The sequence below is a fragment of the Sphingopyxis sp. LC81 genome (genome assembly GCF_000756375.1).
Lineage (GTDB): Bacteria > Pseudomonadota > Alphaproteobacteria > Sphingomonadales > Sphingomonadaceae > Sphingopyxis.
Map to the genome: position 1 here is coordinate 56,370 of NZ_JNFD01000011.1, position 112,604 is coordinate 168,973.

The window sequence follows — 112,604 nt, forward strand, 5'->3', positions numbered from 1 at the left end:
TTGCCCGAGGGCGTACTGGGTTCGGGCGCGGTTGCGATCGATACCGAGACCATGGGGTTGAACCCGCAGCGCGACCGATTGTGCCTTGTCCAGATCAGCGACGGGTCGGGCGACGAGCATCTCGTCCGCTTCAAGCCCGGCAGCAGCTATGACGCGCCGGTGCTGAAGGCGATATTGACCGATCCCAACCGGTTGAAATTGTTTCATTTTGCGCGCTTCGACATCGCGGCGCTGCAGCAGGCGCTCGGCGTCGTCACCGCGCCTGTCTATTGCACCAAGATCGCCTCGAAGCTGATCCGCACCTACACCGACCGCCATGGCCTGAAGGAACTGGTGCGCGAACTCCTGGGGCAGGAAGTGTCGAAGCAGCAGCAGTCGAGCGACTGGGGCGCCGCCGAGCTCAGCGACGCGCAGCGCGATTATGCCGCGAGCGACGTGCGCTTCCTGCACGCGATGAAGGCGATTCTCGACGTGCGGCTGGCGCGCGAAGGGCGCACCGACCTGGCGCAGGCCTGTTTCGATTTCCTGCCGACGCGCGCGGCGCTCGACCTCGCCGGATGGCCCGAGGTCGATATTTTCGCGCATACTTGAGCGAATCGGAGAAGCCGTGTCCGAACGCGCCGATCTTGACCGCACGATGCGCCGGATGTGGGCGGCGAGCGGGTCGAGCCACGACCGCGTCGTGCGCATCCTGCGTTACGGCCTGCCGCTCGTCATCGGCGTCGTCGCGGCGGTGCTCGTCTTTTCGCCCTTTACTCAGCGCGCCGAGATCAGCTTCCTCTTGTCCAAGGACAAGGTCGAGATGGCCAAGGAGCGGATGAAGGTGACGCGCGCCGAATATCGCGGCCAGGATGCGAAGGGGCAGCCGTTCGCGCTGCTCGCGGGCAGCGCGGTCCAGAAAAGCTCGGCCGAGCCGATCGTGCGGATGACCGACCTGTCGGGGGCGATCAAGCTCACCGATGGCCCGGCGACGATCGTCGCGAAGGACAGCGCCTATAATATGGAGACCGAAAAGGTCGCGGTGCCGGGGCTGGTGCAGGTCAAGAGCGCGGGCGGCTATAGCATCGACGCGACCAATGTCGCGGTCGACCTCAAGACACGCAGCCTTTTCGGGCAGGGCGGCGTCGCCGGCACGTTGAACATCGGCACGTTTTCGGCCAACCAGCTGGCCGCCGACCTCGACAAGCGGATCGTGCGCCTGCAGGGCAATGCGCGGCTGCGGATCAATCAGGGAGTGATCAAATGAACCGCGTATCGCCGATGAAAAGCGTGCTGCTCGCCGGCGCGGGCTTTGCGCTGACCAGCCTCGCGCTGCTGTCGGCCGGCACCGGCGGCGACACCGCAGAGGCGCAGGCGCTCGCCAACCACAACAGCGCCGCCCCCGTCGATTTCGACGCCGGCAGCATCGAGGTGCAGGACCGCGCCGACCGCGTCGTCCTCGCGGGCAATGTCCGCGTGACGCAGGCGGGGATGACGCTGACCGCGGCGCGGATGACCGTCGCCTACAGCCGCCAGGGCGGCACCGAAGTCAACCGGCTCGACGCGACCGGCGGCGTCGTCGTGACCAAGGGCGACGAACGCGCATCGGGCAATGTCGCGATCTATGACCTCGACCGGCGGCTGATCACGATGGTCGGCAATGTCCAGTTGACCCAGCGCGGCAACCGGCTGAACGGCGGGCGCATGGTGATCGACCTCAGCACCGGCCGCGCGACGGTCGACGGGCGCGGCGCGGCGCGCGGCCCCGACGGAAAACCGATCCAAGGCGGCACCGGCGGGCGCGTCACCGGCACCTTCACCGTACCGGAAAGAAAGCAGTAACCAACGCCTTTAACCGGGCTGCAACCACGCGCCTTCACCAAGGGTGCGGGACCAGATCATCCGCGGAGCCGGGGGGCGACGCCGCATAGTCGAAAGCAGCCCCCATGCGCTTTTCCCCGATCGTCCCGCCCCGGCGTCCCTTGTTCGGCCGCCGCCAGGAACCCCCTGTGGTGATCGTGCCGACCCCGACATCCGAAGAACGGCGGCTGATCGACCGCATCATCCGTCACGCGGGCTATCGCGAGTCGCGCTAGCGGTCTGATCCGCTCGTTGCGGTGAACGGCTTGGCGTTCTGTGCATGCGCCCCTACATGGGGCGCGCATGCCGCCTGACACCTCCACTTCCGCCGACGCCTCGCGCGAGCCGCCCGTCCTTGCGACGCTGCGGCGTTTCCTGCCCTATCTGTGGCCGGCGGGGCAGGCCGAGGCGAAGGTCCGCATTGTCCTTGCCGCGCTGATCGTGCTCGCGTCGAAGGGCGTGCAGCTGTCGATGGGCTTCCTCTATGGCGCCGCGATCGACCGGATGGCGCCGGGGATGGAGCCGGGTGTCGCGCTCGCGATCGGATTCCTGCTCGCCTATGCCGGCGCGCGCTTTGCCGGGACCTTGTTCGATAATCTCCGCAACGTCGTGTTCGAGCGCGTCGGGCAGGACGCGACGCGCGAGCTCGCGATCGCGACCTTTCGCCACCTTCACGCGCTGAGCCTGCGCTTCCATCTCGCGCGGCGGACGGGCGAGGTGACCAAGGTGATCGAGCGCGGCACCAAAAGCATCGATACGATGCTCTATTTCCTGCTGTTCAACATCGCACCGACGATCATCGAGCTGACCGCGGTGCTGGTGATTTTCTGGACCAAGTTCAGCTTTGGCCTTGCGGGCGCCACCGCGCTGATGGTCATTGTCTATATCATCTTCACGCGCAAGGTGACCGACTGGCGCAACGCGCTTCGTGCCCGGATGAACGACCTCGACACGTTGACGATCGGGCGCAGCGTCGACAGCCTGCTCAATTACGAAACGGTCAAATATTTCGGCGCCGAAGCGCGCGAAGAGGCACGTTATCGCGACGTCGCCGACCAATATGCACGCGCCGCGGTCAAGAGCGAGAACAGCCTGGCCTGGCTCAACATCGGACAGAGCTTCATCACCAACGCCGCGCTGGCGGGGGCGATGGCCTACACGGCGTGGGGCTGGTCGAAGGGGCAGTTCCAGGTCGGCGACGTCGTGCTGGTGAACACGTTGCTGATGCAATTGTTCCGCCCGCTCGATCTGCTTGGCATGGTCTATCGTACCATTCGCCAGGGGGTGATCGACATGGAGGCGATGTTCCGCCTGATCGACACCCCGCCCGAGATCAGCGATGCGCCGGACGCGTGGCCGCTGATCGTGAACGGCGGCGCGGTGGCGTTCGAGAATGTCGTCTTCGGCTACGAACCCGACCGGACGATCCTCAATGGCGTGAGCTTCGCGGTCGGCGCGGGCGAGACGCTGGCGATCGTCGGGCCGTCGGGGGCGGGCAAGTCGACGATCGCGCGGCTGCTCTTCCGCTTCTACGATCCGCAGGGCGGGCGCGTGCTGATCGACGATCAGGATATCGCCAAGGTCACGCAGAAAAGCCTGCGCGCCGAGATCGGCATCGTCCCGCAGGACACGGTGCTGTTCAACGACAGCATCGGGTACAATATCGCCTATGGCCGCGAGGGCGCGAGCGCGAATGAAGTTGCCGCGGCGGCCGAGGGCGCGGCGATCGACGGCTTTATCGCGATCCTGCCGCACGGTTATGACACGGAAGTCGGCGAGCGCGGGCTGAAGCTATCGGGCGGCGAGAAGCAGCGCGTCGCGATCGCGCGGACATTGCTCAAAAACCCGCCGGTGCTGATCCTCGACGAGGCGACGAGCGCGCTCGACAGCCGCACCGAGGCGGCGATCCAGGACACGCTCGAACGGATTGCGGCGCGGCGCACGACCTTGGTGATCGCGCACCGGCTGTCGACGGTGACGGGCGCCGACCGGATCATCGTGCTCGATAAGGGGCGTGTCGCCGAAACCGGCACGCACGACCAACTGCTGCACATGCGCGGGCTTTACGCCGACATGTGGGCGCGGCAGCAGGCGGAGCGCGACGAGGGCACCGTCGACGCATGAGCGCGTCGGCCGCGGCATTTACAATTTTGTAAGTGATTTCCACCAATTGAGCCCCGGGGACCAGTCCGTCCCGTGGACGGATGTCGAGGCGAAAGGTGGGATTTTGATCAGGCTGGCGATGTGTATCGCGATCGACCACGATCCGTGGCTCGTTGCGCTGGCGGTCGCGATTTGCGGCATCGGCGCCTTTGCGATCGTGCAGATGTTCGAGCGCGCGCGCGAAGCGCAGCGAAAACAGGGAATCGCCTGGGCATTCCTTGTCGCGGTCGCCGCCAGCGCGACGATCTGGTGCACCCATTTCGTCGCCATGCTCGCCTTTGAGGCGAAGGCGCCGGTCACGCTCGATCCCGTGCTGACCATCGCTTCGCTGATGGTCGCGATGGTCGGCTCGTTCATCGGCTTCGCGGTCGCCGCGTGGGGCAAGGATGAAGTTTTTGGTGCGATCGGCGGAGCGCTGTTCGGCGGCGCCATTGCGGCGATGCATTTCACCGGCATGACCGCCTATCGCGTCGACGGAATCGTCGCCTGGGATGACGCTTATGTCGCCGCGGCGGTGATTTGCGGCATGGTCTTTGCCGCAGCCGCGCTGACGGTGCTCCGCACAAGCCGGGCGGTGCGCTTCCGTGTGCCGCTGGCGACGGGGCTGATTGTGCTCGCGATTGCCTCGCTCCATTTCCTGGCGATGACCGCGATGCTTATCACGCCGATGGCGCTCGACGAAACGCCGCTGCGTCCGGCCGAATTCAACGCGCTGGCGCTCGCGACGGTGCTCGTCGGCGGGATCGTGATCGCGGCGGGGGTGTTCGCGGCGATGCTCGATCGCCAGACGCGCTCGGACGCGATGCGCGAGCTGACGCATATGGCGATGAACGACGCGCTGACCGGCCTTCCCAACCGCACCGCCTTTCGCGCCGAACTGGCGCGGCAGATCGGCGCGGCGATCGTGAAGGGCGAGCGCGTCGGGCTGTGCGCGATCGATCTCGACCGCTTCAAGGAAATCAACGACGTCCACGGCCACAAGGCGGGCGACGAGGTGCTCGCGCGGCTGGCACAGCGGATGCGCGATACGCTCGGTCCCGATGAATTCGTCGCGCGGCTCGGCGGCGACGAGTTCGTCGCGCTGACGCGTTTTACCGATCGCGCGCAGCTGGCGGCATTCGCGGCGCGGCTCGATGCCGAACTGAAGGCGCCGCTCGTCTTCCCCGATTTCGAGGCGCGTCTCGGTGCGAGCATCGGCGTCGCGGTGTTCCCCGACGATGCGGCGACGGCCGAGATGCTGTCGAACAACGCCGACCTTGCCATGTACCGCGCCAAGGCCGATGCCGCGACCGCGCCCTGCTATTATGACTGGCAGCTCGACGAGGCGATCCGCGACCAGCGCGAACTCGCCGCCGACTTGCGGGGCGCAATCGACCGCGACGAACTCGACGTCCATTATCAGGTCCAGACCTCGGTCACGACGGGCGAGGTCACCGGATATGAGGCGCTGCTGCGCTGGATGCACCCGGTTCGCGGCGCGATTCCGCCAACGATATTCATTCCGCTTGCCGAGGCGAACGGCTTTATCCTGGCGCTGGGCGAATGGGTGATGCGGCGCGCTTGCACCGATGCGGCGGCGTGGCCGCACGCGTCGAGGGTCGCGGTCAATGTGTCGCCGCTCCAGCTTGCGCATGTCGACCTGCCGCGCCTGTTCCATCAGATCCTGCTCGACACCGGTTTGCCGCCGCGGCGGCTGGAGATCGAGCTGACCGAAACCGCGATCATCGCCGACCGCGAACGCGCGTTGCACGTGCTGCGCCAGATCAAGGCATTGGGTATCGGGGTGGCGCTCGACGATTTCGGCACCGGCTATTCGTCGCTTGAAACCCTGCGCGCCTTTCCGTTCGACAAGATCAAGCTCGACCGTTTCTTCGCCGCCGAGCTCGAGGGCAATATCCAGTCGACCGCGATCCTGCGCGCGGTGCTCGCGCTCGGCAAAAGCCTGTCGATCCCGATCCTCGCCGAGGGGATCGAGACCGCGCAGCAGCTCGACGTGCTCCGCCGCGAAGGCTGCGACGAGGCGCAGGGCTTCCTGATCGGGCGGCCCGGCCGCTCGGTTGCGCAGGGCGATGATGCCGACGACGCGGAACGGATTCGCGCTGCCTGACTGTTCAATTTGACTAAATTGCTTGCCTTGGGTTGACCCTCCGCGCCCGCGCCCTTTACGCAAGGGCCATGCCGCATGACACCAGCCTGATCGGAACCATCGTCGCCGGTCTGGGCGTGGCGTTCCTGATGGGGGCGCTGGCGCACCGTCTCCGCATTTCGCCGATCGCGGGTTATTTGCTCGCGGGGGTGCTCGTCGGGCCCTTTACCCCGGGGATCGTTGCCGACACCGGGCTCGCGCTCCAGCTTGCCGAGATCGGCGTGATCCTGCTGATGTTCGGGGTCGGCCTGCATTTTTCGCTGAAAGATCTGCTGTCGGTGCGCAAGATCGCCGTGCCGGGGGCGATCGCGCAAATCGCGGTCGCGACCGCGCTCGGCATGATGCTCGGGCTGTGGCTCGGCTGGCCGGTCGAGGGCAGCATCGTCTTCGGGCTGGCGCTGTCGGTCGCGTCGACCGTCGTGTTGCTGCGCGCGCTGCAGGCGCGCGACATGGTCGAGACCGAAAAGGGACGGATCGCGGTCGGCTGGCTGATCGTCGAGGATTTGGTGATGGTGCTCGCGCTCGTGCTGCTGCCCGCGATGTTCGGGTCGCGCGGCGATGAGGGCGGCAGCGCGGGGCTGCTCCAGTCGGCGGCGATCGTGCTGGTGAAGGTGGTCGGCTTCGTCGCCTTCATGTTCGTGATCGCGCGGCGGGTGCTGCCGTGGGTGCTCCACTGGGTCGCGCATTCGGGATCGCGCGAGCTGTTCCGCCTCGCGGTGCTCGCGATCGCATTGGGGGTCGCGTTCGGCGCGGCGGTGATTTTCGATGTGTCCTTTGCATTGGGCGCCTTCTTCGCGGGCATGATCCTCGGCGAAACGCAGCTTTCGCGGCGCGCCGCCGAGGAGACGCTGCCGCTGCGCGACGCGTTCGCGGTGCTGTTTTTCGTCTCGGTCGGCATGCTCTTCGACCCCAAGGTGCTCGTCGAACAGCCGGGGCCGGTGCTCACGACGGTCGCGATCATCGTGATCGGGAAGTCGGTCGCCGCCTATGCGCTCGTCCGCGCCTTCGGCCATCATTCGGGGACCGCGCTGACGGTGTCGGTCAGCCTCGCGCAGATCGGCGAATTTTCGTTCATCCTCGCGGGGCTGGGGGTGGGCCTGAAAGTGCTGCCCGAAACGGGGCGCGACCTGATCCTCGCGGGGTCATTGTTGTCGATCCTGTTCAACCCGATCCTCTTCTCGCTCGCGGTAAAATATATGCGCGACGCCGAGGCCGAAGAGGAAGAAGCGGAGGCGGAGGGCGAGGGTGCGCCCGCGCCCGCGCCGTGCAACGCCGGCGTCGTGCTGATCGGCTATGGCCGCGTCGGCAGCCATATCGGCAGCCTGATCTGCGGGCGCGGCGAGGGGCTGACGGTGATCGAGGACCAGAAGGACATGGCGGCCGCCGCGACCGAGGCGGGGGCGACGGTGATCGTCGGCGACGCGACGAAGGAAAGCATCTTGCGGCAGGCCGGGATCGACACCGCGTCGACCCTGCTGATCGCGATCCCCGAGGGGGTCGAGGCGGGGGCGATCGTGCGGCGCGCGCGCGCGATCAACCCGAAACTGGTGATCGTCGCGCGCGCGCATTCGGACGAGGAGGTCGACGATCTGGTGCGCCGCGGCGCCGACCATGTCGTAATGGCCGAGCGCGAAACCGCGTCGCGGATGGCCGAGCGCGCGATGCTGACTTTGGCTTAGCTTCCGCTACCCCAATTCTCGTCATTCCCGCGAAAGCGGAAACCCAGTTGCAACCTCAGCTCGCTGGGTTTCCGCTTTCGCGGGAATGACGAGGTTGGTGTTGTGGCCCGTTTGGATGAGTCCGGGGCTTCCCTCTCACCACCATCCGCCCTATCGCCATCGCAATGTCCGCCGACGCTCTCCTTCCGCTCCTGAAATCCACCTTCGGTTTCGACCATTTCCGTGGCCGTCAGGGCGAGGTCGTCGATCGCGTGATGGCGGGGGCGCGGACGCTCGCGGTGATGCCGACGGGGGCGGGCAAGTCGCTGACGTACCAGCTGCCCGCGGTTGCGCTGAACGGCTGCGTCGTCGTCGTGTCGCCGCTGATCGCGCTGATGCACGACCAGCTTCGCGGCGCGCGCGCGGCGGGGATTCGTGCCGCATCGCTGACCAGCGTCGACGCCGACTGGGCCGAGACGCGGCAGGCGTATCGCGATGGCCAGCTCGACCTCTTGTACGTGGCGCCCGAGCGCGCGACGGGCGAGGGGTTCCGCACCTTGCTCGAAGCGCAGACGCCGGCGCTGTTCGCGATCGACGAAGCGCATTGCGTGTCGGAGTGGGGGCATGATTTCCGCCCTGACTACCGCCTGCTTCGCCCGCTGCTCGATGCCTTTCCGGCGGTGCCGCGGCTTGCGCTGACGGCAACCGCCGACAAGCACACGCGCGAGGATATCCTCGTCCAGCTTGGGATTCCGGCGGACGGGCTGATCCTTGCGGGCTTCGACCGGCCGAACATTCGCTATGCGGTGCGGCCGCGTGTGAGCCCGGCGAAGCAGCTCGTCGATTTCATCGCCGCGAACCCGGGGCCGGGCATCGTCTATGCCCCGACGCGCAATGGCACCGAGCGGCTCGCCGAGCAGATCGCGGCGGCGACGGGGCGCAGCGTCGCGGCCTATCACGCCGGGCTCGACCCCGAGCGGCGCGCGCGCGTGCAGCATGATTTCGTCGCGTCGGAGGACGGCATCGTCACCGCGACGGTCGCCTTCGGCATGGGGATCGACAAGCCCGACGTGCGCTTCGTCGCGCACGCCGGGCTGCCGAAATCGATCGAAAGCTATTATCAGGAAACGGGGCGCGCGGGGCGCGACGGCGATCCGGCCGAGGCGATGATGCTGTGGGGCGCCGACGATTTTGCGCGCGCGCGGATGCGGCTCTCCGAACTGCCCGAGGTGCGGGTCGCGGGCGAGCGGGTGCGGCTCAATGCGCTCGCGGCATTGGTCGAGACGGTCGAATGCCGCCGCGCCTTGTTGCTGCGGCATTTCGGCGAGAGTCCGCCCGAACGCTGCGGCAATTGCGACAATTGCCTTGAGCCCGGGCGTCAGGTCGACGCTACGGTGCTCGCGCAGAAATTGCTTTCGGCGGTCTATCGCACCGGGCAGAGCTTTGGCGCGGGGCATATCGAGGCGGTGCTGACCGGGCGCAGCGACGAGCGGATCGCGAGCCGCGGGCACGATAAATTGTCGGTGTTCGGGATCGTCGCGGGCGAGGAGGCGCGGTTGATCAAGCCGCTGGTGCGCAGCCTGATGGCGCGCGAGGCGCTCGACACGACCGAACATGGCGGGCTGATGCTTGGGCCCGCGGCGCGCGCGATGATGAAGGGCGAGACCGCGGTGCTGATGGCCGAACCGCCGGTGAAGCGCACGCAGCGCGAGGGTGGGCGCACGAGCCGCGCCGACCGCGCGGCGGCGAACCCCGTCGGCGATCCGCTGTTCGATGCGCTGCGCGCGATGCGGCGCGAGCTCGCCGCCGAAGCCGGGGTGCCGCCCTATGTCATCTTCCACGACGCGGTGCTGCGCGCGATGGCGAGCGGACGGCCCGCGACGCGGAGCGCGCTGGCGGACATCCCCGGCGTCGGGGGCAAAAAGCTCGAGGCGTGGGGCGACGCGTTCCTGAATGTGATCCGGCAATTTTGAGCCGATATCGGGCCGCCCGGCTCGCCGATTTCACAAACGGCTAGCCATATTCCGAACGCGGCGCGACCGATGCGCCGATCGTTGCCACCTGCACTTTCATCGCGGCCGCTCTCCCTTCGCGGCGCCGATCGATGAAAGGATTTCGACCATGAAACACCGACTGATCCCCGCGCTGGTCGCGGGATGCCCTGCGTGGACGCCGATGGCGGCGCAGGCGGCCGGCACGACCGCGACCGTTCGCGTCAACCTCAGCGCGCTCGATCTCAGGGCGCCCGGCGACATGAAGACGGCGGAACGCCGGATCGCGCGTGCCGCAAAGGCGGCGTGCCGCAACGATGTCGAGCATCTGACCCTCGATGCGCGCCGCGCGGCGCGCCAGTGCCGCGAGACAATCCGCGCGCTGGCGATACGAAAATTGCAGGGCCGCCAGCTTCAGCAACTGGCGGCGCAATGACGTTTCGCGTGAAGATGGCGATGGTGGCGCCCCGCCATCGCTTGCAGTAGCAGAACGCGATGGCGTCGCTGATGATCCTCGACCCGATGATTCGTGGCGGCGCCATCGCGCTGTTCCTGCTGTGGATCGCGATATTGTGGCGCGACCACCGCGACGTGCTGTCCGCGCGCGTCGCGATCGCGATGAACCTGGCGATCGTCGCCTATCTGGTTTCGGACCTGCTCAAGCCCGAGGGGCCGGCACGCCTTCCCTTTGAGCTGTTCGATGCGCTGTCGGTGATGGTGCCGGCGTTCTTCTGGCTGTTCGTGCGGCTGTGGTTCGATGACCAGCAGCGCATCGGCTGGCGCAGCTGGCTGCTCGTGGCGGCATTCGGCGTGCTGCCGCTGGTCCAGATCGTCCTGCTCGCCATGATGGGGACGTTCAGCTTCGAGATCTGGGTATTGGTGCGCATCGGAATGTTCGCCTTTGCGGTGGCGGGAATGTGGATCGCGTGGCGCGGACGCGCCAACGACCTGATCGAGGCGCGGCGCGGATTTCGTGCTGCGCTCGTTTGCGCGATCGGCGGCTTCATCCTGCTCGTGACCTTTATCGAGATGTTCGACAGCCATGGTGCGGCGTCCGATCCGGGGCGGTCGGTGACGCTCGTCGCGATCCTGATTGCCACCTTCATCGTATCGGTTGGCCTGTATCGCTTTCGGTTGGCCGAACTGTTCGCTGCGCCGGGGCGCCTGCCGAAACAGGCGGAGCCGCCGGCCACACCATCGCCGCTCGCGCAGCGGCTGCACGCGGTGATGGCGGAGGCGCGCGCCTATCGCGCCGAGGGCTTTTCGATCACGATCCTCGCGGCGCAGCTCGGCGAACCCGAATATCGCGTCCGGCGTGCGATCAATGGCGAGATGGGCTTTCGCAACTTCACCGCGTTCCTCAACAGCTTCCGCCTCGACGAGATCCGCGCCGCGCTCGCCGATCCGGCGCAGCGCGAGGTGCCGATCCTGACGATCGCGATCGATGCGGGCTTCGGTTCGCTCGGGCCGTTCAATCGCGCGTTCCGCGATGCCGAAGGAATGACGCCGAGCGCGTATCGGGCGGGGCAGCTGGCCGATTCCGGAATCGGCTAGCCGATTTTCGACATCGCGGCGCGGCGGCGCAGGATAGCTGCTGAACAGCGGGCACCAATTCGAAGGATGCCCGCATGATTCAAGACCTGCCTCCGCTCGCCATTTTGCTCGAAAAGGGTCCGGCGATCTTCGCCTTCGACTTCGGCCGCTATCTGGTCGCGGCGGGCGTCACCGCTGCCATCGTCTGGGGACTGCGCCGCTCTAACCTTGCCACGCGCAAGATTCAGGCGCGCGAAGCGACGGCGGCCGACAAGCGCCGCGAATTCCTGCAATCGCTGCAGACGGCGGGCGTCTATCTGTTCGTGTCGCTGTTCATCGTCTGGGGCGTCGACACCGGCGTGCTGCATCGTTTTGAGGGCAGCTATGGCCTACTCGGCGACATGGCGCTGCTCGCCGCGATCATCGTCGCGCACGATGCCTATTTCTATTGGGTGCATCGCGCGATGCACCATCCCCGGCTGTTCAAGGCGTTCCACCGCGCGCACCATCGGTCGGTGACGCCGACGCCGTGGGCGGCGTACAGCTTTGCGATCCCCGAGGCGTTCGTGATGATCGCCTTTGTGCCGATCTGGCTATTCTTCGTTGCGACCCCGGTGTGGGTGACGTTCCTGTGGATCAATTTCCAGATCGTCCGCAACGCGATGGGGCATGCCGGGTTCGAGCTGCATCCGCGCTGGTGGCTGTCGACCCCGCTGACGCGCTGGATCAACACGACGACGCATCATGATCTGCACCACAGCGGCGGCTTCAACCGCAATTACGGGCTCTATTTCACCTGGTGGGACAAATGGATGGGGACCGAGCATCCGCACTATGCCGAGCGGTTTCACGAAGTCGTGTCGCGCCCGCCGGTGCGCGCGAGCGCGGGCGGGGCGAATATGGGTCAGGCCGACGGCGAAATCACCGAGACGATGTCGCTGCGCAGCGTCCAGCCGAGCCGTTCGTAGAGCGCCTTCCCATCGGCGGTGGCGACCAGCAGGCATTCGGTGGCGCCGCGGCGAAGGGCGCAGCGGCCGAGCTCGGCCATGATCGCCGAGCCGAGCCCGCGGCGGCCGAACTGCGTCTCGGTCACGATCTGGTCGTAGACGGCGGTGGTCCCGTGGATGCCGAGAACGCCGCGCGCGGCGAGCGAACCGTCGGCATGCCGCGCGATGGCCTCGAAACGGTCGGCGCTTTCAGCGACCTCGAACGTGAAATCGGGCGTGGGCCGCGCCGCGGGCATGTCGGTTTCGGTCGCCATCAGCCACATCGGATCGCGCGGCTGCCAATGCGGCGGGACATGCGGAAGGATCGCGTCGCGCGGCGCCGCAATGTCGACATAGATATGCGGCGCTTCGACCGCTGCGAATGCCGCGGCGGCGGCGGCGCCCGACGCGCTGCCGAGAATGAATCGCCCGATCTGGTCGGGCTTGCCGGCATCGAACCACAGCGCGGAGGGAGTGGTCGCGGCAACCGGATGGCCATATCCGCGCGCGGCGCAATAGCCGAAGGCCCATTTGAAATGATCGTTCATGGCATCGATCATAAGCGCCGCGCGCGGCAAGGAAAGTGGCAACGCGCCTTCGTGCCCCACCTTCATGCTTGTCAGCAAGCGGGCGCGAGGAGTAGATCGCTGGCATGAGCGATTTTCGAACCCTGTCCGCCGACTATAGCGTCGCCCCGCAGATCAGCATCGAGGATGTGGCCGAGGCCAAGGCCGCGGGCTTTGCGATGCTCGTCAACAATCGTCCCGACGGTGAGGAGCCTTCGGCGCCGCAGGGCGACGATATCGCGCACGCCGCGGCGGCCGAGGGACTCGCCTATGCCGCGATCCCGATTGGCCATGCGGGTTTCAGCCATGCGCAGATCGACGCGCTCGACAAGTTGCTCGGCGATGCGACGGGGCCGATCCTCGCCTATTGCCGGTCGGGGACGCGCTCGACGCATCTGTGGGCGTTGACGCGCGCGCGCGCCGGTGACGATGTCGATGGCATCGTCGAGGCGGCAGCGAATGCAGGCTATGACCTCAGCGGGTTGCGGCCGATGCTGGACGCGCTCGCGGGGGAAAAATGACGCAAGCTGCGTTGATCCAGCTGGGCGCATCGTTGATCGCGGTGCTTTTCGTCGCCTGGCTGGTCGGAAAGATGGGGCTCGGCGGCGATCCGCGGATTGCGGATGCCGAGCATGCTATCCGGTTGGCCGAAGAGGCCGAGGCCGGTTTCAAGGGCGTCGAGGTCGCGCGCGACCGCGCGGGCTTTGCCGCGATCGTGCAAAATGCCGAGGGGCGGATGATGCTGGTGCGCGCGCATGGCAATTTCTTTGCCGCGCGGCCGGTCGACGCCAGCGTGATCGGGCGGCTCGACAAGGATTTCCTGACATTGACGACGCCCGAGCGGACATTTGGCGCGGTGACGCTGCAATTGGGGAGGGATGCGGGGATGTGGGCGAGCCGGATGCGGGAGATCGTTCGTGCCTGAGCTGCCCGATCCCGTCGTCTACGCCGTCCCCGCCTTCATCCTGCTGCTGATCGCCGAGATGCTGATCTCGCTGCGCAAGGACAAGAGCCGCTACGAAGCGCGCGACACGCTGACCTCGCTGATGCTCGGCACGGTGAGCCAAGTCGCGGGCGCACTGGTCGGCGCAGCGGTGATCGGCATGTCGGTGTGGGTGTACCAATTCCACCTGTTCGACATCGGGATCGCGTTCAAGACATGGTGGTGGGCGTGGATCCTCTGCTTCTTCCTCGACGATCTGGCCTATTATGCCTTCCATCGCAGCGCGCATCGCGTGCGCTGGTTCTGGGCGAGCCACGTCATCCACCACAGCAGCCAGCACTATAATCTCTCGACCGCGCTGCGGCAGACATGGACGGGCTTTTTCAGCCTGACCTTCCTGTTTCGCCTGCCGCTCTTTCTCATCGGTTTTCCGCCCGCGATGGTCTTCTTCTGCGCCGGGCTCAACCTGATCTATCAATTCTGGATCCATACCGAGGCGATCAAGCGGCTGCCCAAATGGTTCGAGGCGGTGATGAACACCCCGTCGCACCACCGCGTCCATCACGGCGTGAATCCGCGCTATCTCGACGCGAACTATGCGGGCGTCTTCATCATCTGGGACAAGATGTTCGGCAGCTTCGTTCCCGAACGCGACGACGAGCCGGTGCGGTACGGCATCGTCAAGCAGCTCGGCAGCTTCAACATCCTCTGGGCCGCGGTGCACGAATGGGTCGGGATCGCGAAGGATGTCTGGGCTGCGCCGTGGAAGCACAAGCTCGATTACATGTGGCGCGAACCCGGCTGGAGCCACGACGGCAGCCGCGCGACGAGCGCGATGATCCGCGAGAAATGGCAGGCAGGTCTGCCGGTGGAAGAGCCGGCGGAGTGATGATCGTCGTCCCCGCGAAGGGGGGCGCAGTCGGCCTTATGCTAACTCTCCAGCGGCCCCCGCCTTCGCGGGGGCGACGTGTATGGTCTTGCCTCGCTTCCTAATGACATTCATGTAAGCACCCGGGCGACCGCCAGCAGGCGGCGCGAGGGAGAGTCGCAAGCATGGATCAGTTCGACATCATCGTCATCGGCGGCGGCAGCGCGGGGAGCGCGGCGGCGGGGCGGCTGGCCGAGGACGGCAAGCGGACGGTCTGCCTGGTCGAGGCGGGCGGGCGCAACGACAATATGCTGATCAAGACGCCGGGGTTCATGCCCTTCATCCGGAATGCGTCGAACTACAAATATGAGACGGTGCCGCAGGCGGGGCTGAACGGGCGCAGCGGCTATCAGCCGCGCGGACGCGGGCTCGGCGGGTCGAGCGCGATCAATGCGATGGTCTATATCCGCGGGCACCAGTTCGACTACGACCAGTGGGCCGCGCTCGGCGCGACGGGCTGGAGCTATGCCGACGTGCTGCCCTTCTTCAAGCGCAGCGAGGGCAATGAGCGTGGCGGCGATGAATTTCATGGGAGCGGCGGGCCGCTCAACGTCATGGACCAGCGCTGGCCCAATGTGACGAGCCGGCGCTTCGTCGAGAGCGCGGCGTCGCTGCAATTGCCGCGCACGGTCGATTTCAACGGCCCCAGCAACGAAGGCTTTGGCCTCTATCAGGTGACGCAGAAGGGCGGCGAACGCTGGTCGGCGGCGCGCGCCTATGTCGAGCCGCTGCGCGAGCACGGCAATTTCGCGGTGCGCACCGGGGCGCTGGTCGAGAAGATACTCGTCGAGGACGGGCGCGCGGCGGGGGTGGTGATCCGCCGCGGCGGCAGCCGCGAGACGCTGCGCGCGCGCGGCGGAGTGATCTTGTCGGCGGGGGCGTTTGGCAGCCCGCAGATCCTGATGCTGTCGGGGATCGGCCCCGGCGCGCATCTGAAGGATAAGGGGATCGAGGTGACGCTCGACCGGGCGGGGGTCGGCGACAATCTGCAGGACCATATCGACTATGTGTCGAGCTGGGAGACGCGCTCGACCGAACCGTTCGGCGACAGCCTGGGCGGCACCTGGCGGATGGTGAAGGCGATCTTCGAGCACCGTACGCAGCGCAGCGGGATCATGACGACCTGCTTCGCCGAGGCGGGCGGGTTCTGGAAATCGCGCCCCGACCTGCCCGCGCCCGACATCCAATATCATTTCGTGCCCGCGATGCTCGAGGATCATGGGCGGAGCAAGGTGAAGGGGCATGGCTTTTCGTGCCACGCCTGCGTGCTGCGTCCCGAGAGCCGCGGGTCGGTGCGGCTTGCGTCGTCCGATGCCGCCGCGGCGCCGGCAATCGATCCGGGCTTTCTGACCGACGCGCGCGATATGGCGACGCTGCGCGCGGGCGTGCGGATGATGCACCGCATCGCCGCGGCGCCGCCGCTGGCGGATTACGCCGGGATCGACCGGCACCCGGTGGACTTGGGCGACGATGCCGCGCTCGACGCGCTGATCCGCAGCCGTGCCGACACCGTCTATCACCCCGTGGGCACCTGCCGGATGGGGAATGACGCCGATGCGGTGGTCGATCCCGCGCTCAAGCTGAACGGCATCGATGGGCTGTGGGTTGCCGATGCGAGTGTCATGCCGCGCCTCGTTTCAGGGAACACCAATGCGCCGAGCATCATGATCGGGGAGCGGGCGGCCGATTTCGTGAAGGCCGCTCTCGGTTGAGTCTACCCCGGCGAAAGCCGGGGCCGATGTTGAGAGCGCCGCGTCCGCAGTCTGGACCCCGGCTTTCGCCGGGGTGCATTAAGCGCACGCGGCGGCGAGCAGCGCGCCGTTTTTGGTCAAATCATAGCGACTGGCGGGCGGGCGCATGTCGAGCACTTCACGCGTCACCAGCCCGTGCTTGCCGAGCGCGGTCAGTCCCTGCGACAGCGCGCGCGGAGTTGCCGGGATCAGCAGGCGCGACAGCGCGTTGAAGCGGTCGTGGCCCGCGCCGATTCCGGCGACCAGTGGAAGCCCCCAGCGCGTCGCGGCGCCGGGCGGGAGGTCGATCTTCTGCTGCGCTTCGGCGATCGTTGCGGCGCGCGTGGCGGCGGCGGCGCCCGCTTCGGTCAATATATATTCGGGACGTAGCGGGTGGCCGTGACCGGGGTTGCGCGCCACCCATCCGATCGTCGCCGCTGCCTCCAGCGTGCGCGTGAGGCTGTCGCGCGAGAGCCCGAGGCGGTGGATCAGTTCGACGAAGCGAGCGCCCCTGTGTGCCGCCAGATCGGCGAGCAGCGGCACCAGCCAGCGATGGCTGCCGAGCTGAATCAGCATGGGGTCGGACGCGGTTGACGGCATTTGCAACTAACTATACAAACCAGACCATTGAGGCAAGCGATATGGGCCATGCGATTCTCCGCGCGGCTCGGCGTTTTGCGAAAAGGGAGGAATGCATGGCACTTCAGATCGGATCCGAGCTCACCTGTTCGATGGGGGTCAAGGATATGACCGCGTCGATCGCCTGGTACGAGCGGGTGATGTTGTGCGAGCTGCTCTACCGCGCCGACGAGCTCGGCTGGTGCGAGCTGAAGACGCCGATGGCGGGGGTGAATATCGGGCTCAGCCAGGTCGAGGCGGTCGTGCAGGGCGGCGGCGCGACCAATGTGTTCGAGGTGGCCGATATCGAGGAGGCGAAGGCGCATCTCGATGCCGAGGGCGTGCGGCAGGACGGCGATATCCAGCATATTCCGGGGCTGGTGAAATTGCTCACTTTCTACGATCCCGACGGCAACGCCTTCATGTTCTCGCAGTCCGAGATCGCGGCATGATATCGCTTTGGTGGGCGGCGGCGCTGATGGCGCCGGCCGCGCCTGCCGCCGAAGCCCCGTCGCTCGCCGCCTGGCACGGACGCTGGGCCGGTGAGGGCGAGGCGTTCGGCAAGCCCGCGACCGCGACGCTCGACATCGCGCCGGGTGAGGGCGGGGCGACGACGCTCGCCTATCGCCTGAGCATCGCGGGGACGCCGCCGGTCGCCTATTCGGCCGAGGCGACATACGCCTTCGATGCGAAGGGTCGCGTGCGCGGAAAATGGACCGACAGCACTGGCCGTACACGTGCCGTCGTCGGCGGGGTGAATGCGGCGAAATGGTGGACACATTGGGGCAGCGCCGATGTCGAGATCGGCCGCTCGACCTATGTCCTTGAAGCGGACGGAAGACTCGTCGTCAGCGATTCGATTTTGCAGGATGACGGCAGCTGGCGCGTCTTCGCTATGCTGCGCTACGCGCGCACAAACCCCTGAAAACTGCCGATTTTGACCGGCATCTGTGCTGCGCACAAAAAAAGAGGGCCGGGACTTGCGTCCCGGCCCAGCCTTTCAGGCTCTCCCCTCCTGAAACTGTTGACCCAATGAATGCCATATTAATGTCATGTTGGAAAGGCTAAAATTGCGGCAATGCTGCGCTAATTTTGTGCAACATTTCAGAGCGTAAAAATGGGCCGGAACGCATCCGCGCCCGGCCCATTTCTCCCCCTCAAAAGCCCTTGCGAACCGTGACGCCGAAGGTGCGCGGCTGGTTCGTCGCAAAGCCGAGGCGCGCGCGCCCGCCGCGTTCGCGGTCGAAGGCGAGCAGCGCATTTTCGTCGAGCAGATTGTTCACATAGACCGAGATTTCGAGCTCGTTCGGAAACTCGATCCCCGCGCCGATGTTGACCAGCTGATAATCGGGCAGCTTCAGGTTAAGGGTGGTCTGCTCCAGGCCGGTTGCGCCAAAATAGGGCCGCGGCAGTCCATTGGGCGAAAAAGTGAAGGTCCGTGGATTGTTTTCCTGATCGCCGGGCTGCGTATAACGGCTGCCGACATGCTGGAAGGATGCCGTGACGAAGGCGCTGGTGTCCGACGATGCATCGATCGGGAAGCTGTAGGTCGCGTTCGCCGCCATCTGGAACTTCGGCACCGAGGGCAGGCGGTTGCCGTTGCGGATGCCCTCGATCACCGTCCCATCCGGGCGGGTCAGCGTCGAATCGAATTCGGCCTCGACATAACTGCCCGACAATCCGAGATCGAGCCCGGTGAAGGGGCTGGCCGACAGCTCGACCTCGAGTCCCATCGTGTGCGCGTCGGCGTTGAACACGATACGCGACGAGCAGCTGCCGGCATCGGCGGTGACCTGCAGATTGTTGATCTTGGTATAGAAGCCCGCGGCGTTGAAGGTGATGCCGCCGAACTGCGCCTTCACCCCGCCTTCATAGTTCCACAGCGTTTCGTCGTCGTAGCGCGGCCGGCCGCCGAATGTCTGCGCATCGGGGCCGTTCGGTACGCCGGCGTCGCACAGCGGCAGATTGAGCGGATCGTTGACGCCGCCGAGGCGGAAGCCCTTCGACGCCTGCGCGTTGAGCGTGATGCCGTCGGCGACATCGTAGCTGAGCAGCAGGCGCGGCGAGAAGCCGGTCGACGAGGTCTTGTCGCGAGCGTTGTCGCCGTTCGGAAACAGGCCGCCCGACACGAAACGCCGGCTTTCGTCGAAGGCATAATAACGCCCGCCAAGCGTCGCGGTGAGGGCTTCGGTGAAGTCGTAGCTAACCTCACCGAAAATTGCGATCTGCGACAGGTCATAGGGGATGTCGGCATTGTACGGCGAATCGGGGCCAAAGCCGTTAGCGAGCGCCGCCGAGGTGCCCGCGCCGAACCGCGCATCGGTGAACGCGTCATAACCCGGCGTCGGCAGTCGCTGGGTATAGTCACGTTTGACGTTGGCATAATAGCCACCGACGAGCCATTGGAACGGACCGGTGCCCGCCGAGTTCACCCGCAATTCCTGCGTGAATTGCTTGACGCCCGTGGTGTCGACAAGGTTCGAGGGCAATAATATGCCCGCAACCGGGAAGCCGAGGTCGACCGACACGCTGCCCGTTAGTGCACTCGCGTCGCGGCTCACCAGAATGTCGCGGTCGGTATAGGTCGTCACCGAGGTCACGCCGATCACGTCGCCGTCATAGTTCATCGTGAGGTCGAAGAGCTTGACTTCATCCTCGAACGCCTCGTCGAGCAGCAGATATTGCTGGCGCTCCTCGAAGGTCACCCGCGGCCGGGTCGTCGTGAACTGGTTGGCGTAGAGGTTATAGACCTCCTGCCGGTTGAAGCCGTCGGTCTTGACCTTTTGATAGACGAAACGCGGGGTGATCGACAGATTCTCGGCGGGTTTCCATAGCAGCGAGAAGCGTCCGCCATAGCGTTCGCCGCTGTTGACGTCCTCGCTCTCGCCGCCGCCTTCGCGGAGCGCATTAATGAAGCCGGCGTAGCGCGTGTAATAGCCGACCGCGCGCATCGCGAGATTGGGGCTGAGGGGCAGGTTGATCGCGCCCTTCAAATGGCCACCGAAATCGTCGCCGTCGACGAGGTTCACATTGCCTTCGACCTTGCCCTCGATCCGGTCGAGGTTGGGCTGGTTGGTGATGTAGCGGAGCGTGCCGCCGACCGAACCCGAGCCGAAGAGCGTGCCCTGCGGCCCGCGCAGCGTCTCGACGCGGTTGAGGTCGAACAGATCGAGGTCGGGGGTGAACAGCGACAGCGAGACGACCGATTCGTCGAGATAGACGCCGACCTGTTCCTTCACCCCGGGCTGGTCGCGCGCGATCTGCCCCGCCGAAACGCCGCGTACCGACACCTGGCTCTGGCCGGGCCCGAGATTCTGGACCGTCAGGCCCGCGACATTGCGCGACAGATCCTCGACCGTGCTCGCGTTCGCGCGCTCGATCGCCTGTTCGGTCTGCGCGTTGATCGAAAAGGGAACGTCCTGCAGGCTTGCGTCGCGCTTGGTCGCGGTGACGATAATCTCGTTGCCGTCATAGCTGTTCGCCGGTGCGTTCTGTGCCACTGCCGGGGTGCTTGCGAGCGCAAGGCACGACAAGCCCGCGAGCATAGATGCTCGTGCATTCATGATAATCCTCCTCCTGATGGCCAATCTACGCTGGTCCGCCGGGAGGGTGCGCCTCTTGTTTCCATTACGCAATGGCGCATGAATATTGCGCGAAATAATGGCCGGGACATGTTGCGCGCCAGCCACAGTAAGAAAATGACAAAATGGACGGGACTGCGCTCCGCGCCCGCGGCCGTTCCCACCATTAAAAAAGGCCGGGACCTGTGTCCCGGCCAGTGGCCGTTCCGGCCACAAATCTAAAAAATGGCCGGGGGCAAGCCCCGGCCAGTGGTTCGCAGGAGGAACCTCGGTAGGATCCCGCCGCCGCCGTTTGAAAGGAGAGAGACGTGCGGCGACGGGTATCCTGTCTCGTCAGTAGTTGTAGGCGCGCTCGCCATGTTCGCCGAGGTCGAGCCCTTCGCGTTCGACCTCTTCCGAAACGCGGAGGCCGGTCAGCAGCTTGGCGGCATAGATCGCGATGACGGTGCCGATGCTGGCCCAGACGATCGTCGCGGCGACCGCCGAAATCTGAGTCACGAGCTGCGGTCCGATCGCGAAATCGTCGCCGCCGGGGCCGCCAAGGCTGGGGGCATAGACGATCGCGGTGCCGATCGCGCCGACGATGCCGCCGACGCCATGGATGCCGAAGGCGTCGAGCGAGTCGTCATAGCCGAGCTTGGGCTTGAGCACCGTCACCGCATAGAAGGCGATCAACGAAGCCGCCGCGCCGAGGACAATGGCGCCGAAAGGCCCCGAATTGCCTGCCGCCGGGGTCACCGCGACGAGGCCGGCGATGATACCCGAGCAGAAGCCGAGCGCCGAGGGCTTATGCCCCGCGAGCTTTTCGGCGAGCATCCAGAACAGCGCGGCCGAGGCAGTCGCGACGAAGGTGTTGATCATCGCGAGCGCTGCCGAGCCATTGGCTTCGAGCGCCGAGCCGGCGTTGAAGCCGAACCAGCCCACCCACAGCATGCCGGTGCCGACCATCGTGAGGGTCAGCGAGTGCGGCGCCATGATTTCCTTCTGGTAACCGATACGCTTGCCGAGGATCAGCGCGGCGACGAGCGCCGAGACACCCGCGTTGATGTGCACGACGGTGCCGCCGGCGAAATCGAGCGCGCCCATTTCGAAGAAGAGGCCGCCCACCGCCCACACCATGTGCGCGATCGGGAAATAGACGATCGTCAGCCAGATCGCGCCGAACACCATCACCGCCGAGAATTTCATGCGTTCGACGACCGATCCGAGGACCAGCGCGAGGGTGATCGCGGCAAAGGTCATCTGGAAGCTGATGAACACATATTCGGGCAGCTTGAAGCCGTCGCTGAACGTGTCGGCGAGGCTGTCGGGCGTGACACCGGCAAGGAAGAATTTGCCCCAGGCGATGAAGGCATTGCCTTCGGGGCCAAAGGCGAGGCCGTAGCCGTAGATCACCCAGATGATCATCGCGAGGCAGGCGGCGGCGCCGATCTGCGTCATCGTCGACAGCATATTCTTGGTGCGTGTCAGACCGCCGTAAAAGAGCGCGAGGCCCGGCAGGATCATCAGCAGTACGAGGATGGTCGAGGTCATCATCCAGGCGGTATCGCCCTTGTCGACGACAGCTTCGACCACCGGTTCGGGTGCCGCCGCGGCGGCTTCCTGCGCCCAGGCGGGCAGCGCGGCGAACAGCGAGAGGCCGACGGCCCCGGCGCCCGCCGCAAATTTCTTTGCGAACGTCATATTTTCCCCCTTCGTCATTACAGTGCCGCCTCGCCGGTCTCGCCGGTGCGGATGCGCACCGCCTGACCCACGTCGAGGACGAAAATCTTGCCGTCGCCGATCGAGCCGGTTCCGGCGGTCTGTTGCAGCGTTTCAACGACCCGCGGTGCAAGCGCATCGTCGCAGACGAGCTCGATCTTTACCTTCGGCACCATGTTGGTGGCATATTCGGCGCCGCGGTAGATTTCGGTCTGTCCCTTTTGCCGGCCGAAGCCCTTGACCTCGGTCACGGTCATGCCGGCGATGCCCAGACCGGTGAGCGCCTCGCGCACCTCGTCGAGCTTGAATGGTTTGATGATGGCCAAGATCAGCTTCATGACGCCCCCTTTTGCAAATGGCACCATGTTGCACTGCAACGCCCGTGCCAGATTGCGCAGGGCGCGCGAAAGTTAACATTTTGTGACGGAGAGGGCGGGGTGAGCGACCAATTCGGTCGTTCGGTGGGCAGGCGAGGCGGGTAATTGCCTAAATTTTGGGCAAATAGCCGTCGCCCCCGCGAAGGCGGGGGCCGCCATCGTTTACGCATCGACGAAGGGCAAGGCCGACTGCGGCCCCTGCCTTCGCAGGGGCGACGTTTTCTACTCGGCCGCCTTGAACCGAGCCCAGATCGGCAGATGGTCCGACGCGCGCGCCGCGAGCGCGCTCTGGTGGACGCCCGCCTCGACGGCTTCAAGATCGGGGGTCGCGAAAATACGATCGAGCTTCGCGACCGGGCGGCGGCTGTGGAAGCTGTGGCCGGTGTCGACAAGCCGGTGGCGCTCGCCGAAATCGGCGAGGCAGCCGCCGCGTGGCCGCCATTCGTTGCAGTCGCCCATCAGGATCGTCGGCAGTTCCTCGCCCTCGGCGATATGGTGGAGGATCGCGCGCGCCTGCTGGCGGCGGCGCAGCCCCGAAATATCGAGGTGCATGCCGACGACGCGCAGCCGCGTATCGCCGATGCGGACCGTCGCGGCGACGGCGCCGCGCGGCTCGAGCATGGGCAGGTGCAGCGCATGGCTTTCCTCGACCACGGCGCCCTTGCGCACGAGCAGCGCGTTGCCGTGCCAGCCGATCGCATAGGGACGGCCGCTGAGGAGGTCGACCGGCACATAGTCGCTATGCTCTTGGAACATATGCGGCGGGATCGCGCTCGTGCGCGCGCCGAAGCGGCGGTCGGCTTCCTGGAGCGCGACGATATCGGCATCGAGCTCGCCGAGCACCGACAGCACGCGGCCCGGGTCGCGGCGCCGGTCGAGGCCGATGCCCTTGCGCATATTGTAACTGGCGACCTTGATCATGTGTTTTTCAAGCGCTCAGGCCGCGTTTCCGTTCCCGCTCGCCTCGAATTCGGCGATCAGCGCCTGGGCTTCGTCGAGGTCCTCGTCGAGCACCATGATGCGGACCGGGATCATCAGCCCGACGCTTTCGGCGATGTTCATGCCCGCGTCGAAGCAGACGGCGTGAACCCCGGCGCTCTCCAGCCGGCCGCGCAGCAGCTCGGCCTCGGCACCGTTGGGCAGACGCACCAATTCGACGAGTGGCATCAGGCGTCGCCCGCGATGAAACGGTCGGTCGGGCGTGTCGGCAGGCCGTCGATGCTGCGATCACGCTCCTTGAACTTTTCGACCCACAGCGTGCGGTCGGCCTGGCGGTGATATTTCTGCAGCGTGTCGCGCTCGTGCTGCAATTCCATCATTGGCACGCCCCAGCCGCAGCTCGTCTGCACGCTGTCGACGTCGATCACGAAAATCTGGCGCGTGCCGGGGAGCAGGGTGAAATGCGCCGCGAGCGCGTCCCATTCGGCATCCTGCGGCAGCACGGGGCGCCCGCGGCCATAGATGCGCAGGATCAGCGCGCTGCGGTCGAAGGCGCAGAACATGATCGTGATGCGGCCGTCGGCGGCCAGGTGCGCGTGCGTTTCGTTGCCCGATCCGCCGAGGTCGAGATAGGCGACCTGCCGGTCCGACAGGATGCGGAAGCTGTCGGCATAGCCTTTGGGCGACAGGTTGATGCGTGCATCGACGGCGGCGGTCGCGGTGAAATAGACCGGCTGCTTTTCGATGAAGGCGATATGCTTGTCGGTCAGCGTTTCGGTAAATTCGGCCATGCTCGGGCTCCGCTGGATTGGTCGGTTCGCCCTATCACCAATTCTTGCCCTCTTCTATCGCGGCGTCCTCGTCGGCGCGGGTTGCGCGGCCGAGGGCCTCGTTGCGATGCGGGAAGCGGCCGAAGCGGTCGACGACGTCGAAATGCTTTTGCGCATAGTCCTGGAATATCGGGGCGTCGAACGCCGCGAACAAGCGCAGCGATTCGCGCTGGTCGTCCATATTCTCGCTGTGCTGGAAGGGCAGGCAGGCGAATTGGCGCCGTTCGTCGGGCCAGTGTTCGTGCCAGCCGTGTGCGACGATGCCGCGCGCGATCGCGCGGGCGAGATCGTCGGTCGCAAAGGCATCGGCGTGGCCGCGATAGATGTTGCGCGGCACCTGGTCGAACAGGATCGCCGCGGCAAGCGCGGTGTCGGGATCGGTGAGGAAGGCTTCGGCGGGCTGCGATCGCAAGGCTTCGTGCCAGCCTTCGGCCAGATCGCGGACCGCTTGATCGAATTCGCCGCCGCCGCCGTACCAGTCGTCCATGCCATGCTCGTCAAACCAGAAGACGAGGAGTTGCCGGGCCCAGTCAGCGGGCGGCGGGGTGGGTGTTTCAGGATCATTCGTCATTGCGAGCGCAGCGAAGCAATCCAGAGCGGTTTATGCAAGCTCTGGATTGCCGCGGGCCTGCGGCCTCGCAATGACGAACGAAGCTATTCGCCCTTGACGCGCTTGTACGGCACAAACTGGCCGAGCGACACGAAGCCGGCGTACATATGGCTCGTGCGGTCGCGCAGTTCGACGGCGTCGATGCTGCACAGCTGGCTGCCGGTCGTCTTGGTCACGAGAATATCGTCATCGTCGAGCGATTCGGCGCCGCCCTTGGGCCGGTTGACCCAATAGGTGCTGCCGACCTTGTAGACGATCGCCGTCTTTTCGATGATCTGCGAGCTGCGCGCGGTCGAGAGCGAGATGCAATCCTGCGGTTCGCCCGCGACGCGGCCTTCGAGCAGCTTGGCAAGCTGATCTTCGGGCGCAAGCTTTTCGCGCGCGGTGGCGGCCGGGGCGGCCGCGATTGCGGCAGCGGCGAGAAGCGCCGGGATTAGGTGACGCATGGGTTCAACTCCTATATTCATCAGACCCTACCCGGCGCCTTCTTACGCCCGCCCGCGTGAACAGACGCTGACTCGCCGCCGTTTCAGCACGCCCCGTCGGGAAGCGGGATGCCCAGCGGGCCTTTGCATTTCTTCTTTTTCGCGGGTTCGGCCGGGGTGCCGCCGCCCATATTCGATCCGCTCATCCCGCCGAAATCGGCACCGACCATCAGCATGGTATGCGAGCGGAAGCGGACCTTCGCGGTCCAGTCGATGTTCCACGCGGCATTGCCCGCGGGCTTGGGCGGATAGGAGAAATTGGCCTCGGGCCCGAAAGCGTTGAGGTTGCCGATCAGCATTTCGCCCGACGCCTTCTTGACCTCGGCGGGGATCTGGCAGCTCGTCTGCGTTGGCGGCATCACGATCTTCTTGGTGACAAGATTCGCGACGACCGAGGGCGGCAGCCAGTCCCACAGGCCGCCGCCGAATTCCTTCGACGCGCTGCTCGTCCACCAGACGATATCGCCCATGTCATTCTTGCCGCCGCCATTGCCCATGCCGCCGATCGTCCACGCGACATAGCCGGTCGCGCTCGGCACCGAATTCCAGCGCACCATCACCGACTGGTCGCCCTGGATCGCGGTCGAGGCCGAAAGCCCCTGCATATAATCCTGCGCGAGCGTGAAATTGATGTCGGGGCCGATATTGCTCGCAACGCGGTGCGCGCCGAGCAGCGATGAGCCCGATCCGGGCTGCTTGCCGCCCTTGCTATTCGGCCAGTCGACATAGGAACGGCTGTTCGCCTTGCTCACTTCGCGAATGACGGGGACCGCGCTGGAGAAGAGATTGGGCGGCATCTGCCCCGCGGCGACCTTGGCGAAATCGATCACCACCGGCTGGCCGGGGCCCGCCTTCGCGCCGCAGCCCCAATAGAGGAGCAGACGGCCTTTCGGGCGCTCGAATGGCGTGGTTCCGGTCTCTTCCCTGCTCGCCTCCCAGGTCAGCGGCACCGACTTGCCCATCTTCGCCTGCGGCAGAAAGAAATGGTCGCCCTTCGGCGGCGGCGCGGTGGCGGCGTCGTTCGAGCCGAGGCGAAGGAGCAATTGGTGCGCGACCTTGCTCGACGGATCGCCGCCGAACATCATGCCCATGGCGCCGCCGAGGCCGCCCCTGCCGCCGCCCGCCATCGCGGCGAAGCCCGACATCGTCGCGACGTCCATCTCGTAACGCTCTTTGGGGCCGGTGGTTTTTTGCGCCGAGCCGGGAACGGCGGCGAGGACCGCGGCGACGGCCGCCACGGAAATAAAACGCAGATTCGAACGCATATTACCCTCCCTGTTGCGGAGGATGCCCCCGCGGATGATGCGACCGATTCTTCTTCTGTTTGCGTAAACTATATGCGCGGGAGGGGCGAACGCCAAGTGAGGGCGATCACAGGCCGTATGCGCTGCAAATCTTCGTCACCCCGGACTTGATCCGGGGCCTGCCTTTCTTCGCGAAAAGAAGGCGGGTGCCGGGTCAAGCCCGGCATGACGATATGGGATCAGGCTGTGCCGCCCACCGTCAGCCCGTTGACCAGCAAGGTCGGCTGGCCGACGCCCGCGGGGACGCTCTGACCGGCCTTGCCGCAGATGCCGATGCCCTCGTCGATCGCCATATCGTTGCCGATGCCGGTGACCTTGGTGAGCACGCTCGGGCCGTCGCCGATCAAGGTCGCACCCTTGATCGAATCGCCGAGCTTGCCATTCTCGATCTTGTACGCCTCGGTGCAGCTGAAGACGAACTTGCCCGACACGATGTCGACCTGTCCGCCGCCGAAGCTTTTGGCGAAAATGCCGTTCTTGACGCGCGACAGAAGCTCGGCGGGATCGTCGTTGCCGCCGCGCATGAAAGTGTTGGTCATCCGCGGCATCGGGGCGTGCGCGAAGCTTTCGCGGCGCCCGTTGCCGGTGGGCTCGACCCCCATCAGGCGCGCGTTGAGGCGGTCCTGCATATAGCCTTTGAGGATGCCGTCCTCGATCAGCACCGTTTCGCCGGTCGGCGTGCCTTCGTCGTCGATGCTGAGCGAGCCGCGGCGGCCGCCGCCGACGGGGCTGTCCATCGCGCCGTCGTCGACGACGGTGACGCCGGGCGCGGCGACGCGCTGACCGATGCGGCCCGAAAAGGCGCTGGTGCCCTTGCGGTTGAAATCGCCCTCGAGCCCGTGGCCGACCGCTTCATGCAGAAGCACGCCCGGCCAGCCGGGGCCGAGCAGCACGGTGAATTCACCCGCGGGGGCGTCGACCGCGCGCAAGTTCACGAGCGCCTGCGCGAGCGCCTCGTCAATCGCGCGGTTCCACTGTGCGGGCTCGAACAGATGGTCGTACATGTAACGGCCGCCGAGGCCGAAATAGCCGGTTTCGCGGCGGCCATTCTCCTCGACCACGATCGAGACGTTGAGGCGGACGAGCGGGCGGATGTCGGTCGCGAGGAAGCCGTCGGCGCGGACGATCTCGACCACCGACCAGCTGCCCGCGAGCGCGACCGACACCTGGACGATGCGCGGATCGCGTGCGCGCGCCGCGGCGTCGATTTCCTGGCAGAGCGCGACCTTCTTCGCGAAGGGGATGAGGTCGAGCGGGTTCGCTTCGTCGTAAAGATGGCGGTTGGTGCGCGGCGGCGGCGCGGCGTGCGCTTGGCTTGAGGGATCGAGCAGCGCGAGCGTCTCGGCGGCGCGGCGGATGGCGCCGGCGCTGATGTCGCTGGCGTGCGCAAAGCCCGTCATCTCGCCCGACACGGCGCGCAGGCCAAAACCGGCATCGGTCGAATAATCGGCGGTCTTGAGGCGCCCGTCGTCGAAACCGAAGCTCTCGGTCGCGCGATATTGCAGGTAAAGCTCGCCGTCGTCGGCCTTGGCGAGCGCTTCGCGCGCGAGCGCCTGCGCCAGATCGGGGTCGAGCGCATCGGCGCGATAAAGGAAGCGGCGGGGATCGGTCGGGCTTGTCATAGGAGCGATATAGGCACGGCGCCCGCCGACCGCAAAGATTCGTCAGAGATAATTGACGGTGAGCGTGAAGGTGCCGCTGTAGTTGCCCTCGGGCTGGTTCGCGGGGACGGTGAGCGTGCCGCCGATATAATAGGTCTGGACGCCGCTCGGCAGCAACGTCCCGCCGAGCAGCGCGATGCCGCCGCCGCTCGTGCTCGCGGCGCGGACAAGACTTGCGGTCATCGGGGCTGCGCCGCCGCCGGCGCGCGTGAGCGTGACCGAGGTGCTGCCCGATACGGTGATCAGGAAAATGCCGCCGGTGCCCTGGAACACCGCGCGCTGCGCCGCCGAGCCCACCGGGGTGACGCCGCCGCCGGTCGTGCGCGCATTGGTGACGGGGCTGATCGTGACAGTGCCGCCGGTCGCCCCGCTGATCAGCGTGCCGAAATCGAGATCGTCGGTCTTGATCAGCGTATTCGGGCGAACGACCGCCGCATTGGCGGTGCCGGGCATGTCGGCGGCATAGGCCGGTCCGCATAGCGCTGCGCCCGCCGCTGCCGCGGCGATGGTCAGGGCGCGAGCAGCTCCCCGACAGTCTCTGGTCCCTTGAATCTCCACAGATTCTGCTCCTGTCTGGCACATCTTATGCCAGCGGGACCTTCATCACTGATGCATGGGGGTGGTGAATCGGCCGTTTACTTGCGGCCCGGGAATCACGCGTTGTCGGCAACGCCGGCGTTCAGCCCTTGTCGGCGATCCCGCCGATGAGAATGAAGCGGCGGTCGCAATAGCCGCAGTCGGCGAAGCCCTCGTCGGTGTCGATTTCGAGCCATACGCGCGGGTGGCCGAGCGCCGCATCGGCGAGGCCGTCGCCGGTGCCGTCGCAGGCGATGCGGGTCTTGGGCGTGCGGATGGTTTCGGGTGCGGGCTGGGTCATCGAGGGCGCCCATAGCAAGCGGGACGGGCGCCCGCAATCGGGTCTGCGCAATTGCGGGGGCATTGACGGCACCGGTGCAGGCATCCTTTCGGGTGCAAGTGGTCCCCCGGTGCCGTCTTCCCCCCACGGAAGGTCTAAAGATAGTTCAATGTGATCGTGAACGTGCCGCTGTAATCGCCGGGTGCCTGATTGGCGCCGACCTCGAGCGTGGCGCCGACCGGGAAATTATAGTTTCCCAGCGCTGACGTGATGCGGAAGCGCGTCGGCGTCGTCGACAGGATCGCGGTCGGCGTGCTGCCGATCTCAAACGTGCGGGCGCGCATCCGCACCCCTGGTCCCGTGAGCCAGATCGTGTTCGATCCGAGCGAGATATTGACCTGGCGATTTTGAGTGCCGAGCCCTGCGAAGCGCGCGGGCTCGCCGCCATTTCCGGCGAGCGTGACGCCGCCGGTGCGGGAGCGCGATCCGTCGGGCTCGATCGTCACCGTCCCCGCGGTCGCCGACGGGATGATGTCGCCGAAATCGAGGTCGTTGACCTTGAAGAAGGAAAGCGGGCGAAGCACGATGGCTTTGGCTTCGCCTTGCGCGCCCGCCTGCGCCAGCGCCGGCGATGCGGCGGCGGGCGCGATCAGGAGCGCGAAGATGGCTAGGCCGCGCTGCATAGACAGCGGGCAAAAGATGTGACTGGTCCCCACAGCCGCCGTCCTAGCGGCGAGTTTCCAATTTAGCGTTAACGTGATGCTGATGAAAAATTAGCGGGCTTTCGCAGCCCGAAGTGCGCGGCTATGGAGGCGCCATGAGTGAAGCCGCCATCCGCATCGACGCCGTCTCCAAACTCTATGCCGGCGGCAAGCAGGCGCTCGACAATGTCAGTTTCGACGTGCCGCGCGGGGAGATTTTCGGTCTTTTGGGACCGAACGGCGCGGGCAAGTCGACGCTGATCAACATCCTTGCGGGGCTGGTCAACAAGACGAGCGGGCATGCGAGCATCTGGGGCTTCGACATCGACGCCGACCCGCGCAACGCTAAATATTCGATCGGCATCGTGCCGCAGGAGATCGTTTTCGATCCCTTTTTCACGCCGTACGAGACGCTTGAGAATCAGGCCGGCCTTTATGGTGTGCCGAAGGACAAACGGATTTCGGACGAACTGCTCGCCGCGGTGCATCTGTCGGACAAGCGCGATGCCTATGCGCGGACGCTGTCGGGGGGCATGAAGCGCCGGCTGCTCGTCGCCAAGGCGATGGTGCATTCGCCGCCGATCATCGTGCTCGACGAGCCGACCGCGGGGGTCGATATCGAGCTGCGCCAGCAGCTTTGGGACTATGTCCAGCGGCTCAACGACCGCGGCGTCACCGTCGTGCTGACGACGCATTATCTCGAAGAGGCCGAAGAGCTCTGCGACCGGATCGCGATCATCAACCACGGCAAGCTGATCGCGAACAAGCCGACGCGTGAATTGGTCGACATGGCGCGCGAGAAGATCGTCGTCGTGACGCTCGACGCCGATATCGGCGCCTTGCCGGCGCACCCGGCGTTCGAGAAGGTCGAGCGCGAGGGTGAGCGCGGGCTCGCGATCCATTATAACAAGGACCGCATGAACGCGGGCGAGGTGCTCGCCGCGGTCAATGCGATGGGGCATGGCATCGTCGACGTCTCGACGCGCGAGGCCGATCTGGAAGATGTGTTCCTGAATCTGACGCGCAGCGCCGCCTGAGCGTCAGCGCCGCGTCAGGCGCGCGGCGACCCCGAAGTGATCCGACGGATATTCGCCGTCCACCGGCGTGTTGCCGATGACGCGCGCGCCGGAGACCGCGAACGCGGCCGCGTCGGCGAAGATATGGTCGATCACGCGGGGCTTGTGACCGCGCGCGGGATTGAGCGTCGTTTCGGCCGCGCCTTGCGGCAACGCCGAGACGAAGCGCGGCGGCCCCATCGCAGCGAGGCCGGGATCGTCGAGGGGCGCGTTGAAATCGCCCATCACGACGAGCGGGGTGCCGTCGGTCGGTAGCCAGGCGAGCAGATCGGCAAGCTGTTCCGCGCGCACCGCCGCGGCTTCGGGCTGCCACGCGAGATGCGTCGCGACGATGTCGACCGGCCCGCTTGCGGTCCGGACGCGCACGCGGATCGCGGTGCGATAATCCGACAGCGGCGCAAGCTTGCGGCGCGCGACCTCGATCACTGGCAGGCGCGTCAGGATCGCGTTGCCATAGCGTTTGGGCGAGCCCTCGGGCTCAGGCGCGACGAAGTGGACTGCGGCGTAGCTGAGGTCGCGGGCGATCGTGTCCGCCTGATTCGGCAGGCCCTTTTTCGAATCCTCGAGCACTTCCTGCAACGCGATGACGTCGGCGTCCGCTTCGCGCAGCGCCGCCGCCAGCAACGCGCGCCGCGCCGGCCAATGGCCGCCCGCGTCGTGCCAGATATTAAAGGTTGCGACACCGAGGTCGCCGGGAGGATTTGCCCCGACGCGATGCGCGCAGGCCGCAAGCGGCAGTGTCGCCATTGCGGTCAGCAGCGCGCGCCGGTTAAGTTCCGCTTTGAGCATGTCGACAAATTCCCTTGGCCGGCGTCTTCGATCCCCCTGTCATGCGGCGCCTCGCTGTGCAACAGAGGCGCCATGAGTGAATACGACGTCATCATCGTGGGTTCGGGTGCCGCAGGGCTGACCGCCGCCATCGCGCTTGCAGACCATTGCCGCGTGCTCGTGCTCGCGAAGGGCGAACTCACCGGCGGCTCGACCGCATGGGCGCAGGGCGGGATCGCGGCGGTGCTCGACGCGGGGGACACGTTCGAAAATCATATCGAGGACACGATGATCGCGGGCGGCGGCCTCAACCGGCGCGAGACGGTCGAGTTCGTCGTCGAGAATGCGCCGCACGCGATAGAGCGGCTGGTCGAGATGGGGGTGCCGTTCAACAAGGATGCCGAGGCGCTGCACCTGACGCGCGAGGGCGGCCATTCGCACCGCCGCATCGTCCATGTCGACGACGCGACCGGCTGGGCGGTGCAGGCGGCGCTGCTCAAGACCGCCGAGGCGCATCCGAACATCACCTTGCTGCCGGGGCAAGCGTGCATCGACCTGATCACCGGGCGGCACGAGGAACGCTATTCGGGTTCGGGGCGCGTGTGGGGCGTCTATGCGCTCGACGAAAAGACGGGGAAGGTCCGCGCGCATGTCGGCCGCGCGACGATCCTCGCGAGCGGCGGGGCGGGGCGTGTGTACCAGTTCTCGACCGCTCCCAGAGGCGCGACCGGCGACGGCATCGCGATGGCGTGGCGCGCGGGCGCGCGCGTCTCGAACATGGAGATGATGCAGTTCCACCCGACCTGCCTCTATAACCTCGACGTCAAGAATTTCCTGATCACCGAGGCGGTGCGCGGCGAGGGCGGCATCTTGAAGCACCCCGTCACCGGCCACCGCTATATGCCCGACTATGACGCACGCGCCGAACTGGCGCCGCGCGATGTCGTCGCGCGCGCGAACGACGACCAGATCAAGCGCTCGGGGCTCGATTATGTCCACCTCGACATCAGCCATCAGGACCCCGATTTCGTCGCGGGGCATTTCCCGAACATCTACGAGAAGCTGCTGACGCTCGGCATCGACATGACGAAACAGCCGATCCCGGTGGTGCCCGCGCAGCATTATACGTGCGGCGGGGTGCTGATCGACCTCGACGGGCGCACCGACCTGCCCGGGCTTTATGCGGCGGGCGAGTGCACCGAGAGCGGGCTGCACGGCGCGAACCGCCTCGCTTCGAACAGCTTGCTCGAGTGTTTCGTGTTCGGCGAGGCGGCGGCGAAGCATATCATCGAGAGCTGGGACCAGCTCGACGCGCCGCCCGCGATCCGGCCGTGGGACGCCAGCCGCGTCACCGATTCGGACGAAGAGGTGGTGATCAAGCAGAACTGGACCGAGATCCGCCGCTTCATGTGGAATTATGTCGGCATCGTGCGAACGACGAAGCGGCTCGAACGCGCGCGGCACCGCATCGACATGATGACGCACGAGGTCGAGGATTATTACGGCCATTTCCGCGTCACGACCGACCTGATCGAGCTGCGCAACCTGCTGCAATGCGCCGAGCTGATCGTGCGCAGCGCGCTCCACCGCAAGGAAAGCCGCGGATTGCACTATACACTCGATTACCCCGACTTGTTGCCGCAAGCGGTCGATACGGTGCTGGTGCCGTGATCGGTGGCTAGAGGGTCGCGGACGAAGCTTCCGCCGCCCTATCTACGGCGGGTGTGGATGCGGGACCCTGCCGCGGACGCGGACAAGCCCGCGGTCGATCGCGATCAATATCCCTTCAATATCCCGCTGTTCGGTGACCCGGGATTCGAAATCCGGTTCGAGAGCCCCGTCACGATCTTGGTGGGCGAAAATGGATCGGGAAAATCGACCTTGCTCGAAGCGATCGCGGTGCTGGCCGGGTTCAGCGAGGGCGGGGGCGGCTATGGTCATATGGCCGTCGAGCGGTCGGATATTTCGGGCAGCGATGGCGGCCTATTGGCCGATACCCTGCGTGCCGCGTGGCTCCCCAAGATAGGCAAAGGCTTCTTTTTCCGCGCCGAGACCTTCTTCACCCTGGCGCGCTACGTCGATCAGGCCGCCTATGACGTCGGCGCGGGGCGGCCCGATTATCTGTCCTGGTCGCACGGCGAAGGGTTTCTAGGTTTTTTCGAAGAGCGGGCCGATCAGCAGGGCATCTATATTTTCGACGAACCCGAATCGGCGCTGTCGCCGTCGCGCCAGTTCGAATTCCTCAAGCTGCTTCGCCGCATCCAGCGCGCCAACAACAGCCAGGTCATCATGGCGACGCATTCGCCGATCCTGATGGCGCTGCCCGACGCGGATCTGTGGCAGATCAGCCCGCTCGGGATCGAGCCGGTCCAGCTCGAAGACACGGCGCATTACCGGCTCTATCGCGAGTTCATGCTCTATCCGCACGAGACGGTCGAGGCGATGATCGAATAGGCGTCAGCCGCCGACGCCGAGCAGCCGTCCGACAAAAATCAGCACGATCGCGCCGATGACCGAGGCGAGGCAGCCCGCGCGGCTGAAGTCGCCGCGGCCGCGCGATGTCGCGAGGCCGGCGAGGAGCGAGCCGCCGATGCCGAGCAGGATCGTGGCGAGCCACCCCATCTCGACCGCGCCGGGATAAAAGAAGCGCGCGAGCGCGCCGATGACGAGGCCCGAGATGATAGCGCCGATGATGTTGATCATGCATTGTATCCTTCGTTGAGAAATCGCTCGGCGAGCGCGGCGTGGAGCGCGGCGCCGCGCGCCATCACGCTCTCGTCGAGCACCATATGGTTGCTGTGGAGCCCGCAGCATTGGCGCCAGTCGCTGCCCGCCTCGCTCGCGCCGAGCCAGAACATCGCGCCGGGGACTTTTTCGAGGACGTAGGAGAAATCCTCGGCGCCCATCACCGGATTGTCCATCGTCAGCCAGGCTTGTTCGCCAAAGGTCTCTTCGACGACCGACTGGCCAAAGCTCACCGCTCGGCTGTCGCAGATGGTGACGGGGAAGCCCTCCTCGATCGTCACCTCGGCGGTGCAGCCATGCGCCTCGGCGATCGCGGGGGCGAGGCGCTTCAATTCGCGCGCGACCATCGCGCGGCGCTCGGGCGACAGCGTGCGGATCGTGCCGAGCATCTCGGCGGTCTCGGGGATGATATTGTTCGTCGTGCCCGCGGCGATCTTCGCGATGGTGACGACCGCGGGGTCGAAAACCGAAATACGGCGCGTCACCATCGTCTGGATCGCGGTGACGATCGCGCAGGCAACGGGGATCGGGTCGATGCTGTCGTGCGGCATCGAGGCATGCCCGCCCGCGCCCTTGACGGTGATCGAGAGGACATCGGACGAAGCGAGCAGCGGCCCCGCGCGCCCCGCGAAGATCCCGTGCGGCGCGTTCGGCATGATATGGAGCGCGAAGGCGGCGTCGGGCAGCGGGTCGATAATCCCGTCATCGAGCATGAAGCGCGCGCCATGATGCCCCTCCTCGCCCGGCTGGAACATGAACATCACGGTGCCGGGCAGGCGGTCGCGTGCGGCGCAGAGAAGCTTCGCCGCGCCGACGAGCATCGCGACATGCGTATCATGCCCGCACGCATGCATCGCGCCGGCGATCTCGGAGGTGAAATCGAGACCGGTGTCTTCAAGCAGCGGCAGTGCGTCCATGTCGCCGCGCAGCAGCACGGTGCGCCCGTTCGCGGGCCCGCGCAGGATCGCGATCAGGCCCGTGGTCGAAGGCCCCTCGCGAAATTCGAGCGGCAGCCCGGCGAGTGCGTCCTTGATCTTCGCGAGCGTTTTCGGGTTCTGCAGCCCGAGTTCGGGTTCGCGGTGGATCGCGCGGCGGAGGTCGACGAGGTCGGGGAGGAGGGTTTCGGCCTCGGCGGGCCAGCTTCGGGCGATCTCGTTCACTTCTTTCCTCCAAATAACTGCCGCCCAGCAAGGTCGAGCATGATCTCCTCGCTGCCGCCGCCGATGGCGTTGACGCGGACTTCGCGGTAGATGCGTTCGACCTTGCTGCCGGTGATATAGGACGCGCCGCCGAGGACCTGTGCGGCCTCGCGTGCAACGCTTTCCAGCATGCGCGTCGCCTGCACCTTCAGCATCGCGAAGTCCGCGGGGCGGTCCTTGCCGTTTTTGACCTGCCAGGCGCAGAGGTCGACCCATGCCTGTGTTGCCTCGATCTGGCGTTCCATGTCGGCGAGCTTGATGCGGATCGACTGGTGGCCGACGAGCGGCTTGCCGAAGGTCTCGCGGTTCTGCGCCCATTCGGCGGCTTCGGCCATAGCGACGCGGGCATAGGCGCAGCAGCCCATCGCCATGCCGAGCCGCTCGCTGTTGAAATTGCGCATGATGCCGATGAAGCCGCCATTCTCAGGACCGATCAGATCTTCGGCGGGGACGCGGACGCCGTCGAAATGGATCGCGGCGGTGTCGCTGCAGCGCCAGCCCATCTTGTCGAGCCTTGTGCGTTCGACGCCGGGGCTGCCCATGTCGATCAGCAGCAGGGAGATGCCCGCGGCGCCCGGCCCGCCGGTGCGCACCGCGCAGGTCAGCCAGTCGGCGCGCATGCCGCTGGTGATGAACATCTTGCCGCCGTTGACGATATAGGAGTCGCCGTCGCGGACCGCTGTGGTCTTGAGGTTCGCGACGTCGCTGCCGCCGCCCGCCTCGGTGATGCCGAGCGCGATGATCTTTTCGCCCGCGAGCACGGGCGGCGCGACGCGCTGCTTCAACTCTTCCGAACCCAAGGCGAGGATTGGGGGCAGGCCGATGCCGTGCGTCATCAGCGAGGCGCCGAGGCCGCCGGCGCCGACCGCGGCGAGCTCCTCGGTCAGTACGAGCCCATGGAAATTGTCGAAGCCTTCGCTGTGCCCGCCATATTGCTCGGGATAGCGCAGGCCGAGGATGCCCGCCTCCGCAGCTTTCTTGTGGAGTTCGCGCGGCAGCTCGCCCTCGGCCTCCCAGCGATCGATGTGCGGCGCGATCTCGCGCGCGACGAAGCGGCGGACGCTCTGCGCCAGCGCTTCGTGGGTTTCGTCATAATAGGGCGATCTTGCACGCCAGTCGTCGAAGGCTGTCATGGCGCGATGCTGCGCGGCGTTGACGTTCCCGTCAAGTCGGGCTTGCGCTGTGGCAACAAGCACTTAAGGTCGCGCGCCATGAACAAATCGCACCTGCTCGCCGGCCTCGCCGCTCTCGCCCTCATTTCCACCCCCGCCATGGCGCAAAAGTCGCCCGAAGCGACCGCCGAAGCCGCGCTCAAAAAGGCGCCGGTGTTCGACGGGCATAATGACGTGCCGTGGGCGCTGCGGCTGCGCGAGGGCAATGTCATCAACGGCTTCGATTTCCAGGACACGACCGACACCGCCAAGCCCGACGCGACCCCGCCCGAGATCGCGATGCACACCGACCTGATGCGGCTGCGCAAGGGCCATGTCGGCGCGCAATTCTGGTCGGTCTATGTGCCGAGCAACCCGAACGAGCAGCTGGCGGTGCAGCAGACGATCGAGCAGATCGACGTGATGAAGCGCTTGGCCCAGCGCTACCCGAGCGACCTTGCGCTCGCGTCGACCACGGCCGAGCTCGAAAAGGCGATGAAGGCGGGCAAGATCGCCGGGATGCTCGGCATGGAGGGCGGCCATTCGATCGGCTCGTCGCTTGCAGTGCTGCGCCAGATGTACGACCTTGGCGCGCGTTACATGACGCTGACGCATTCGAAGAATTTGAGCTGGGCCGACGCCGCGACCGACGCGCCTGCACACGACGGGCTGACCGATTTCGGCCGCCAGGTCGTCCGCGAAATGAACCGCATCGGGATGATCGTCGATCTGAGCCACGTGAGCGAAGCGACGATGAAGGATGCGCTCGAAACCGCGAAGGCGCCGGTGATGTTCAGCCATTCGGGCGTCCGCGCGATCAATCCGCATCCGCGCAACGTTCCCGACAGCGTGCTGCCCGCGGTGAAGGCGAATGGCGGGATCGTGATGATCGTGCTGCTGCCGGGCTTCCTCGATGCCGACGTCCGCGCGCAGGGGCTTGCGCGCACCGCCGAGCAGGCGCGGCTGAAGGCGATGTATCCGGGCGATCCGGCGGCGGAGAAGGCGGCGCTGAAAGCGTGGGACGCGGCGAACCCGGCGCGGACAACCAGTATCGCGAAGGTCGCCGAGCATATCGATCATCTCAAAAAGACGATCGGGGTCGATCATATCGGGCTCGGCGGCGATTATGACGGGATGGATTCGGCGCCGGTCGGCATGGAGGATGTCTCGGGCTATCCGGCGCTGTTCACCGAGCTGGCGAAGCGCGGCTATTCGCAAGCCGATCTCGAGAAGATCGCGAGTGGCAACATGCTGCGCGTGCTGAAGGCGGTCGAAGCCTATGCGGCGAGCCAGAAGGGCCAGCCGCCGATCGAGACGCCGGTCGCGAAATAAGGGGCTAGGGGCGGCGGCGAAACGGCCAGTCGGTCGCGCCGCCCGCCCACAGCGCCCACCAGATGATCAGCGGCTGCGCGGCGAGGCGCGGGCCGTGATACCACCAGCCCAGCGTCTCGCCGCCGATCGCGACATTGGCGAGCGCGTGGTGAAAATTGGCGGGCCAGACAAAGAGCGCATAGAGCGCGAGGCCCCAGCCGGCGGCCTTACGCGTCGCAGGGATCAGTAACCCGATCGCCCCCGCGATTTCGGCAACGCCGGTCGCCGCGACGACCAGCTCGGGCTGCGGCACCCACGGCGGGGTGATCGCGAGGAAGGGCGCGGGCCGCGTCAGATGCGCCCAGCCCGCATAGCCATAGGCGAGCGCGAGCAGCCAGCGCAGCGCTGTGCGGACCGGCGCGTTCAACGCCCGAGCGCGGTGAGCATCGCCTCGATGCTGGTGAATTTCTCGCGCGGGCGGCCGTCGAGCGCGGCCGCGACTTCGGCCTCCTCGATCCGGCGCCAGTCGCGGAAGGTGACGGGGGTGACATCGCGGCTGGCGAGCAGCGCATCGAGCCCGGGGCGTCCCGCCTTGCCCGCACCGCGGCCGATATCCTCGAGCACCATTTCGCCGATGCGCGCGCCGTCGGGCTTGTTGGTGCCGATCGTTCCCGACGGGCCGCGCCGCGCCCATCCGACGGCGTAGAGACCCGGCAGGATGCGCCCCTCGTCGCTCGCGAAACGGCCGCGCCCGTGCTCATAAGGCACGCCGGGGATCGGCGGGGTCTGGTAGCCGATGCAGCTGATCACCAGCCCGGCATCGAGCGCATAGGTCTCGCCCGTGCCGTGGCTGGTGAGGTCGGCGTCGAGCGTCGTGCGCTCGACGATCACGCGCTGGACGCGGCCGTCCCCCTCGAGCGCGACGGGCATGGCGAAGAAATCGAAGTCGATCGTCACCGGTTTCGCGACCGGATTGGCGGTGAAGCTGCGCAGATGCGTCACCGATTTGCGCATGCCGGGTTCGAGCAGCGCATCGTCGCCCTCGGGCGGCAGGTCGGCGGGGTCGACGCGCGGGCTGGCGCGTTCGAGATGGCCGAGTTCGCCGAGTTCCTTCGGCGTCATCGCGATCTGGTGCGGGCCGCGGCGGCCGAGGATCTGGATGTGGCGCACCGCGCTTCCGGCCAGCGCATCGCGGGCGTGCGCGACAATGTCGCTGCCGGCGAACTCGCCCGGCGTCTTGGCGAGGATGCGCGCGACGTCGAGCGCGACATTGCCGTTGCCGATCACTACGACCCCCGGGGCGTCGAGCGGCGGGTTCAGGTCGGCGAAATCGGGATGGCCGTTGTACCAGCCAACGAAGGCGGCGCTGCCGATCACGCCACCCAAGTCGGCGCCGGGGATGTCGAGCGGACGGTCGTTGGGGGCGCCGGTCGCGAGGATGACGGCGTCGTAGAGGGCGACGAGCTCGTCGATCGTCACGTCGGTGCCGACCGAAACATGGCCGACGAAACGGACGTTATCGGTCAGCGCGGTGCCCTCGTAACGGCGCGATACCGCCTTGATCGACTGGTGGTCGGGCGCGACGCCGGTGCGGATCAGGCCATAGGGGACGGGCAGCCGGTCGATGACGTCGACCGCGATATCGTCCGCTTTCTGCAATGTTTCGGCTGTATAATAACCCGCAGGGCCCGACCCGACGATCGCGACATGACGCATCAACCCACTCCTTCGGGTGTCCGCGCGGGCGCGCGGCCCCTATCTTGTTATGCGGGCGATGCTAGCGGCGAAATGCGTCAGGGCAAGCGGACTTGTTCGGGTGGGCGAACCAGCCTTGACAGCGGGGCCGTGCAGTCATATTTGGCCCGCCTCTGCTGCCCTGTCGTCTAATGGTAAGACTGCGGTTTCTGATACCGCCTATCGAGGTTCGAATCCTCGCGGGGCATCCAGAGCTTCCTTCAAATCCCGATCGTTGAAGCGTCCGGCAAGTGCCAGGCGGCCTGATTGCGCGCCCGATAAGCCCCGGCTTGTCCGCCGATAGATTTTCTTCGCCGCAAAAAGCGGTCTGCCCCGTTGACGAATCTAAAATCAATCGATTAAGTTGACATTGTCATTCGGGACTGGTCGAGACGAATGACGGGCTCTCCCCCTCGACCCGCGGCTTTTGACCGGGAAGCAGCTTGCTCCGCGTTACCAACGGCTAAAGCGCGTGATGCTCGGGCGACATCGCCAGGCATTGCGTTCCCCCAGAAGGGGTATTGCGATGCGTATGTGTAACAGCATCAACTAGATCATCGCCGCGCGTTTGTGCGGGGTAGCGGACCGACCGCGCCCTTCTCGCTCAGCGGCCTTCCATCATCTCCAGCCGCGACTCCTCACGCGAGACGTTGCGGCCTGACGTCCGGCACCCGAGCGCCGGCGTGGGGAAAAATCATGCCTTTGCTGACCCAATCCGACCTGTCGGATCTGGCTCGCTATCCTGCGTCCCTGCGCAGCGCCGCCCGCGCGCTGTGGGGAGCGGAGCTGGCGGCGTCCCGATCCGGCGCGGCGCACCGCGCCACCATTCATCACATCAAAAAGGGGGCGGGATCACCGCCCGGGGACCCAATATAATGAACCGTTTCTCTCCCGATCATCGTTTGAAGTTTCTGCTCGGTGCGGCGCTGTTGCTGCCCGCCGCACCGGCCTTTGCCGCCGAAACCACCGCCGAGACCGGCGCCGCCGCCGACGCCGCGGTCGACGAAGAAGCCGCCGGCGCGGCGGTCGCAGCCGCCTCCGCCGCCTCGTACGACGGCGCCGAGATCATCGTGTCGGCGCGCCGCCGCGACGAAAGCGCGCAGGATGTGCCGATCGCGCTGTCGGTCGTCGGCGCGTCGCAGCTCGAGCAGACGGGCAATTATACGCTGACGCAGATTCAGCAGATCGTGCCCAGCCTGCAGGTGTTCAGCTTCAACCCGCGCAACACCAACATCAATATCCGGGGGCTCGGCAGCAATGTCGCGCTGACCAACGACGGGTTAGAGAACGGCGTCGGTTTCTATGTCGACAATGTCTATTTCGGCCGCGTCGGCCAGTCGCAGTTCGATCTGGTCGACCTGCAGCAGATCGAGGTGCTGCGCGGGCCGCAGGGGACGCTGTTCGGCAAGAACACGACCTCGGGCGCGATCAACATCAGCTCGCGCAAACCGAGCTTCGACCCCGAATTTTCGGGCGAGGCGACCGTCGGCGACTATGGTTATTACCAGCTGCGCGGATCGGCGTCGGGGGCGCTGGTCGACGATCTGCTCGCGGTGCGCGTCAGCGGCTCGGTGACAGAGCGGCGCGGCTTCCTTTACAACGACACGCAGAATGAGCGCGCGCAGGATTATTCGAACTGGAGCGTGCGCGGGCAGTTGCTGTTCACCCCGACCGCCGACCTCGAAGTCCGCATCATCGGCGACTTTGCGCGGCAGAAGCAGAACCACGTCCTCAACATCTTCGCCGATTATTTCGGCGCCTATGAGAATGGTGCGGCGATCCCGAACAGCTTCGCCGAGCGTGCGGCGCGGTTCCCGGGTTACAGCTTCCCGGCGATCGATCCTTTCGCGCGGCGCGGCGAGGCGAACAGCCATTATCAGTCGAACATGGACGGCTATGGCGTGTCGGGGCAGGTCGACTGGAACGTCGGCGCGGCGAAACTGACCTCGATCACCGCCTATCGCTGGTGGGACTGGAACCCCGCCAACGATGGCGATTCGACCTCGCTTCCGGTGATCGTCAAGGCGCAGCAGGCGAACCGTCAGCGCCAGTTCAGCCAGGAAATCCGGCTGGCGTCGGACAGTGACGGGCCGATCAACTATGTCGTCGGTGCCTATTATTTCTGGCAGGTGATCCGCGGCAAGGGCGCGAGCGCCTATGGCTCCGCCGCCGCGCTGTGGAACCGCCCCGCGACCTCGCCGATCCCGCTCGCCGCGTGGGAAGCCGCGCTCAATGGGTTCGAGGCCAACTCGACCTCGGATCCGCGCACCAAAAGCTATGCGCTGTTCGGCCAGCTCGACTGGAAATTCACCGACCGGCTGACGCTGACCGCGGGGCTGCGCTACACGCACGAAAAGAAGAGCGGATCGTTCAACCAATTCCATGTCGCGGGGACGAACCTGTCGACCCTGCCTGCGGGATTGGCGGCACAGGCGGCGGCACTCCGCGCGCAGTTCAATCCGGTCACCAGTTACTCGACGGGGTTCAAGGACAATAGCGTATCGGGGCTCGCGACGCTGTCGTGGCAATTCTCGGACGATGCGCTCGCCTATGCGACCTATTCGCGCGGGAACAAGTCGGGCGGGCTCAACCTCACCAACTTGCCCGCGGGGATCGATCCCGACGTCGCACCCGAAAAGGTCGACAGCTACGAGCTCGGCATCAAGTCGCAATGGTTCGACAAGGCGGTGACGCTCAACGTCGCGGGCTATTGGACCGAAATCAGCGATTATCAGACCGCGATCACCGAGCAGGTGCCGAATACGGTCAACGTCCGCCAATATATCGCGAATATTCCGGGGGTGCGCTCGCGGGGTGTCGAAGGTGACCTGAGCTATGCGCCGAGCGACCGCGCGAGCTTCTATGCCTCGGTCGCTTATGCCGACACGACGTACAGCGATTACCGCACCGCGCCGCAGGCGCCCGAACGGCTCAACCAGGGGGGCATTCAGGACCTGACAGGCGAGCAGCTGCCCGGCGTGCCGAAATTCACTTACACGCTCGGCGGCGACGTGTCGGCGCCGCTCGGCAATCTCGGCGGGCGCGACCTGTCGATCTATGCGCATGCCGATTATTCGCATCGCTCGTCGTTCAACACTTCGTCGAGCGACAGCATCTATGCCGATGTGCCCGCCTATGGGATCGCGAACGCGCGCATCGGCTTCAAGACCGACGACGGATTGTTCGACCTGTCGCTCTGGGCGCGCAACCTGTTCGACAAGGATTATTTCCAGACCTTGTCGGCGCAGAACACTGGCATCGTCACCTCGCTGATCGGCGAACCGCGCACGATCGGCGCGACGCTGCGGACGAAGCTGTGATGGCGGCGTCCACCCCACTCGCGCGTGACCCACGCGCCTGTCCCATTCGACGACCGCCCGCAAAGGCTCTTGCCGGATACCCCCGCCGTCCAACCCCCAAAGGAGACTGACATGACGGACCTTCACAACAGCTATGCCAATGCGCGCGACAAGAATATCCCGCTCGAAATCACGCCGGTGACCGGCACGATCGGCGCCATCGTCCATGGTGTCGAGCTGTCGGGCGATCTGCCCGCGGCGGTGGTGCAGGCGATCCAGGCAGCGCTCGTGCGGCACAAGGTGCTTTTCTTTCGCGACCAGCAGCATCTGACCGATCAGGAGCATGAGGATTTTGCCGCGCTGCTCGGCGATCCGGTTGCGCATCCGACGGTGCCCGTCGCCGAAGGTTCGCGCTATCTGCTCGAGCTCGACAGCCAGGAAGGCTATGCCGCGTCGAGCTGGCACACCGACGTGACCTTCGTCGACGCCTATCCGAAGGCGTCGATCCTGCGCGCGCTGACGATCCCCGAAGCCGGCGGCGACACCCAGTGGGCGAATGGCGAGACCGCCTATGAGGGCTTGCCCGAAGTGCTGCGCCAGCTCGTCAACAATCTGTGGGCGACGCACACCAATCTCTATGACTATGCGTCGATCCTGCAATCGGCGCCCGACGGCGAAAGCGCGGCGAAGCGAATCAAGGAGCATCGGAACGTCTTCGCCTCGACGGTCTATGAGACCGAGCATCCGGTGGTGCGCGTCCATCCGGTGAGCGGCCAGCGCAGCCTGTTGCTCGGTCATTTCGTCAAGCAGTTCGTGGGGCTGAACGCGGCCGACAGCGCGCGGCTGTTCCAGACGCTGCAGGATCATATCACCAAGCCCGAAAATGTCGTGCGCTGGCGCTGGCGTGAAGGCGACGTGGCGATCTGGGACAATCAGTCGACCCAGCACCGTGCGACCGCCGACTTCGGCTTGCAGCGCCGGACGCTGCGCCGCGCGACGATTTCGGGCGAGGTTCCGGTCGGAATCGACGGGCGCCAGAGCCGCACTGTCCGCAAGGAAAAGGCGGTTCAATACGAACCCGCCTGACGAAATCGGCCGGCGCTTGTGGTTCTCCTCTCCCTTCCTGTGACTGCGCCGGCCCTGTCTGCGGCGCGCCCCGGTTCCATTCGCCCGGGCGCGCCGACCTTTTACCTTCGAAAGACCACCCGATGACCCATGGTTCGCGTTTCGCCCGCTTCCTCCTTGCCGCGCTGATCGGCGCCGCCGCGACGATCGGGTCCGCAGAAACGAAGGAGCGGCGGCCGAACCTGCTCGTCATCGTCGCCGACGACCTTGGCTATTCGGACCTTGGCGCGTTCGGGGGCGAGATCCGCACGCCCAACCTCGACAAGCTCGCGCTGAACGGCATCCGCCTCGCGGGTTTCCACACCGCGCCGACCTGTTCGCCGACGCGCTCGATGCTGCTTTCGGGCACCGACAATCATCGCGCCGGGCTCGGCACGATGGCCGAGATGATCCGCCCGAACCAGCAAGGCAAGCCGGGTTACGAGGGCTATTTGCGCAGCGACGTCGCGACGCTCGCCGAGCGGCTGGGCGCCAATGGCTATCGCACTTTGCTGTCGGGCAAATGGCACCTTGGCCTGACCCCCGAGCAGGATCCGCACGCGCGCGGGTTCGAGCGCAGCTTTGCGCTGCTCCAGGGCGGGCACAATCATTTCGGCACCGACGCCGACCCCGAAAAGGGCGGGCGGGCAACCTATACCGAACAGGGGAAGCGGCTGACGCGGCTCCCCGCCGATTTCTATTCGAGCGACACGTTCGCGACGCGGCTGATCGAATTTCTCGGCGAAAAGCCGGCCAACGGCAAGCCCGCGCGCCCCTTTTTCGGCTATCTCGCCTTCACCGCGCCGCACTGGCCGCTGCAAGCGCATCCCGAGGACATCGCACGTTACAAGGGACGCTATGACGAAGGGTTCGACGTGCTGCGCGAGCGGCGGTTGGCGCGGCAGCGCGAGCTGGGGATTCTCGCGCCCGACGTCGCGGCGCACACCCCGCGCAACCGTGACGGCAGCTGGGATTCGCTGACCGCCGGGCAGCAGCGGCTCGCGGCGCGCAATATGGAAATCTATGCCGCGATGGTCGACCGGCTCGACCAGAATGTCGGTCGCGTGATCGAAACGCTGCGCGCATCGGGCGAGCTCGACAACACGGTGATCGTCTTCCTCGCCGACAATGGCGCCGAGGCGCTCGACGTCGAGACCACGGGCGCGCAGATGCTCGCCGCGCCGCTCAAGGGCGCCGACAACAGCTTTGCCAATCGCGGCACGGCGGCGTCGTATCTCACTTATGGCGCGGGCTGGGCGCAGGCGGCGACCGCGCCGTCGTGGCTGACCAAGGGCTATCAAAGCGAGGGCGGAACGCGCGCGGTCGCGTTCATCAGCGGCGCGGGGATCGCGGCGCGCAAGGGCGCCGAGACGCAATATCTTTCGGTCGCCGACATCGCGCCGACCCTGCTTGACCTTGCGGGCGCCGATGCCAAGGCGACGCGTGTCGCGGGGCGCGAGGTCGTCCCGATCACAGGGCGGTCGTGGGCCGCCTGGCTCAAGAACGCCAATGCGCGCGTCTATGATGCGGGCGACGGCGTAGGCGCCGAACTGTTCGGATCGCGCGCCTATCGCCGCGGCGACTGGAAGCTCACCGATATCGGCGACGGCGTCTGGCGCCTGTTCGATATCGCACGCGACCCGGGCGAAACGCGCGACCTGTCGCTCGCCCATCCCGATCAAAAGGCCGAGCTCGCGGCGGCGTGGGATCGCTATGCGCAGGACGTTGGCGTGATCCTGCCCGACGCCATCCCTTATCGGCCATAGGTCGCGCATATCATGCGCTTCGGCGCGTTAGGGCTTGTCAATCATATCAGTTGAGTTACTTTCGCTGTTCCGGGAATATTTCCGAATCGAACGAGCGAAAGGACCGCTTATGGCCACGCAGCTGAACACCCCCGACCTGTTCGAGACCGCGCGATCGCTCGGCGTTTCGATCTCGCCGTCGACTCCGACGATCGGGGCGGAGATCGGCGGGCTCGATCTCGATCGCCCGCTGTCGTCCGAAGAGGGTGATCTGCTGCGCGCCGCATGGCTGCGCTTCAAGGTTATCTTCTTCCGCGATCAGGACATCAGCCACGAAAGCCATGTCCGACTCGGCCGCCTCTTCGGCGAACTCGAAGGGCATCCGGTGATCCCGTCGGTCGAGGGCTATCCCGAAATCCTCAAGATCGAAGGCGTCGAGGGCGTCCAGCTCACCGCCGAAACGCTTGGCGCTTTCCAGGCGTATAACAAATGGCACACCGACGTGACCTTCCGCGAGCGGCCGTCGATCGCGTCGATCCTGCGCGCGCGCCACCTGCCGCCGCTCGGCGGCGACACGATGTGGGCCGACACCGTCGCCGCTTACGCCGGGCTGCCGCAGCCGGTGAAGGACCGGATCGACGGACTCGAGGCCGAACATGACATCGTGCGCAGCTTCGGCGGCCGCGTCACCGAGGAAAAGCGCGCGCAACTCGCTCGCGACTTCCCGCCGGTGCGCCATCCCGTCGTGCGCTCGCATCCCGAAACGGGCGAGAAGATCCTCTACGTCAACTACACCTTCACCAGCCGTATCGTCGGCGTGAGCGAGGAAGACAGCGACAGCCTGCTTCGCTTGCTGTTCGACCGGATCAAGGTGCCCGAATATCAGGTGCGTTTCCGCTGGACCCCGAACGCGATCGGCATCTGGGACAACCGTTCGACCCAGCATTATGCCGTCGGCGATTATTGGCCCGAATATCGCGCGCTCGAACGCGTGACGGTGTCGGGCGATGTGGTAACCCGATGAGGATGATCGAAGCGCAGCTTCATTCGCCGCGTCCGCGTTTTCGCACCGCGACGCGCGTCGCGATCGTCGGGGCGGGGTTTTCGGGGACCTTGCTCGCGATCAACCTGCTCGAACAGCCCGATGTCGAGGTGCTGCTGATCGAGCGCGACCGGCACCGGATGGGCGCCGGGGTCGCGTATAGCAGCACCGAAACCACGCACCTGCTCAACGTCCGCGCGGGCAATATGAGCGCCTTTGCCGACCGGCCCGATCATTTCTGCGAATGGCTGGCGGCGCGCGGGCTCGGCTGCGAGGCGGCGTTCGTCACGCGCGCGACCTATGGCCGCTATTTACGCGAGACGCTGCGCGCGGCGATGGAGAAATATGGCCGGCGGCTGAAGCTCGTCGACGACGAGGTGCTCGATATCGAGGAGAAGCGCGGGCAGGTCACGCTCGGGCTCGTCAACGGCGGACTGATCGAAGCCGACCGCGCGGTGCTCGCGATCGGCAACCTGCCGCCGCACGATCCGCCCGCGATCGAGGGCGCGCACCTGCCGTCGCACCGCTATATCGGCGATCCGTGGGCGAGCGCGTTCGAGGAGGGTCTCGACAAACAGGCGCCGCTACTCGTCGTCGGCACCGGGCTGACAGCGGTCGACGTGATCCTGCGCCTCGTTTCGCACGGCCATGAAGGGCCGATCACCGCGCTCTCGCGCCGCGGACTGCGCCCGCATCGCCATATCGACGGCTTGCCGCGTCCGAAACCGGTGCTCGCGAAGCCCGCGCCCGACCTCTCCGAACTCGTACGCTGGGCCCGCGACGAGGCCAAGGACCGCGACTGGCGGCTCGTCGTCGATTCGATCCGCCCGATCACGCAGATGATGTGGTCGGCCGCCGACGCCGACAAACGCGCGCGCTTCCTGCGTCACTTGCGGCCCTTCTGGGACGTCCATCGCCACCGGCTCGCGCCCGAGGTTGCCGACCGGATCGACGCGCTGATCGCGTCGGGGCAGCTTCATTTTCGTGCGGGCAAGATCGCGCATGTCGCGGTCGAGCCCGACGCGCTTGCCGTTGCGTGGTTGCCGCGGGGCGAAACCGAACTGGTGATGACGCACGCGGCGCGGATGATCAACTGCACCGGGCCGCAGGGCGATCTGCTGCGCTCGTCGGACCCGCTGGTGAAACGCCTGCTCGGTGCGCGGCGGATCCGCCCCGATGCGCTCCGCCTCGGGCTCGATATCGACCGCGACGGGCATATCGTCGATGCGTCGGGGCGCTCGTCCGAGCATATCCTCGCGATCGGTCCGATGACGCGCGGCGACTTGTGGGAAGTCGTCGCGGTCCCCGATATCCGCAATCAGGTGAGCGCGCTCGCGCGCCGCCTCGTCAACGCGCACTGGACAGGCGGCGAGGGCCTTTAGGCCCCTCTCACCCCAAAAAATCTCCTCCCTTGCATCCACCGGCGCGCGTCGTGCCGTCCAGTCCATGATCGGCCGCTGCGCCGGTCCGGGCGGCGGCTTCGCGCGGCGGTTGATATGTGCTCCCCGGTGCAGATCATCTCGCCTTGCCGGAGGCCGCCGCCTGTGGTTTCACCATGCCGAAATGGCATGACGGGGAGATATGTTGATGGATATTCTGATTGCCGCCGCGGCCGCTGCCGCCACTGCGTCCACTCCAGCGGCGGTGCCCCCGGCCGTTACGACGATCACCGTACCCGCCGGAGAGTCGATCAGCGCCGAACAGGTCGCCGCCTATATCAGCCCGCGCGAAGTCGCTTCTTATGTGCCCGCCCCCCCGCCGACCACCGAGCTGGTCGCGGTCAGCGACGGCTTTTTCGACTTGATGGAAAATATCACAGTGGTCGCGCTGTTCATCGTCGGCTTTTTCCTGCTCGCGCGGCTGCTTCACGCCTGGATGCTGCATCGCTCGATCCGCCGCGCGCTCGAGGCCAAGTCGGATGCGGTGAGCCCGCTGATCGACAAGCTCAACAAGCCGTATGAACATCTCGGCGGGCAGAGCGACAAGGAAACGGCCAGTGGAGGCGACGACCGCAACGCGCTGGTGTTGCTCGCCATCGGTCTCGCGATGGCCGGTTTCGGGCTGATCCAGGGAAATGAGCAGCTGATCCGCACCTCGGCCGGTGCCGCGCTCTTCCCCATATTCGTCGGCATCGCGCTCCTTGTCCGCCGGCGCCTTGCGCGCGCCGCGGCTGCCGAGGAGCGCAACGCTGCGTGATAAGGGATGCGCCGATGAAGATTGGGCCCTCAACCAGCGTGTCGCCGGGGGAGATCGTGCCGCTTTCCAGCTTCTCGTGCTGCGGCACGAGGGGCGGTTGCGCGCCTTCCTGTCCCGCGCCGCCGGATGCGACGCCGACGATCTGGCGCAGGAAGCCTTTGTTCGCGCGTGGCAGCGCGCGGGCGAATATCGGGGGCAGGGGAGTTATGCGGCGTGGGTCATGGGGATCGGCTGGCGGCTGTTCCTCGACCAGCGGCGCACCGCGCAGCGGCGCGAGGGACTCCTGGGAGGAGAGGATGTCGCAAGCTCGGCCGATCCGCGCCCGGCAAGCGACGCCGCGATCGACGCCGACCGCTTGCTTGGCGCCTTGTCGCCGCAGGAGCGCGCTGCGCTCACCTTATGCTTCGGCCATGGCTGGTCGCATGGCGAGGCGGCCGCGATCATGGGATTGCCACTCGGCACGCTCAAATCGCTCGTCTTGCGCGGCCGGGCAAAGGCGCAGAAGATGATCGGCGAAGGAGCGGACGCATGACGGCGCCGGACGATCAGAACATCGACGCGATGCTGGCCGCGATGCTGGCGCCGCCCGCGCGGCCGGGAGACCGCGGCTTTGCGGTCGGGGTCGCGCGCGCGATCGATGCGCAGGCGGCCTATGCGCGCGCGCGTAGGCGCTTCTGGCGCAGCTTCGCGTTCGAGGCGCTGGCGATCGGCGCGTTGCTCGCGGCGCTGTGGCTCTTGTCGTCGGCGCCCTTGCTCGCGCCGCTTGCCGGAGCGACGCATTGGGGGCTTGCGCCGCCGCTGCTGCTTATCCTGCTGCTCTGGTTCGGGACGCAGCGCTGGCGGCAAGCCTAGCGCGTCCGGCTTTAGCTGGCGGGCACATCCTCGCCGTCGATGCCCTGATATTTGAGCTGGAGATAGCGTTCGCGCGTCGCGAGCTTGTCGAGTTCGCCCGCGGCGAGGCTGCGCGCGGCGCTGCCGATCTCGCTTTCGAGCATCTTCAGCCCGCCGACGAGCGTTTCGTCGGGGGTTCGCCCGGCGTGGGCTTCGGTGCGCAGCCCCGCGGGAATGCGCTGATAGCCGGCGACGAGCTCGGGCAAATCCTCGCCGACGAGCTTGCGGATATTCGCGGCGGCGGGGCTCGCCGCGTCGAGCGTCTGGAGCTGCGGCGCGAGCAGGTCGAGCTGGACGCCGATGCCGTCGACGAGTTGGCGTGCGGGCGCGGGGAGCGCGGGGCGCTGCGCCTCGAGCCAGATTTCGGTGCGGCCGGCGAGCTGCTTGAGGTCGGTCTTGGGCAGATCGGCCTGGCGCGGTTCGGGGAAGGGCGAACGGCCGAACAGCACCGCGACGCCGATGAGGAGGATGAACAGCGCGAGCAGCCCGGTGAAACCGAGCGGCTGGATCAGCGCGCCGAACACCGCGGCGCCGATCAGCACGATGCCGCCCGCGATGAGCACGCGGCCGAGCTTTTTGTAAAGATGCTGGCGGCGCAGCGCGACGCTCTTGGTCCCGATCGGACGGCGGCGCTCGCGCGACCGTTCGATCGCCGAGGCGGCCGTAATCCGGATCTTGTCGACTTCGCTCATGCTCATGATGTGCCTTAGCCTTCGAGCGACGCGAGCGGGCTGTCGGCGCCGCCGACGCTGGCCTGCGCCTGGCTCGCGCCCTCGGCGCGCGCGATATAGCCCTTCGACTTGGCGACCTCGCCCTCGAGCGTCGTCACCGTCGTCTTCATGCTGTCGAGCGCCTTCAGCTTGAAGGTGTCGATCGCGTCCATCGTGTCATAGATATTCTGGAAGGCGCGCTGCAGCGTTTCCATCGGGATCGTGCTCGATGCCGCTTGCTCGTGGATGCGCGCGGTATTGTCCTTAAGCATCTTCGAGGTGCCGTCGATGATGTTCGCGGTCGTCGTGTTGAGCGCGGTGATCTGTTCGAGCACGAGCTTCTGGTTCGTCATCGCCTGCGCGACGGTGATCGCGGTCTTGAGCGCACCGACGGTCGTCGTCGAGGCGCGGTCGACGCCCTTCACCAGCTCGACATTATTCTTTTTGACGAGGTCGAGCGCGAGATAACCCTGCACCGTCACTGCCATCTGCGTGAGCAGATCCTGCGTCCGCTGGCGCGCATAGAAGAGCGCATTTTCGCGGATCACCTTGGCTTTCGCGGGGTCGATGCCGTCGAGTTCGGTCGCTTTGGCTTCAAGCTTGGCGTCGAGCGTGCCCGCAATGTGGACCATCTGTTCCAGCTTGCCCATCGCTTCCCACAGTTTGCGGCGTTCGACGTCGATGGCGGCATTGTCCATCAACAGCTCGTCCTTGCCGTTCGACAAGGCGGTCAGGATGCCGCCGATATGCGTCTGGGCGCTGCGATATTGCGCGAAATAATTGCCCACCTTGTTGCCGAGAATCTTGTCGAAAAAGCCGCGCTTGCTCAGCAGCTTGCCGTTCGCCGACGGGTCGAGCCGCTCGACGGTGTTGCGCAGCTCGATCAGGTTCATTCCGATATCGGTGTCGCGGTCCATCGCCTTGATCGGGCGGTCGAGGAAGCGGTTCGACTGGTTCGCCGCCTCCAGCATTTCCTTGCGGCCCATGTTGGTGATCTGGTCGACCTTTTGGCCGAAGGCGGGCGAATTGACGTCCTGTGCGACGAGGTCGTCGATAAAGCCGTCGACGCGTTCCTCGAGCTTCGATTTCTGTTCGGTCGACAGCGGCACCAGGCCGGCCGCCTTTTCGGGGGAAACCGCGGGCACGGGATCGGGCGGGGTCAGCTTCAGCTCGTCGGTCGCGGTTGCCGTCGCGGTCAGTTCGCTCATTCGTCTTCCTTCCAGCCACCCAATAGAAAATCTGGCCAATGCCTATATGGCATGCGCATCTGTGTTATTCAAGCACCACACCCTGTCCCGATCGCAGCATCGGTGCGATCCACGCGGACAGGATCAGTTGCGCCATATGATAGACGAGGATCGGAACGAGCACCATGCCGGCGATGGCGGGCGGGAAAAGCGTCGCGGCGAGCGGCGCGCCGACCGCGATGCTCTTTTGCGCCGCCGAAAAGAGCAGGGTGATGCGGTCGGGCCGCGCGAGCTTCAGCAGCCCGCCGAGCGCCCACGCGCCGCCGAACGAGAGCGCGAGCAGCACCGCGACCGCTGCGAACACGATGGCGATCTCGCGCCCGTCGAGCAGGCTCCAGATCCCCGCGACGACGGCGGCCGAGAAGGCGACATAGACCGCGATCGCGATCGCGGTGCGGTCCATGAAGGTTGCAAGCCCGCGGTGCGCGAGCACCCACGGCCGCAGCCAGCGCTGCACGAGTTGGCCGGCGATGAAGGGTATGAGCAGGATCGAGACGATGCGCAGCACCGCCTCGCCATGGATCTCGCCGTCGGCGCCGGCAAGCAGCGCAAAGAGCAGGGGTGAGAGCGCCACCCCGCTGAGGTTGAGTAGCGCCGCCGCGACGACGCTCGCCGCGACATTGCCGCCGGCGAGGCTGCTCGCCGCGGTCGCCGACTGGACGGTCGAGGGCAGGACGCCGAGGAAGAGGAAGCCAAGCGCGAGCGTCGCGGGGAGCAGCGGCGCGGTCGCCGCCTGCGCCGCGAGGCCGAGCAGCGCCATAAAGCCGAAACAGAAAGCGAGCGCACTTCCTTGTAGCTTCCAGTTGCGGATGCCGTGCAAAACCTCATCGCGCGGCAGGCGCACACCGTTGAGGAAGAAGAGGAAGATGATCGCCGCGGTCGACACGCCTCCCGCGATTGGCACCGCGGCGCCGCGCACCGGGAGCAGGCTCGCGAGCAGGATCGTCACGAACAATATGAGGACGAAGCGGTCGGGAAAGATGCGGGTGAGCATTGAGTTGAGCGATGGCGGGGAGACGCGCGCTTGGCAAGACCCCGTGCCCCTGCGAAGGCAGGGGCCCATCTCCTGGCTGTTCCATGTTGAACCGGTCGGCGATGGGTCCCCGCCTTCGCGGGGACACTGGCGTTTGTGATCTGCGGGGTTAGAAGCAGCCATGGCCCATATCCTGATCCTCGCCGCGCTGCCCGAAGAGGCCGATGCGCTGTTTCCCGGCACCGGCGAGCGCGTCGACGGATTGTTTGCCGAACGGCGGCTGCCGGTCGCGGGCCACAGACTCACCATCGCAACGTGCGGACTCGGCAAGGTGAACGCGGCGCTTTGCGCAGGCGCGTTGGCGCGCGATGCCGACCTGCTGCTGATGACCGGCACGTGCGGCTCGCTCGGGGCGGCGCCCGGCGCCTATTGGCTCGCCGAGGCGTTGCAGCATGATTATGGCGCCAGCCAGCCCGGCCTTTTTCGCCGCTACCGCGCGGGCGAATGGCCGATCGGCGAAGCCGGGGAGGCGCATTTTTCGGCGGTGGCCGACCCCGGCCTCGGCTTGCCGCACGCGCGCATCGCGAGCGGCGACAGCTTTGTCGCGTGCCCCGATGCCGCCGCCGACCTAGCGGCGCTCGGCGCGACACTCGTCGATATGGAGGTCGGAGCGGTGGCGCAGGTCGCGGCGCGGCTGGGCAAGCCCTGGGCGGCGATCAAGGCGGTCACCGACGAAGCGAACGGCGACAGCGCGGGCGATTTTCACGCCAATCTCGTTCGCGCCGCGCGCGTCGCCGGGCAGGCGGTCGAGCGGCTGATCGCGATGGTCTGACTGTCGCTTCATCGTTCCGCGGGGACCGCCTTTGTGATAGGCTGGCGCCCGTATCGACCGCGGGAGAGACTCGTCATGCGCTATCGATCTTCACTATCCATCGCCGCTGCTTGCGCGCTCTTCGTCGCGCCGATCGCCTTTGCTGCGGGCGGCGGCGGAGGGGGCGGCAGCGCGCCGCCGAGCCAGAGCAGCTACGACCCGACGGTCGATTACAAGAAAGGCGCCGACGCCTTCGCCTCGGGTAAATATGACGAGGCGACGAAAGCGTTCAAAAAGGTCGTGTCGGCGGTGCCGAAGAACCCGCAGGCCAATTATCTGCTCGGTGCGAGCTATATGGCGCAGGGCGATTTCTCGCGCGCGGTGAAGCCGCTCGAAGCCGCGGTGCGCTATGACGAGAAGATGGTCGTCGCGCGCCGCGACCTCGGCATCGCGCAAGCCAAGCTCGGTAAGGCCGAAAAGGCCGGCGAGCAGCTCGCCGCGCTGAAAGCGATGCAGGAAGGGTGTGCGGGAACCTGCGCCGATTCGGCGAAGCTCACCGACGCGATCGCCAAGCTGGAGGCGGCGGTGGCCGCGGGCCCGCAGGCGCAAAGCGCGGTCGAGCCCGAGGTGCGGCTCGCCGCGGCCGAGACGCTCGACGCGACTTATGTTGCCGCCGTCGGGCTGATCAACGAGCATCGTTACGAAGCGGCGATCGCCAAGCTCGACGCGGCGCTGTGGGCGGCGGGGCCGCATCCCGATGTGCTCACCTATCTCGGTTTCGCGAACCGCAAGCTGAAACGCTATGACGCGGCCGAAGCCTATTATCGCGAGGCGCTCGCCATCGCGCCGTCGCATCGCGGCGCGCTGGAATATTATGGCGAACTGAAGCTCGAACGCGGTGACGTCGCGGGCGCCAGGGCGCATCTCGCGAAGCTGGAGGCGATCTGCGGGTTCGGCTGTCACGAGGTCGACGAACTCAAGCGCTGGATCGCGGCGGGGCGTTCATCCGCAAGCTGATCGCGTTCGCGGCGCTGCTCCTCGGCGTCGCGGCGGCGCCGGGCAGCGCGCCGTCGGCGTTCGAACAATTGCGCTGGACCGCGCCGGGGTCCGAGCTGGCGCTGCTCTCGGCGCAGCCCGCGACCTGTCTTGCTAGTGACACGCAGCTTGTCCGTAGTGGACGCGCCTTATTCAGCACACCGACCTTGCTCGGCGGGCAGGCGGCGAAGGCGGGGCTGAGCTGCGCGAGCTGCCATATCAATGGGCGCGGTAATCCGCATTTTCTGCTCGCGGGCGTGTCGGCGGCGCCGGGGACGGCCGACGTCACGAACAGTTTCTTCAGTGCGGCGCGCGGCAATGCGCGGTTCGATCCCGTTGCGATTCCCGATCTCGCAAAGCCAGGAAAGGTCGCGCGCGATCCCGATACGCGTGCGCTCGAAGCCTTTGTCCGTACCCTGATCGTCGAGGAATTCGGCGGGCAGGAGCCGACCCCCGCGATGCTCGACGCGCTGGCCACCTATGTTCGCGCGGTGCGCGCCTGTTCCGGCGAGCCGAGCGTTGGACGGCGTCTCGGCGATCAGCTTTCGGCTATCGGCGACGGCGTCGCGGGCGCAGAGTTGATGCTGGACCGCGCCGATCCGCAAGGCGCGCGGCTCGCGATTGCGGCGATGCGCCATCAACTTGGTTTGATCGCCGAGCGCTACGCGGGGCCGGGCTTTGGCCGCGAGCGCGCGGCGCTACTCGGCGCTTCGCGCGAATTGCAGGTGATTGGCGATATGCCCGACCTCGCCCGGATCTCGCCCGCTCTCGAACGCTGGAAAGCCGATTTCAACAAGGGGGTGGCAACGCGGTTGCGCCGCGCGGAGGGCCGCTCGCTCTACAATGCAGAGCATTTGGCGCGATCGCTGCGATAAAGCGCGCCATCGGCAATCATGTTGCGCCGCAGCACCCATTCTGTTAGGGGCGCGGCGTTTCGCGGCGCTCCGGGCGCTGCCCCCTTCCAATAAGGCCCTTCCGCATGTCTTTGCGCAATATCGCCATCATCGCGCACGTCGATCATGGCAAGACCACCCTCGTCGACCAGCTTTTCCGCCAGTCGGGCACGTTCCGCGACAACCAGCGCGTCGAAGAACGCGCGATGGATTCGAACGACCTCGAAAAGGAACGCGGGATCACGATCCTTGCGAAGTGCACCTCGGTCGAGTGGGGCGAAGGCGCCGACCTGACGCGCATCAACATCGTCGACACCCCGGGCCACGCCGACTTCGGCGGTGAGGTCGAGCGCATCCTCAGCATGGTCGACGGCGTCATCCTGCTCGTCGATGCCGCCGAAGGCCCGATGCCGCAGACCAAGTTCGTGACCGGCAAGGCGCTCGCGCTGGGCCTGAAGCCGATCGTCGTCGTCAACAAGATCGACCGCAGCGACGCGCGCGCCGCCGAAGTGCTCGACGAAGTGTTCGAATTGTTCCTGACGCTCGAAGCCAATGACGAGCAGCTCGACTTCCCGATCCTTTACGCCTCGGGCCGCGGCGGCTTCGCCTCGGACAGCCCCGACGCGCGCGAAGGCACGCTCGAGCCGCTGTTCAAGACGATCGTGTCGCACGTCCCGACCCCGGGCCTGCCCGAAGACGCGCCCTTCACCTTCCTCGCGACTTTGCTCGACCGCGACAATTTCATCGGCCGCATCCTGACCGGCCGCGTCCAGTCGGGCACGGTCAAGGTCAATCAGCCGATCCACGCGATCGACATGGACGGCAAGGTCATCGAAACCGGCCGCGCATCGAAGCTGCTCGCGTTCCGCGGGCTCGACCGCGTTCCCGTCGAGGAAGCGCGCGCGGGTGACATCGTCGCGATCGCGGGCCTCGCGCAGGCGACCGTCGCGAACACCATCGCCGACACCAGCGTCAGCGAGCCGATCGCCGCGCAGCCGATCGATCCGCCGACGCTGTCGATGCGCTTTGCCGTGAACGATTCGCCGATGGCGGGCCGCGAGGGCAGCAAGGTCACGAGCCGCATGATCCGCGACCGCCTGTTCCGCGAAGCCGAAACGAACGTCGCGATCCGCATCACCGAAAGCGCCGACAAGGACAGCTTCGAAGTCGCGGGCCGCGGCGAGCTTCAGCTCGGCGTGCTCATCGAAACGATGCGCCGCGAAGGCTTCGAACTCGGCATCAGCCGCCCGCGCGTCCTTTATGGCGAGGACGAGGCCGGCAAGCGCACCGAACCGTATGAAACCGTCGTCATCGACGTCGACGACGAACATTCGGGCACGGTCGTCGAGAAGATGCAGGTCCGCAAGGCTGACCTCACCGACATGCGCCCCTCGGGCGGCGGCAAGACGCGCATCACCTTCAGCGGCCCGTCGCGCGGCCTGATCGGCTATCATGGCGAATTCCTGTCCGACACGCGCGGCACCGGGATCATGAACCGCCTGTTCGAGAAATATGGCCCGTACAAGGGCGTGATCGAGGGCCGCAAGAATGGCGTCCTGATCTCGAACGGCAATGGCGAAGCCGTTGCCTATGCGCTTGGCCCGCTCGAAGAGCGCGGTATCCTCTTCGTCTCGCCCGGCGAGGCGCTCTATGAGGGGATGATCATCGGCGAGAATGCGAAGCCCGACGACCTCGAGGTCAACCCGATGAAGTCGAAGCAGCTCACCAACTTCCGTTCGACGGGCAAGGACGACGCGATCCGCCTGACCCCGCCGAAGCGCATGACGCTCGAACAGGCGATCGCCTATATCGACGACGATGAAATGGTCGAAGTGACCCCGAAGAATATCCGCATCCGCAAGACGCTGCTCGACCCGCATGAGCGCAAGAAAGCGTCGCGCAAGAAAGAAGCGGCGTAATTACAGTATCGGCGGTAGCGCTGCGTTTTTTGTGAACGCGGCGTTACCGGCGGTTCAATTCTTTTTTCACGCGGCAAGCATAGCATCCGACTCTCCTGCACAGAGGAGAGATGGCGATGACGATGCGCGTGGAAATCGAACGGCTCAGGAACGAGCATCGCCGACTGCTCACGCTCGCCGGTCATTTGGGACGCCATGTCGCGGGGGCATTCCCGCACGATGCGAAAGCGCGCGACGATTTCAACGCGGTGCGCACGCGGTTCCGCACCGAGCTGATCGCGCATCTGAAGCGCGAGGACTGGGTGCTCTATCCCTCGCTTCTCGCCAGCGGTGACCGCCAGCTGACCGACACCGCGCAGAATTACGTCGACGAAATGGGGCATATTTCGGAGGCGTTCGCTGCCTATAGCCGCCAATGGCTGCCCGACGCGATCGCGGCGGACTGGGCGGGCTATTGCGCCGCGACCAAGGGGATACTCGAAGCGCTTGCCGCGCGCATCGAGCGCGAGGACGCGGGGCTGTATCCGCTGGCGCTGACCGTTGAGGCGGTCAACGCCCAAGGCGGGCGCCCGGGCAATGGCCCCGATACGGGCGCGACGGCACAACCGTCCGCCTTCTGACCACCTTCGGACGGGCAACAACGGCTTGAATTGACGTCCGGCGAAGCGCATGAGGGCGGTGCGCCTGCGGCGGGGAGTCGTCCGCCGCTCCGGTCCGATGCACGTCTGTCCTCCGCATCGGGTGGCGCATTTCCATCCTGTGGGAGTCCAAGCGTTGGGACGGTTGATCCTGTTCAACAAGCCGTACGGCGTGCTCAGCCAGTTCACCGATCGCGGGACGCCCGAGGCGCGCGCGACGCTGTCCGATTATATCGACGTGCCCGGCGTCTATCCCGCCGGGCGGCTCGACCGGGATAGCGAAGGCTTGCTGATCCTGACCGACGACGGCGCGCTGCAGGCGCGCATTTCGTCGCCGAAGCACAAGACGCCCAAAACCTATCTGGCGCAGGTCGAGGGCGAGCCTGATGCGGCGAGCCTCGACCGGCTGCGTGCCGGAGTCGAGCTGAACGATGGCATGACGCGCCCCGCGACCGTCCGCCGCATCGACCCGCCCATGCTGTGGGACCGCGACCCGCCGGTGCGCTACCGCAAGAGCGTTCCCGACAGCTGGATCGAACTGACGATCACCGAAGGCCGCAACCGCCAGGTCCGCCGCATGACCGCCGCGGTCGGCTATCCGACGCTGCGGCTGGTGCGCTGGCGGATCGGGGGGTGGGAGCTTGGCGCGCTGGCGCCGGGGGAATGGCGCGAGGTCGGGTAAAAGGTCCGCGCACAATTTCGCGGTCGAACGGCGCCGCCCTTGTCAAAGGCCTGGTGCCCCACTATCCGTCGCGAACCTGGCCCCAGGCGCCTCGACCAGCCGACGCCGCCACCAAAGATTGCTTCAGCTGAGCCCTGTTCCAGCCACTCCCTATGTCGAACAGCTCAGCATCGGGGCGGGGCGCCGCACGCTTGCCATCAGCCTGGCGGTTCTGATCCCCGCGCTCCTGCTGCTCCTGCTGCTCTCCTTTGGCTTTGAAGCGGAGCCCGACTATCGCGAGGCGCGCGTCAGCGTGGTCAGCCTCGAGGCCAGCCAGATTTCGGAGGAAGCGCCCGAACCGAGCAGCGCGAAGCGCGAACAGGCCGAAGATCCGCCCGTGCCGCCGCAGCCGGTAACCGAAGAAGTGCTGCCCCCGCGACCCGTGGAACCGAAGGTCCCGCCGATCATAACGAAGCCGGCCGAACAGCCGCCCGCGCCCGCGCCGGCGCTTCCGCCGGCGCCCGTTCGTCCCCCGAGCGGGAAGGTCTATGGGCCGCCCAACACCGGCGGCGGCTCCTCCGCCTCGCGCGACACGGAACGGGTGGGGACGGCTCCCAATGGCGAGCCGCTCTATGCGGCGGCCTGGTATCGCGAGCCGAGAGACGATGAACTTCGCGGCTATTTGTCGACCGCCAGCGGGCCCGGCTGGGGGCTGATCGCTTGCCGCACCGCGCCCGATTATCGCGTAGAGGATTGTGTCGGGCTCGACGAATATCCGAACGGGTCGCAGATCAATCGCGCGGTGCTCGCCGCGGCGTGGGCGTTTCAGGTGCGGCCGCCACGGCTCGGCGGACGTCCGCTGGTGGGCGCCTGGGTCCGCATCAGGATCGATTACGGGGTCAGGCGGCGTTAGGGGCGGGAAGCCGTCGACGGCGGTGCGGACGGCGATCCGTGGCCATTCTTCGGCCGTATTTCAAGGCGAGGATCGGATTTCAGGGAGGGGCATCCAATGACCATGAAATCCGTCGCCGCATCGCTCGCGCTGCTGTCCTGCTGCGCGTCGCCGCTCCACGCCCAGACGATCGAGGGCCGCGTTCCTCTGAACGGCGCCGGCCCGGTCGCGATGGGGGGCTTTGTCGGCGCCCGCCTGCGCATCCCGCTCGGCGGAACGAAAAGCGACGAGGCACGGAAGCTTCGCGTGGGCCTGACCATGGCGCCGATGCAGCGGAGCGACGGGGCGGGGCTGAAAGGACCCGCGTGGCGCATCGGCGAGGGGCTCGAATTCGGCTTTTCGGGCGATGAGCGATCGCCGCATCTCTCGCTCGCCGGGCAGCGGCTGACACCGGCGCGCTATGCGCCTGGCCGGTCGACGCCGGCGAAGGGGCGCAGCAACATGTCCGACGCGGGGACCGTGGCGGTCGTCGTCGGCGGCCTCGCCCTCCTTGCGGGGGTCGGGCTGCTCGTCGCCCTCGATGCGTCGGACGACCCCGACCGCTGCTGCGAATAGCGGCGGCGGCCGAACTGTGACGGCTCCGGTCAGGCCGGGCGCCGATCGATTCGGCTTTTCTGACAAATCGGGCGGATAGCGCGGAGGTGCGCCATCCGCCCGGCTGTCCCGGCCGCCGGGATAGCGGCCGGGGGAGGGGTTACTTGGTCGTGTAGCCGCCGTTGACGAGGATCGTCTGGCCGGTCATCCACCAGCCGTCCGATACCAGCATGCGGATCCACGGCACGATATCCTGAATGTCGGTGAGCCCGGTCTTCGTGAAGGCTGAGAGCGCCGCGGCGGATTTGTGATAGGCCTGCGCATCCTCTCCCTCGGCGGGGTAGAAGAAGGGGGTGTCCATCGGGCCGGGGCCGATCGCGGTCACCGAAATGCCGCGTGTCCCGAACTCTTTCGATGCGGCGCGGGTGAAATGTTCGACCGGCGCCTTGGTCCCCGCATAGGCGGCGTAGAAGGGCGTGTAGGCGCCGAGCAAAGATGTAACGAGCGTGCAGATTTTGCCATTGTCGTTCACATGTTTGCCCGCCTCCTTCAGGAAGAAGAAGGCGGTCTTCGAATTGACCGCCGTCATCTCGTCATATTCGCCTTCGCTGATGTCGGTGAAGGGCTTTTTCAGCACCTTGCCGACAGTATTGATCGCGATGTCGGGTCGGCCGATCGCGGCGATCGTGTCGGCGAAAAGCTTTTCCATCGCAGCGGCGGACGTGAGGTCGGCCTGAAAGGCGACCGCCTCGGCCCCGGCGGCGCGGATCGCGGCGAGCGTCGCTTCGGTCTCGGCGGCCGAGGCGCCGCTGTTGTAATGCACCGCGATCGCCCTCGCGCCCTGCGCGGCGAGGTCGCGCGCGATCAGCCCGCCGAGATTCTTGCCGCCGCCGGCGATGAGGACGGTTTTACCCTTGATGCTGTGATCGGCCATTTTGGTCTCCTTGGTCGTTGATTATCCAAGGCTAAGGCGCTTTCGCCTTGTCCGCTTTCAAATTCCGGCACAATATTCGAATATTATCTTCGGCGAGTCGTGGGGGCTCGCAAGGTGGGTGATTGACCGAAGCCGCAACCGTCTGGGATGGTATCAGGCCGCGATCGGGGCGCGACGTCGTCGCGCGGTATCAGGCGCAGATCGGTCAGCTCGCCGTTCTTGCCGCAACCGAAAATCTGGAGCAGCCCACCGACTGGGCGTTCGAGGAAGATCATCATATCGTCGTCGTCCACCTGGGCGGCCGGCTCGACCAGATGGAGTGTGAGTTTTCGGTCGGGCCTTCGGGTCCGGCGCTGCCGTCGCGCGGCGATCTGTGGGTGATTCCGGCGGCGTGCCGCTATGCCGCGCTTGCGCAAGGCGAGCGGGCGGAGTTCGTCGAACTGGGCGTGCCGACCGCATTGCTCGCCGATGCGCCGCTCGCCGCGCGGGTCCGCCATCGCGACGATGTCCTCTTTGAGGGGGCGGCGCGGCTGTTCGAATTGCTGCACAACGCCGACGACGATCTGGCTCGAATGGCGGCGCATGAGGTTGGCGATGCGCTCGAGCAACATCTGCGTCGGTTCTATGGTTGTCGCGAGCGGGTGCCGGGGCATCGCGCCCTGTCGGCGTCGGATCGCAACCGCCTCGTCGATGCGATCCGCGGGCAACTCGATGCAGAGCATTGCCTTGCCGGACTGGCGTCGCTGGTCGGCTTCGACGTTCGCCGCTTCACCGAAGCGTTCCAGCAGGCTTTCGGCCTGTCCCCCTGGCAATATGTGATGCGTGCGCGGCTCGACGAGGCGGCGCGCCGGCTGTGGTATGGCGAGGAACCGGTGACCGAGGTGGCGTTGGCGACAGGCTTTGCGTCACCCAGCCATTTCGCGACGGCCTTTGCGCGGCGGTTCGGGGTGCCGCCGACGCGCTATCGCGCGGCTGCGCAATAGCGGTCCGAACCGGCACCCGGCGCTGCGTGCGCCGGGTGCCGGTTGCGGGGGGATCAGAACTTCAGGCGCGCGCCGACATAGAATTGGCGGCCATTGTCATAGATCGCGCGCGGGCGGTCGCGGGTGCCCGAATATTGCTCGATCTTTTGGTTGGTCAGGTTGATCGCGTCGGCGGTGAGCGCGATATTGTCGGTGATGTTGACGCTGACCGATGCGTCGAGCGACGACAGCGCAGCCTGGTTGAGCGGCGCCGCGCGGTCGATATCGATGAAGAATTTCGACCGGTAGTTGTACGAGAGCCGCGCGCTGACGAGGTCATTCTCGAAATAGCCCGACAGGTTGAGCGAGTGTTTCGAGTTGCCCGGGATCGGATCGCCATTGTTCGCCTTGGCATCCGAATAGGTGTAGTTCACGACCGCGCCGAAGCCGCCCCAGATCGGGCGCGACACCTGGAATTCAAAGCCCTGGTTGCGTCCGCCGTCGCCGTTGCTGCGGCGGTTGATCTGATAGGGGCAGTTGAACAGGTTCGGATTGCCGCCGCCCGCCGCGACGCAGCCTGCGGGCTGCGATCCCGGCACGAAGACGCTCGGCAGGATTTCGGTCGAGGTCGTGTTGACGATGTACGACTGGATATCCTTGTAGAAGGCGGCGAGCGCGACGATCGTCTCGCGGTCGGGATACCATTCGATCGAGAGGTCATACTGGTTGGCGCGGTACGGATCGAGGTTCGGATCGCCGCCGCGCCCCGTCAGCAAGGTGCCGTTGAGGTCGACGCCCGGGGTGATGTCGACGAAGTCGGGGCGCGTCACCGTCTTGCCCGCGGCGAAGCGCAACACGACCTGATCCGACAGGTCGACCGACAGGTTCGCGCTCGGCAGAATGTCGGTGTATGACCGCTTCGCCGTCGACGGGGTAAAGCCGCCGAACGGATTGGTGAACTGCGGGTTCGCGCCGCCGATGATGAAGCCGTCCGAGGTCTGCTTCGTCTCGATCACGCGCACGCCGACATTGCCGCGCCAGCCGTCGCCGCCGAATTTCGCGAGGCCATAGCCGCCCCACGCCTTTTCGTTGATCGAATAGCTGTTGCCGGGGACGAGGAAGCGGTCGGTTCCGGGCGCGGTCTGGGCGCCATAGATCGCACGCAGCTTCGCCGGATCGACGCGCCAATAGTCCTTCAGCGTGCCGGGCGCCGCGATATTGTCGAGGAAGTCGCCGGGCATCCCGCTGCCGGTCGCGAAATCGGCCGAGGTGCAGGCGGCAGCGCCGCAGCGCAGGCCCGGGGTGAACACGCCGCCATTGGTGGCGAAGCGTTCGGCGACACGGTCGTGGTCGGTATATTTGACCCCGAATTTGAGCGCGGTCATCGGGCCCCATTCGACCTGCTTTTCGACGTCGAGATAGAAATATTTCTCCTCATCGTCGTTCGTCACCGACTGCATGCGCGCAAAGTCGGGGCGGATGCCCGCCGGGTTGAGCGGGTTGGGGTTGGAGAAGGTGACTTCGGGACGGCCGCTGCGCAGGTCATAGGCGAAGGCGCCGGGGCCCGCGAACTCGATGAAATTCTCGTTGCTCGTGTCGCCGTTCGCCTTGGTCCAGCCGGCCTTGAAATGCACCGAGAGGCTGTCGGTCGGGCGGTACGTCAGGTCGAAGTCGGCCGAGACGGTCTTGGCGACCGCCGCCCGGTCGATCGCGTCATAAACGACCCCGAAGCCCTGCGTGCCGCCGGCGCGCGACGCGACATTGCCCGCGACCGCGACGCCGTCCTCGACCACGGCACCCGTGATCGTGCCGCCGCCGCCGAGTGCCTGTTCGCCCCACGCGATGTAGTTCTGGTTGAAATTGTCGGCGTTGAAGCGCGAATAGAGGCCGGTGATGTTGACTTCGAGTTCGTCCGACGGACGGAACTGGATGCCGATATTGGCGCCATAGCGTTCGCGGTCCTGTTCGAACATCGTCGAGCCGATCAGCGTCGGGACCAGCGCGCTCTGCCCACCGCCGACGGGGAAGGAGCGGTAACCGAAGATTTCGAGCCCGTCGCGGCGCGTGCGGCGCTTCTGATAGATGGCGCCGACGAGGACGCCGAAGGTCTCGGCTTCATTCTTCCAGCTGACGAGGCCCGAAAGCTGCAGGTCGAACTTGCCCGACAGGTCCGAATAGACGCCCTGCACCGAGGCGGAGAGGGTAAGCGGTTCGAGGTCGAGCGGGTTGCGCGTGATGACGTTGATCGTACCGCCAACCCCGCCTTCCTCGACGTCGGCCTGCGGGCTCTTGTAGACTTCGAGGCGGCCGATGATCTCGGCGGGCAGGGTGAGGTAGTTGAAGCTGCGCGTCGAGGCGACCTGGTCGAGAATGAACCAGTCGGCGGTCGCGACGCTATGGCCGTTGAGCAGGGTCTTGGTCAGGTTCGGCGCGGTGCCGCGCAGCGAGACGCGCTCGCCTTCGCCGAACTCGCGGTTGACGACGATGCCCGGAACGCGCTGGAGCGCCTCGGCGACATTCTTGTCGGGGAATTTGCCGACATCCTCGGCGGTGACGACGTCGGCGATCACCGACAGGTCGCGCTTGGCGTCGATCGCCTCGCGGAGCGACCCGCGGATGCCGGTGACGACGATTTCACTTTCCGCTGCGTCGGCGGCGGCCGGGGCGGGGGCCTGGGCGTGGGCCGCGCTAGCGGCAAAAAGCAGCGTACCAATGCTGGCCGAAGCGAGCAGATATCTTGCATTGGTCATGTTAAGTCTCCCTCTTTTTGATCTTAGATCAAGTTTTGCTCTAATTTTGAGGGAAATTTATACATACCAATCTATCCGTCAAGCTGAATTTGACGCAATTTATGCCCCGTACACGCGAAGTGCGCGGAATTTTGGTACTTTATTGGTATTATTATGACAGCGCTTAGCGCCCTAACTAATTTCCGGTGCGCGAGTCGCGCTTAGCCCGATGGGCTAGAAATCCGGAAGCACCTGGTTCGCAAATCCCCAACCTTTGAGTTCGGGGCTCGCGGCGCGGTCGAGCAGGTCCTCGCCATCCTTGATCGTCCAATGTCCCGCCTTTTCGACATCGGCGAGCGCGTCCCAGCCGATCGGCACCGCGACCGGCGCGCCTTCGCGCGCGCGCGCCGAATAGGGCATGATCGCGGTGCTGCCGCGCTGGTTGCGCAGATAGTCGATGAAAATCTTGCCCTTGCGCTTCGCCTTGCTCATCGTCGGGGTGAAGCGGTCGGGCTCGGCGAGGCTGAGCGCCTCGGCGAAGCGTTTCGAGAAATCCTTGTGCGCATCCCAGCTGTGCCCCGGATCGAGCGGGACGACGACATGTACGCCCTTGCCGCCCGAGAGCATCGCGAAGCTGACGAGCCCGATGTCGGCGAGCTGGCGGCGGATGTCGAGCGCGGCTTTCTTGACGTCCGCGAAATCGAGTCCCTCGTCGGGGTCGAGATCGAACACCATGCGGTCGGGCTTTTCGAGCGCTTGGACATGGCTGCCCCAACCATGGAATTCGATCGTCCCCATCTGGACGCAGGCGAGCAGGCCGTCGGCGTCCTCGACATAGAGATAATCCTCGTGCCCGCCGTCCTTCTCGCGGATCGGGACGTGCAGCACATGTTCGCCGAACGAGCCCGAATCATGCTTTTGGAAAAAGCATTTCTTGCCGCGCCCCTGCGGACAGCGGACGAGGCTGATCGGGCGGCGCGCGGCGTGCGGGAGCATCACCGGCGCGATCGCGGCATAATAGTCGGCGAGGTCACCCTTGGTTGCGTTCGCCTCGGGGAAGATGACGCGGTCGCGGCTGCTGATCTTCACGTCGCTTTCCGGAGCGGGCGCGGGCTGCTTCTTTTCGGGGGTCACGTCTTTTGCCTCCTTGTCGCGGCGCAGGCCGAGGAAGCTTGCATGGCGCACCGATCCGCTCGCGGTAAATTCGGCGAAGGCGATTTCGGCGACGAGATCGGGTTTGAGCCAATGGACCTTGCGCGTGGTTCCGGCATCGACTTCGAGCGGGGCGGTCTTGCGTTCCCGGCTCGCGAACTTCCTGGCGAGGTCGGCCATCGTGGCAGTGTCGAAGCCGGTGCCGACATTGCCCTTGTAGACGAGCCTGTCCCCTTCGCGCTGCGCAAGGAGGAGCGAAGCGAAGGGCCGCGCCTTGGTCGATGAGGGGTTCCAGCCGACGAGGATGAACTCCTGCCGCCGCGTGCATTTGACCTTCACCCAATTTTTCGACCGGCGGCCCGAATAGGCGGCGTCGGCGCGCTTCGAGATGATGCCTTCCTGCCCGGCGCCGCACATTGCGGTGTAGAGTTTTTCGCCTGCGCCGATGACATGGTCGGCGACGGCGATCGGTGGCGCCGCGTGGCGGAGCAGGGCTTCGAGCCGCTCCTTGCGTTCGAGATTGCCGAGTTTCGCGAGCGATTTGCCATCCAATTCGAGCAGGTCGAAGGCGAAGAAGAGCAGGTCCGTTTTTTCGTCCTGTGCGCCGTGGCCGCGTTTGAGGACCGCTTGCAGCGACGAGAAGTCGGGATTGCCGTCCTTGCCATAGGCGACGATCTCGCCGTCGATCAGGCACGGCGGCAGGTCCAGCGCGGCGATGTGGCGGACGAGCGGGGCGAATTTGTCGGTCCAGTCGAGACCATTGCGCGTGTAGACGCGCACGTCCGATCCCGCGGCGGCTATTTCGGCGCGGTAGCCGTCATATTTGATCTCGTGAAACCAGCCATTGCCGCCGGGGACGGCGTCGACGAGCGTCGCGAGCTGGAGCGGACGGAATTTCGGGGGTTTGCCTTTTGCGGCGGGCTTGGCGACCTGCTTGTTGTGCGCGGCGGCGACCTGCATCTTCTTGGCGAAGGCCGCGCCCTTCGCGCCCTTCAACGATTGTTCGCCGCCCTCGTCGCCGGCGATCTCGGCCATCGTGCGGCCGGTGAGGATGCTCGTGAGCTGGCGGCCGACGAGGTCGTCGGTGCCGCCGGCATAGGCATCGTCGACCTTGCGGAGCAGCCAGTTTTCGCGTTTCTCGCCCGCGCGCGGCTTCATGCGGACGAGCAGCCATTCGCCCTTCATACGCTCGCCGTCGAGCGTGAAGTGAAGATGGCCCTTATCGATGTCCTTGGCGCTCTTGCCCTCTATGGCCTTCCACGTACCGCGGTCCCACAGCATCACGGTGCCGCCGCCATATTCGCCCTTGGGGATGCTGCCCTCGAAATCGGCATAGCTCATCGGATGGTCTTCGGTGCGCACCGCGAGGCGTTTATCGGCGGGGTCGGCGCTCGGTCCCTTGGTCACCGCCCAGCTTTTGAGCACGCCGCCCGCTTCGAGCCGGAAGTCGTAGTGGAGCCGCGTCGCGTCATGCTTCTGGACGATGAAGCGGTTGCCCTTTCCAGGGGCGACCTTGCCCGCGGGCTCGGGGGTCAGCGCGAAATCGCGCTTGGCGTTATATTGGGCGAGGGGGTCGGGCCGGGCCATCAGGCGCGCTTTCGGGCGGGCGCCTTCTTCGCCGGGGCCTTCCTGGCGGGCGTCTTCTTTTCCTCGGCGGCGGGGGCTTTCTTCTTGCCGTCGACCGAGGCTTTCAGCGCCGCCATCAGGTCGATGACGTTCGAGCCGCGCGAGACCTCGGCGGGTTCCTCGACATCCTCGAGCACGCGCTTGCCCTTCGCCTTCGCCTTTTTGGCGATCACGCGTTTGAGCGCATCGACATAGTGATTGTGATAGTCGCTCGCGTCGAACTTGCCGCTCTTCTTGCCGATCAGCGTTTCGGCGAGGTCGAGCAGGTCGCCGTCGGGCCTGGCATTGCCGACGTCGCGGAAATAATTCGCCGCCTTGTTCACCTCGTCGGCGTAGCGCAGCACTTCGAGCACGAGGCCGCGCCCGCACGGGCGCAGCGCGACAAGCTGTTCCTGCCCGCGCAGTGCGAGCTGGCCGAGCCCGACCTTCTTCGTGCGCTTCAGTGCTTCGCGAAGGACAATATAGGCTTCTTCGGCAAGCTCGTCGGCGGGAACGACATAATAGGGCTTGGTGTAATAGAGGACGTCGATCGCGTCGGTGTCGACAAACTGGACAAGCTCGAGCGTGCGCTTGCTCTCGAGCTTGACCGCCTCGATCTCCTCCTCGTCGAGCAGGACATAATTGCCCTTCGACAGCTCGAAACCCTTGACGATATCGTCATGGTCGATCGCGCCGATGCCGGGCACGACCTTTTCATATTTGACCGGTTTGCCGCTCGGTTCGTGGATCTGGCGAAAAGTGACCGCGGCGCCCGATTTGGTCGCCGAATAGATTTCGACCGGGATCGATACCAGCGCGAGCCGGATCTGCCCCTTCCAATAAGCGCGCGCGGCCATGGCATTCCCTTTCGCTATCGGGAGTCACAATGAACAAGGCGGCGAGCAGTTCCCATGTCGGGGCCGCTGACACCTGCTCGCCCCGCCGACCCGACACGAAGCAGAAAGGGTCCATTCCGGTGCGGACCCTTCGTGCGTTTCGAACGTTATCGAATATCAATTTGCTTTCCCATTGCGGTGCCCTCAAGATGACGCCCGAGGGACCCGTTCGTATCGCTTGGAGCAGCTATGCCTTTGAGCCACGAAATAGAGCGACTGCGCGCCGAACATGCGGCGCTGATCGCGCTGGCGCGGATCGTGACCGAACTGACCAACACCCAGGCGCCGCCGCAGTTAACCGAGCTCGCGTCGGCGCGCGGGCGGCTGCGCGAGATGCTGGTGCGCCACCTGAAATGCGAGGACTGGATCCTCTATCCGCGCCTGCGGGCGACCGGCGACCCGGACCTGATGCACATCACGCGCGAATTCGAATTGGAAATGGGCGATCTGGCGGCGGACTATGTCGCCTATGACGACAAATGGACCCCCAAAAGGGTCGAGGCCAAATGGGCGGAATTCGGCCGTGAGACGGCAGCGATCTTCGGCTTGCTGGCGTTGCGGGTCGAACGCGAGGAGCGCGAACTCTACCCGCTTGCCGACAAGCTTTATGTCGCGGCCGCGGCGCTCGGCCCGGCGATCACGGACGAAGCGACAATTTCCAACTGAGCGCGACGCGCCAGTCCTGATCATAGCCGGGCACCGGCTGGTTCCACGCGTCGGCGAGTTCGAGGCCGATCGTCGCGTTTTCGGCATAGGAGAGGCGCACGCCGCCGCCCCAGCTGCCGAGCCGGAAATTCGTTCTCGGAATCGCCGTCCGCGCGAGCAGCGTGACGTCGGCATAATCGACGAAGCTGTAAATCTCGCTCTTCGCCAGCTTGCCGCCGCGCAGCGGGCGCAGCGCGAATTCGCCGAAGGCGGCATAGCCGCGGTCACCATTGACCAGTCCGTCGTCGAACGCGCGGCCGAAGGTGGCGCCGCCGACGCTGAAACGCTGCGCCGCGGGCAGGCGGTCGCGGGTCCAGCGGCCGGTCGCGGCGGCACGGAGGATCAGGGCCTTGCCGATGGCCTGATTCGCCTCGATGCTCGCGTCGGCATAGAGGAAATCCACCTCGCCGACGCCGGGATCGACGCGTGCGCCCGCAAAATCGAGGCCCTTGGCGCCGCCGATACGCGCGCCGACGACGGTGCGCTCTTCGCTGAGGCGAAAGGCGAGGCTGCCGCTCGCCGTCCAGGTCTTCTCGGCGGCGATCGTCGAGCCGAACAGCGCATTTTTCGAATCGAGATAGTCGATCCGCGCCGCAGCGACCAGATTGCGCCGCGTCGCGCGGATCAGCGGGTGGGTGATGCCGAACCCCGTGCTCCATGCTTCACCGTCGATCGCGAGCCCTTTGGGCCGGGTGCGCAGCGCCGCGGCCGAGATTTCGGCGCGCGTACCGCTGGCGCCGATCGGGGTCGAATGGCTCGCTGCCATGTAGAGCAAGGATTTGAAATTGACCGCCGCGGCGCCGGTGAGCCGCGTTTCATCGCCGCTGCGCAGCAGGCTGGTGCCGCGTGCATTCGCCTCGACGATGCCGTCGTTGACGAACTGGCTGGTGCGGGTGGTGAAGCCGAGGCCGATCGTCGGTTTCTTCGCGTCGATTGCGAGGTCGAGCGCGACCGCGCCCTGTTCGCCGCCGAGCGCGAGCGACGGGGTGACGGTAAGGCCCGGAATATCGGCGATATTGCCAAGCGCGCGTTCGAAGCGCGCGCGCGGTAGCGGACGTTGGCCGACGAGGCTCCGCGCCATCCGGCCGACGAGCGGCGCGGGGCCGCTGTCGCGCTCACCGCTCAGCGTCACCGACCCGATATGGCCCTCGGCCGAGGCGACGGTGACGATGCCGCCTGACAGATCCTGCTCGGGGATGACGAGGGTGAAGAGCGCGACGCTCGAGCGATTATACGCGCGCGTCATCGCGGCGGCGAGTTTCGCGAGATTGTCCGCCGATGCGCGCTTGCCGACGAAGCGCTGCGCCGCGCGGCCGACATTGGCGGGCACGCCCGCGCCGACGAAGCGGATTTCGCGGATCGTGATGTCGGGGCGCGCGCCGAGCTCGACCTTGCCGAGCGAGAGGGGCTTGGCTTCGGGATCGGGAGGGGGGTCGCGGGTGCGATGGGGGGCGGGGGGCGGGCGGCCGTCGAGCGGCGTCGCCGCGGGTTGGGCCGCGAGCGCCGCGGCGGGGAGGAGCAGGGCTCCGGCCGCCGCCGCGGTGCAGGCGTTGCGCAATGGGCGCATCGGGTGCGGCTTCAGTTGCCGCGCTTCGGTTTCAGGCCGCCGAGGACGCCCCCGACGGTGCCGGTGACCCCGGTGACGAGGCCGGTGACGGGATCGACCGCCGTGCCGCCGTCCGTTGCGCCGCCGCCCACTTGTCCGAGAGCGCCGGTCGCCGTGGTGACGACGTTGCTGACCAGCGTGACGGGCGATCCGACGGGGCTGCCGCCCGGCGTCCCGCCAGTCAGGCCGCCGGTGGCGCCGCCGAGCAGATTGCCGCTGGTGCCGGGCTGGAGCGTGACGAGTTGGCCGCCCGATCCGACTCCGACGGTCAGCAGGCTGCCGTTCTGCTGGCCGGGCGAGAGGATGCTCGCACCGATCAGCGGCGAGGCGGTCGGGCTGCCGATCGCGGTCGCCTTGCCGATCGTTGCGGTGATCAGCTGGCCGGGGGCGGCGGCGAGGCCGTCGACCAGATATTGCTGGCCATTGCCGGTCTGGACGAGCGCGACACCGGTGCTTTTGACGACGCCGACGACGGTGCCGACGAGGTTGCTGTTGCCGGGCACCTTGCCGTCGACCGCGCTGGCGAGCAGCAGTCCCTTGTCGGCGATGACATTGACGAGCCCGCCCGTCTTGACGAGCAGGCCGCCGATAACCGGATTGGTGCTGGCGGGATCGCCGGTGTTGGCGAGCAGTCCGGTGCCCGCGACGCCGCCGGGGCCGACAAGCCCGCCAACCGCGGTCGCGCCCGCGCTGCCGAGGCCAAGGCCGCTGCCGGCCGGGCCTGCGGGGCCCGCGGGGCCGGTCGCACCGGTTGCCCCGGCCGGACCGGGTGCGCCCGCCGGGCCGACGGCGCCGGTGGCACCGCCGCTGCCGACGCTGCCGACGCGGTAGCTGCCCGACGATTCGCAGGCCGCGAGCGCGAAGCAGGCCGGGATGAGGATGAGATGGGCTGGGCGGAATTCAAGACGGAAGAAAGGCATGAGATATCCCCTTCGTACATGATCTGGTCCCTAAAGCCCCAGATTCCCGAACGAACTCCAAAGTTCCCTTTGTTGTTGAAATTAATTGTTATTAACCGAATATATAAACCGATGACTCATACGATAGTCACGGATTTCCTTGCAAAGAGATCACAGGCGTTAACTAAAATTTTTCTGTAGTTCTTTCTTTCTGATAACTTTGCGCCATCAGCATGTGCCCCATCAAGGGACGTGATTTTCATAAATTGATTTTAGTAAAAAGGTTCCCGCCCGGATGGCGGCGCGATTGCCGCCGATCCTACTTCTTTCCGTCATCGCGCTGTCACGCCTTCGCCGCAGCGCAGCAATATCGCCCGCCTATGCCCCCGCGACCCCGGCGCCATTTCGCGACCGGGAAAAGGGGATCCATCGATGACCACTCAATTCAGGAACCGCCTGCGGGCCGGGGCCGCCTCGATCGCTGCGCTCGCCATGCTGGCCGCGACGCCGGCCTTTGCCGAAGACGCCGCGGCCGATGCGGCCGAAAGCGCCGATGTCGCAGAGATCGTCGTGCTCGGTCAGGGGCAGGCGCGTCAGGTGCAGGAACTGGGCGCCGCCGACATCGCACTCGAAGTGTCGGGGATCAGCCCGCTCAAGGCCATCGACAAGCTGCCCGGGGTCAATTTCCAGGCTGCCGACCCGTTCGGCGCCTATGAGTGGTCGGCGCGAATCTCGATCCGCGGCTTCAGCCAGAACCAGCTCGGCTTCACGCTCGACGGCGTCCCGCTCGGCGACATGGCCTATGGCAACCATAACGGTCTGCACATCAGCCGCGCGATCATCAGCGAAAATGTCGGCCGGGTCGAAGTCGCGCAGGGTGCGGGCTCGCTCGCCGCGGCGTCGACGAGCAACCTTGGTGGCACGATCGAATTTTTCTCGCGCGAACCGGCCGAAGAACTCGGCGTCGACGTGTCGGGTACCTATGGCAGCGATGAGACCAAGCGTATCTTCGCGCGCATCGACAGCGGCGAGATCGCGCCCGGCGGGCCGCGCCTGTCGCTGAGCTATGCTTGGGCCGATGCCGACAAATGGAAGGGCAATGGCGTCCAGCGGCAGGATCAGGTCAACGCGCGCATCGTCCAGCCCGTCGGCGACGGCCAGTTTTTCGGCTTCGTCAATTATTCGAACCGCCGCGAGAATGATTATCAGGACCTCTCCGCCGACATGATCGGCCGCCTCGGTTATCAGTGGGACAATTTCGCGAAGGATTGGGACACGGCGGTTCAGGTCGCCAAAGTCTATCAGAATCAGGTCGCGCGCGCGGCGTATAACGCCGGTGTCGCCAACGGCAGCCTGCCGCTCGGAACGCCCTATGTCGCGCCCTATGCCGGGGCCGGCGAAGCATTCCCCGCTCCGGTCGCGACGGTCGACGACGCCTATTATGACGCATCGGGGCTGCGTAAGGACTGGCTGGCCGGCGTCGGCGTCGAGGCGCCGCTCGGCGAATATTGGACGCTGAAGGCGATGGGTTATTATCATGGCAACAAGGGCCGCGGCCTGTGGTTCACGCCCTATGTGACCACCCCCGGCGGCGCGCCGATGACGATCCGTACCACCGAATATGACATCGAACGTTACGGCATCGTCACCTCCAGCCTGTTCGAGGTCGGCAACAACAAGTTCGAAATCGGCATGTGGTACGAGGATAACGCCTTCAATCAGGCGCGGCGTTTCTATGGCCTTGCCAATACGGCCGGCGCGCCGAGCCGCGGCAGCCTGAAATTCCCCAAGGATCCGCTCGCGACCCAGTGGGAGTTCGATTTCAACACCCAGACGCTGCAATATCACGTCCAGGACACGCTCGACCTCGGCAGCTTCCAGATCAACGCGGGCTGGAAGGGGCTGCGCGTCACCAACCTTGCGACGCCGGTCGTGCGCGGCGGGCTCGCCTCGGGGAAGACCGAGGCGAAGGACTGGTTCCTGCCGCAGGCGGGGCTGCTCTATCGTCTGAACGACGATAACGAGCTGTTCGCGAGCTACACCCAGAATATGCGCGCGTTCGAAAGCTCGGCAACGGGCGGTCCGTTCGCGACGACGCAGGCGGGCTTCGATGCGCTCGACCTGAAGCCCGAGACGTCGACGACCTACGAACTCGGTTTCCGCACCAAATCATCGCGCTTTCAGGGCGTGATCGCGGGCTATTATGTCGACTTCAAGGATCGCATCATCGCGTTCGCCAACGGGTCGGGCATTCAGGGCAATCCGGCGATCCTCAGCAACGTCGGCGATGTCCGCTCATGGGGCATCGAGGCGGCCGGGACCTTCCGCTTCACCCCCGAACTCGCGCTCTTCGCTTCCTATGCATATAACGACTCCGAATATCAGGACGATGTCGTCAATGCCGCGGGCGGGGTCGTTGCGGCGACCGCGGGCAAGACGGTGGTCAATTCGCCCCGGCATCTCGCCAAGGGCGAAATTACTTGGGACAATGGCGATTTCTTTGCACGCGTCGGCGCCAACTACACGTCGAAACGCTATTATTCGTACGAGAATGACGCCGAGGTCGGCGGGTTCGTGATCGTCGACGCCAGCATCGGTTACCGGCTCAACGACCGCATCTCGATCCAGGCCAATGCGACGAACCTGTTCGACAAGGAATATGTGTCGACGATCGGGACGAACGGCTTCGCCAACCGCGGCGACAGCCAGACCTTGCTGGCGGGCGCACCGCAGCAGTTCTTCGTGACGCTGAAGGCCGGTTTCTAGGCTTTAGGTCGCGGCACCGGTCCCTCGGTGCCGCTTCTCAACGATTGACGATGGTGGCGCGGTCCAGCTAGGGCCGCGCCATCATTTTTTGGGAAATATAGTTATGACCGATACGCCCCCCGACCGCATGTCGACCAATCCGCGTTCGCCCCATTTCGATATGGAGGTGCTGCAGCGCGGCATCGGAATCCGCTTCAAGGGCAAGGAGCGCACCGACGTCGAGGAATATTCGATCTCCGAAGGCTGGATCCGCGTCGCCGCGGGCAAGTCGAAGGACCGCTTTGGCCAGGCGATGACGATCAAGCTTTCGGGCGAGGTCGAAGCCTGGTTCGAGGACACCGTCGCCGGCGAAGGCGACGAAGCCTAAAGACACGGCGTCACGGCGCACAAAAGAAAGCCCCGGAGCGATCCGGGGCTTTCTTTTGTGCGCGATGCGCTTGCCGAATGTCGTTGTGGCTTACTGGCCGAGCGAGGCGGCGACGGTTTCGAGGCCGTTGCCGGGTTTCCAGTCGTTCTGGGCCCAGACGGGCGCCTTGAAGCTGGGGGCCTTGTTCGGTGCGCCGGCTTCGCCGTCGGCGTAGATGAAGCCCTGCACCGGGTTGGCGCGAAGGCCGAGGTCGCCGATCGGGGCGTACCAGACGCGGACCATGCTCCAGTCGCCGCCGCTGCTGACGTCGACGACGCGGACATTGCGCTCGATCTGGCCGCGGCGGCCGTTGATCGGCGACCAGTTGGCGTGGTCGATCAGGATTTCGCGGTCGCTGACGATCTTCTTGACGACGGCGACATGGCCCATCGGCATGCCGCCGGTGCCGGCGAACGCCATCACGGCGCCCGCGCGGGGTTCGTCGCCGCGCTGATAGGTGCCGGCCGCCTGCGCCCACCAGGTCTTGGCGTTGCCGCGGATTTCAACGCCCGATTCGGCGCGGGCAAAGGGAACGCACTGCAGATAGTCGCGGGCCGCGGCGGGCGCGCTGGCGAGCACACCGGTGATCATCATCACAGACGCCATGGCGGCTGCCAGGTAACGACGAATAAGCATGGAAAGCGACCCCCCGATGGCTTGTCTTCAAGCGTTGGAGCGTCTTTGCCACGGAGCGCGCGGACCACCACCCGTCTAGCGACGAGTCGCGCCATTGATGCGGTGGGCCGGGGAACCTTTTGTTAAGGTGATCAATTCGTCGTGCGGGCGTTTCAGCCTGTCGCCGTCAGGCGGCCGCGGTCGCAATATCGTCCGAGGCACGAAACAGCGTCAGAACGTCGCTCGCGGGCATCGGTCGCCCGTAATAATAGCCCTGGATGTTGCTGCAGCCAAAGCCGCGAAGCGTTTCGACTTCGAGCTCGGTCTCGGCACCCTCGGCGGTGGTCTGCATGCCGAGGCTGTCGGCGAGCGCGACGACGGCGCGGATGATCGCGATCGATTCGATGCTGCCCTTCGCCGCCCCGACGACGAAGCTGCGGTCGACCTTGATCGTCGAGAATTGCGTTTTGCGCAGATAGCCGAGCGACGAATAGCCGGTGCCGAAATCGTCGAGCGACAGGCGGATGCCGAGCCCGATCAGCTGGTCGAGCAATTGCGCCGCGCCGCCGCCGTCGCGCAGGAAGACGCTTTCGGTGACTTCGATCTCAAGCCTTTGCGGCGAAAGTCCGCTCTGCGCGAGCGCCGAGACGACGACCGAGGCGAAACTGGGGTCGGTGAGCTGGTCGGCCGAGACGTTGACCGCGACCTTCAGGTTCGACGGCCATTTCATCGCTTCGCGGCACGCGGTGCGCAGCACCCATTCGCCGATCGGCGAGATCAGGCGCGCATCCTCGGCGAGCGGGATGAAGCGGCCCGGCGAGACATTGCCGAGCTTCTGGTTGTTCCAGCGGATCAGCGCTTCGAAGCCGTTCAATGTGCCGTCGGCGGCGGTCACCACCGGCTGGTAATAAAGCTCGAATTCGCCGCGTTCGAGCGCGCCGCGCAATTCCTGCTCCATCACGCGCCGTTCCTCGGCCTGCGCGTGCAACGAGGCCACATAGGCGGCGACGACATTGCCGCCCTTGTCCTTCGACTTGTAGAGCGCAAGGTCGGCGTTACGCGTCAGCGTTTCGACCGTCGCGCCATCGGTCGGCCCGATCGCGAAGCCGACGCTGGCGCCGACGAACAGCTGGTGATTGTCGACCACATAGGGGCGGCTGATCGTCGTGATGATTCGCCGTGCGAGTTCCTCGGCCGCATCTGCCGACGCCACATTGTGGAGCACCACGGCAAATTCGTCGCCGCCGAGCCGGCCGCAGGTCATCCCGCGTTCCATCAGGCCCTTCAGTCGCGCCGCGACCTGCGCGAGCAATTTGTCGCCGACGGGGTGGCCCAATGTATCATTGACCGCCTTGAAGCGGTCGAGGTCGATCATCAGCAGCGCGCAGCGCGATTTGGCTTCGACCGCCTGCGCCAGCGCGCGCGCCAGATCCTCGTTGAGGCTGAGGCGATTGGGCAGGCCGGTTAGATTGTCGAATCGCGCCATCTTGGCGATCTGTTCGGCGGTCGCGCGCTTTTCGGTGACGTCCGATCCGACGCCGCGGAAGCCGAGGAACTTGCCGGCTTCGTCGAGGCGCGGCGACGCGGACAATTCCCACCAGCGCGGCATGCCGCCGATCGTCACCGGCACGATCAGATTCGAAAAGCTCTCGCGCCGTTTCATCCGTTCGGCCATGTCGTGCAGGCTTTTGGGGAACAGGCCGGTTTCCCAGGCATCGCCCGAAAGCGCCTGCAACAAGGGGACGCCCTCGAGCGTCTCGGCGGTGCCGCCGAGCGCATAGGCGAGGCGCGGCGAGACATGGACGAGGCGGCGGCTGTTGTCGGTCTGCCACAGCCAGTCGGCCGAGGTTTCCTCGAATTCGCGCAGCAGCAAACTCACCGTTTCGGTCTTTTCGTGCAGCGTCTCTTCGGCGCGGCGGAAGCGGATATGGCTTTGCGCGAAACGGACGCAGAAGGCGCAAAGCAGCAGCCCGGCGGCGATCGCCACGCCGGCCAGCTGGGGCGCGCCGGCGCGCACCAGCGCGGCGGCAGCCGACAGGGTGACGGGCCCGATAAACAGCACGCAGGCCAGCGGGACGCTGTGCGCGACGATCGAGAGCGTGACCATCATCAGCACCGCGATCGTCCACATCGAAAGGACATGGTCGAGCGCCGGCGTCAGCCCCTGCAGCCAGAAAGGCGATCCCCAGAGAACCGCCGAATAGAGCGCGTGCCGCACGCACAGCCGATATTCGGCCACTCCCGACAGCTTGGGGTCGCCGAGCGGGAGGTTGCGGAACTTGCTGTACGACCAGAGGCCGAAAAGCAGCGCGCCGCCCAGCCAGCCGGCGGCGACCGGCAAGGGCACGCTGAGGATCATCGTGAAAGCCGCAACGAGCGCCATGCCCATGCCCATCACCAGGCGTAGCGACCCGCGGCCGCGGAGCGGCGCAAGCTGGAGCTGGCGGAGGTTGCCGATGTCCTGATCGCGCGGCCCCAGCCCCAAAAGGGTCCGCGCAGGAATGACTTCGGCAGCAATGGGATCGGTCAGCAGGCTTTTCACCCGCCCTGTTTAGCGCGCGGGGGTTACCCGAAGGTAACTATCGGTGCATTTCCAAAACGCTCTCCTGTTCCGTCGCGGGACAGGAAAGCGTTGCAAGTTCAGCGTGTTGATCAGGCCGCCATCGCGAAGGGCTGGATTTCCCCGGCCAGATATTGCGCGCGCGCCTTCGACCGGCTGAGCTTGCCCGAGCTGGTCCGCGGCAGCGTGCGCGGCGGGATCAGTTCGATCAGGCAATTCATGCCGGTAATCGCGCGGACGCGGTCGCGAATCGTCTCGCGCAGCGCGAGACGCTCGGCCTCGTCGCTGGTGCGGCATTGGACGAGCACCGCGGGGGTCTCCTCGCCGCCCGGCGCGGTGATCGCAAAGGCCGCGATATCGCCCGATTTGAAGCCCGGCAATTGCTCGACCGCCCACTCGATATCCTGCGGCCAGTGATTCTTGCCGTTGATGATGATCATGTCCTTGGCGCGGCCGACGATATAGATGTAACCATCTGACAAATAACCCATATCGCCGGTGTCGAGCCAGCCGTCCTTCATGCAGGCGGCGGTCGATTCGGGATCGCGGAAATAGCCGGTCATCAGCGACGGCCCGGTGCACCACACCTTGCCGACGGTCTGGTCGGGCAGCGCATTGCCCGCTTCGTCGCGGACCTCGATCACCATGTCGCGCGCGGCGCGGCCGCAGTTCACGATCGCGCGGTAGCGCGTCGGGCGGCCCGAATCATTCGCGGCGCCCGACAGCTCGGTTTCCTCGACCAGTTCGACGACGATGCCTTCGCCCGGCGGCATGATGCTGACCGCGAGCGTCGCCTCGGCCAGGCCATAGCTCGGCAGGAAGGCGCTCGCCTTGAAACCCGCGTCGGCAAAGGCGTCGACGAAGCTCTGCATGACATCGGGGCGGATCATGTCGGCGCCATTGCCCGCGACGCGCCAGCGCGACAGGTCGAAACGGTCGGCGACATGCGTCTGGCTCGACACGCGGCGGGCGCAGATGTCGTAGCCGAAGGTCGGCGAATAGCTGAGCGTCGTGCCTTCGTTGCGGCTGATCAGGTCGAGCCACGCGAGCGGGCGGCGGGCGAAATCCTCGGTCTTGAGATAATCGACCGAGACCTGGTTCGCGACCGGCGAGAGCAGGCAGCCGACGAGGCCCATGTCGTGATACCAGGGCAGCCACGAAATGCAGCGGTCGCTGTCCTGAAGCTCCATCCCATGGCTGTGCGCGGCGAGGTTGTTGAGCAATGCGGCATGGGTGACCGCGACGCCGTGCGGGAAGCGCGTCGAGCCGCTGCTGTACTGAAGATAGCAAGTTTCGTCCGACTTCTGCTCGGGAAGCGTCGCGACTGGCGCGGGCTTCTTTTCGAATTCGCTCCAGTCGACGGGCGTCACACCTTCCTTTTCGGCCGCTTCGATCGCCATCGCGGCGATTTCGGGCGGGAAGAAGAGCATCGTCGGGTCGCAACTCGAAAGCTGCACGACGAGCTGGCCGACATAGCTGTCGCGCCCGCCGAAGCTGGTCGGCAGCGGCAGCGGCACCGGCCAGGCGCCGGCGTAGATCGTGCCGAAGAAGAGCGCGGCGAATTCGGCGCCGGTCTCGGCGATCAGCGCGATTCGGTCGCCGGGCTTCACCCCCGCGGCGATCAGCCGGTAAGCGGTGGCGAGCGAATCGGCCCTGAGTTCGCTGTACGGATAGGGGCGCACAAGGCGCCCACGCGGATCGTGAAAATTGAGCCCGCGCGTGCCGTCGGCGGCATAATCGAGCGCTTCACCGACGGTGGCGAAGTCCGAAAAGCGGCGCGGCTGCGCACAGAGCGTCGGGGTCGACGTCAGCGCGTCGGCCTGCGTTTCGATGATCTGGGTCATAGGGGGTGCGACATCCCTTGAAACGGGCCGCGCGGCAACAAGCATGTCATCTTTTGAAGCCATAGTAATGTGCGCGAGCCCTGTGTTGTTAGAACAATCGCCCATTTCCGGGCGTTAAGGCCCGATATGGCGGTGTTGATCGTTCTCAATCAGGCCCGACTGTGGCACAAACATGGCATATGGCCAACCGCCGCGCCCCATCCGACCGATCGAAAAGGCCTCTCGGCGCAGCCAAGCTTGACGAACTGGCGCTTGCCTATGTCGCGCGATTCGCGACGAGCCGGGCCAAGCTGACGCGCTATTTGTCGCGAAAAGTCCGCGAATCCGAATGGATAGACGAAGTTGACGCCATGGCGGCGTGCGAGGCGGTCGCCGACCGGATGGAGCGTTTGCGCTATCTCGACGACCGCCAATATGCCGCGATGCGCGCGGGCGCGATGACGCGGCGCGGGCTCGGCGTGCGGCGGGTCAAGGCGCAGCTTTACGTCGACGGAATCGCCGAGAAAGACAGCGGCGAGGCGATCGAGACGGCCGAGGGTGCGGCGGTCGCCGCAGCCATCGGTTTTGCGCGGCGGCGGCGGTTCGGGCCGTTCGCGGTGCGATCGACCGACGATCCGAAGCAGCGCGAGCGGCAAATCGCCGCCTTTTTGCGCGCCGGGCACAGCATGACGATCGCGCGCCGCATCCTCGCCGTCCCGCCGGGGGACGAGGCGGCGCTGGCGGTGCTGGACGATGAAGCGATGCTCGATTAGGTCCGGCGGCATCACGGGATAAGGATCTGCCGATGCGCGCCATTTTTACCGCCCTTGCCCTGTCGCTCGCGCTGCCGATGGCGGCGTGCAGCGGCGATGCAAGCGAGGAAGCGAGCGCCTCGACGATCCCGGTGACGATCGCCGCGGCGGGCAAGGCGCATGTCTTCAACGTCGAGGTTGCGCGCACCGATGAGGAGCAGGACCGCGGGCTGATGTTCCGCACCAGCCTGCCCGAGGGCGGCGGAATGATCTTTCCGTTCAAAAAGCCGCGAATCGGCAGCTTTTGGATGAAGAACACGCTGATTCCACTCGATATGTTCTTCATCCGCGCCGACGGCAGCATCGACCGCATCGCCGAAAATACGATCCCCGAATCGCTCGAACCGGTGGTGAGCGGCGGTGAGGTTTCGGCGGTGCTCGAACTTGCGGGCGGTACGGCGGCGAAGCTTGGCATCGACGAGACCGCCAAGATCACGTGGAAAGATGGAAAATAGCGGCGCGCCGCGCGGTTTGCGGCTTGCAGACCGCGCCGCCTTGCCTGTAAACGCCACGCCATGAGCATCTTGGGCAAGATTTTCACCTGGTGGGACGGTGCGACCGTCGGCACGTTGCTGAACAGCTGGAGCACCGGCACGAAGGTGGGCGAGGACAGCCTCGGCAACCGCTATTTCCGTGCGAAAAAGGGCGGCCGCCGCTGGGTGCTGTACAATGGATCGAACGACGCGAGCCGCGTGCCGCCCGAATGGCATGGCTGGCTGCACGGCACCTTCGACGAACTGCCGACCGATGCCCTTCCCGCACCGCGCGCGTGGGAGAAGGAAGCGACCCCGAACCTGACCGGCAGCACGGGCGCTTATCGCCCCGCCGGCGCGCTCGAACGTGGCGGCCAGCGCGCCGCCGCGACCGGCGATTATGAGGCCTGGCGGCCCGGCGCCGAGTGAGCGTTGCGGTGCCCAGGCTGACCGCGACCGCCGGGCTGGCCATGCTCGCCGCGCTGTCGCTCGGCGCCTGCGACCGGACCCCGGCGACCAAAGCGGGCGGCAGCGACAAGGCGCCGCAGATCGCCAAATCCGAACGCGTGCCGCAGGAAGTCGGCGGCATCGAAGGCGCGACCCCGATGGCGGACCGCGTCGCCGTCGTCGGCCTGCTCAACAAGCGTAACGGGCTCGTCCGCGATCTCGAGATGAAGCCCGGCGAAACGGCGCGCGTCGGCCGTGCGATCGTGCGGCTCCGCGCATGCGAGCAAACCGCACCGTGGGAAGACCCGCCGGAGACGGGCGCGTTCGTGCAACTGACGGTGCAGGATCAGCGCGACGACAAATGGTATCGCGTCTTTTCGGGCTGGATTTTCCGCGAGCGGCCCGACCGCAACGTCATCCAGCACCCGATCTATGACGTCTTCGTCAAAAGCTGTGCGATGACATATCCGGGCGGCGAACCCGTCGCGCGTTCGGCCCCGAAATCGGGCGCGACTGCCGCGCCCAAGGCATCGAGCGCCCCCCAGTCGCCCGCGACGAACGGCGGCGAGGGCACGGCAGCGCCCGTCCCGCCGCCGGTCGTTCCGGCCCCGGCGCCCAAGGCTGTCCCTTCGCCCCCCGCCAACACCGAATAGAGCCGCGCAAGATAGTCGGCCTGGCGGATCTCGATCGCGCCGAGGCTGGCAAGGTGCGGGGTGATGAACTGGCAGTCGAGCAATTTCCAGCCGCCGGCGCGTAACCGCGCGACGAGGTGCGCGAGCGCGACCTTCGACGCGTCGCGCGCGCGGCTGACCATCGATTCGCCGAAAAAGGCGCGGCCGAGCGTCACGCCGTAGAGCCCGCCCGCAAGCTCGCCGTCCAGCCAGCATTCGACGCTGTGCGCATGGCCGAGCTGGAAGAGGCGGTCGTAACTCGCCCGGATCACCGGGTTGATCCACGTCGTCGGCCGGTCGTCGGCGGGCGCGGCGCAGAGCGCGACCATGTCGGCAAAGGCGGTATCGGTCGTCACGCGAAAGCGGTCCGACACGATGATTTTTTTCAGGCTGTGCGACAGGTGAAAGCCATCCAAGGGCAGGATCGCACGCAGCCGCGGTTCGACCCAATGGACCGACGGGTCGTCCGCCCCGTCGGCCATCGGAAAAATGCCCTGCGCATAGGCGCTGAGTAGCAGCGCCGGGTCTATGGACTCGAAGTGTTTCAGCTCGCGGGCTTCACGAATTTCAGCGTCATGCGGTCCGATTCGCCGATCGCGACATATTTGGCGCGATCGGTCTCGCCTTCGGCCAGGTTCGGCGGCAGCGTCCAGACGCCCTTGGGATAATCCTTGGTATCCTTGGGATTCGCGTTGATCTCGCTGCGGCCGGCGAGCTTGAAGCCCGCGGCCTCAGCAAGCGCAATCACCGTGCTTTCCTTCAGATAGCCGGATTTTTCTTCCTTCGCGCTATCGTCCTTCTCGTCCAGCCGGTGTTCGGCGACGCCAAGTGTGCCGCCGGGTTTCAGCATCGCGAAAATCTGCTTGAACGCGTTCGCGGTGTTTTCGGCGCCGCCCGACCGCCAATTGTGGACGTTGCGAAAGGTCAGCACGACATCGGCGCTGCCGTCGGGGACTTTGGGGTTGGTCCCCGCATTCGGAAATTCGGCGAGCTTCACTGCGCCATAGACGTCAGGCTTGGCGCCCTGCCATTCCTTGATGCGATTGAGGCCGCGTTCCCACGGCGCCGCGACATAAAGCGTGCCGCCGCCCGACTTCGCCAGCGGCGCGAGGATTTCGGTGTACCAGCCGCCACCGGGCCACAGCTCGACCACCTTGTCGCCGGGCTTCACGCCAAAGAAGGCGAGCGTTTCGGCGGGATGGCGATATATGTCGCGCGGCGTGTTCGTCGCGGTGCGCGTGGGCGCGGCGACGGCGGCGGCGATCGCGTCCTGCGCCTTATGCGCGGCGTGGGCGTCATGCTGCATCGCGGTCGCGGGAGCGGCGATCAGGGCGGCGGCACTTGCAAGCAATAATAGGGAACGCATATGAGGCACCTCTCTCCAGGGGAAGGCCCTGTTTGCGAAGGGATGCGCGGCAATGCAAGTGTCCATGCTGTCGATCGGGATCGGTGCCGCGATTCTGTTCGGCGTGGCCGAGATCGCGAGCTGGCGCCGCAACAACCGCCGCGACGTCGAGCAGGTCGGTTTTATGCCCTGGCGCGGGATCGCGCTCGCGTCGGCCGCCGTCGCTTTGTTCGCGACGGCGTTCTGGCTGGCCGGGAAATAACGTCGCCCCCGCGAAGGCGGGGCCGCTGGAGATGGTGCGCAAGGTTGATAGCGGCCCCCGCCTTCGCGGGGGCGACGGGTTGTTACAGGCACGCCTCGAGATAAGGCTGGTCGAAGCCATATTGGCGCGCTTTTTCCAGCGTATAGGGGCGCAGGCCCATCGCGCGATATTCGCCGACGATCTTGCCGTCCTTGTCCTCGTCGAGATATTCGAACTTGAAGAGTTCCTGGGTGACGATGACGTCGCCTTCCATGCCGATCACCTCGGTGACGTTGGTGACGCGGCGCGAACCGTCGCGCAGGCGCTTGATCTGGACGATCATGTCGACCGAATCGGCGATCTGTTTCGAAATCGCTTCCTTCGGGATCTTGATGTCGCCCATCAGGACCATATTCTCCATACGGCCGAGGCATTCGCGCGGGCTGTTCGAGTGGAGCGTACACATCGACCCGTCGTGACCCGTGTTCATCGCGGCGAGCAGGTCGAAACACTCGGCGCCGCGGACTTCGCCCATGATGATGCGGTCGGGACGCATACGCAGCGCGTTCTTGACGAGGTCGCCCATGTGGATCGCGCCATTGCCCTCGAGGTTTGCGGGGCGCGTTTCGAGCGGCAGCCAGTGCGGCTGCTGCAGGCGAAGTTCGGCGGCGTCCTCGATCGTCAGCACGCGCTCGCCGGGATCGATCATCTTCGACAGCGCGTTGAGCATCGTCGTCTTACCCGAACCCGTACCGCCCGAGATGACGATGTTGAACCGGCTGGCGCCCGCGATCTTCAATGCGGTGCACATCTTCTGGCTCATCGCGCCCCATTGGCAGAGCATGTCGAGGGTGATCGGCTTGGCCGAGAATTTACGAATCGAGATCGCGGTGCCGCGCAAGGAGAGCGGGGGGACGATGACGTTGACGCGGCTGCCGTCCTTCAGGCGGGCGTCGGCGAGCGGTGTGGTCTGGTCGACGCGGCGGCCGACGAGGTTGCAGATGCGCTGCGCGATCTGGAACAGATGCTGTTCGTCGCGGAACTGAATCGGCGCGATGACCAGCTGGCCCTTGCGCTCGATATAGGTCTGGTACGGGCCGTTGACCATGATGTCCGAAATATCGGGGTCGGCGAGCAGCTCTTCGAGCGGGCCGAAACCGAGCAGTTCGTCGACGAGCACCTTTTCGAGCGCGAACTGTTCGCGGCGGTTCAGGGTGATGCGGAGCTCGGCGAGCACTTCGAGGATGATCGGACGGAATTCCTCGGTCAGCTCGTCCTTGTTGAGCGTCGCCGCGGCCTCGGGATCGACGCGTTCGAGCAGGCGCGGCAGCACCTGTTCCTTGATCTTGTGGACCGATGCTTCAAAGCCTTGCGCCTTTTCAGGCTCCATCGCCTCGGCGGTCGAGCGCTGGTTCAGCCGCTCCATCGCCTCTTCTTCGGGCGACAGGTTCGATGGCATCTGCGGAATCTCGACCGGCGTATCCATCGCGGGAAACTGGGTTCCGCCCGGCACACCGGGACCAGTCTGCATCGGCTTGGCCACGCCAAAGGCGGGGCGGCCAGCGGTTCCGGGTCGGCGTCCGAATGCACTCATCGGTTTTTCCTGCTTCCATATCATCGGGAGCATCGCTGCCAGCGCAGACGAACCCCCATCCGACACGGTGAATAAACCGGAAACTTTGACATTGTCCTAATGCGGCGGGGACAAGCGACGCGGGCATAAAAAAAGCCCGCATCCGTGAAGGATGCGGGCTTTTGATCGCCGTGGACGGCGGAAGCAATCAGCTTGCGATATGCTCGGCCAGAACGGTGAGGCCGGCTTCGTTAACCTCGGCAAAGCCGCCTTCGACCTCGATCACCTCGGGCGCGGCGCCCGCGGTCGCATAGATGGTCAGCGGCCCGTTGCGGAGCGTCGCCATGAACGGCGCGTGGCCTTCGAGCACCGAGAAATCGCCCTCGGTCCCCGGCACGGTGACCATATGGACGTCGGCGGTCCGCTCGAGGCGGGCGGGGGTGACGAGTTCGAACTTCAGAGCCATGATATGTCCTTAAACCCCTCCCGCATGGGGAGGGGTGTAGGTGTGTTACGCGTCTTCGGCGAGCTTCGCGGCCTTGGCGACCGCTTCGTCGATGCCGCCGACCATATAGAAGGCCGCTTCGGGCAGATGGTCATATTCGCCGTCGACCACCGCCTTGAACGACTTCACCGTGTCTTCGATCGCCACGAACTTGCCGGGGATGTTGGTGAAGACTTCGGCGACGTGGAACGGCTGCGACAGGAAGCGCTGGATCTTGCGCGCGCGGGCGACGACCAGCTTATCTTCTTCCGAAAGCTCGTCCATGCCGAGAATCGCGATGATGTCCTGAAGCGACTTGTACTTCTGCAGCGTTTCCTGAACGCGGCGGGCGGTCTCATAATGCTCCTGGCCGACGATCGCGGCGGTCAGCACGCGGCTGGTCGAATCGAGCGGATCGACCGCCGGATAGATGCCGAGTTCCGAAATCGCGCGGTTCAGCGTCGTCGTCGCGTCCAGGTGGGCGAACGAGGTTGCCGGGGCAGGGTCGGTAAGGTCATCCGCGGGAACGTAAATGGCCTGCACCGAGGTGATCGAGCCCTTGTTCGTCGAGGTGATGCGTTCCTGCAGCGCGCCCATGTCGGTCGACAGCGTCGGCTGGTAGCCCACGGCCGACGGAATACGGCCGAGCAGTGCCGACACTTCCGAACCCGCCTGCGTGAAGCGGAAGATGTTGTCGACGAAGAAGAGCACGTCCTGGCCTTCCTGGTCGCGGAAATATTCGGCGATCGTCAGGCCCGAGAGCGCGACGCGGGCACGGGCGCCCGGGGGTTCGTTCATCTGGCCGAACACCAGCGCAACCTTCGAACCTTCGGGGGTCGGGTTGCCGTCCTTGTCCTTGGCGATAACGCCGGCGTCGAGGAATTCGTGATAGAGATCGTTGCCTTCGCGGGTGCGTTCACCGACGCCCGCGAACACCGACGTACCACCATGGCCCTTGGCGATGTTGTTGATCAGTTCCTGAATGAGAACGGTCTTGCCGACGCCCGCGCCGCCGAACAGGCCGATCTTGCCGCCCTTTGCGTAAGGGGCGATCAGGTCGATGACCTTGATGCCGGTGACGAGGATGCTCGTTTCGGTCGACTGGTCGACGAATTCCGGGGCCTTGGCATGGATCGGGGCGGTGGCGGTGGCGTTGACCGGGCCACGTTCGTCGATCGGATCACCGATGACGTTGAGGATGCGGCCGAGCGTCTGCGGGCCGACGGGGACCGAGATCTGCGCGCCGGTGTCGGTGACCGGCTGGCCGCGGGTCAGGCCGTCGGTCGCGTCCATCGCGATCGTGCGGACGGTGTTCTCGCCGAGGTGCTGCGCGACTTCGAGGACAAGGCGGTTGCCGTTGTTGTCGGTTTCGAGCGCGTTCAGAATCGCGGGCAGCTGGCCGGTGAACTGGACGTCGACGACGGCGCCGATGACCTGTGCGATGCGGCCCGTGGCGGTGCCGGTGCTGGCAGCCTTGGGAGCGGCAGCCTTCTTCGGCGCAGCAGCCTTGGGCGCGGCGGCCTTCTTGGCAGGAGCCTTCTTTTCAGCGGGAGCGGTAGCCATGGTCTTCTTCCTTGGGTTGATCGATTAGAGCGCTTCGGCGCCCGCGATAATTTCGATGAGTTCGGTCGTGATCGCCGCCTGACGCGTGCGGTTGTAAACGATGGTCAGCTTGTTGATCAGGTCGCCCGCGTTGCGCGTCGCATTGTCCATCGCGGTCATCGACGCGCCCTGTTCGGACGCGGCGTTTTCAAGGAGGCCCTTGAAGATCTGGATCGTGATGTTGCGCGGGAGCAGGTCGGCGAGGATCGCTTCCTCGTCGGGCTCATATTCGACCGCGGCACCGCTCGATGCCGGAACGTCGACCGGAGCGGGAACGGGGATCAGCTGCTGGCCGGTCGCTTCCTGGAGGAGCGCCGAACGGAACTTCGAATAGAAGAGATGCGCGACGTCGAACGCGCCGGCTTCGTACAGCTCCATCACCTTCGCCGAGACGTCGTGCGCCTGTTCGAAGCCGATGTCGCGGATACCCGTCGTCTCATATTGCTCGACGATCTGGCCTGCGAACAGGCGTGCGATCACCGGGCGGCCCTTGCGGCCGATCAGGTAGAAGAGGACCTTCTTGCCCTGCGCCTGCAGGTCGAGCGCCTTGTCGCGCGCGGCCTTGACGATGTTCGAGTTGAACGCGCCGGCGAGGCCGCGGTCGCTGTTGAGCACGACGAGCAGGTGCGTGTCGCTCTTGCCGGTGCCGGCGAGCAGCTGCGGTGCCGAATCCGACCCGCCGACCTTCGACGCGAGGCTCGCGACGACGCCTTCGAGACGCTCGGCGTAAGGACGCGCGGCTTCGGCGGCCGCCTGCGCCTTACGGAGCTTGGCAGCGGCGACCATCTTCTTGGCCTTGGTGATCTTCTGGGTCGACTTGACCGAGACGATGCGCCCTTTGAGTTCCTTCAACGAAGCCATTTAAGCCCCTCTTTGCGTCCCGGCCGGGCCGGGATGCGGAAAGCGATTAAGCGAAGATCTTGGCGAAGGCGTCGAGCGCCGCGACCAGACCCTTTTTGGCGTCGTCGCCCAGGTCCTTGGTGTCGCGGATCGTCTTCAGCACATCGCTATGGTCGCTGCGCAGATAGGCGAGCATCGCCTGTTCGTAGCGCGACACATCGGTCGTCGCGACATTGTCGAGATAGCCGTTGGTGCCGGCGAAGATCGACGCGGTCTGCTCTTCGAACGGCATCGGCTGGAACTGCGGCTGCTTCAGGAGCTGCGTCAGGCGCGCGCCGCGGTTAAGCAGCTTCTGCGTCGACGCGTCGAGGTCCGAACCGAACTGCGCGAAGGCTTCCATTTCGCGATACTGTGCGAGCTCGAGCTTGATCGAGCCCGACACCTTCTTCATCGCCTTGGTCTGCGCGGCCGAGCCGACGCGCGACACCGACAGACCGACGTTAATGGCGGGGGGGATACCGGCGTTGAACAGGTTGGTTTCGAGGAAGATCTGGCCGTCGGTGATCGAAATCACGTTGGTCGGGATGTACGCCGAAACGTCGCCCGCCTGCGTTTCGATGATCGGCAGCGCGGTCAGCGAGCCCGAGCCATTGTCGCTGTTCATCTTCGCGGCGCGCTCGAGCAGGCGGCTGTGGAGATAGAAAACGTCGCCGGGGTAAGCTTCGCGGCCCGGCGGACGGCGCAGCAGCAGCGACATCTGGCGATAGGCGACGGCCTGCTTCGAAAGATCGTCATAAACGATCACGGCGTGCATGCCGTTGTCGCGGAAATATTCGCCCATCGTCACGCCGGCATAGGGTGCGAGATACTGCAGCGGAGCGGGTTCCGAAGCGGTCGCGGCGACGACGATCGAATATTCCATCGCGCCATTTTCTTCGAGCTGGCGCACGATCTGTGCGACGGTCGAACGCTTCTGACCGACGGCGACGTAGATGCAGTACAGCTTCTTCGATTCGTCGGTGCCGGCGTTCGCCTGCTTCTGGTTGATGAAGGTGTCGATCGCGACGGCGGTCTTGCCGGTCTGACGGTCACCGATGATCAGTTCGCGCTGGCCGCGGCCGACGGGAACGAGGGCGTCGAGCGCCTTGAGGCCGGTCTGGACGGGTTCGTGAACCGAGGTGCGCGGGATGATGCCCGGCGCCTTGACTTCGACGCGCATGCGCTTGTCGGCCTTGATCGGGCCCTTGCCGTCGATCGGGTTGCCGAGGCCATCGACGACGCGGCCGAGCAGGCCCTTGCCGACGGGGACGTCGACGATCGTGCCGGTGCGCTTGACGGTGTCGCCTTCCTTGATCTCGCTGTCCGAGCCGAAGATCACGATGCCGACGTTGTCGGCTTCGAGGTTGAGGGCCATGCCCTTCACGCCATTGGCGAATTCGACCATTTCACCGGCCTGGACATTGTCGAGGCCGTGGACGCGGGCGATGCCGTCGCCGACCGACAGAACCGAGCCGATCTCGCTGACCGTTGCTTCGGTGCCGAAATTGGCGATCTGGTCCTTGATGACCTTGCTGATTTCAGCGGCGCGGATTTCCATGGTTTAGCCTTTCATCGCCTGTGCGAAGCTATTGAGACGGGTACGGATGCTGCCGTCGATCAGCTGGCTGCCCAGCTGGACGACGAGGCCGCCGAGGATGGCGGGATCGACGGTCGTCGCGACGGTGACGTCGCGCCCGACACGGGATTTGAGGTTCGCGGTCAGCTCTTTGAGCTGCGCGGCCGAAAGCGGGTGCGCGCTGGTGACCTTCGCGGTCACTTCGCCGCGGTGATCGGCGACGATCGCGTCGAAGGCGTCGATCATCTTCGGCAGATCGGCGAGGCGGCGGTTCTCGGCGAGCACGCCGAGAAACTTCGCGGTCAGCGAATCGAGCTTCAGCGACTTGGCGACTGCGGCGATGGCGTTCGCGGCGTCTGTGCGGCCGACGACGGGGCTGGCGATCAGCGCCGACAGGTCCGCCGAATCGGCGAGGCCGGTCTTGAGCGTCGCGAGACTCTTGGCCACCGCGTCGATCGCGTTCGATTCGCGGGCCAGATCGAACAAAGCGACCGCGTAACGGCCCGCGAGGCCCGCCGTGATGTTGCCTTGAATGCCGCCGGAATTCTCCACGCGTGAAAGTCCTTTTCTACGATCCCGTGGGGGATGGGTCGCGCTCTTTTCGGGGATATTCGACGAATGCCCCCCACGCGAAGTCGCGGCGCGCCTAGCAACGATTTTGCTGCAATGCAAGGCGGGGGGGCGATTGCTTTTGCCCCTTCGTGCGATAGGGACAGGCCAACCAAAAAATATGGCGACGAAGTGAGGGGGCATGATGGGCGAGATGATTCGGATGACGATGGACGATGGCGCCGAAATCGCGGTCTATCATGCGCAGCCCGACGGTGCGCGCCGTGGCGGTCTGGTGCTGATCCAGGAGATATTCGGGGTCACCGACCATATCCGCGAGATGTGCGACGAATTTGCGGCCGAAGGCTATGAGGTGCTGAGCCCCGCGCTCTTCGACCGCGAGCATCCGGGGTTCGAGAGCGACTATTCGGGGCCGCAGTTCCAGCGCGCGGTGCAGCTCGCGCGCGAGCTTCATCCGTTTGAGCAAAGCCTGAAGGATGCGCAGACCTGCATCGACGCGCTGAAAGCGAAGGGCCCGGTGTTCATCACCGGCTATTGTTACGGCGGTTCGGTCGCGTGGCGGATGGCGCAGATCAGCCCCGATCTTGCGGCGTCGTCGGCCTATTACGGCAGCCTGGTTCCGACGATGTTCAAGGACGAGGCGCCCGCCTGCGCCACCATCGCCCATTTCGGCCTTTATGACGACGGCATCCCGATGGAAGGCGTCGAGGCGCTGATCGCGAAGGATCACCCGACCGCGCAAATCTTCGTCTATGAAGCGGGGCATGGCTTCAACAGCGACCGGCGCAAGGATTATCACGAAGCATCGAGCGATCTCGCGCGCGAGCGCACGCTGATGCTGTTCAAGGCGTGCGGGGGGTGAGGCTGGTCTTCATCCACGGCCCCGCGGCGTCGGGCAAGCTGACCGTCGCGCGCGAACTCGCGGCGCAGACCGGGCTGCCGCTGTTCCACAACCATCTGGTCGTCGATGCGCTGCTGGCGGTCTTTCCGTTCGGCAGCGACGCGTTCGTCAAACTGCGCGAGGCGATGTGGATGGATGTATTTCGCGCGGCTGCGGCGGAAAAGCGATCGCTGATCTTCACCTTTCATCCCGAGGCGAGCGTCGCCCCCGATTTTCCCGAGCGGGTCGTGGCGCTGGTCGAACAGGCCGGCGGGCAGGTCGATTTCGTCGCGCTGACGTGCGCGCCCGCGATTGTCGAGGCCCGCCTCGACGCGCCGTCGCGGCAGGCGAGCGGCAAATTGTCGTCGGTTGCGCTGTATCGCGAACTCGCCGCGAAGGGTGCCTTCGCCTATCCCGCGCTTCCCGCCGCGCGGGTCGCGCTCGATTCGGGCGCCATGCGCCCCGCCGAAGCGGCGGAGCGGATTCGCGCCGCGCTCGGCCTCGGATAGCGCGGGGCGGGTGAAGCTGGTCCAGAACCTGCTACTGGCGCTGGCCGTCTTCGCGCTCGTCGCGGCGGCGCTGCTCTATACGCAGCAGCGCCCGCTGATCTTTCCGGCACCTGCTTATTATCCGCAGGCCGCAATCGATGGCTTCCGGCTCGTCCACACCCGGACCGACGACGGCTTGCGGCTCTCGGCCTTCTATCGCCCCGCGCTGCCGGGCAAGAAGACGCTCCTCTTCTTCCACGGCAATGGCGACAATATGCGCGGCGCGATCGAGGCGACGCGCGGGCCGGCGGCGGCGGGGCACGGGCTGATGCTGGTCGAATATCGCGGCTATGGCGGCAATCCCGGTTCGCCGGGCGAGGCGGGCCTCTATCGCGACGGCGCGGCGGCGATGCGCTGGCTCGCCGGGGCCGGGGTCGATTCGCGCCACATCATCGTCGTCGGCAATTCGGTCGGCTCGGGCCCCGCGACCGAAATGGCGCTGCGGTACGATGTCGCGGCGCTGATGCTCGTGTCGGGCTTTTCGGATTTGCCGTCGGTCGTGAAGAGCCAGGTCCCGCTCGTTCCGCGCTGGCTGGTGCGCGACCGGTTCGACAATGTATCGAAACTGGCCCGTGTGAAGGCGCCCGTCTATCTGATGCACGGCGCCGCCGACACGCTCGTGACGCCCGCCAATCTCGAGCGGCTGGCGCGCGCACGGCCCGACGCGACGGTCGCGCGTGTCGCAGGGGTTGGGCACGAGCTGGCCTACACCGCCCCCGCGCAGGCGATTCTCACCGAATGGGTTGGCGGACTCCGCTGACGGTCAGCCGCCGGTTGCCGGTTTGACCGCCGCGCCGCTCACCGGCTGGCAGCGATAGACGAGCCGCTCGTTCGGGCTGGCGGGCAGCGCGCTGCGGATCGCGTCCTGCTGCGCGGCGAGCCCCGCGAGTTCGTCGGGGTCGGCGGTGCAGCTCTTCAGCGTGACCGTCGCGCGTGTCTCGCGCGCCTTGGTCATCGTCTCGGCGTCGAGCAGATAGCGGTCGACGCGGTAATCGCGCCCGCTCGAATCGATCGACGCGACGGTGACGGTCGCTTCGTCGTTCGGCACGAGGATGCGTTGCCAGCGGTCGTCGGCGCCCTGCGTATATTGCGTGCGCCCGTTGACGCAGCCGCCCTTGCCGATGTTGATGGGGACGTCGGTCGTCGCCGACACGGTGATGCGGCTGCGGTCCGGGCGGATCGTGCAGAGGAAATTGCCCTGCGCGAGCTTGGGCGTTTCGGTGGCGGCGACGGCGGCTTCCTCGGCGATCTCGGCGTGCGCGTCGGGGCGCGTCGCGAACAATATCGCGGCGCCGAGCATCAGCACCGCGCCCGCGCCGCCCGCAATTTTGGCGTTACGCAGATTCTTCTGGCTGTAGAAGAGCAGGCCGGCGCCCGCGGCGAGCGCGCCGATCACGAAGAACACGCCCGCGAGCGCGATGCGGTTTTCGCGCGCGGCGAGCGCGTCTTCCGCGGCGCGCGCCTGCTTCAAGTCGCGGTCGAGCCGGGCGGCGGCATCCTTCGCGGCATTCGCCTCGGCGCTCGCGCGCGCTTCGGCGTCGATCGCGGCGCGGTCGCGCGCGTCGGCCTCGGCGAGCGACAGGCACGGGGTGCCGACGCTGCTATATTGCTGGTTCGCATCGGCGAGGAAACGCATGAGCTCGCGCCCCGAAATGGCAAAGGCGAACGGCGAATCGCCGTCGTCGGCGCGGGTGATTGCGGTGTTGATCCCAGTGATACGCCCGCACTGGTCGACCAGCGGGCCGCCCGAATTGCCGCGCGAAATCTTCGCGGTGTGGATCAGCATCGCGACCCCGTCGACGCTTTGCGTGTTCGACATATTGCCCTCGCTGCGCGTCGGGGTGCGCGGGGTGATATAGTCGTTGGCGCTGCGCGCGGTCGCAAGGTCGACATTGCCCGGATAGCCGAGCGCGACGACGTCGGCGCCCGAATCGAGCGGGCCGGTGTAGATCGCGGCGGCGGGCAGGCGGCCCTCGGTAATCTCGATCAGTGTAAGGTCGCGCGCGGTGTCGATCGCGATCAGCTTGCCCGCAAAGCTCTTCTGCCCTTCGGATGGCACGACGCCCAAGGCGACATTGTCGGGATATTTCGCGGCCGATTCGACGACATGCGCGTTGGTGACGATGCGCGTCGGCGAGATCGCGATGCCGCTGCCATGGCCGAAACCGACAACCTCGCCATCGACCATCGCGACGGTGACGACGCGCACGACGCTGCGCGACGCGGCGCTGATATCGTCGGCGGCATGTGCCGGAATCGACAATGACGGCGAGAGGGTCAGAAGGGCGAGCAGCAGCGCGAGGAGGCGGGTCATGGCGCGCACACTAGCCGCCGGAACTTTGAACGCAAGCATCGGGACGCGGCCGCAATCGGGACGTGGCATCAGCATCCGACCGAATAGAAAGGACGATCTGATGACTTATGCGATTACCGGACTCGCCGCCGATCGCTTTGCCCCGCTGTTCGCAATGGACGACAGCGAACTCGCCGCGATCAACGCACGCCGCGTCACCGCGACCGCCGACCGGGGCTTTCCGTGCCGCATCAGCCTCGACGATGCGAAGGCGGGCGAGGTGCTGATCCTGCTCCACCACATCAGCCACGATGTCGAAACGCCGTACCGTAGCGCCTATGCGATCTATGTGCGGCCGGGCGTTGAAGCGGCGACCTATCGCGACGAACTGCCGCCGGTGTTCGAGGGGCGCCAGCTCGCGCTGCGCGCCTTCGCTGCCGACGGCATGTTGCAGACCGCGCGGCTCGCGGCGCCGGGCGAGGCCGATGGCGCGATCCGCGATCTGTTCGCCGACGATGCGATTGCCTATATCGATGCGCACAACGCCGCCTATGGCTGTTTTGCTGCGCGAATCGAGAGGAATTGACCATGGACTTCAAGGCCATGACCGACGACGAGCGTTGGGAAGCGGTGCAGGCGCGCGACAAGGCGCAGGACGGCCGTTTCGTCACCGGGGTGCTGACCACGGGCATCTATTGCCGGCCCAGCTGCGCCGCGCGCCATCCCTTGCGCCAGAATGTCCGCTTCTTCGCCGACGGCGACGCGGCGCGCGCCACGGGCCTGCGCCCCTGCAAACGCTGCCTGCCCGACGATGTCGCGCGCGATGAAAATGCGGTGATCAAGGCGATCGCGGCGATCAAGGGTAGCGAGGAACCGCTCGCGCTCGGCGACCTTGCCGCGCGCACCGGCTATTCGCCGACGCATTTCCAGCGCGTTTTCACCCGGCATACCGGCCTCTCGCCCGCCGCCTATGCCCGCGCCCTCCGCGAAGAGCGCGCACGCAAGGCGCTGAGCGATGGAAGCCGGGTGACCGACGCGATTTACGACGCGGGCTTTTCGGGACCGTCGCGTTTCTACCAGAATATGGAGGGACGCATGGGCATGACGGCGTCGGCGTGGGTGAACGGCGGCAAGGACACCGAGATTCACTGGGCGGTCGTGCCGACCAGCCTCGGCGAAATGCTCGTCGCCGCGACGGAGAAGGGCGTGTGCCGCCTGAGCTTCGATGAAGGGCGCGAGGCGCTCGAGGAGCGGTTCCCCGCCGCGAGCCTCGTCGAAGGCGGCGAAGAGTTCGAAGCGCTGCTAAAACAGGTTGTCGACGCGGTCGAGGCGCCGGTGAACGGCTTTGACCATATCCCGATCGACGTGAAGGGCACCGCCTTTCAGGAAGCGGTGTGGCGCGAACTTCGGAAAATCCCAGCGGGTGAGACGCGCAGCTATGCCGACATTGCCGCAGCGGTCGGCAAGCCCAAGGCGGTGCGCGCGGCGGGGAGTGCGAACGGCGCGAACAATGTCGCGGTGCTGATCCCGTGCCACCGTGTGGTACGCAGCGACGGATCATTGGGCGGCTATGCTTATGGCCTGCCGATCAAGGAAGAATTGCTCAAAAGGGAGAGTTTTTGATGTCCGACAAAGTTGCCGAGTTCCGCGCGTTGCACGTTCCAGGCGACCCGCTGATCCTGATCAACATCTGGGACGCCGGGAGCGCAAAGGCGGTCGCGGCGACGGGCGCCAAGGCGATCGCGACCGGAAGCTGGGGCGTCGCGTCGGCGCACGGATCGTCCGACGGCGAGAATTTTCCGCTCGAAGCGGCGCTCGCCAACCTCGCACAGATCCTGGCGGTCACCGACCTTCCCGTCACGATCGATATGGAAGCGGGCTATGGCGACGATCCTGCGGCGGTGGGCGAATCGGTGGCACAGGCGCGCGACGCCGGTGCGGCCGGCATCAACATGGAAGACCGGCTGCCCGGGCAGAAGGAACTGCTCGCGATTGCAGACGCGGCCGCACGCTATCGCGCCGCCGCCGACACCGGCATCTTCGTCAACGCGCGCTGCGACCTGTTCCTGGGGCAGGATGCGGCGAAGGACGGCGACGCGCTCGTCGCCGCAACGCTCGAACGCGCGCGCGCCTATGCCGATGCGGGCGCGGGGTCGCTGTTCGTGCCCTTCCTGCTCGACCCTAAATGCATCGGCGCGATCTGCGACGCCTCGCCGCTGCCGGTGAACATCCTGCGCGGCAAAGGCGGGCCGACGCACAAGGAACTCGCCGCGCTCGGCGTCGCGCGGATCAGCCATGGGCACCAGCCCTGGGCCGCGGCGATGGCGTGGCTGGCGGCGCAGGCGAGCCAGGTGCTGGGCGGCGCCGAACCCGATTATTGACGAAAGGCTAGTCGTCGTCGGCGTCGTCGGCGACGGCTTCCTTGCCGCTACCCGCAGCCCCCGCGCGGCGAGCCTTCATCGCCTCCAGCCGCGCGAGCATCGCTTCGCCCCGGCCATTATCGTGCGGGTCGAAGGCCACCGTTCGCGCCAGCCGCAACGCCGGGTCGAACTCACCCTGATTCGCGAGCGCGAAGGCGTAGGAGACCCGCATCTCGATATTTTCGGGCGTGATGACGAAGGCGCGCTCGAGCGCCTTGATCGCCATCTCGCTCGGCCGTTTGCCTTCGGTCAGAAAGCTGTCGAAATAAGCGTAGAGCGGCACGGCGTCGTCGGGATCGGTGCGGTTGGCGAGCTGGATCGGCCTCCGCGCCTCGCGCCATGCGGCGGCGTCATCCTCTCCCTTTTCGCGCAGTTGATACAGCTTCAGCCGTCCGAGCAGGACATTGGCGCGGACATGGTCGGGCTTGGCCGCCAGCACCTTGTCGAGCGCTGCCTGCATCGCCGCTAGGTCGCGCTTGTCGCTGTCGATGTCCCATTCGGCCGCCGCGAGTTCGAACTGCACATCGGCATTGGCGGGCTGCGCGGCGGCGAGTTTGCGCAGCGTGTCGCGCGCTTTGGTCAGGCGCGCCGCGTCGCCGCGCGCATTCAGCCGCTCGAGCCGCGGCATGATTACGGCATCTTCGTCCGCCGACAGCGGCGTAATCCGGATATTGGCCGAGATGGGGACCGGATCGCGCAGGGTGCGATACGAGAGCTTGCCCTCGATATAGCGGTTGAGGTCCTTGTCGAGCCCAGCCAGATCGCCGAACGCGTCGGTCGCCGCTTTCTTCGGATCGGTCCCGGCGTTGATCGCATTGGTATAGGCGTTGATCTGGTCTCCCCGCGCGGCGCTATGGAGGAGCATGTGGGTCAGGATCCATGCGCGGCCGTAATAGACATCCATCTGGCCGCTGTTGCGCATCGCGCCCGGTTGTTCGAACAACAGCCTCTCGGCAGGAATTTTCGGCATCTGCAACAGACCATAGGCGCGGCGGTAGACGGGATGGCCGATCATCGCGCGGCCTTGCTTGTCGAAGTCGACGGTCGAATAATATTCGGCGAAACCTTCAATCAGCCAGGCGGGAAACGCCGCGCGCAGGTGGCGCTTCATGAAATGGTGGCTGTATTCGTGGAACAGCACCTGCTGCGAGGCCGATGTGCCGGCGACGCTGCTGCCGCCGTTCTGGCGAAAGGACATGGCGAAGCTGCCATCGCGGTCTTGCCGATAATAGCCCGCGACCGACGCGCTGCGCGATCCGGTTGCCAGTTCGGCGACGTCGGGCGCCGCGGCGACCAGATAGATCGGCAGCTTGCTTTCCTCGCCGGGCGTTTCGACCTTGAAGAGCAGGCGCAGCGTGGTGTCGAATCGCTGCAGATTCTGCGCGAATTCGCGCAGCGATTTCTCGTTGCTCTCGCTGTAGATGATGAAGCTGTCGGTGTCGGCGCGCAGCCATTTGGCCTCGGCCGGTCCCGCCATAGCGACCATCGCGATCCCGGCCAGCAGGCCCAAGCCGATCCTTTTCATCCTGCGCCCCCGCATCATAACCCTTAGGGGATGCTGCCAGCGCGCCCGGCTACAGTAAAGCCCTGTTACAGCTAAACAAAGCTATAGGGGTCGATATCGATCGCGAGGCGCGCTTTTGCCGGCCAGTCGACACTGTTCACCCAGTCGCGGATCGTCCCCTGCAGGTCGAAGCTGCGCGGCGCGTGGAGGAGGAGGCGGAAGCGGTGGCGGCCGCGCAGCATAGCCAAGGGGGCAGGCGCGGGGCCATAGACCGCGAGCCCCTCGGCAACCGGCGCTTTCTGCCCCAGCCGCTGCGCCTGCCCGCGCGCGACCTCGATATCCTCCGACGAGATGACGAGCGCGGCGAAGCGGCCATAGGGCGGCGCGCCCGCGAATTTGCGCGCCGCGGCCTCGGCCGAATAGAAACCGTCGCGGTCGTTCGCGACGAGCGCGGCCATCACCGGCGCCTCGGGCACGCGCGTCTGGATTAGCACCTCGCCGGGCTTGACCCCGCGCCCGGCGCGCCCCGCGACCTGCGCAATCTGCTGGAAGGTGCGCTCGGACGCGCGGAGGTCGCCGCCGTCGAGCCCCAGGTCGGCATCGACGACGCCGACGAGCGTGAGGTTGGGGAAATGATAGCCCTTGGTGACGAGCTGGGTTCCGATGATGATGTCGACCAGCCCGCCTTCGACATTGTCGACGAACTCTGCGGCCTTTGCGGGCGACCACAAGGTGTCGCTGGTGACGATCGCGACGCGCGCCTCGGGGAAACGTAGCGCGACCTCGTCGGCGACGCGCTCGACCCCCGGCCCGCACGCGACGAGACTGTCCTCGTCCTCGCATTCGGGGCAGAGCCGCGGCGGCGGCATGACATGGCCGCAATGATGGCAGGCGAGGCGGTGGACGAGCCGGTGCTCGACCATCCACGCGGTGCAGTTCGGGCACTGGATGCGGTGGCCGCACGTCCGGCACAAGGTCAGCGGGGCGAAACCGCGGCGGTTCAAAAAGAGCAGGCTCTGCTCGCCCTTCTGGAGCCGGTCGGCGAGCGCGTCGACGAGCGGCGGCGCGAGCCAGCGGCCGCGGTCGGGCGGGTTCTGCCGCATGTCGATCGCGGCGAGATCGGGCAAGGTCGCACCGCCGAAGCGTGCGGGGAGCTGGATATGGCGATAGCGTCCGGCCTCGACCATCGCGAGGCTTTCGAGCGCTGGGGTCGCGCTCGCGAGCACCACAGGGAGCCCCTCGAAATGCCCGCGCATCACCGCGACGTCGCGCGCGTGATAATGGACGCCGTCCTCCTGCTTGAAGCTCGTCTCATGCGCCTCATCGACGACAATCACGCCGAGCCGGGCGTAAGGAAGGAAGAGCGCCGAGCGCGCGCCAATGACGATGCGCGCGTCGCCCGATGCAATCGCGTGCCAGGCGCGTCGGCGTTCGGCCGAGCGCAGCCCCGAGTGCCAGGCGACCGGCTCGCAGCCGAAGCGCGCAGTAAAGCGCGTCAGCATCGGCTCGGTGAGCGCGATTTCGGGGAGCAGGACGAGCGCCTGCTTGCCGGCATCGATCGCGGCGGCGATCGCTTCCATATAGACTTCGGTCTTGCCCGACCCGGTGACGCCGTCGAGCAGCAAAGTGTCGAATTTGGCGACGTGCACCGCGTCCCGGAGCTGCGCCGCTGCGGCGGTCTGTTCGTCCGAGAGGTCGGGCGGCGCAAAGCCGCTGTCGGGTACGGGATAGGGCTGGTCGGCCGAGACGGTCACCGCCTCGAGCGCACCGGTGTTCACGAGCCCGCGGATCACCGCGTCGCTGACCTCGGCGATCGCGGCGAGGTCGCGCACCATGCCCTGCCGCTCACCGATCGCCTCGAGCGCGACGATGCGCTGCGGAGTCATCCGCGCCGGGAGTTCGCCGGTCGCGCGATATTCGACGATCGGGCGCCGCGCATCGGCGAAGGCAACGCCGGGCAGCACCATGCGCAGCACCGCGCCGGGCGGCGCGAGATAATAGTCGCTTGTCCATTCGACGAGACGGCGGAGCGGCGCGGCGATCGGCGGCACAGCGACGACTTCGTAGAGATTGCGGAGGCGGTTGTCGCCGACCGCCTCGGGCGCGCCGAAGCTTGCATCCTCCCACACCACGCCGCCGAGCCGCCGCGGGCCGAGCGGCGCGATCACGACGCTGCCGAGCGGCGCCTCGCTTTCGCGCGGGACGCGATAGTCGAGCGGGCCGAGGGCGGCGGTGAGGAGGAGGACGCGGGCGCGGGTCATGGACTGCGCAGGATATAGGGTGGCGGGTAAAATAGGAAAGCGCGGGTGACAGAAACCGTCGCCCCCGCGAAGGCGGGGGCCGCTATCGGCCTTGTGCAACATATCCAGCGGCCCCCGCCTTCGCGGGGGCGACGGTCAGGTGGAGGCCAGCGCCGCCTTCTTCGCCGGCCGCTTCGCGGGCTTCGGGCGCCTGAACCAGAAGGTCCATACCGCAAGGCTGCCGAGCATCGTCAGCGAAAGACCCGAGATCGTCAGCACGATGCGCCAGGTCCAGCCGCCGACCTTCGACGCGTGGATCGGGAAGGCCATGTTGAACGCCTGCGCCCCGCCCGGCATCGCGAGCGCGTCGCGCGCGCCGAGCAGTTCGCCGTTTGCGGCGTCGAACCACAAAGTCGAGCGGCCGTTGGGAAGCCATTCGGCCTGCTGGCGCATCCGCAGCATGATCGGGTCACCCGCCTTGCGCGGCAGGCTGAGGATGCGGAATTCGGCGTCGGGGAAGCGGCGCCGCGCTTCGGTCAGCATCGCGGTGTAATCGGGCTTTTCGGCGAGCGGCCCGCCCTTGTATTTCGGCGGCTCGATCGCCTTCGCCGCCTCGGCCGGCGAGCCAAAGGGGGCGATCATCACCATCGCAAACGGGCGGAAGATCATCATCGTGCCCGTGACGATCGAAATCAGCAGCAGCGGCGCGACGATGATGCCGAGGTCGCGGTGGTGCATCACGATCGACGGGCGGCTCATCCGTTTCGGCCACAATCGCAGTTGAAACGTTTTCCGCGTCCGCCACCAGAGGATCACGCCGCTGATCACGAAGAACAGCCCGCACAGCCCGGCGATCCCGATCACCCATTCGCCATTGTCGCCCGCGAAGAGATGGTGGTGGAAGTCGAAGATCCAGAGCTCGGGCCGCTCCCACTGGCTCGCCCAGCGCGTGACGATGTCGCCCGACTGACTCGCATAGGCGCCGGCGTCCTTGCCGAAGCGGAGCTGGTGCAGCCCGAAGCGGTCGTCGGCATAGATGATGCCCTGCGCACCCGGCGCGGCCATCAGCCTTTCGGTGGTCGCGGCGACCGTCGTCAGGTCGCCGCGCAGCGGATCGCCGGTGCCCGGAAATCCGATCCACAGATGCTCATAGAGCAGGATCGTGCCCGACAGGCCGAGCAGCGCGAGCACGAGGCCGATCAGGCCCCCCGTCCAGCGGTGCAGCGTGTCGAGCAGCTTCATCATCAGAAACGCCTCCCCTTTAGAACCTGTAGTCCCAGCCGAGGGTGAAGGTGCGCCCGCGGCCCGCGAAATAGGAGAGCTGGTCGCTCGGCAGACGCGTGTCGCTCGAATAGTCGATATATTGCTTGTTGAAGAGATTCTGCGCCGACAGGCTGATCCCGCCAAAGCCCGTCTGGTAACGGACATAGGCGTCGGTCAGCGTGTAGCCGCCGAAATCATTGTCGCGCAGCTTGAGCGGGCTGCCGCGCGCATCGTCGGCGGCGCGCGCCTTGCCGTCGAAGCGGCGCTTCAGATAGACCTGCGTCTGGATGCGCGCCGAGAAGGGGCCGCTGTTGTAGCTCGCCGCGAGGTTGACGCGGTCGGGCGAAATGTTGACCCCGTCGAGGTCGCTGTCGACCTTGCCGTCGGGGACCGCATCGCTGTCGAAGCGGCCGGTCAGATGCGCATAGCCGACATTGAGCTTGAGCCCGTCGATCGGCGTCTGGACGCCGAGGTTGACCTCGAGCCCCTGGATTTCGACGCGTAGCCGCTGGACGTCGAAGTTGCGGTCGGCGCCCGTGACGAGCAGCTGGCCCTTGTCGCTCGACGACCAGAAATAGGCGGCGCTCGCGTCGACCGGGCCGCGCTTCACCTCGAAGCCGATCTCGCGGTTGTTCGACACGACGGGCGAGATATCGAGGAAATTGTCGATGTCGACCCCGGTGCGGTTCACCGCGCGGGTGATGCGGCCGATGTCGGGAACGGTGAAGCCCTCGGCATAGCTTGCATAGGCGCGGATGCCGTCCCACGGTTCGACGATCACGCCGCCGTTGATCAATAGGTCTTCGAACTTCGGCTTGCCGCCGGCGACGTCGACGCCGCCATAGCTTGCGAGGCCGCACGGCACGGGCTGCGTGGCGGGCGGCGCGGGACACGCGACGAAGGTGGTCGACGCGAGCGTGCGATAATCGTCGATCTTGATCTTCACATTTTCCCAGCGGACCCCGCCTGCGAGGCGCACAACGCCGTCGAACAGTTTCAGGTTCGCCTGCCCGAAGGGCGCGAGGCTGCGGAAATCGCTCGGCGGCACCCAGCGGCGGCCCGTCGCGATCAGCGCCTGTTCGGTCTTGTCGACCAGCGCGTCGAACCCGATCGTCAGTGTCAGATCCTCGAAGCCGGGGACCGCGCGTTCGTAGCTGAACTTGGCGCCGAGCTTGCGGCTGCGGTTCTGCGACTGGTCGAACAGCGTGCCGACGGGGGCGATCGCCGGATCCTGGAACGTCGCTTGCGTGACGATTTCGCCGCCGAAGGTATCGCGGCTGCGGTTGAAGAAGATCTGGCTGACGAAATTGCCGCCGCCAAGGTCGGTGTCGGTCAGCGACAGCGCGACGCTTTCGGTGCGGCTCTGCGCCGATTTGCCCGGCGGGTTGCCGCGCACCGCGCTGGTCGGGATGCCGAGCGCGCGGTTGCCGGCGACCGCGACATAGTCGCCGTCGCCCTTCAACTCGTAGCGGCTGGCGATCAGGTCGAGGCGGGCGCTCGGCGACAATTCATAGCCGAGCCGCGCGAAGAAGTTCGTCGCCTTGCTGTCCTGCGTTTCGCCCTGCGTCAGGTTGAGCCCGATCGGGCGGCCCTTCGCGTCGGAAAAGACGCCGCGGATTTCATAAGTTGCGCCGATCGACGCGTCGAAGGCGCCCGCCTTGTACTGGAAGAGGCCGCCGGCCTTGCCGCCCATCCCGGCCTTCGAAAAATCATTGTCGGCGGTGCCCTGCAGCAGGACGCGGCCCGAAATCCCCTCTTCGGTCGGCGCGCCGACGGTGACTTGGTTGACGATGCCGCCGGTGCCGCCGATTCCCTGCAAGGCGTTCGACCCGAAGATCAGCTCGACGCGGTCGACGAAAAAGCCATCGATCGTGAAGCCGTCGCGGCTGCCGTCGCGCATCGGGGTCGATTGCGGGATGCCGTTGATCGCATAGAGCGGCGAGCGTCCGCGCAAGGATTCGCCCGAGCCCGAAAGCTTCTGCCGCGTCGGCGAGAAGCTGGGGGTCAGGTTCGCGACCGCGTCGGTGACCGAACCCGAAATCGCGATCTGCTGGTCGAGCGCATCCTTGTCGATGATGTCGATCGTCAGCGGCAGCGCGCTCGGCGGCAGGATGGTGCGCGCCGCGGTGACGACGATCGTCTCGCCGGCCGCGTTGTCCGCATCGACGGGGGCGCCGTCCTGTGCGAAGGCGGGCGACGAAAGCGCGGTGCTGAGCAGTGCGGCGGCGGCAATTTTGCGAATCATTATCAACTCCTGTTGGCAGGGCCGCTAATGAGAGCGATTCGCATAGGCAAGGAAAAATCCGCCTGATCGACGCGATATCGCTACTTTCGCATAGGCTGTGGAAAATTCGCCACAGCGCCGAAAAGCGCGCTATCAGGTTGCCAATGCGGGAAAAGGAACTGCGCTTCGCCCTGATTTGCTACGGCGGCATCAGTCTCGCCGTCTATATGCACGGCATCACGAAAGAGGTCTGGCGGCTCGCGGCGGCGTCGCGTGCCTTTCACGAGGGCACGCCGCTGACCGGCGCGGGCGCGGTCTATGGCGAGCTGCTCGCCGCGATCGCGGCGCGCAGCAACGTGCGGCTGCGCGTTCTCGCCGACATCGTCGCGGGGGCGAGTGCGGGGGGCATCAACGGCATCTTCCTCGCGCGCGCGCTGGCGACGGGGCAGTCGCTCGACCCGCTGACCGACCTCTGGCTCGACGGCGCCGATGTCGACAAGCTGATCGACCCCGATGCACGCCCGCTGTCGGCGGCGACCAAATTCTGGGCGGTGCCGATCGCCGGCTGGATGATGAAGAAGCGCGGCAACGCCATCGACCGCACCGTCGGCGCCGGCGCGCAGGACGAGGTGCGCGTCAAGCTGTCGCGCTTCGTCCGCGCGCGCTGGTTCGAACCGCCCTTCGGCGGCGAAACCTTCACGAACCTGCTGTTCGATGCGTTCGACGCGATGGATGCGGGGCCGCGCGGGCCGGTGCTGGTGCCGGACGGACAGCCGGTCGACCTGTTCGTCTCGGTCACCGATTTTGCGGGGCACAGCGTGCCGCTCGCGCTCAACAGCCCGGCGCGCGTGACCGAGGACGAGCATCGGTTGATGCTGCATTTTCGCGCGGACAGCCGTCTCGGCAAGCGGCTCGACGATGTGCCGGGGCTGACCGCGGCGGCGCGCGCGACGGCGAGTTTTCCCGGCGCCTTTCCGCCCTTCACCTTGCGCGAACTCGACCGGGTGCTCGAAAAGCGCCAGATCGCATGGCCGGGCCGCGAGGCGTTCATCCATGCGCAGCTTCCGGCGGGCGGCGAAGGCGATCCCGCCGATCGCGTATTGATCGACGGCTCGGTGCTCGCGAATGCGCCCTTCCGGCCCGCGATCGCGGCGCTGAAACAGCGTCCGGCGCGGCGCGAGATCGACCGCCGTTTCGTCTATATCGACCCCAAGCCCGATTATCGCTCGATCAGCTTCGGCAAGCCGGGCGAACAGGCGGCGGGCGAGGGAGCGCGGCTTCCCGGCTTTCTGGCCACCATATTGGGGGCGCTGTCCGAAATTCCGCGCGAACAGCCGATCCGCGAGAATGTCGAGGCGATCGAGGGCATGTCGCGCCGCATCCGCCGGATGCAGCATATCGTCGACGCGATGAAGGTCGAGGTCGAGGAGCAGGTCGCGGCGCTGTTCGGCACCACCTTCTTCCTCGACACGCCGACGGTCGCGCGGCTCGAAAAATGGCGCGCGAAGGCGCAGGATCAGGCGGCGGCGCGCGCGGGTTTCGCCTTTGCGCCCTATGGCCACCTCAAGCTGTCGGCGGTGATCGAGGAGATGGCGAGCCTGATCGACCGGCTGTTGCCGCCCGAGGGCGCGGTTCATCAGGCGAACCGGCGCCTCGCGCTGTGGGACGAGGCGCGCGCGCGCGGGCTCGACCGGATTTCGGGAAAAAAAGGTGCAGGCGCGAGCAGCGACGCCGTCGTCTTTTTCCGCACCCACGACCTCGGCTTTCGCATTCGGCGCCTGCGTTTCCTCGCGCGCGAACTCGACACCGCGGTCGAGGCGACGCGCGACGGCCGCGACCCCGTGTGCGAGGCCATGCGCGAGGCGATCTTCACCGCGCTCGGCCTCTATCTCGACCGGCAGGGCGACAGCTGGCTCGCCGACCTCGACCTGCCCGCCGATGCCGGGCCCGGCGACTGGATCGATGCGATCGCGGCGCGGCGCGACCTCCGCACGGTCGATGGCGAGGCCGATGCGCTCATTGCCGCGGGGCTTGCCGCGATGCCCAAGGGCGACCGGCGGACGCTCCTGCTCGCCTATCTCGGCTACCCCTTTTACGACATCGCGACCTTGCCGCTACTGCAGGGCGAGGGGTTCGACGAATTCGACCCGATCAAGATCGACCGCATCTCGCCGTCGGACGCGACCGCGATCCGCACCGGCGGCGCGGCGGCGATGCTGAAGGGGGTCGAGTTCAACAGCTTCGGCGCGTTCTTCAGCCGCGCGTACCGCGAGAATGATTATCTGTGGGGCCGGCTCCACGGCGCCGACCGGCTGATCGACATCGTGGCATCGAGCGTCGGCGGCGACGGGGCGCTGGCGGGTGAGGATCTGAAGGCGATCAAGCGCCGCGCGTTCCATGCCATCCTCGACGAGGAGGAGGGGCGGCTGCCGAAGGTGAAGGCGCTGATCGATGAGCTACGGAGCGAGATCGGGTAAGTATCCGTCGCCCCCGCGAAGGCGGGGGCCGTTAGCGGTTTACACCGCCAGTGCGGATAATGCTTCCAGCGGCCCCCGCCTTCGCGGGGGCGACGGAAATCAATCCGTCAGATCGTCCCACATTTCCTTGATGCGGCCGAAAAAGCCCTGGCTTGCGGGGCATTCCTCGCCCGTCTCGGTCTCGCGGAACTCGCAGAGCAATTCCTTCTGCCGCGCGGTGAGCTTCGTCGGCGTCTCGACGTCGATCTGGACGACCAGGTCGCCGTGGCCGCGGCCGTTGAGCACCGGCATACCGGCGCCCCGCTGGCGGAGCTGCTTGCCCGACTGGATGCCCGCGGGGATCGCGATGTCGTGCTTTTTGCCGTCGAGACCGGGGATGGCGATCTCGCCGCCGAGCGCCGCGGTGGTGAAGCTGATCGGCGCGCGCGTGAACAAAGTCGTGCCCTCGCGTTCGAACACCTTGTGCCGCGCCATGTGGAGGAAGATGTAAAGGTCGCCCGGCGCCGCGCCGCGCGCGCCGCTCTCGCCTTCACCCGACAGGCGGATGCGCGTGCCCTCGTCGACCCCGGCGGGGATGTTGACGGTCAGCGTCTTACGCCGGTCGACACGGCCTTCGCCATGGCATGAGTTACAGGGATCGGCGATGACCTCGCCCGCACCCTGACAGGTCGGGCAGGTGCGTTCGACCATGAAAAAGCCCTGCTGCGCGCGCACCTTGCCGTGGCCGGCGCAGGTCGAGCAGCGGTTGGTGTGGGTGCCGGGCTTGGCGCCCGATCCGTCGCACGCATCGCAGCGCGCCGCGACATCGACCTGGATTTCGCGCGTGACGCCCGCAAAGGCGTCCTCGAGCTTGATCTCCATGTCGTAGCGCAGGTCCGCGCCGCGCGCGGGGCCGCGCTGCTGGCGCCCGCCGCCGAACGCCGAGCCGAAGATCGATTCGAAAATATCGCCAATGTCGCCGAAATCGGCGCCATTGCCGCCGCCGAAACCGCCGTTGCCGTTGACGCCGGCCTTGCCGAAACGGTCATAGGCGGCGCGCTTCTGCGGGTCCTTCAGGCAGTCATAGGCTTCGCTGATCGCCTTGAAGCGCGCTTCGCTGTTGTCGCACCCCGGATTCTTGTCGGGGTGATATTTCATCGCGAGCTTGCGGTAGCTCGCCTTCAGCGCGGCATCGTCGGCGGTGCGCTCGACTTCCAGCAGTTCGTAATAATCGATGTCGAGTGACATAGGTCAGCAGGCCCCTTCCTCAGCCGTCACCCCGGCAAAAGTCGGGGTCGCTATCGGGCTGGCGGTGCCTTGCCGAGAGCGATGCCAGCCTTCGCCGGCATGACGGTTGAAGATCATTTTCTTACTTCTTGTCGTCTTCGACTTCGGAGAATTCGGCGTCGACGACATCTTCGTCGACCTTCGCCGCACCGGCGTCATCGTCGGCGCCGGGGGATGCGGCCGACTGCTGCTCCTTCTCGTAGATCGCCTGGCCGAGCTTCATCGCGACCTGCGCGAGCGCCTGGCTCTTTTCGGTCATCGCGGCGGCATCGCCGCCTTCGACCGCGGTCTTCGCTTCGGCGACCGCAGCTTCGATTTCGGACTTCAGGCCCGCGTCGACCTTGTCGCCATGCTCGCGGAGCTGGCTTTCGGTCGAGTGGATCAGGCTTTCGGCGTTGTTCTTCGCCTCGGCCGCCTCACGGCGCGTCTTGTCCTCTTCGGCGAACTGTTCGGCGTCCTTGACCATCTGGTCGATGTCCGAATCCGAAAGGCCGCCCGACGCCTGGATCTTGATCTGCTGTTCCTTGCCGGTGCCCTTGTCCTTGGCATGGACCGACACGATGCCGTTGGCGTCGATGTCGAAGGTCACCTCGATCTGCGGCACGCCGCGCGGTGCGGGGGGAATGCCGACGAGGTCGAACTGGCCGAGGATCTTGTTGTCCTGCGCCATTTCGCGCTCGCCCTGGAACACGCGGATCGTCACCGCCGACTGGTTGTCGTCGGCGGTGGAATAGACCTGCGACTTCTTCGTCGGGATCGTCGTGTTGCGGTCGATCATCTTGGTCATGATGCCGCCCAGCGTCTCGATGCCCAGCGACAGCGGGGTGACGTCGAGCAGCAGCACGTCCTTGACGTCGCCCTGCAGCACGCCGGCCTGGATCGCGGCGCCGATCGCGACGACTTCGTCGGGGTTCACGCCGGTGTGCGGTTCCTTGCCGAAGAAATCCTTCACGACTTCGCGCACGCGCGGCATGCGCGTCATGCCGCCGACGAGGACGACTTCGTCGATCTCGCTCGCCGAAATGCCGGCGTCCTTGATCGCCTTCTTGCAGGGTTCGAGGGTGCGCTTGACCAGCTCTTCGACCAGCTTTTCAAGGTCGGCGCGCGTGATCGTCTTCACAAGGTGCTTCGGCCCGTTGGCGTCGGCGGTGATGAAGGGCAGGTTGACCTCGGTCGTCGCGGCCGACGACAGTTCGATCTTCGCCTTTTCGGCGGCTTCCTTCAGGCGCTGCAGCGCGAGCTTGTCACCGCGAAGATCAATGCCTTCGTCTTTCTTGAAGGTGTCGGCGAGGAATTCGACAACCTTCGAGTCGAAATCTTCACCGCCGAGGAAGGTGTCGCCGTTGGTCGACTTCACTTCGAACACGCCGTCGCCCACCTCGAGAATCGAGATGTCGAAGGTGCCGCCGCCAAGGTCATAGACCGCGATCGTCTTGTTCTCGGTCTTGTCGAGGCCGTAAGCGAGCGCCGCCGCGGTCGGCTCGTTGATGATACGCAGCACTTCGAGGCCCGCGATGCGGCCGGCGTCCTTGGTCGCCTGGCGCTGCGCGTCGTTGAAGTAAGCGGGAACGGTGATGACCGCCTGCTCGACCTTTTCGCCCAGATAGGCTTCGGCGGTTTCCTTCATCTTCTGAAGGATGAAGGCCGAGATCTGCGACGGCGAATAATCTTCGTTGCCCGCCTTGACCCACGCGTCGCCATTGCTGCCCTTGACGATCGTGTAGGGGACCAGCTCGGTGTCCTTCTTGGTGATCGGGTCGTCGAAGCGGCGGCCGATCAGGCGCTTCACGGCGAAAACGGTGTTTTCGGGGTTGGTGACGGCCTGGCGCTTCGCCGGCTGGCCGATCAGGCGCTCGCCATCCTTGGCAAAGGCGACGATCGACGGGGTCGTGCGCGTGCCTTCGACATTTTCGATAACCTTGGGTTTTCCGCCTTCCATCACCGCGACACAGCTGTTCGTGGTGCCGAGGTCGATCCCGATCACTTTGGCCATTGGTATTACGTCCTTGTTGCTTCTCTGGCGCCCTGAAAAGGCACGCCGTCCATGGGTTTGATGACGGCGATATAGGTGCGCTAATCCTTGGCACAAGAGCTTTGAAGGCTTATCGAGGGCGTGAAATGACGCGCTTTTACGGAGTCCTCCCAAAATGAAACCTTTTGCGATCCTTGCACTCGCCGTCACCGCGCTGACCCTGACAGCCTGCGGCGATAATCTGGTCGCTGCCAAGCCGCTGAACGTCGTCAGCGGCCATATCGTGATGGGCGCGACCCCCGACCGCCCGGCGGTCGGCTATTTCCGCGTCCAGGGCGGGCCGCAGCCGGTCCAGCTCGTCGCGGTGACCGCCGACCTCGCGCAGCGCGTCGAGATGCACGAAAGCGTCAAGGAAAATGGCGTCGTGACGATGAAGCCGCTGCTCCGCGCCGACGTCCCCGCCAAGGGCGAGCTGGTGTTCAAGCAGGGCGGCAAGCATCTGATGATCTGGGGCATCAACGGCGCCGCGGTGCGCGCGGGCAAACTGCCGATGGCGTTCGTCTTCACCAACAACAATAATGAACGCATCCTGTTCGATCTGGTGATCAAACCGGCCGAGGGCGCTGCGGCGGAGGGCGGAATGGACCATGGCGCGATGGATCATGCCGCCGAAAAGGCGGCGCCGGACGCGGCCAAGAAATAAGTCCGCGTGCCGCGCCATGCGCGTCCCCTGACCCAAGGCGAGGTCGCGCTGGCGCGCAGCGTGTTCGGCGACGCCATCGCCTATGACCGCGTGCGTGTGTGCCATGACAAATGGATATTCTTCCAGCCGCGCCACATCGTCATGGCGCCGATGGGCAGCCTGCACTTCAATCCGCATGGCGAGCTCTATTGCGAGGATTTCAGCGCCGCGTCGCAGCGATTGCAGGGGTTATTCATCCACGAGATGACGCATGTCTGGCAGGCGCAGACGCGCGGGCGCTGGTATCTGGTGCTGATGCGCCACCCGTTCGCGACCTACAGTTACAGCCTCAAACCCGGCTGGCTCCTCGAACGCTACGGATTGGAGCAACAGGCCGAAATCGTCCGCCATTACTGGCTGCTCACGCAGGGCATGGTCGTCGGCGGCGCGCCGGGGATCGATGCCTATCGCGCAATCCTGCCGTTCGAGGCTGAGCCCGGATAACGGCTAGGCATGAAAAAGACCGGGGAGCGGCAAGCGCTCCCCGGTCCGGATATCAGTGCTGCATATCCTTGTGATCGGCGTGATCGGACTTGTCCTCGCCTTTCTTGTCGCAGCAGCAGCCGTCCTTCATTTCCTTGCAGCAGCACGCCTTCTTGGGCGCCTCTGCGGCATGGGCGACGGCGGGGGTGGCCAGCGCGATCGCCAGCCCGAACAAGATCTTCTTCATAAATGCTCCTTTGAATGACTGAAATCGGGATCGCATTCAGGAGCGCGGCGGTTCGGCTTCGGGAACCGGATCAAGACCGTCGAGCCGCGCCATTGCGGTATCGGACGGGATGAATTTCTCCGGGCTGGCCAAGGCAATATCGGGCGCCCGGCAGGCAATCGCGATGCAGGGCGACGCACAATCGGGGTGCGCGGGCAGCGGCGTTTTCTTCGCCGGCGCAGACATGTCGCAGCCCGCCATCGCGGGGACGTCGACCGGGGCCGCCGCGGCTGCGGTGCAGAGCGGGCTGCCCGGCCCCGCCGCAAGCATCACCGCTGCAAACAGCAGGAGCAGCGATTGAAAGAGGCGCCGTTGCATCATGTCGGCAGCATTCTATCCGGAAGGGCGGCACATGCAATCCCGGCGGCCGCAACCCGGGCTTCGTGGTCCCGGAAAACTATAGCCGGTCGGGCGCGCCGCCATTCTTCGCTGGCCAAACGTCCGCTGTTCGTCCTATGTTCCGTTTATGGATTCAACCTCGCTTGTCGTCGCCCTTGTTGCCCTCGCCATCGGTGCCCTGATCGGCTGGCTCTTCGCCGGGCGCCAGTCGGGCGCGCTCACCGCCGAGCGCGACGGGCTTTCGGAGCGGTTCAAGAGTGCGGTGACCGATCTTGCCGCCGAGGCCGAGGCGCGCAAGGCCGCCGATATCCGGCTCGCCGCGCTGCTCAGCGAGCAGAAAGCGCGCGACGAGGCGCATGATGCGCAGATTGCGGGGCTGAAGGACGCGCAGGCGGCGCTCACCGCGCAGTTCCGCGAGGTCGGGCAGGTGATGCTCGATGGCGCGCAAAAGGCGTTCCTCGAACGCGCCGACGCCCGCTTTCGCCAGAGCGAAGAGACGGCGGGGCAGAATCTGAAGGCGCTTCTGAACCCGGTGCACGAGCGTTTGCAGAAATATGAGGAAGCGGTCGGCAAGGTCGAGGCCGAGCGCCGCGATGCCTTCGGCCTGCTTCACGGC

Annotated in this window: 105 protein-coding genes, 1 tRNA gene and 1 pseudogene (2 of these 107 cut by a window edge); 57 read left to right on the top strand and 50 right to left on the bottom strand. The window is 66.1% G+C overall.

The genetic code is table 11. From position 1 onward, the window contains the following. The 11 genes from FG91_RS06430 to FG91_RS06475 all read left to right on the top strand — a co-directional run. Positions 1–591, top strand: the 3' portion of a protein-coding gene (locus tag FG91_RS06430; RefSeq protein ID WP_037513464.1) for a ribonuclease D. The gene continues 27 nt to the left of window position 1, outside the view; the window shows 591 of its 618 coding nt (coding positions 28–618); the start codon falls outside the window, past its left edge; it ends in the stop codon at positions 589–591. A gap of 16 nt (positions 592–607) precedes the next feature. Then, on the top strand, positions 608–1,246 hold the full coding sequence (lptC, locus tag FG91_RS06435; protein WP_037513465.1) for an LPS export ABC transporter periplasmic protein LptC: 639 nt from the start codon (positions 608–610) through the stop codon (positions 1,244–1,246). Positions 1,247–1,260: 14 nt separating this feature from the next. Then, on the top strand, positions 1,261–1,821 hold the full coding sequence (locus tag FG91_RS06440) for an LptA/OstA family protein (RefSeq protein WP_037513693.1): 561 nt from the start codon (positions 1,261–1,263) through the stop codon (positions 1,819–1,821). Positions 1,822–1,925: 104 nt separating this feature from the next. Further along, complete coding sequence (locus FG91_RS21975; protein ID WP_156419591.1) at positions 1,926–2,075, top strand: hypothetical protein; 150 nt, start codon at positions 1,926–1,928, stop codon at positions 2,073–2,075. Between the two features lie 67 nt (positions 2,076–2,142). Further along, entirely contained in the window at positions 2,143–3,963 is a 1,821-nt protein-coding gene (locus tag FG91_RS06445; protein ID WP_037513467.1) for an ABCB family ABC transporter ATP-binding protein/permease, read from the top strand. 103 nt (positions 3,964–4,066) lie between these two features. Then, on the top strand, positions 4,067–6,109 hold the full coding sequence (locus tag FG91_RS06450) for a putative bifunctional diguanylate cyclase/phosphodiesterase (RefSeq protein WP_235211965.1): 2,043 nt from the start codon (positions 4,067–4,069) through the stop codon (positions 6,107–6,109). A 68-nt stretch (positions 6,110–6,177) separates the two neighbouring features. Beyond that, positions 6,178–7,827, top strand: coding sequence for a YbaL family putative K(+) efflux transporter (gene ybaL, locus FG91_RS06455; protein ID WP_037513469.1), 1,650 nt, complete (start codon positions 6,178–6,180; stop codon positions 7,825–7,827). A 164-nt stretch (positions 7,828–7,991) separates the two neighbouring features. Further along, positions 7,992–9,779, top strand: a complete 1,788-nt coding sequence (recQ, locus tag FG91_RS06460) for a DNA helicase RecQ (protein WP_037513471.1) — start codon at positions 7,992–7,994, stop codon at positions 9,777–9,779. A gap of 148 nt (positions 9,780–9,927) precedes the next feature. Beyond that, the gene (locus FG91_RS06465) at positions 9,928–10,233 is read left to right on the top strand and encodes a UrcA family protein (RefSeq protein ID WP_037513473.1); all 306 of its coding nucleotides are present in this window, start codon (positions 9,928–9,930) and stop codon (positions 10,231–10,233) included. 59 nt (positions 10,234–10,292) lie between these two features. Next, positions 10,293–11,351, top strand: a complete 1,059-nt coding sequence (locus FG91_RS06470) for an AraC family transcriptional regulator (protein WP_037513475.1) — start codon at positions 10,293–10,295, stop codon at positions 11,349–11,351. 74 nt (positions 11,352–11,425) lie between these two features. Beyond that, the gene (locus tag FG91_RS06475; protein ID WP_081940453.1) at positions 11,426–12,298 is read left to right on the top strand and encodes a sterol desaturase family protein; all 873 of its coding nucleotides are present in this window, start codon (positions 11,426–11,428) and stop codon (positions 12,296–12,298) included. On the opposite strand, the gene FG91_RS20900 is transcribed toward FG91_RS06475, so the two are convergent. Continuing rightward, positions 12,235–12,864, bottom strand: coding sequence for a GNAT family N-acetyltransferase (locus FG91_RS20900; protein ID WP_152568020.1), 630 nt, complete (start codon positions 12,862–12,864; stop codon positions 12,235–12,237). The two genes, FG91_RS06475 and FG91_RS20900, sit on opposite strands and share 64 nt — an antisense overlap. Before the next feature lie 104 nt (positions 12,865–12,968). Here FG91_RS20900 and FG91_RS06485 point away from each other — a divergent pair, with 104 nt between their 5' ends. The 4 genes from FG91_RS06485 to FG91_RS06500 all read left to right on the top strand — a co-directional run bounded on the left by FG91_RS06485 (position 12,969) and on the right by FG91_RS06500 (position 16,465). Continuing rightward, complete coding sequence (locus FG91_RS06485; protein ID WP_037513477.1) at positions 12,969–13,403, top strand: TIGR01244 family sulfur transferase; 435 nt, start codon at positions 12,969–12,971, stop codon at positions 13,401–13,403. Continuing rightward, positions 13,400–13,807 (top strand): hypothetical protein, encoded by a 408-nt coding sequence (locus FG91_RS06490; RefSeq protein ID WP_037513479.1) that lies wholly within the window; start codon positions 13,400–13,402, stop codon positions 13,805–13,807. The genes FG91_RS06485 and FG91_RS06490 overlap by 4 nt, the downstream gene beginning before the upstream one ends. After that, positions 13,800–14,714, top strand: a complete 915-nt coding sequence (locus FG91_RS06495; RefSeq protein ID WP_037513481.1) for a sterol desaturase family protein — start codon at positions 13,800–13,802, stop codon at positions 14,712–14,714. Before FG91_RS06490 ends, FG91_RS06495 begins: the two co-directional genes overlap by 8 nt. Before the next feature lie 164 nt (positions 14,715–14,878). Further along, a complete protein-coding gene (locus FG91_RS06500; RefSeq protein WP_037513482.1) occupies positions 14,879–16,465 on the top strand; it encodes a GMC family oxidoreductase in 1,587 nt (528 codons plus the stop codon). 78 nt (positions 16,466–16,543) lie between these two features. Here the strand turns inward: FG91_RS06500 and FG91_RS06505 are convergent, their stop codons facing one another. Then, positions 16,544–17,059, bottom strand: coding sequence for a winged helix-turn-helix transcriptional regulator (locus tag FG91_RS06505; protein WP_037513484.1), 516 nt, complete (start codon positions 17,057–17,059; stop codon positions 16,544–16,546). A 119-nt stretch (positions 17,060–17,178) separates the two neighbouring features. Here FG91_RS06505 and FG91_RS06510 point away from each other — a divergent pair, with 119 nt between their 5' ends. Together FG91_RS06510 and FG91_RS06515 are read left to right on the top strand one after the other, a co-directional pair. Beyond that, positions 17,179–17,553: a VOC family protein gene (locus tag FG91_RS06510; protein WP_037513487.1), complete on the top strand. Its 375-nt coding sequence runs from the start codon at positions 17,179–17,181 to the stop codon at positions 17,551–17,553. After that, positions 17,550–18,026 carry a hypothetical protein gene (locus tag FG91_RS06515; protein ID WP_037513489.1) on the top strand — a complete coding sequence of 159 codons (477 nt, stop codon included), beginning with the start codon at positions 17,550–17,552 and terminating at the stop codon, positions 18,024–18,026. Before FG91_RS06510 ends, FG91_RS06515 begins: the two co-directional genes overlap by 4 nt. A 232-nt stretch (positions 18,027–18,258) precedes the next feature. Here FG91_RS06515 and FG91_RS06520 read toward each other — a convergent pair whose 3' ends face one another. The 13 genes from FG91_RS06520 to FG91_RS06580 form a co-directional block, all read right to left on the bottom strand. Beyond that, entirely contained in the window at positions 18,259–20,664 is a 2,406-nt protein-coding gene (locus FG91_RS06520; RefSeq protein ID WP_037513491.1) for a TonB-dependent receptor, read from the bottom strand. A 351-nt stretch (positions 20,665–21,015) separates the two neighbouring features. After that, a complete protein-coding gene (locus FG91_RS06525) occupies positions 21,016–22,365 on the bottom strand; it encodes an ammonium transporter (protein ID WP_037513700.1) in 1,350 nt (449 codons plus the stop codon). A gap of 17 nt (positions 22,366–22,382) precedes the next feature. Then, positions 22,383–22,721 (bottom strand): P-II family nitrogen regulator, encoded by a 339-nt coding sequence (locus tag FG91_RS06530; RefSeq protein WP_037513494.1) that lies wholly within the window; start codon positions 22,719–22,721, stop codon positions 22,383–22,385. Between the two features lie 261 nt (positions 22,722–22,982). Next, positions 22,983–23,681 carry an endonuclease/exonuclease/phosphatase family protein gene (locus FG91_RS06535; protein ID WP_037513496.1) on the bottom strand — a complete coding sequence of 233 codons (699 nt, stop codon included), beginning with the start codon at positions 23,679–23,681 and terminating at the stop codon, positions 22,983–22,985. Between the two features lie 15 nt (positions 23,682–23,696). Next, positions 23,697–23,927: a putative signal transducing protein gene (locus tag FG91_RS06540; protein ID WP_037513498.1), complete on the bottom strand. Its 231-nt coding sequence runs from the start codon at positions 23,925–23,927 to the stop codon at positions 23,697–23,699. Continuing rightward, on the bottom strand, positions 23,927–24,490 hold the full coding sequence (locus tag FG91_RS06545) for a pyridoxamine 5'-phosphate oxidase family protein (RefSeq protein WP_037513500.1): 564 nt from the start codon (positions 24,488–24,490) through the stop codon (positions 23,927–23,929). Before FG91_RS06545 ends, FG91_RS06540 begins: the two co-directional genes overlap by 1 nt. Positions 24,491–24,524: 34 nt before the next feature. After that, positions 24,525–25,100 (bottom strand): DUF924 family protein, encoded by a 576-nt coding sequence (locus FG91_RS06550; RefSeq protein ID WP_037513502.1) that lies wholly within the window; start codon positions 25,098–25,100, stop codon positions 24,525–24,527. 83 nt (positions 25,101–25,183) lie between these two features. Then, complete coding sequence (locus FG91_RS06555) at positions 25,184–25,585, bottom strand: hypothetical protein (protein WP_037513503.1); 402 nt, start codon at positions 25,583–25,585, stop codon at positions 25,184–25,186. An 83-nt stretch (positions 25,586–25,668) separates the two neighbouring features. Continuing rightward, positions 25,669–26,889, bottom strand: a complete 1,221-nt coding sequence (locus tag FG91_RS06560; protein ID WP_037513504.1) for a hypothetical protein — start codon at positions 26,887–26,889, stop codon at positions 25,669–25,671. Positions 26,890–27,107: 218 nt separating this feature from the next. Continuing rightward, positions 27,108–28,550 carry a metalloprotease TldD gene (gene tldD, locus FG91_RS06565; protein WP_037513505.1) on the bottom strand — a complete coding sequence of 481 codons (1,443 nt, stop codon included), beginning with the start codon at positions 28,548–28,550 and terminating at the stop codon, positions 27,108–27,110. 42 nt (positions 28,551–28,592) lie between these two features. Next, a complete protein-coding gene (locus tag FG91_RS06570; RefSeq protein ID WP_161785631.1) occupies positions 28,593–29,147 on the bottom strand; it encodes a DUF4402 domain-containing protein in 555 nt (184 codons plus the stop codon). Between the two features lie 121 nt (positions 29,148–29,268). Continuing rightward, on the bottom strand, positions 29,269–29,466 hold the full coding sequence (locus FG91_RS06575; protein ID WP_037513506.1) for a zinc-finger domain-containing protein: 198 nt from the start codon (positions 29,464–29,466) through the stop codon (positions 29,269–29,271). A 134-nt stretch (positions 29,467–29,600) separates the two neighbouring features. Further along, the gene (locus tag FG91_RS06580) at positions 29,601–30,161 is read right to left on the bottom strand and encodes a DUF4402 domain-containing protein (protein ID WP_235211966.1); all 561 of its coding nucleotides are present in this window, start codon (positions 30,159–30,161) and stop codon (positions 29,601–29,603) included. 101 nt (positions 30,162–30,262) lie between these two features. Between FG91_RS06580 and FG91_RS06585 the strand changes: the two genes are divergently transcribed. Then, positions 30,263–31,183, top strand: a complete 921-nt coding sequence (locus FG91_RS06585) for an ABC transporter ATP-binding protein (protein WP_037513509.1) — start codon at positions 30,263–30,265, stop codon at positions 31,181–31,183. A gap of 3 nt (positions 31,184–31,186) precedes the next feature. On the opposite strand, the gene FG91_RS06590 is transcribed toward FG91_RS06585, so the two are convergent. Further along, the gene (locus FG91_RS06590; RefSeq protein WP_037513511.1) at positions 31,187–32,011 is read right to left on the bottom strand and encodes an endonuclease/exonuclease/phosphatase family protein; all 825 of its coding nucleotides are present in this window, start codon (positions 32,009–32,011) and stop codon (positions 31,187–31,189) included. Positions 32,012–32,083: 72 nt separating this feature from the next. Here FG91_RS06590 and nadB point away from each other — a divergent pair, with 72 nt between their 5' ends. Together nadB and FG91_RS06600 are read left to right on the top strand one after the other, a co-directional pair. Then, positions 32,084–33,661 (top strand): L-aspartate oxidase, encoded by a 1,578-nt coding sequence (gene nadB / locus FG91_RS06595; protein ID WP_037513512.1) that lies wholly within the window; start codon positions 32,084–32,086, stop codon positions 33,659–33,661. Positions 33,662–33,718: 57 nt separating this feature from the next. Further along, complete coding sequence (locus FG91_RS06600; RefSeq protein ID WP_052187364.1) at positions 33,719–34,444, top strand: AAA family ATPase; 726 nt, start codon at positions 33,719–33,721, stop codon at positions 34,442–34,444. Between the two features lie 3 nt (positions 34,445–34,447). Here the strand turns inward: FG91_RS06600 and FG91_RS06605 are convergent, their stop codons facing one another. From FG91_RS06605 to FG91_RS06615, 3 genes are read right to left on the bottom strand one after another with little or no spacing between them, the layout of a single operon-like run. Next, on the bottom strand, positions 34,448–34,693 hold the full coding sequence (locus FG91_RS06605; RefSeq protein ID WP_037513515.1) for a GlsB/YeaQ/YmgE family stress response membrane protein: 246 nt from the start codon (positions 34,691–34,693) through the stop codon (positions 34,448–34,450). Beyond that, the gene (locus tag FG91_RS06610; protein ID WP_037513702.1) at positions 34,690–35,886 is read right to left on the bottom strand and encodes an amidohydrolase; all 1,197 of its coding nucleotides are present in this window, start codon (positions 35,884–35,886) and stop codon (positions 34,690–34,692) included. Before FG91_RS06610 ends, FG91_RS06605 begins: the two co-directional genes overlap by 4 nt. Positions 35,887–35,891: 5 nt before the next feature. Further along, complete coding sequence (locus FG91_RS06615) at positions 35,892–37,067, bottom strand: acyl-CoA dehydrogenase family protein (RefSeq protein ID WP_037513516.1); 1,176 nt, start codon at positions 37,065–37,067, stop codon at positions 35,892–35,894. A gap of 78 nt (positions 37,068–37,145) precedes the next feature. On the opposite strand from FG91_RS06615, the gene FG91_RS06620 reads away from it, so the two are divergent. Next, entirely contained in the window at positions 37,146–38,417 is a 1,272-nt protein-coding gene (locus FG91_RS06620) for a dipeptidase (protein WP_037513703.1), read from the top strand. A 4-nt stretch (positions 38,418–38,421) separates the two neighbouring features. Here the strand turns inward: FG91_RS06620 and FG91_RS06625 are convergent, their stop codons facing one another. Together FG91_RS06625 and FG91_RS06630 are read right to left on the bottom strand one after the other, a co-directional pair. Continuing rightward, positions 38,422–38,823: a DoxX family protein gene (locus FG91_RS06625; protein ID WP_152568022.1), complete on the bottom strand. Its 402-nt coding sequence runs from the start codon at positions 38,821–38,823 to the stop codon at positions 38,422–38,424. Then, positions 38,820–40,112 carry an FAD-dependent oxidoreductase gene (locus tag FG91_RS06630; RefSeq protein WP_037513517.1) on the bottom strand — a complete coding sequence of 431 codons (1,293 nt, stop codon included), beginning with the start codon at positions 40,110–40,112 and terminating at the stop codon, positions 38,820–38,822. The genes FG91_RS06625 and FG91_RS06630 overlap by 4 nt, the downstream gene beginning before the upstream one ends. Before the next feature lie 156 nt (positions 40,113–40,268). Here FG91_RS06630 and FG91_RS06635 point away from each other — a divergent pair. The 9 genes from FG91_RS06635 to FG91_RS06675 all read left to right on the top strand — a co-directional run bounded on the left by FG91_RS06635 (position 40,269) and on the right by FG91_RS06675 (position 50,368). Next, positions 40,269–40,342, top strand: a tRNA-Gln gene (locus FG91_RS06635). A gap of 663 nt (positions 40,343–41,005) precedes the next feature. After that, a complete protein-coding gene (locus tag FG91_RS06640) occupies positions 41,006–43,450 on the top strand; it encodes a TonB-dependent receptor (protein WP_037513518.1) in 2,445 nt (814 codons plus the stop codon). A gap of 111 nt (positions 43,451–43,561) precedes the next feature. Further along, positions 43,562–44,515 (top strand): TauD/TfdA dioxygenase family protein, encoded by a 954-nt coding sequence (locus FG91_RS06645; protein WP_037513519.1) that lies wholly within the window; start codon positions 43,562–43,564, stop codon positions 44,513–44,515. 122 nt (positions 44,516–44,637) lie between these two features. Further along, positions 44,638–46,299 (top strand): arylsulfatase, encoded by a 1,662-nt coding sequence (locus FG91_RS06650; RefSeq protein ID WP_037513520.1) that lies wholly within the window; start codon positions 44,638–44,640, stop codon positions 46,297–46,299. A 109-nt stretch (positions 46,300–46,408) separates the two neighbouring features. Then, positions 46,409–47,302 carry a TauD/TfdA dioxygenase family protein gene (locus FG91_RS06655; protein ID WP_052187365.1) on the top strand — a complete coding sequence of 298 codons (894 nt, stop codon included), beginning with the start codon at positions 46,409–46,411 and terminating at the stop codon, positions 47,300–47,302. Beyond that, the gene (locus FG91_RS06660) at positions 47,299–48,702 is read left to right on the top strand and encodes an FAD/NAD(P)-binding protein (RefSeq protein WP_235211967.1); all 1,404 of its coding nucleotides are present in this window, start codon (positions 47,299–47,301) and stop codon (positions 48,700–48,702) included. The genes FG91_RS06655 and FG91_RS06660 overlap by 4 nt, the downstream gene beginning before the upstream one ends. 205 nt (positions 48,703–48,907) lie before the next feature. After that, positions 48,908–49,516, top strand: coding sequence for a hypothetical protein (locus tag FG91_RS06665; protein WP_152568023.1), 609 nt, complete (start codon positions 48,908–48,910; stop codon positions 49,514–49,516). Beyond that, positions 49,422–50,048 (top strand): RNA polymerase sigma factor, encoded by a 627-nt coding sequence (locus FG91_RS06670; protein ID WP_081940457.1) that lies wholly within the window; start codon positions 49,422–49,424, stop codon positions 50,046–50,048. The genes FG91_RS06665 and FG91_RS06670 overlap by 95 nt, the downstream gene beginning before the upstream one ends. Next, positions 50,045–50,368 (top strand): hypothetical protein, encoded by a 324-nt coding sequence (locus FG91_RS06675; protein ID WP_037513523.1) that lies wholly within the window; start codon positions 50,045–50,047, stop codon positions 50,366–50,368. Before FG91_RS06670 ends, FG91_RS06675 begins: the two co-directional genes overlap by 4 nt. An 11-nt stretch (positions 50,369–50,379) precedes the next feature. On the opposite strand, the gene FG91_RS06680 is transcribed toward FG91_RS06675, so the two are convergent. The 3 genes from FG91_RS06680 to FG91_RS06690 all read right to left on the bottom strand — a co-directional run bounded on the left by FG91_RS06680 (position 50,380) and on the right by FG91_RS06690 (position 53,358). Continuing rightward, on the bottom strand, positions 50,380–51,105 hold the full coding sequence (locus FG91_RS06680) for a hypothetical protein (protein ID WP_037513524.1): 726 nt from the start codon (positions 51,103–51,105) through the stop codon (positions 50,380–50,382). Positions 51,106–51,113: 8 nt separating this feature from the next. Beyond that, complete coding sequence (locus FG91_RS06685; protein WP_037513525.1) at positions 51,114–52,325, bottom strand: toxic anion resistance protein; 1,212 nt, start codon at positions 52,323–52,325, stop codon at positions 51,114–51,116. A gap of 64 nt (positions 52,326–52,389) precedes the next feature. Continuing rightward, positions 52,390–53,358 (bottom strand): bile acid:sodium symporter family protein, encoded by a 969-nt coding sequence (locus FG91_RS06690; RefSeq protein ID WP_037513526.1) that lies wholly within the window; start codon positions 53,356–53,358, stop codon positions 52,390–52,392. Between the two features lie 160 nt (positions 53,359–53,518). On the opposite strand from FG91_RS06690, the gene FG91_RS06695 reads away from it, so the two are divergent. The 8 genes from FG91_RS06695 (at position 53,519) to FG91_RS06730 (ending at position 60,801) form a co-directional block, all read left to right on the top strand. Then, positions 53,519–54,169, top strand: coding sequence for a 5'-methylthioadenosine/S-adenosylhomocysteine nucleosidase family protein (locus tag FG91_RS06695; RefSeq protein ID WP_037513527.1), 651 nt, complete (start codon positions 53,519–53,521; stop codon positions 54,167–54,169). A gap of 75 nt (positions 54,170–54,244) precedes the next feature. Continuing rightward, complete coding sequence (locus FG91_RS20905) at positions 54,245–55,165, top strand: tetratricopeptide repeat protein (RefSeq protein WP_052187368.1); 921 nt, start codon at positions 54,245–54,247, stop codon at positions 55,163–55,165. Positions 55,166–55,233: 68 nt separating this feature from the next. Continuing rightward, positions 55,234–56,058 (top strand): hypothetical protein, encoded by an 825-nt coding sequence (locus tag FG91_RS06705; RefSeq protein WP_152568024.1) that lies wholly within the window; start codon positions 55,234–55,236, stop codon positions 56,056–56,058. A gap of 104 nt (positions 56,059–56,162) precedes the next feature. Then, positions 56,163–57,995, top strand: coding sequence for a translational GTPase TypA (typA, locus tag FG91_RS06710; RefSeq protein ID WP_037513530.1), 1,833 nt, complete (start codon positions 56,163–56,165; stop codon positions 57,993–57,995). A gap of 116 nt (positions 57,996–58,111) precedes the next feature. After that, a complete protein-coding gene (locus tag FG91_RS20910) occupies positions 58,112–58,615 on the top strand; it encodes a hemerythrin domain-containing protein (protein WP_161785633.1) in 504 nt (167 codons plus the stop codon). A gap of 154 nt (positions 58,616–58,769) precedes the next feature. After that, positions 58,770–59,315 carry an rRNA large subunit pseudouridine synthase E gene (locus FG91_RS06720; RefSeq protein ID WP_037513532.1) on the top strand — a complete coding sequence of 182 codons (546 nt, stop codon included), beginning with the start codon at positions 58,770–58,772 and terminating at the stop codon, positions 59,313–59,315. A 118-nt stretch (positions 59,316–59,433) separates the two neighbouring features. Then, a complete protein-coding gene (locus FG91_RS06725) occupies positions 59,434–60,207 on the top strand; it encodes a hypothetical protein (RefSeq protein WP_052187370.1) in 774 nt (257 codons plus the stop codon). Positions 60,208–60,303: 96 nt separating this feature from the next. Continuing rightward, positions 60,304–60,801: a hypothetical protein gene (locus FG91_RS06730; RefSeq protein ID WP_037513533.1), complete on the top strand. Its 498-nt coding sequence runs from the start codon at positions 60,304–60,306 to the stop codon at positions 60,799–60,801. 139 nt (positions 60,802–60,940) lie between these two features. Here the strand turns inward: FG91_RS06730 and FG91_RS06735 are convergent, their stop codons facing one another. After that, positions 60,941–61,714: an SDR family oxidoreductase gene (locus tag FG91_RS06735; protein WP_037513535.1), complete on the bottom strand. Its 774-nt coding sequence runs from the start codon at positions 61,712–61,714 to the stop codon at positions 60,941–60,943. A 122-nt stretch (positions 61,715–61,836) separates the two neighbouring features. Between FG91_RS06735 and FG91_RS06740 the strand changes: the two genes are divergently transcribed. Continuing rightward, positions 61,837–62,697, top strand: coding sequence for a helix-turn-helix transcriptional regulator (locus tag FG91_RS06740; RefSeq protein WP_037513537.1), 861 nt, complete (start codon positions 61,837–61,839; stop codon positions 62,695–62,697). 53 nt (positions 62,698–62,750) lie between these two features. Here the strand turns inward: FG91_RS06740 and FG91_RS06745 are convergent, their stop codons facing one another. The 3 genes from FG91_RS06745 to ku form a co-directional block, all read right to left on the bottom strand. Beyond that, a complete protein-coding gene (locus tag FG91_RS06745; protein ID WP_081940459.1) occupies positions 62,751–65,426 on the bottom strand; it encodes a TonB-dependent receptor in 2,676 nt (891 codons plus the stop codon). Positions 65,427–65,639: 213 nt separating this feature from the next. Next, positions 65,640–68,144 (bottom strand): DNA ligase D, encoded by a 2,505-nt coding sequence (ligD, locus tag FG91_RS06750; RefSeq protein WP_037513539.1) that lies wholly within the window; start codon positions 68,142–68,144, stop codon positions 65,640–65,642. Further along, the gene (gene ku, locus FG91_RS06755) at positions 68,144–69,019 is read right to left on the bottom strand and encodes a non-homologous end joining protein Ku (protein WP_037513541.1); all 876 of its coding nucleotides are present in this window, start codon (positions 69,017–69,019) and stop codon (positions 68,144–68,146) included. The genes ligD and ku overlap by 1 nt, the downstream gene beginning before the upstream one ends. 228 nt (positions 69,020–69,247) lie before the next feature. Here ku and FG91_RS06760 point away from each other — a divergent pair, with 228 nt between their 5' ends. Further along, positions 69,248–69,724, top strand: coding sequence for a hemerythrin domain-containing protein (locus tag FG91_RS06760; RefSeq protein ID WP_081940460.1), 477 nt, complete (start codon positions 69,248–69,250; stop codon positions 69,722–69,724). On the opposite strand, the gene FG91_RS06765 is transcribed toward FG91_RS06760, so the two are convergent. Further along, positions 69,696–71,330, bottom strand: a complete 1,635-nt coding sequence (locus tag FG91_RS06765; protein WP_152568025.1) for a ShlB/FhaC/HecB family hemolysin secretion/activation protein — start codon at positions 71,328–71,330, stop codon at positions 69,696–69,698. The two genes, FG91_RS06760 and FG91_RS06765, sit on opposite strands and share 29 nt — an antisense overlap. Before the next feature lie 11 nt (positions 71,331–71,341). After that, on the bottom strand, positions 71,342–72,289 hold the full coding sequence (locus FG91_RS20915) for a hypothetical protein (protein WP_052187372.1): 948 nt from the start codon (positions 72,287–72,289) through the stop codon (positions 71,342–71,344). Positions 72,290–72,700: 411 nt separating this feature from the next. On the opposite strand from FG91_RS20915, the gene FG91_RS06780 reads away from it, so the two are divergent. Both FG91_RS06780 and FG91_RS06785 read left to right on the top strand, forming a co-directional pair. Further along, complete coding sequence (locus FG91_RS06780; protein WP_200878413.1) at positions 72,701–75,034, top strand: TonB-dependent receptor; 2,334 nt, start codon at positions 72,701–72,703, stop codon at positions 75,032–75,034. Positions 75,035–75,137: 103 nt separating this feature from the next. Continuing rightward, positions 75,138–75,401, top strand: a complete 264-nt coding sequence (locus FG91_RS06785) for a DUF3297 family protein (RefSeq protein ID WP_037513549.1) — start codon at positions 75,138–75,140, stop codon at positions 75,399–75,401. A gap of 90 nt (positions 75,402–75,491) precedes the next feature. Here the strand turns inward: FG91_RS06785 and FG91_RS06790 are convergent, their stop codons facing one another. The 3 genes from FG91_RS06790 to FG91_RS06800 form a co-directional block, all read right to left on the bottom strand. Next, complete coding sequence (locus FG91_RS06790) at positions 75,492–76,034, bottom strand: CHAP domain-containing protein (RefSeq protein ID WP_443027734.1); 543 nt, start codon at positions 76,032–76,034, stop codon at positions 75,492–75,494. Positions 76,035–76,242: 208 nt separating this feature from the next. Further along, positions 76,243–78,597: a putative bifunctional diguanylate cyclase/phosphodiesterase gene (locus FG91_RS06795; protein ID WP_037513551.1), complete on the bottom strand. Its 2,355-nt coding sequence runs from the start codon at positions 78,595–78,597 to the stop codon at positions 76,243–76,245. Between the two features lie 110 nt (positions 78,598–78,707). Then, entirely contained in the window at positions 78,708–80,459 is a 1,752-nt protein-coding gene (locus FG91_RS06800; protein ID WP_037513553.1) for a fatty acyl-AMP ligase, read from the bottom strand. Between the two features lie 179 nt (positions 80,460–80,638). On the opposite strand from FG91_RS06800, the gene FG91_RS06805 reads away from it, so the two are divergent. The 4 genes and pseudogenes from FG91_RS06805 to FG91_RS22350 all read left to right on the top strand — a co-directional run. Continuing rightward, the gene (locus tag FG91_RS06805) at positions 80,639–81,211 is read left to right on the top strand and encodes a regulatory protein RecX (RefSeq protein WP_052187374.1); all 573 of its coding nucleotides are present in this window, start codon (positions 80,639–80,641) and stop codon (positions 81,209–81,211) included. Between the two features lie 32 nt (positions 81,212–81,243). After that, entirely contained in the window at positions 81,244–81,705 is a 462-nt protein-coding gene (locus FG91_RS06810) for a DUF192 domain-containing protein (RefSeq protein ID WP_037513555.1), read from the top strand. Between the two features lie 60 nt (positions 81,706–81,765). Next, positions 81,766–82,152 carry an NADH:ubiquinone oxidoreductase subunit NDUFA12 gene (locus tag FG91_RS06815; protein ID WP_037513557.1) on the top strand — a complete coding sequence of 129 codons (387 nt, stop codon included), beginning with the start codon at positions 81,766–81,768 and terminating at the stop codon, positions 82,150–82,152. A gap of 242 nt (positions 82,153–82,394) precedes the next feature. Then, a pseudogene (locus FG91_RS22350) lies at positions 82,395–82,565 on the top strand (DUF2155 domain-containing protein); the annotation flags it as partial. 35 nt (positions 82,566–82,600) lie between these two features. On the opposite strand, the gene aat reads toward FG91_RS22350, so the two are convergent. Continuing rightward, complete coding sequence (gene aat / locus FG91_RS06825) at positions 82,601–83,389, bottom strand: leucyl/phenylalanyl-tRNA--protein transferase (RefSeq protein WP_152568026.1); 789 nt, start codon at positions 83,387–83,389, stop codon at positions 82,601–82,603. Next, a complete protein-coding gene (locus tag FG91_RS06830; RefSeq protein ID WP_037513561.1) occupies positions 83,386–84,207 on the bottom strand; it encodes a class I SAM-dependent methyltransferase in 822 nt (273 codons plus the stop codon). Before FG91_RS06830 ends, aat begins: the two co-directional genes overlap by 4 nt. Positions 84,208–84,271: 64 nt before the next feature. Here FG91_RS06830 and FG91_RS22185 point away from each other — a divergent pair, with 64 nt between their 5' ends. Beyond that, the gene (locus FG91_RS22185) at positions 84,272–84,448 is read left to right on the top strand and encodes a hypothetical protein (protein WP_162835115.1); all 177 of its coding nucleotides are present in this window, start codon (positions 84,272–84,274) and stop codon (positions 84,446–84,448) included. Between the two features lie 82 nt (positions 84,449–84,530). Here FG91_RS22185 and FG91_RS06835 read toward each other — a convergent pair whose 3' ends face one another. The 6 genes from FG91_RS06835 to FG91_RS06860 form a co-directional block, all read right to left on the bottom strand. Next, on the bottom strand, positions 84,531–86,021 hold the full coding sequence (locus FG91_RS06835) for a CpaF family protein (protein ID WP_037513722.1): 1,491 nt from the start codon (positions 86,019–86,021) through the stop codon (positions 84,531–84,533). Positions 86,022–86,208: 187 nt separating this feature from the next. Further along, positions 86,209–86,466, bottom strand: coding sequence for an ATP synthase F1 subunit epsilon (locus FG91_RS06840; protein ID WP_037513563.1), 258 nt, complete (start codon positions 86,464–86,466; stop codon positions 86,209–86,211). A gap of 45 nt (positions 86,467–86,511) precedes the next feature. After that, a complete protein-coding gene (gene atpD / locus FG91_RS06845) occupies positions 86,512–88,047 on the bottom strand; it encodes a F0F1 ATP synthase subunit beta (protein WP_235211969.1) in 1,536 nt (511 codons plus the stop codon). A 24-nt stretch (positions 88,048–88,071) separates the two neighbouring features. Then, a complete protein-coding gene (locus tag FG91_RS06850) occupies positions 88,072–88,947 on the bottom strand; it encodes a F0F1 ATP synthase subunit gamma (RefSeq protein WP_037513565.1) in 876 nt (291 codons plus the stop codon). Between the two features lie 46 nt (positions 88,948–88,993). Continuing rightward, entirely contained in the window at positions 88,994–90,523 is a 1,530-nt protein-coding gene (atpA, locus tag FG91_RS06855) for a F0F1 ATP synthase subunit alpha (protein ID WP_037513570.1), read from the bottom strand. 3 nt (positions 90,524–90,526) lie between these two features. Then, positions 90,527–91,093, bottom strand: coding sequence for a F0F1 ATP synthase subunit delta (locus FG91_RS06860; protein ID WP_037513573.1), 567 nt, complete (start codon positions 91,091–91,093; stop codon positions 90,527–90,529). Between the two features lie 202 nt (positions 91,094–91,295). Here FG91_RS06860 and FG91_RS06865 point away from each other — a divergent pair, with 202 nt between their 5' ends. Genes FG91_RS06865 through FG91_RS20920 form a run of 3 tightly spaced genes read left to right on the top strand, consistent with a single transcriptional unit; the run spans position 91,296 to position 93,299 of the window. Next, the gene (locus FG91_RS06865) at positions 91,296–91,973 is read left to right on the top strand and encodes a dienelactone hydrolase family protein (RefSeq protein ID WP_037513724.1); all 678 of its coding nucleotides are present in this window, start codon (positions 91,296–91,298) and stop codon (positions 91,971–91,973) included. Next, entirely contained in the window at positions 91,970–92,500 is a 531-nt protein-coding gene (locus FG91_RS06870) for an AAA family ATPase (protein ID WP_037513725.1), read from the top strand. Before FG91_RS06865 ends, FG91_RS06870 begins: the two co-directional genes overlap by 4 nt. A 10-nt stretch (positions 92,501–92,510) precedes the next feature. Further along, positions 92,511–93,299 carry an alpha/beta hydrolase gene (locus FG91_RS20920; RefSeq protein WP_052187376.1) on the top strand — a complete coding sequence of 263 codons (789 nt, stop codon included), beginning with the start codon at positions 92,511–92,513 and terminating at the stop codon, positions 93,297–93,299. 3 nt (positions 93,300–93,302) lie between these two features. On the opposite strand, the gene FG91_RS06880 is transcribed toward FG91_RS20920, so the two are convergent. Further along, positions 93,303–94,853, bottom strand: coding sequence for a S1C family serine protease (locus tag FG91_RS06880; protein ID WP_037513728.1), 1,551 nt, complete (start codon positions 94,851–94,853; stop codon positions 93,303–93,305). A 100-nt stretch (positions 94,854–94,953) separates the two neighbouring features. Between FG91_RS06880 and FG91_RS06885 the strand changes: the two genes are divergently transcribed. Genes FG91_RS06885 through FG91_RS06895 form a run of 3 tightly spaced genes read left to right on the top strand, consistent with a single transcriptional unit; the run spans position 94,954 to position 97,213 of the window. Next, entirely contained in the window at positions 94,954–95,418 is a 465-nt protein-coding gene (locus FG91_RS06885; protein ID WP_037513575.1) for a DUF1203 domain-containing protein, read from the top strand. Positions 95,419–95,420: 2 nt separating this feature from the next. Then, on the top strand, positions 95,421–96,455 hold the full coding sequence (gene ada, locus FG91_RS06890; protein WP_152568027.1) for a bifunctional DNA-binding transcriptional regulator/O6-methylguanine-DNA methyltransferase Ada: 1,035 nt from the start codon (positions 95,421–95,423) through the stop codon (positions 96,453–96,455). Next, entirely contained in the window at positions 96,455–97,213 is a 759-nt protein-coding gene (locus FG91_RS06895) for an isocitrate lyase/PEP mutase family protein (RefSeq protein ID WP_037513577.1), read from the top strand. Before ada ends, FG91_RS06895 begins: the two co-directional genes overlap by 1 nt. A gap of 7 nt (positions 97,214–97,220) precedes the next feature. On the opposite strand, the gene FG91_RS06900 is transcribed toward FG91_RS06895, so the two are convergent. The 4 genes from FG91_RS06900 to FG91_RS06915 all read right to left on the bottom strand — a co-directional run bounded on the left by FG91_RS06900 (position 97,221) and on the right by FG91_RS06915 (position 104,504). Next, positions 97,221–98,777, bottom strand: a complete 1,557-nt coding sequence (locus FG91_RS06900) for a hypothetical protein (protein WP_037513578.1) — start codon at positions 98,775–98,777, stop codon at positions 97,221–97,223. Between the two features lie 71 nt (positions 98,778–98,848). Further along, complete coding sequence (locus FG91_RS06905) at positions 98,849–101,017, bottom strand: primosomal protein N' (protein WP_037513579.1); 2,169 nt, start codon at positions 101,015–101,017, stop codon at positions 98,849–98,851. A 135-nt stretch (positions 101,018–101,152) separates the two neighbouring features. Continuing rightward, a complete protein-coding gene (locus FG91_RS06910; protein WP_037513729.1) occupies positions 101,153–102,238 on the bottom strand; it encodes a PepSY-associated TM helix domain-containing protein in 1,086 nt (361 codons plus the stop codon). A 19-nt stretch (positions 102,239–102,257) separates the two neighbouring features. Then, the gene (locus FG91_RS06915) at positions 102,258–104,504 is read right to left on the bottom strand and encodes a TonB-dependent receptor (RefSeq protein ID WP_037513580.1); all 2,247 of its coding nucleotides are present in this window, start codon (positions 104,502–104,504) and stop codon (positions 102,258–102,260) included. Between the two features lie 143 nt (positions 104,505–104,647). Here FG91_RS06915 and FG91_RS06920 point away from each other — a divergent pair, with 143 nt between their 5' ends. Continuing rightward, on the top strand, positions 104,648–106,960 hold the full coding sequence (locus FG91_RS06920) for a patatin-like protein (protein ID WP_037513581.1): 2,313 nt from the start codon (positions 104,648–104,650) through the stop codon (positions 106,958–106,960). A 99-nt stretch (positions 106,961–107,059) separates the two neighbouring features. On the opposite strand, the gene dnaJ is transcribed toward FG91_RS06920, so the two are convergent. Both dnaJ and dnaK read right to left on the bottom strand, forming a co-directional pair. After that, positions 107,060–108,187 carry a molecular chaperone DnaJ gene (gene dnaJ / locus FG91_RS06925; RefSeq protein ID WP_037513582.1) on the bottom strand — a complete coding sequence of 376 codons (1,128 nt, stop codon included), beginning with the start codon at positions 108,185–108,187 and terminating at the stop codon, positions 107,060–107,062. A 121-nt stretch (positions 108,188–108,308) separates the two neighbouring features. Next, positions 108,309–110,219 (bottom strand): molecular chaperone DnaK, encoded by a 1,911-nt coding sequence (dnaK, locus tag FG91_RS06930; RefSeq protein ID WP_037513583.1) that lies wholly within the window; start codon positions 110,217–110,219, stop codon positions 108,309–108,311. A gap of 154 nt (positions 110,220–110,373) precedes the next feature. On the opposite strand from dnaK, the gene FG91_RS06935 reads away from it, so the two are divergent. Both FG91_RS06935 and FG91_RS06940 read left to right on the top strand, forming a co-directional pair. Continuing rightward, positions 110,374–110,901 carry a copper chaperone PCu(A)C gene (locus FG91_RS06935; protein WP_037513584.1) on the top strand — a complete coding sequence of 176 codons (528 nt, stop codon included), beginning with the start codon at positions 110,374–110,376 and terminating at the stop codon, positions 110,899–110,901. Positions 110,902–110,907: 6 nt separating this feature from the next. After that, complete coding sequence (locus FG91_RS06940) at positions 110,908–111,384, top strand: hypothetical protein (protein ID WP_037513585.1); 477 nt, start codon at positions 110,908–110,910, stop codon at positions 111,382–111,384. Between the two features lie 52 nt (positions 111,385–111,436). Here the strand turns inward: FG91_RS06940 and FG91_RS21980 are convergent, their stop codons facing one another. Next, positions 111,437–111,610: a hypothetical protein gene (locus FG91_RS21980; protein WP_161785634.1), complete on the bottom strand. Its 174-nt coding sequence runs from the start codon at positions 111,608–111,610 to the stop codon at positions 111,437–111,439. A 36-nt stretch (positions 111,611–111,646) separates the two neighbouring features. Then, entirely contained in the window at positions 111,647–111,970 is a 324-nt protein-coding gene (locus FG91_RS06945) for a hypothetical protein (RefSeq protein ID WP_152568028.1), read from the bottom strand. 145 nt (positions 111,971–112,115) lie between these two features. Here FG91_RS06945 and FG91_RS06950 point away from each other — a divergent pair, with 145 nt between their 5' ends. After that, positions 112,116–112,604, top strand: partial view of a DNA recombination protein RmuC gene (locus FG91_RS06950; RefSeq protein ID WP_037513588.1) — the 5' end (the start) only. It continues 867 nt past the right edge of the window; 489 of the gene's 1,356 nt are visible here — the first part of the coding sequence; the start codon lies at positions 112,116–112,118; its stop codon lies beyond the right edge, outside the window.

Excerpts from the sequence above, each read along its gene's own strand:
- FG91_RS06525 (WP_037513700.1), bottom strand. The coding sequence starts at position 22,365 with ATGACGTTCGCAAAGAAATTTGCGGCGGGCGCCGGGGCCGTCGGCCTC.
- FG91_RS06655 (WP_052187365.1), top strand. The coding sequence starts at position 46,409 with ATGGCCACGCAGCTGAACACCCCCGACCTGTTCGAGACCGCGCGATCG.
- FG91_RS06485 (WP_037513477.1), top strand. The coding sequence starts at position 12,969 with ATGAGCGATTTTCGAACCCTGTCCGCCGACTATAGCGTCGCCCCGCAG.
- FG91_RS06520 (WP_037513491.1), bottom strand. The coding sequence starts at position 20,664 with ATGAATGCACGAGCATCTATGCTCGCGGGCTTGTCGTGCCTTGCGCTC.
- FG91_RS20915 (WP_052187372.1), bottom strand. The coding sequence starts at position 72,289 with ATGCCTTTCTTCCGTCTTGAATTCCGCCCAGCCCATCTCATCCTCATC.
- FG91_RS06905 (WP_037513579.1), bottom strand. The coding sequence starts at position 101,017 with ATGACCCGCGCCCGCGTCCTCCTCCTCACCGCCGCCCTCGGCCCGCTC.
- FG91_RS06830 (WP_037513561.1), bottom strand. The coding sequence starts at position 84,207 with ATGCGTTCCCTATTATTGCTTGCAAGTGCCGCCGCCCTGATCGCCGCT.
- FG91_RS06920 (WP_037513581.1), top strand. The coding sequence starts at position 104,648 with ATGCGGGAAAAGGAACTGCGCTTCGCCCTGATTTGCTACGGCGGCATC.
- FG91_RS06885 (WP_037513575.1), top strand. The coding sequence starts at position 94,954 with ATGACTTATGCGATTACCGGACTCGCCGCCGATCGCTTTGCCCCGCTG.
- FG91_RS21980 (WP_161785634.1), bottom strand. The coding sequence starts at position 111,610 with ATGAAGAAGATCTTGTTCGGGCTGGCGATCGCGCTGGCCACCCCCGCC.
- nadB (WP_037513512.1), top strand. The coding sequence starts at position 32,084 with ATGAGTGAATACGACGTCATCATCGTGGGTTCGGGTGCCGCAGGGCTG.
- FG91_RS06945 (WP_152568028.1), bottom strand. The coding sequence starts at position 111,970 with ATGATGCAACGGCGCCTCTTTCAATCGCTGCTCCTGCTGTTTGCAGCG.
- FG91_RS06745 (WP_081940459.1), bottom strand. The coding sequence starts at position 65,426 with ATGACCAATGCAAGATATCTGCTCGCTTCGGCCAGCATTGGTACGCTG.
- FG91_RS06665 (WP_152568023.1), top strand. The coding sequence starts at position 48,908 with ATGGATATTCTGATTGCCGCCGCGGCCGCTGCCGCCACTGCGTCCACT.
- atpA (WP_037513570.1), bottom strand. The coding sequence starts at position 90,523 with ATGGAAATCCGCGCCGCTGAAATCAGCAAGGTCATCAAGGACCAGATC.
- FG91_RS06605 (WP_037513515.1), bottom strand. The coding sequence starts at position 34,693 with ATGATCAACATCATCGGCGCTATCATCTCGGGCCTCGTCATCGGCGCG.
- FG91_RS06440 (WP_037513693.1), top strand. The coding sequence starts at position 1,261 with ATGAAAAGCGTGCTGCTCGCCGGCGCGGGCTTTGCGCTGACCAGCCTC.
- FG91_RS06490 (WP_037513479.1), top strand. The coding sequence starts at position 13,400 with ATGACGCAAGCTGCGTTGATCCAGCTGGGCGCATCGTTGATCGCGGTG.
- FG91_RS22185 (WP_162835115.1), top strand. The coding sequence starts at position 84,272 with ATGCTGTCGATCGGGATCGGTGCCGCGATTCTGTTCGGCGTGGCCGAG.
- FG91_RS06630 (WP_037513517.1), bottom strand. The coding sequence starts at position 40,112 with ATGCGTCATGTCGCGATCGTCGGGTCGGGCCCTGCGGGTTATTATACA.
- FG91_RS06760 (WP_081940460.1), top strand. The coding sequence starts at position 69,248 with ATGCCTTTGAGCCACGAAATAGAGCGACTGCGCGCCGAACATGCGGCG.
- FG91_RS06790 (WP_443027734.1), bottom strand. The coding sequence starts at position 76,034 with ATGATGATCACCGGTGTGCTCGCCAGCGCGCCCGCCGCGGCCCGCGAC.
- FG91_RS06850 (WP_037513565.1), bottom strand. The coding sequence starts at position 88,947 with ATGGCTTCGTTGAAGGAACTCAAAGGGCGCATCGTCTCGGTCAAGTCG.
- FG91_RS06915 (WP_037513580.1), bottom strand. The coding sequence starts at position 104,504 with ATGATTCGCAAAATTGCCGCCGCCGCACTGCTCAGCACCGCGCTTTCG.
- tldD (WP_037513505.1), bottom strand. The coding sequence starts at position 28,550 with ATGACAAGCCCGACCGATCCCCGCCGCTTCCTTTATCGCGCCGATGCG.
- FG91_RS06810 (WP_037513555.1), top strand. The coding sequence starts at position 81,244 with ATGCGCGCCATTTTTACCGCCCTTGCCCTGTCGCTCGCGCTGCCGATG.
- FG91_RS06840 (WP_037513563.1), bottom strand. The coding sequence starts at position 86,466 with ATGGCTCTGAAGTTCGAACTCGTCACCCCCGCCCGCCTCGAGCGGACC.
- FG91_RS06470 (WP_037513475.1), top strand. The coding sequence starts at position 10,293 with ATGGCGTCGCTGATGATCCTCGACCCGATGATTCGTGGCGGCGCCATC.
- FG91_RS06680 (WP_037513524.1), bottom strand. The coding sequence starts at position 51,105 with ATGAGCATGAGCGAAGTCGACAAGATCCGGATTACGGCCGCCTCGGCG.
- FG91_RS06735 (WP_037513535.1), bottom strand. The coding sequence starts at position 61,714 with ATGGCCGATCACAGCATCAAGGGTAAAACCGTCCTCATCGCCGGCGGC.
- recQ (WP_037513471.1), top strand. The coding sequence starts at position 7,992 with ATGTCCGCCGACGCTCTCCTTCCGCTCCTGAAATCCACCTTCGGTTTC.
- FG91_RS20900 (WP_152568020.1), bottom strand. The coding sequence starts at position 12,864 with ATGAACGATCATTTCAAATGGGCCTTCGGCTATTGCGCCGCGCGCGGA.
- FG91_RS06900 (WP_037513578.1), bottom strand. The coding sequence starts at position 98,777 with ATGAAAAGGATCGGCTTGGGCCTGCTGGCCGGGATCGCGATGGTCGCT.
- FG91_RS06800 (WP_037513553.1), bottom strand. The coding sequence starts at position 80,459 with ATGACCCAGATCATCGAAACGCAGGCCGACGCGCTGACGTCGACCCCG.
- ybaL (WP_037513469.1), top strand. The coding sequence starts at position 6,178 with ATGCCGCATGACACCAGCCTGATCGGAACCATCGTCGCCGGTCTGGGC.
- FG91_RS06540 (WP_037513498.1), bottom strand. The coding sequence starts at position 23,927 with ATGCCACTCGTCGAATTGGTGCGTCTGCCCAACGGTGCCGAGGCCGAG.
- FG91_RS06690 (WP_037513526.1), bottom strand. The coding sequence starts at position 53,358 with ATGCTCACCCGCATCTTTCCCGACCGCTTCGTCCTCATATTGTTCGTG.
- FG91_RS06785 (WP_037513549.1), top strand. The coding sequence starts at position 75,138 with ATGACCGATACGCCCCCCGACCGCATGTCGACCAATCCGCGTTCGCCC.
- FG91_RS06545 (WP_037513500.1), bottom strand. The coding sequence starts at position 24,490 with ATGGCCGAATTTACCGAAACGCTGACCGACAAGCATATCGCCTTCATC.
- FG91_RS06505 (WP_037513484.1), bottom strand. The coding sequence starts at position 17,059 with ATGCTGATTCAGCTCGGCAGCCATCGCTGGCTGGTGCCGCTGCTCGCC.
- FG91_RS21975 (WP_156419591.1), top strand. The coding sequence starts at position 1,926 with ATGCGCTTTTCCCCGATCGTCCCGCCCCGGCGTCCCTTGTTCGGCCGC.
- typA (WP_037513530.1), top strand. The coding sequence starts at position 56,163 with ATGTCTTTGCGCAATATCGCCATCATCGCGCACGTCGATCATGGCAAG.
- ku (WP_037513541.1), bottom strand. The coding sequence starts at position 69,019 with ATGGCCGCGCGCGCTTATTGGAAGGGGCAGATCCGGCTCGCGCTGGTA.
- FG91_RS06685 (WP_037513525.1), bottom strand. The coding sequence starts at position 52,325 with ATGAGCGAACTGACCGCGACGGCAACCGCGACCGACGAGCTGAAGCTG.
- FG91_RS06895 (WP_037513577.1), top strand. The coding sequence starts at position 96,455 with ATGTCCGACAAAGTTGCCGAGTTCCGCGCGTTGCACGTTCCAGGCGAC.
- FG91_RS20905 (WP_052187368.1), top strand. The coding sequence starts at position 54,245 with ATGCGCTATCGATCTTCACTATCCATCGCCGCTGCTTGCGCGCTCTTC.
- FG91_RS06645 (WP_037513519.1), top strand. The coding sequence starts at position 43,562 with ATGACGGACCTTCACAACAGCTATGCCAATGCGCGCGACAAGAATATC.
- FG91_RS06765 (WP_152568025.1), bottom strand. The coding sequence starts at position 71,330 with ATGCGCCCATTGCGCAACGCCTGCACCGCGGCGGCGGCCGGAGCCCTG.
- FG91_RS06815 (WP_037513557.1), top strand. The coding sequence starts at position 81,766 with ATGAGCATCTTGGGCAAGATTTTCACCTGGTGGGACGGTGCGACCGTC.
- FG91_RS06600 (WP_052187364.1), top strand. The coding sequence starts at position 33,719 with ATGCGGGACCCTGCCGCGGACGCGGACAAGCCCGCGGTCGATCGCGAT.
- FG91_RS06620 (WP_037513703.1), top strand. The coding sequence starts at position 37,146 with ATGAACAAATCGCACCTGCTCGCCGGCCTCGCCGCTCTCGCCCTCATT.
- FG91_RS06445 (WP_037513467.1), top strand. The coding sequence starts at position 2,143 with ATGCCGCCTGACACCTCCACTTCCGCCGACGCCTCGCGCGAGCCGCCC.
- FG91_RS06695 (WP_037513527.1), top strand. The coding sequence starts at position 53,519 with ATGGCCCATATCCTGATCCTCGCCGCGCTGCCCGAAGAGGCCGATGCG.
- FG91_RS06780 (WP_200878413.1), top strand. The coding sequence starts at position 72,701 with ATGACCACTCAATTCAGGAACCGCCTGCGGGCCGGGGCCGCCTCGATC.
- FG91_RS06590 (WP_037513511.1), bottom strand. The coding sequence starts at position 32,011 with ATGCTCAAAGCGGAACTTAACCGGCGCGCGCTGCTGACCGCAATGGCG.
- FG91_RS06935 (WP_037513584.1), top strand. The coding sequence starts at position 110,374 with ATGAAACCTTTTGCGATCCTTGCACTCGCCGTCACCGCGCTGACCCTG.
- FG91_RS06560 (WP_037513504.1), bottom strand. The coding sequence starts at position 26,889 with ATGCGTTCGAATCTGCGTTTTATTTCCGTGGCGGCCGTCGCCGCGGTC.
- FG91_RS20910 (WP_161785633.1), top strand. The coding sequence starts at position 58,112 with ATGACGATGCGCGTGGAAATCGAACGGCTCAGGAACGAGCATCGCCGA.
- FG91_RS06515 (WP_037513489.1), top strand. The coding sequence starts at position 17,550 with ATGATATCGCTTTGGTGGGCGGCGGCGCTGATGGCGCCGGCCGCGCCT.
- FG91_RS06585 (WP_037513509.1), top strand. The coding sequence starts at position 30,263 with ATGAGTGAAGCCGCCATCCGCATCGACGCCGTCTCCAAACTCTATGCC.
- ligD (WP_037513539.1), bottom strand. The coding sequence starts at position 68,144 with ATGGCCCGGCCCGACCCCCTCGCCCAATATAACGCCAAGCGCGATTTC.
- FG91_RS06865 (WP_037513724.1), top strand. The coding sequence starts at position 91,296 with ATGGGCGAGATGATTCGGATGACGATGGACGATGGCGCCGAAATCGCG.
- FG91_RS06660 (WP_235211967.1), top strand. The coding sequence starts at position 47,299 with ATGAGGATGATCGAAGCGCAGCTTCATTCGCCGCGTCCGCGTTTTCGC.
- FG91_RS06730 (WP_037513533.1), top strand. The coding sequence starts at position 60,304 with ATGACCATGAAATCCGTCGCCGCATCGCTCGCGCTGCTGTCCTGCTGC.
- FG91_RS06500 (WP_037513482.1), top strand. The coding sequence starts at position 14,879 with ATGGATCAGTTCGACATCATCGTCATCGGCGGCGGCAGCGCGGGGAGC.
- FG91_RS06575 (WP_037513506.1), bottom strand. The coding sequence starts at position 29,466 with ATGACCCAGCCCGCACCCGAAACCATCCGCACGCCCAAGACCCGCATC.
- FG91_RS06835 (WP_037513722.1), bottom strand. The coding sequence starts at position 86,021 with ATGAGTGCATTCGGACGCCGACCCGGAACCGCTGGCCGCCCCGCCTTT.
- FG91_RS06910 (WP_037513729.1), bottom strand. The coding sequence starts at position 102,238 with ATGAAGCTGCTCGACACGCTGCACCGCTGGACGGGGGGCCTGATCGGC.
- FG91_RS06510 (WP_037513487.1), top strand. The coding sequence starts at position 17,179 with ATGGCACTTCAGATCGGATCCGAGCTCACCTGTTCGATGGGGGTCAAG.
- FG91_RS06465 (WP_037513473.1), top strand. The coding sequence starts at position 9,928 with ATGAAACACCGACTGATCCCCGCGCTGGTCGCGGGATGCCCTGCGTGG.
- FG91_RS06615 (WP_037513516.1), bottom strand. The coding sequence starts at position 37,067 with ATGACAGCCTTCGACGACTGGCGTGCAAGATCGCCCTATTATGACGAA.
- atpD (WP_235211969.1), bottom strand. The coding sequence starts at position 88,047 with ATGGCTACCGCTCCCGCTGAAAAGAAGGCTCCTGCCAAGAAGGCCGCC.
- FG91_RS06675 (WP_037513523.1), top strand. The coding sequence starts at position 50,045 with ATGACGGCGCCGGACGATCAGAACATCGACGCGATGCTGGCCGCGATG.
- FG91_RS06535 (WP_037513496.1), bottom strand. The coding sequence starts at position 23,681 with ATGATCAAGGTCGCCAGTTACAATATGCGCAAGGGCATCGGCCTCGAC.
- FG91_RS06650 (WP_037513520.1), top strand. The coding sequence starts at position 44,638 with ATGACCCATGGTTCGCGTTTCGCCCGCTTCCTCCTTGCCGCGCTGATC.
- FG91_RS06640 (WP_037513518.1), top strand. The coding sequence starts at position 41,006 with ATGAACCGTTTCTCTCCCGATCATCGTTTGAAGTTTCTGCTCGGTGCG.
- ada (WP_152568027.1), top strand. The coding sequence starts at position 95,421 with ATGGACTTCAAGGCCATGACCGACGACGAGCGTTGGGAAGCGGTGCAG.
- FG91_RS06550 (WP_037513502.1), bottom strand. The coding sequence starts at position 25,100 with ATGACGAATGATCCTGAAACACCCACCCCGCCGCCCGCTGACTGGGCC.
- FG91_RS06805 (WP_052187374.1), top strand. The coding sequence starts at position 80,639 with ATGGCCAACCGCCGCGCCCCATCCGACCGATCGAAAAGGCCTCTCGGC.
- FG91_RS06530 (WP_037513494.1), bottom strand. The coding sequence starts at position 22,721 with ATGAAGCTGATCTTGGCCATCATCAAACCATTCAAGCTCGACGAGGTG.
- FG91_RS06555 (WP_037513503.1), bottom strand. The coding sequence starts at position 25,585 with ATGCGTCACCTAATCCCGGCGCTTCTCGCCGCTGCCGCAATCGCGGCC.
- dnaK (WP_037513583.1), bottom strand. The coding sequence starts at position 110,219 with ATGGCCAAAGTGATCGGGATCGACCTCGGCACCACGAACAGCTGTGTC.
- dnaJ (WP_037513582.1), bottom strand. The coding sequence starts at position 108,187 with ATGTCACTCGACATCGATTATTACGAACTGCTGGAAGTCGAGCGCACC.
- FG91_RS06880 (WP_037513728.1), bottom strand. The coding sequence starts at position 94,853 with ATGACCCGCCTCCTCGCGCTGCTGCTCGCCCTTCTGACCCTCTCGCCG.
- FG91_RS06475 (WP_081940453.1), top strand. The coding sequence starts at position 11,426 with ATGATTCAAGACCTGCCTCCGCTCGCCATTTTGCTCGAAAAGGGTCCG.